Here is a 115,065-nt window from a genome sequence, read left to right on the forward strand (position 1 = left end):
GCAGAATGCGGGCGCCTCGGAGGAAATGTCGGCAACCTCGGAAGAGCTGGCCGCTCAGGCTGAAGAGCTGCAGGCCTCCATCGCCTTCTTCAAGGTGGAGCGCCAGTCTGCCGCGGCGGCCATGGCGGGCCGCAGTTCCGCCAAGGCTCCGGCATCCCAGGCTGCAGGCCGAAAGGCTGCTTCACCACAAAGACCGGCCAAAGCCGGACAGAGCGTCGCAACACAGCAGGATCGGGCCAAAGGCTTTGCCCTCAACCTCACGATGGGCGGCCCGGATGACGAAGACAAAAGTTTCAAGGAGAGCGCGTGATATGACAACGGAATCGGGAGAAACCCAGTTCGTAACCTTCAGTCTGGGTGAGGAAGTCTTCGCGGTCCCTGTCACCGTGGTGCGCGAGATCCTCGATCATGAAGATACGTTCAAGATTCCCCATGGCCCGGAGTATCTTCTGGGCCTCAGGGATGTTCGTGGTCAGGGCGTTCCGGTGATTGACCTGCGGCTGAAGCTGGGCATGTCGCGCACCGTCAAGACGCCGCATACCCGCATCCTCGTCATGAATGTTCCGCTTGCAAACCGCAACCTGGCAATCGGTCTGGTCGCCGACAAGGTCTTCGAGGTGGTTCCTTTCATGCGCAAGGACATCGAAGCTGCACCGGATATCGGGATAAGCTGGAAATCAGACTATATTCATGGAGTTGTCCGCCGCGACTCCGGGTTTGTTGTGATCATTGATCTGACACGGCTGTTTTCAGACGATGAAAAGACATTTGCGATTGCACCTCAGCAAAGCATGGCCTCTTGAGACTGGAGAGTGATAGCGTGAATGCTTTAAAGGAAGTTCCGGTTTCGGAGAGCGGTCTGAGTTCTCGAAACTTCCGGAGACTCGCCGAGTTCATTTATAATTACAGCGGCATCAAAATGCCGGATGCCAAGAAGGTGATGCTGGAAGGGCGATTGCGTCGTCGTTTGCGGGTAACCGGTTTTGTCGATTTCGACAGCTATTGTGACTATCTGTTTGAGGGCGACGGATTGGAAGCCGAAGCTCTGCACCTGATCGACGTCGTCACCACCAACAAGACGGATTTTTTCCGCGAGCCGAGCCATTTCGATTTTCTGCAGGCCAATGCTTTGCCTGAGTTGATGAAACGCGGTCTGCGACGGCTTCGCGTGTGGAGTGCCGCCTGCTCGATCGGCGCGGAACCCTATACGCTGGCGATGGTGATCGACGACTTCTTGCGCGATCAGAAGGGACAGGATTACCGGATTCTGGCAACGGATCTGTCGACGGAAGTGCTGCAAAAAGCACAGAGAGGCATTTATCCGGCAGATGCTGTCGAACCGGTGCCTGCCTCCCTTGCGGCACGCTATGTGCTGGTTGCACGCGACCGCAACCGTGGCGAAGTGCGGATTGCCCCGCATCTGCGCTCTCATGTGGCCTTTGCCCGTCTCAATCTGATGGATGACAGCTATTCTGTCGGTGAGCCGATGGATGTGATTTTCTGTCGCAATGTTCTGATCTATTTCGACAAGAAAACCCAGTATGCCGTTCTCAGCCGGTTGTGCGACTGCCTGGACAAGGGCGGGTATCTCTTCATCGGCCATTCGGAATCGATTGCCGGCATGAATTTGCCACTCAAGCAGGTTGCCAACACGATCTTCATAAAAGGATGAAAATGCATGGGGAGGAAAATCCGTGTTCTGATCGTCGATGATTCCGCCTCTGTCCGGCAAATCATGACACAGGTTCTGCAATCCGATCCGGACATCGAGGTGATCGGCTCAGCCTCCGATCCCTTCATTGCGGCAAAACGCATTGCCGATGAAGTGCCGGATGTGATCACGCTGGATGTGGAAATGCCGAGGATGGACGGTATTACCTTTCTGCGCCGGTTGATGGCGCAAAAGCCGATACCGGTGGTCATGTGCTCTTCTTTGACGGAAGCAGGCAGCGAAACACTGATGCAGGCGCTGGAGGCTGGCGCTGTTGATGTCATTCTCAAACCCAAGATTGCCGCTGCGGATTTTCTCGCCGAGCAAGGCCCGCGGATCTGCGAAGTGGTCAAAAGCGCCTCTCATGCGCGATTGAGTGCCCGCTCTTCAACGCGGATGTCCGCCTCCGCCGCGTTAGGCGTAAACGTAAAAGAGCCTGCGAAGAAACTGACTGCCGATGCCATGTTACCGCCGCCAACCGGCAGGGCCATGGCCAAGACGACGGAAATGGTGGTCTGCGTCGGCGCCTCCACCGGTGGGACAGAGGCCCTGCGCGAATTGCTGGAAGCGCTGCCGGCCAATACACCTGGCATCGTTATCGTCCAGCACATGCCGGAAAAATTCACCGCAGCCTTTGCCAAACGCCTGAACGGCCTATGTGAAATGGAAATCAAGGAGGCGGAAGATGGCGATCCCGTCCTGCGCGGCCATGTGCTGATTGCCCCGGGCGACCGCCATATGCTCCTGGAACGGCAGGGAGCGCGCTATCATGTTGCGGTGAAAAGCGGTCCGCTGGTTTCCCGCCACCGGCCTTCGGTCGATGTGCTTTTCCGTTCGGCAGCCCGGGCTGCTGGCGCCAACGCCATGGGCGTCATCATGACCGGAATGGGTGACGATGGCGCACGCGGCATGCTGGAAATGCATCAGGCAGGCGCGTTCAACGTGGCACAGGATGAAGCAAGCTGCATCGTTTTCGGCATGCCGAAGGAAGCTATCGCCCATGGCGGTGTCAACCGGATCGTGCCGCTGCATCAGATCGCCGCCGAAATCATGACGGAAGACCATCGGCGCAAATAACATTCACAGCAATGGCAGAACCGGCTTGCTCCACAAAGACGAAGAGATGCATGTTATGCACCATGCATCCCCCTCATGCGACGAAACGCTCGTTTCACTCCTGATGGCGTTATCCTATGTCAGGTTACATTCATCAAGTTTTTGAAAGGACGTGATCAATGACGAGCGACTGGGTTGACTGGTTCCCTATAGTCTTCATTCCGTTCAAGATTATCGTGTTGGGCACCGCCGCGTTCTTCGCAATCAAGTGGCATCACAATCAAGACAAATTGAAGAAAGAAAACGAAGCCCACGAACGACTAGCAAACGCCGAACACACCCCTGACGCCTCAAATTCGTCGTTCAATAGCCAGTGATGCGGCGATTGGTCTGTGTCGCAAGGCGACACAGACGATCTCCTGAAAACGGAGAGTTTCAGGACATGGGCCAGGACATGGGCGCTGCACAATTTCGCAAGCGCTCCAAAAGCACAATTGGGGCACACAGCTTTCTCTTCAAAAAGCGATGCTTGAAGAAAAGCGCATATCAGTTGATTGCACTCAACCTCCACATCGTCCTTTGGCCGTGAGCAGCAGACCGCTATAATGACAGCAATGATTCGGCCCGATTAACGGGGCTATGAGAGCGATGCGGCTCGAACGTTCCGACCATTGGCTCAGGGGTGCCTCATGCCCATCATAACTTTCGCCAACACCAAAGGGGGAGCCGGCAAGACCACCGCCGTGCTGCTGCTTGCCACCGAATTGATGCGTCGAAGCTACCGGGTTGCCGTGATCGACACCGATCCGCAACGCTGGATTTCCCGCTGGTTCGAGGGCGCCAATCCCGGTCCCGATCTGCAGGTCGCGACCTATATCTCCGTGAGTTCGCTGCAGAAAACCATCGAAGCCTATCGCACCTGGGCCGACTATATCATTGTCGATCTTCCCGGAGCGCAGTCGCCGCTTCTGGCCACAGCACTTGGTCTTTCCGACCATGTGCTGATCCCGATCCAGGGCAGTTCGATGGATGCACAAGGCGGCGCACAGGTGATCGAGCTTTTGCAATATCTCGACCGCAAGGGCAATATCCGCATTCCCCATGCCGTCGTGCTGTCAAGGGTCAATTCGCTGGTCACGACCCGCGCGCTTCGCGCAGTGAAAACCTTGCTGGCCGAGCGGTCAGTGCGGGTGCTCGACACGCCGATTATCGAACGCGCCGCCTATCGCGACATGTTTGAATATCGCAGAACGATCTATCGCCTCGATCCGGAAAAAACCAGCAATCTGGACAAGGCCATCGCCAATGCCGAGCGCTATGGCGACGAGGTGGAAACATTGGTGCCGGTAATGCGCAAGCCGGTGGCGGACAATGCCGTCAGCCTTGCCGGTCTTTCCCGTCCCCTGTCTCCCACGCTTGCGGCGCGCGGTTAATCAAATCCTTCGGGAGCCTCATGCTTTTTCAAGACATGTGGCTCCCGAACTGATTTTCACCCGCTTATGCTTTGTCCTCAATGGCGGAAGTGGCGGATGCCGGTGAAGACCATGGCGACGTTATGCTCGTCGGCGGCGGCAATCACCTCGGCATCGCGCATCGAACCACCCGGCTGGATCACGGCTGTAGCGCCTGCGGCAATGGCGGCCAGAAGACCATCAGCGAAAGGATAAAAGGCTTCCGAGGCCACTGCGGAGCCGCGGGTCAGAGGTTCGGCAAGACCCATGGCCTTTGCCGCATCCTCAGCCTTCATAGCGGCGATCCGGGCAGAATCGACCCGGCTCATCTGGCCGGCGCCAATACCGACAGCCTGACCGTCCTTGGCATAGATCACAGCATTGGATTTGACATGCTTGGCAATCTTGAAGGCAAGCTTCATGTCGTCCAGTTCGGCCGGGGTCGGGGCGCGTTTGGTCACGACCTTAAGATCGAGATCCTCAACCACCAGATTGTCGCGGCTCTGCACCAGAAGGCCGCCTGAAACGGTCTTGGCCGTCAGGCCCGGCGCACGCGGATCGGCAAGACCGCCGGTGACCAGCAGGCGCAGATTGGGCTTGGCGGCGATGATGGCCTTGGCCTCATCGCTGACATCCGGCGCGATGATCACTTCGGTAAACAGCTTGACGATCTCGGTTGCCGTTTCGGCATCCAGCGTCTGGTTCAGCGCAATGATGCCGCCAAAGGCAGACACGCTATCGCAGGCAAGCGCCCGGCGATAGGCATCGACCAGCGTCTTGCCAACCGCCACGCCGCAGGGATTGGCGTGTTTGATGATGGCGCAGGCAGGGCCATTTTCCGGCAGGAATTCCGAAACCAGCTCGAAGGCGGCATCCGTATCGTTGATATTGTTGTAGGAAAGCTGCTTACCCTGCAAAAGCGTAGCAGTGGCGACACCGGGGCGCTGATCGCCGGTGACGTAGAAACCGGCTTTCTGATGCGGGTTTTCACCGTAACGCATTTCTTCCTTCAGCGTACCGCCCAGCACCCGGTTGCGCGGCATGTCGATAGACAGCGCCTCGGCAAACCAGTTGGAAATGGCCGTATCATAGGCAGCGGTGCGGGCATAGGCACGGGCCGCGAAACGCTGGCGCAGCGCGTAATCCGTCTGGCCGTCATTGGCTTTCAGCGCGTCGAGCAACTCGGCATAATCGGCCGGATCGGTTACGGTGGTGACATAGGCATGGTTCTTGGCGCTGGCGCGGATCATCGCCGGGCCGCCGATATCGATATTTTCCACCGTGGTCGGGTAATCACCCCCCGCAGCGCGCACGCTCTCAAAGGGGTAGAGATTGATCACGGCGAGATCGATACCCGTAATGCCGTGAGCTGCCATAGCCGCCTGATGCTCTTCATCGTCGCGGATGGCCAGAAGGCCGCCATGCACGATCGGATGCAGGGTTTTCACCCGTCCATCCATGATTTCCGGAAAACCGGTCACATCGGACACGTCTGTGACCGGCAGGCCCGCCGCCTTGATCGCCTTGAAGGTGCCGCCGGTGGACAGCAATCTGACGCCCATGGTGTCAAGGTCGCGGGCGAGATCGACAATGCCGGTCTTGTCGAAAACGGACAACAGGGCGGTGCGGATCTTGACGCGCTCCGGAACGGGAATTTTCTTCGACTGGACAGCCATGACGATCACTCCTTGGGCAGGAAACAGGGGGGCCAAATATAGCGCCCGCCTAGCATAGCAGACCCGCCAAGGAAACCGGCTTTATGGTCACAGCCGCGAAAAGAACCACCAGGTTTCGGCGGCAAGCACCGGCACTTCGATCTGCTGTGCCCGCTCCATGCCGGAAAGCCCGGCGAAAAACACATCCTCGGCTATCGCCGGAAAGCCCGTTGGCACGGAAAACAGCCAGGTCAGGCTGCCATTGGCCTGAAGCAGGATGGAATGATCGTCCTGCTGCACCAGCCTGACCGACGGATGGATGTGAAAGCGGATCAGGCTGCCGTCAGGCGGCGCGCCAGCCATGAGCTTGCGATCTGCGCCTAAAAGGCGGTCGCAGCCGACCAGTTTGGTCCCCGCTGCATTCAGCCTGAGATCGCGCTCATGCAGCAGGCCGAAAGGGGCCAGATAGCCGTCATGGCGGGCGGTCAGATGGTCACTGCCATCCTCTGCCATCGCACGATTGACCTCTACGGTCTTGACGCCATCGATAACGATGGGACCGAGGCGCGGTGAACTGGACAGCCGGTTCGATGAGCGGTCGGCAATGATCAGGGTGGAATGGGCGGCGGTGGCGCGCGCCATCTGACGGAACCGCTCATCGGCAAAACGCGGTGCTCCGGCATTGATCACCAGCCGATGGCGGCCGCTGGAAAACTCGAAGGACAGCGCCCCGGCATGGGCGCCAAGACTGGCAAACCCCGACGGCGGCGCGCCGGTATCGATCAGGAGCACACTGTCTTGCGCTTCCAGCCGCTGATAACCGCTATAGGGCAGCGCCTTGAACGGCTGGCCACCGCTTTCGTCATAACGCAGCAGCGCCATAAGGTCATTGGCGAGAATGGCGCTCGCCCCGTTGAACAGCGCCGGACTGCCATCGCCATGACGGAAGAAGCGCAGCGCCGGAAACATCCGGTCGATGGTCGGGATCAGCCGGACCGGCAGCGTCTGGCCAAGATTGATATAGGTCTGACGCAGAGGCAGGAGATCGAACAACAGGTCGAGGACCACCTGCGGATTGCGGGAGATATGGCCGCCATCGGGCAGCATCTGGCGGGTGAGTTCCTCATCCAGCCGGTCGGCAGCGCGGCGGATCAGCCGTTTCGGCGTGGTCACGGCAATCGAGGCCATGGCAAGCGCAATGGTCAACTTCAGCCTTGTCAGACCTTCCGGCTGGGCCGCCGCCAACAGCCTTGCATAAGCGATTTGCTGCATCAGACTTTTGACGAAACGGCGGTAAAATCCGGCGTCGCAATCCTGAAGCAGAACCGGCGAATGGGAGAGCCAGGCAATCAGCCGCTGGCTGAGCACATCCGCCTCCCAGGCAATGCCACGCCTCTTGCCGCTCAGCCCGATCCAGCTGTCGGTCAAACGGCGGGCATGGGCGCGGGTGGCGGGATTTTTCTCCGCTCGCAAATGCCGCAGCCAGGAAAAGGAATGCAGCCGTTCGGCAAAAGCGCGTGAGGGCGGCTCCAGTGAGAAAGGAGAAAGACCTTCACACTCCATCAGCCGCCCGGCCAGTGGAAACCGGCCTTGCAGAATTTCCGACGCCATGAACGGATCGATGGCGCGCAGATCGGTTGGCGCAACCAGAAGCCTGGCCTTGCCCGCGCCGATCCGACGCCCGCCTGCCGTCAACAAAATCCGAATGCGAAAGCGCATCTTCCACCCGATCAGGCGAAGCGTCAGTATCGGCAGGGTCGGAACATCAGGTTGCGGCATCCAGTATTCGTCTTTCACGCAAGACTTGACGAGCAAAATCGATTTAAGGAGACATCATCCAGCAGATTCAAACGTTACAGCACCCGCGCCCTCATCCTGGTGGAAGTGACGCGCGCTCAATGACTGCAATTTTAGTAAAAAACCTGTTAAATTCGTCTTACCACCGGTCAAATGCGGCGCAGATGGCAGGCATAAAAACCATCGAGACCGCTGGCAAAGCCGTTGTCCAGCCGCAGCATGGCAGGCGAAGTGCGAAAATCACCGAGCGGCGTGACCGCCTCTTCCAGTCCCGGCCAGTCAGATGGCAAAAGCGGTACACGTTGAAGATCGTCGCGCTCGTTCAAAAGCCGACTCATCATCTCTTCGCCCTCCACCGGATCGAGCGAGCAATTGGAAAAGACGATGCTGCCGCCCGGTTTCACCAGGGTGACCGCGTGGCGCAGCAGTTTTTCCTGAACGCCCGCCAGCTTGGCGATATCCTCCGGTCCCTTGGTGTACAGAACATCCGGATGACGCCGGATGGTACCGGTCGAGGAACATGGCGCATCGAGCAGCACCAGATCGAACAGCGTCTGCGGCGCAAACGCAAGAAGATCAGATTGCACCAGCGTCGCCTCCAGCCCGAGACGCGCCAGATTACCCTCCAGCCGTTTCAACCGGTTGGCTGATTGCTCGACCGCCGTCACGACAGCGCCGCCAGCAATCAGTTGCGCCGTCTTGCCGCCGGGGGCAGCACAGAGATCGACGGCGGTTTTGCCCTTCAGCATACCGAACATCTTGACGGGCAGGCTGGCGGCGGCATCCTGCACCCACCAGACCCCCTCCTCGAACCCCTCCAGCGCAGAGACCGCGCCGGAAAAAGCGCCGAGACGGATGCTTCCCGTCGGCAGCAGAAAGCCCTGCAACCTCTCCGCCCAAAGCGCGGCATCGGCCTTGGCGGTCAGATCGATGGCCGCAGGCTGCAACTGCGCCTCGGCAATGGCGTTTGCCGCCGGCTCGCCATAGACAGAAGACAGCCTCCGGTAAAACCAGTCGGGCAGGCAGACAATGCCGGATGTCTCTTCCAGCACTGCGGATTTTTCCCTGACCAGCCGGCGCAGAACCGCATTGACCAGTTTGGCAAACCGGCGGTTGCGCGGATCGCGATGGGCCTGCTCCACGGCCAGATCCACCGCCGAATGGTCGGGGCTGTCGAGATAGACGATCTGGGTGGCGGCAATGATCAGGCTGTGATGCAGGGCGCGCGCGCCCTCCGGCAAAGGCGTGTCCAGCCGGGCGGCAATCATCGCTTCCAGCCGTGGCAGAAAGCGCAAAGCCGTGGTCACGATCGCCCGGACCAGCGCCCGGTCAGCGTCGTTGAGAGCGAGATAGGCCGGATTGCCATGCTGGCTGTCGGTCATGCCGTCCAACGATGTTTTCTTGTCGATCACCGCCGAGAGCAACCGGCTTGCGGCAATGCGCGCCGCAAGGCCGGGCTTGTCCTCATGCTGGTTTTCCAGAGAGGCGGGTGTGATCCTGCGCCCATTCTTTTGGGGTTTCTTCTGGGCGGGGCGCTGATCGTTCAAGTCCATGGTCCCTTCGGGGCGTCATCCGGTTGGCGTCGCCCCCCGGTGGAAGGGACGGAGCGCGGTCTTTGCCTCCCCTTAACACCCCAGGGACCATCCGTCGATCCATGATCCACCGCAGAGCCATGGCTTGCGCCCCAGGGGCTGGCAGCGCTTGCCGTCCAACCGGATGACTGCGGACGAGCCGGATGACCAACGCCCATCTCCCGCGCCTGCGTCTCAAGCGCAGCAATGCGGTTTGCCGTATCGGGATGGGTGGAAAACAGGTTGTCCATTCGCTGACCCGACAGCGGATTGATGATGAACATATGGGCGGTGGCCGGATGCTGCTCGGCCTGCATATTCGGCTGATGGGCGCCAGCAATTTTGGCAAGGGCGGAAGACAGCCAGAGCGGATTGCCGCAGATTTCCGCCCCGCGCCGGTCGGCGGCATATTCGCGGGTGCGGCTGATGGCCATCTGCACCAGCATGGCGGCAAGCGGGGCAACGATCATTGCCACCAGAACGCCGATCAGACCGGTGCTGTTGCCGTTTTCATCGCGCCTGCCGCCAAAGAAGAAGGCAAAATTGCCCAGCATGGAAATCGCCCCGGCCAGCGTCGCCGTGATCGTCATGGTCAACGTGTCGCGATGCTCGACATGGGCCAGTTCATGCGCCATGACGCCCGCGACCTCCTCTGCCGTCAACCGCTGTAACAGCCCGGTCGAGGCAGCCACGGCGGCGTTTTCGGGATTGCGCCCAGTGGCGAAAGCATTGGGCTGCGGATTGTCGAACACATAGACCTTCGGCATGGGCAGACCGGCATTGCGGGCAAGATCGCGGACAATCCGGTAAAATTCCGGCGCGCTGCGCTCATCCACCTCCCGCGCGTGATAGGCGGAAAGCACCATGCGGTCGGAATTCCAGTAGGAAAACAGGTTCATGCCTGCCGCAATCATCAGGGCGATCATCATGCCGCCCTTGCCGCCGATGAGAAAACCGACACCCATGAAAAGGGCGGTCATGAAAGCCAGCAGCATGGCCGTACGGATCATGTTCATGGTTCAAATTCCTCGACTGACTGTCTACGGCGCCGTGGGCCCAATGTGGCTCACAAAACTCGCTGTAACACGTTTAATCTGCTGCATCATTTTCACCTTCAATCCTACCCGATTTCAGGAATGATGCAGGAGTAGGCTGCTCGCTGCCCAAGGAAGGGCTTTTCCAACAACGGCCTTCGCCTTAGATGTAAATATTGATCACCGCGTTTCAATCGTCAGGGAGCGGAAGAACGACAATGACCGACACTGAAAACACATCTGCCGCTGAGGTTTCAGCAGCAAGGGAGCATATCGCGCGCCCGCTCACGCCCGCAGCCAGACGCGCACTGGACGAAGCAGAGGCCCGCCGCAAGGCCCAAACAGAGTCCGAACCCGCCCGTGAAATCGGCGGGCGCGGCGGCGCTGATCCGGCCCGCTTCGGCGACTGGGAAATCAATGGCCGCGCCATCGATTTCTGATCGTCTCAACAAAGCGTGACATCTGTGAACCGGAACCGGAAAGCTTTGAAAAACCACAATTGCATGATGCAACGATCATCGGTCCGATGCGTTAATTCGGGCCTGCCGTTTGTCGGAAAGAGGATGCCCTGCGGGTTTTCCTGAAAAGACACATGGCAAAAACCCATTGGAAGCGGCCGTTTCAGATCGGATCGGCCCTTAACAATTGATCGTCAGGAGATGACATGAGAAAATTTCTGTGCGCGACCGTGCTGGCGGTCTCTACGCTCGCCCTCGGTGCCGCTGCAGCCCAGGCCGAAACCGTGGTGATCAAGAAAAAGGAACATCATCACGAACGCCATTGCTTCAATAAGAAAGTCGTGCGTTGGCATCATGGTAAGAAGATCGTGCATATGGAGCGCGTCTGCCGTTAACGGAACGCCTGCGCCCGGCCACTGGCCGGGCCCTCCCTTGCCGAAGACATCCGCTCGCGTTCGATCAGAAAACTGTCATTTTGGCTTTCCGTCTTTCGTCCAAGAGAGGAATAGGCTAATTTGGCGATCGAACGGAACAAATTGGCCGCAAGAATTTCATGCAGACTGATCAGCGGGGCGGATGTCTGGGCGCGGCAAAGCGCCTGTTTGGGGTGGCTGTCGCCCTTTGCCTCTGGTCTGGCAACGGTCATGACCTTGCCTTGGCTGAGCAGCCGACGGCATCCCCCGCAGAAACAGACAGCAAAACCTCAACTGCAACATCAGAGCCAACATCCCCCGATACATCCTCCAGCAACGGCACGGCCAACCTGCAGGCGAAGCGGGATGAAATTTCCGCGCAACTGGCCGATATTGCCCAGTCCCTGCAAGTGTCCGCCCAAAAAACCGACGCGCTGCGCCAGAGCATCGACACACTCGACAAGAGCAGCGCCAACCTGCGGCAGGCATTGATCGACAGTGCCGCTCGTCGTCAAGATCTTGAACAGAAGATTTCCGACAGCGAGCAGACACTCGCCGATTATGCTGTCAAGGAAGATACAATCCGCCAGTCTTTCCGCCAGAAACGCGGCGTTCTGGCCGAGGTTCTCGGCGCACTCGAACGCATGGGGCGCAATCCCCCGCCTGCCCTGCTGGTCAAGCCGGACGATGCTTTGTCTGCTGTGCGCACGGCCATTCTGCTCGGTTCGGTGGTCCCCGGCATCCGCAAACAGACCGACAAACTGGCAAGCGATCTGGCAAGTCTTGCGAAACTGCGCGCGGCCAGTGAGGCTGAACACGAAAAAGCCGTGGCCGCGCTGAAAAGCCGCCAGGAAGAAGAAAGCCGCATGAACATGCTGCTTGCCGAAAATGCCCGTCAAAGCGCGGCAAACAATGCTGCCCTGCAAAGCGAATTGCAACGCGCGCAGGAGCTTGCACAGAAATCGTCATCCATGCAGGGCTTGATCGCCTCTCTCGAAAGCAATATCGGCTCGGTGCGACAGAGCATGGCGGATGCCCGCCAGGCAGAGGCGCAACGACAAGGCATGACGGAGGAGGAACGGCGTCAGGCAGCAACGCTTCCGCCCGATAAAAACCGTATTGCCCCTGCATTTGCCTTTGACGATTTGAAGGCAAAACTTGCTTATCCGGCGGCGGGTGCGGTTTTACGGCGCTTTGGCGATCCCGATGGAACCGGACATGACGCCAAGGGCATGATCCTGGCAACCGCGCCATCTGCGGTCGTCACCGCGCCTTCGGATGCAACGGTGGTGTATGCAGGACAGTTTCGCAGTTACGGGCAGATGATCATACTCAATCCAGGCAAGGGCTATCACATTGTTTTGTCCGGTATGGAGCGCGTAAATGTGCATGCCGGTCAATTCGTGCTGGCTGGCGAGCCGATCGGTGCTATGGGTATGAGAAGAGTCGCAAGTGCAGCAGCATTCGCGCTGGAAACAGATCGCCCAACCCTTTACATAGAATTCAGAAAAGACGGCAACGCGGTTGATTCCCGACCATGGTGGGCAAAGGACGCCGGAAAGGTACGCAATGATACGTAAGGCTTCAATCATGCTGGTTGGCGCGCTGATGGGCGCGACGGCCATGAGCGTCGTTTATTCGGCCGGAGTTCCGGCCGAAGCGGCGGGCAATTCGACATATAAGGAACTGGCTCTGTTCGGCGATGTATTCGAACGGATCCGTGCCCAGTATGTGACGAAGCCGGACGAAAAGAAGCTGATCGAAGCCGCCATCAATGGCATGTTGAGCTCTCTCGACCCGCATTCGAGCTACATGAACGCCGAAGAAGCGGCGGACATGCAGACCCAGACCAAAGGTGAATTCGGCGGGATCGGCATTGAAGTGACCATGGAAGACGGTCTCGTCAAGGTTGTCAGCCCCATTGACGATACACCCGGCGCAAAGGCCGGCATTCTCGCCGGTGACCTGATTTCGGAAATCAATGGCCAGCCGGTGCGCGGCATGCAGCTTCAGGACGCTGTTGAAAAGATGCGCGGCAAGGTCGGCACGCCGATCAAGCTGACAATTCTGCGCAAGGGTGCGGACAAGCCGCTGCAATTTTCCGTGATGCGCGAAATCATCCCGATCAGGGCGGTCAAGTCGCGCGTTGAAGATGGCGACATCGGCTATCTGCGCATTATTTCCTTCACCGACAAAACCTTTGACGATCTTCAGGCCGCCATCGCCAAGATCAAGAAGCAGGTGCCGGAAGACAAGCTCAAGGGCTATGTTCTTGACCTGCGCCTCAACCCGGGCGGTCTGCTGGACCAGGCGATCTACGTCTCCGATGCCTTCCTGCAGAAGGGCGAAATCGTCTCCACCCGTTCACGCAACCCCGAAGATACACGCCGCTTCAACGCCACTCCGGGCGATCTCACCGATGGCAAGCCGCTGATCGTGCTGATCAACGGCGGCACCGCGTCTGCTGCGGAAATCGTGTCCGGCGCACTGCAGGATCTGAAGCGTGCAACGATCGTCGGTACGCGCAGCTTCGGCAAGGGTTCGGTCCAGACCATCATCCCCATGGGCGACAATGGTGCGCTGCGACTGACGACCGCGCTTTATTACACGCCGTCTGGTCGCTCCATCCAGGGCACCGGCATTACGCCTGACATCACGGTGGAAGAGCCGCTGCCGAAGGATCTGCAGGGCAAGCTGCGTCCGGAAGGCGAATCCTCGCTGCCGGGCCATATTCAGGGCCAGTTCGAGACCAAGGCCGGCTCCGGCTCCATCGCCTATGTCCCGCCGGATCCGAAGGACGACGTGCAACTGCATTACGCGCTTGACCTGCTGAACGGCACGAAGAAAGACAAGGCTTTCCCGCCAGACCCGAACAAGGTCGAGCTGGAAAAAGCCAACAGCAAATAAGACAAGGTCTTTCCGGTGGAGTCATGCATCCACCGGAAATCCCATGAATTGTCTCAGGGATCCATGGATGAAAACCGGCCTTCTCTGGCCGGTCTTCTTTTGAAGGGATGATAAAAGCGTGTCGGATAAGGGTCAGGATTGGGACTCGGATCTCCATAAGCCCTTGGGCCAGAAACCCCGCAAGCGTCGCAGGGCCCCTCCATTGAAAATCCTGAAGATGTTGGCAGGCGGCTGTATTGTGGCGGCAGTTGTCGGATTTTCGCTTCACACGGCGCTCACACCTTTGCCGCTTGCATCATCATCCCCTCCTCTGCCGGCAAAAACCGTGGCCGTGGCTGATTCAACGAAAACGCCCGATATCCGCCAGCAAAAGCAGCTGGACGAACCCCGGACGCTGGAGACGCGTTCTCCAACCTCAGGGGCCATGGTTCAACGCACCCTCCTGCCCGATGGCTCGGTTGTCACCAAATATGCTCCGTCCGAGCGGGATGGCACCGGGCCGGAACTGGTGCAGGCGCCGCATATCGGCCAGGATCTGTTGATGGCAGGCACGCCCAATCCCGATCTGTTGCAGGACAGCCCTGTCGGGCGCCTTCCCGTGATCGGGCCGGACGGTCTGCGGCCTGTGGAGCAATATGCACGGCCCTGGTCCGGGGCGCATGGCACCCGCATCGCCATTGTTGTGGGCGGATTGGGTCTCAGTCAGACCGGCACGCAAAGGGCCATACAGCTGTTGCCGCCAGAGGTGACGCTTGCGTTTGCCTCAACCGGAAACAGCCTTGGACGCTGGATGCAGGATGCGCGTCGTGCTGGCCATGAAATCCTGTTGCAGGTGCCGTTCGAACCCTATGGTTATCCGGCGAACGATCCTGGTCGCGGCACGCTGCGGGTCAATGCCACGGCCCCGCAAAACCTCGAAGACCTGCATCGCGCCATGGCAAGCCTGACAAATTATACCGGCATCATGAACTATATGGGCGCACGGTTCCTCTCCGATGCCGCCGCACTCGATCCGGTCATGCGCGATATTTCCAGTCGCGGTCTACTGTTCCTGGATGACGGTTCCGCTCAGCAATCGCTGACATCGGGTTTTGCCAAGGCGTTGAACATGCCCTATGCCGTCGCCGACCTGCAGATCGACGATCAACTGCAATCCAATGCCATCCTCAACCGGCTGGACGAGCTTGAACGCATTGCACGACGCAATGGCAGCGCCATTGGCGTTGCCTCTGCCTTCGATGAAAGCGTTGCCGGCATTGCCAAATGGGTGCACGAGGCCGAAGGCCGTGGTATCGAGATCGTCGGGGTTTCGGCCCTGGCGCTCGATGCCCAGAAATGAGCCCCTTCAACGGGCTTTAAACAAGAGGATTGCAGTATATGAGCACGGTCAAGGCTGAAGACCTTCCCTACCGACCCTGTGTCGGCGTCATGGTGCTGAACCCTGCCGGTCTGGTCTGGACCGGGCGGCGGATTGCCATCGGCAATTCGGAATATGACGGCTCCCCCAATCTCTGGCAGATGCCGCAGGGCGGTATCGATCCGGGCGAAGAGCCGTTGCAGGCTGCCTACCGCGAACTTTTTGAAGAAACCGGTATGGAAAGCGTCTCGCTTCTGGCCGAAGCCCCGCAATGGATCAATTACGACCTTCCGTCACATCTGATCGGCATTGGGCTCAGAGGCAAATATCGCGGCCAGACCCAGCGCTGGTTTGCCTTCCGCTTCGAGGGCCATGAAAACGAGATCCGTATCGATCCGCCCCCCGGCAATGAAAAGGCGGAATTCGACGCATGGGACTGGAAGCCGATGGCAAGCCTGCCAGATCTGATCGTGCCTTTCAAGCGACGCGTTTACGAAGACGTCGTAAAAGCCTTTCACCATCTTGCCGGATGATCTGAACGGAGACCGGTGAAAGCACAGAGGAATCGATCGCTCAGGCCGTCGGCGTTTTACTGTAGACCAACTCCGGTGCAAGACTTTCGTCGTCAACATGCACCTCCTGCTGCAGGCTCAGGGCATAGGGAATGCCCTTGGCCAGACCAAGACGCGGTGGCGGCTCGACAAAAGCATCCGGCATATTGACCTTTTCCTCGACAATACGGGCCACCATGGCAGAAATGGCTGCCTTGCGGCCCTCCGGATTGAAAAAATCGCCCTTGACCTGAATGGTTGCCGCCATGGCCTTGACCAGATCGGCCATCAGTGTGGCATCCACCGGCTCGGGATGGGTCCAGAAGCTGTCGAGACCACCCTGATGGGTCAAACCCGGCACATCGAAGACTGCACAGCCAAGGATGATCGTCGGCTTCATCGCCCGCAGACTGTGCAGGCCAACGGTGGAATTGACCACAATCACACCCGATGTCTCAGCCAGTATATCATGCAGATCGCCTTCATCGATAAAGACAACCCGGTTTTCAACACCGAATTCGCGGGCAATCATCCGCAAGGCTGACTGCCATCGCTCCAGCCCGTTATCGAGCGGATGCTGCTTGAACAACAACCTGCTGTTTGGAGGCGCGTTCCTGACGAAGGATTGCACCACCTGACGCATCATATCGCGCAGATGGCGATAGGAGGAATTGGCGCGGATCTGGTAATCGCTCTGCAATTGCAGGGCAACGAGATAAAAAGGATCATGCCCCTTTTCCAGGAAGCCCGCCGGCAGTCGTGCCGGTCGCGAGACGAATTTCAACAGCCACGGCAGATAATCGACAAGGGCCGAATAATATTTGTCAGCACTGTAGAACGGATAGAAGGGACGCCCGAAAAAATTGAGCAGATTGTAGATCACCTCATTGAAAGCTTCCGCCAGAAAAGTATGCGGATACTTGACCGCAACGTCCGGCTCGCCAACTTTGGCGGCGATGGCACGGATCAGCTTGGGATCGTTGGGAAAATGCGAAAAACGGCCCATGCCGCCACGCTCGAAGGTCAGCCAGTCCGGTCGAAGATAGCCCCATTCTACCGCATGACACCGCACACCCAGTTCGGAGCAAAGCTTGCTGGCGGCGGCATGATAGGGGAGCCGGTCGGCATAATAGACGATATCGGTAATGGCGCGCTCTTCAATCAGGCGGCGCAGATAATTCGGCCAGTTTTTCAACGAGCCACGGTAATGTTTAGCCCCCCGCTTGCGCCAGAACACCCAGTCACCCACAGTAAAATTGACGTGACAGGTTTTAATGCCGGCATCCTCAAAGGCGCCAGCAAATTCACACCAGAAGATCGAAGGCGGGCCTTGAAGAAACAGGATGGATTTTTCCGCATCGTTGAACGCCATGCCGGATACGCCCTTTTCATCTTCTCTTGAGATTGCCATCATGGGGTTCTATGCAGCGAAAATAAGGCTTTGGCGGCATTTTAATGAGGCGGAACATCTTAAGAGATGTCTACATAACAAGAGCAATCGACGAGTGAAGCATGAAAGTCAAGTGACAAGGTCCAGGCATTTCCTCTTTCTGCAGGGGCCAGCTTCGCCGTTCCTGAGGCGGCTTGCCCAGCATCTTGAAGCACACGGCTGCCGTGTCACAAAGGTCAATTTTTGTCTCGGAGATGTGATCTTCTGGAGAGGAAAGGGCTGTTTCTATCGCGGGTGCAATTCGGACTGGCCAGACTGGCTGGCAAGCCTCATCCGCCGCCGAGGCGTCACCGATCTGCTGATGCTTGGTGATGGCCGCGACAAACATGCCGCTGCCATCGATATCGGTCGTGCGCTCGGTCTGGGCGTCCATATTTTCGAGCACGGCTATCTGCGCCCGGACTGGCTGACGGTCGAGCCCTTCGGCATGTCCAGCCAGTCCTGTTTCCCGGCAAACCCCGCAGCAATCCGGGCGCTGGCCGAAAAGGCACCGCCATTGCCGAGCCACGCCGCCTTTCCCTCCAGTTTCCTCGTCTATGCGCTCAGCGATCTTGTCTATCACATTCCCAATGTCCTGCTGGGCTTTCTGCTGCATCCGCATTACCAGACCCATGGCGCGGTCCACCCTGCGGTGGAATATGGCGGCTGGATCTGGAAAGGGATGAGACGGCATGCACGACGGCGTGACGCAGAACGGATTGCCTCCACCATTGTGGAAGAAGCCAAGACCAATGACATCTTCCTGTTTCCCTTGCAGCTTCCGGGAGATTATCAAATTCGCCGCCATGCACCGGGCGGTGATCTGTTCCGCATTCTCGAAGCGGTGCTTGTCTCCTTTGCCCGCCACGCCGATCCGCACGCCCGGCTGCTGTTCAAGGTTCACCCCATCGATAACGGTCTGCAAAACTGGAACGGTCGAATTGGAACCATGGCTCGGCGGCTGAATGTGGCGGACCGTGTCGATGTGATCGATGGCGGCGATCTTGGCCACCTGATCCAGCTCAGCCGCGGACTTGTCACAGTCAATTCCACCGTCGGCCTGACCGCATTGCAGGCCGGATGTCCGGTCATTGCGCTGGCCCCTGCCATATACGATGTTCCGGGCCTGACCCATCAAGGCTCGCTTGCCACCTTCTGGTGCAACAGGACGCCACCCGATCCAGAGCTTCTCGATGGTCTTGTTCGCGCCATGGCCGCAACGATTCAGGTACGGGGCGGCTTTCTCGGCAAAGAGGCCATTGCCGAAGGGGCAAAGGCCATGGCCGAAAGGCTGCTCAACACCATGCAGGATGTTGCGGATCGACCTTCCCCCGAACGGGCGCATTTCCGCTATGCACAGGAACTGGCAGACCTCCTCGATCGACGTTGAGATGATTTGATTTTCCCGGAGTTGATGGGGGGATCTTGAATTTCGCCCCGTGTTTCTCCACCTCAGCCGTCATCGCAGGCAATCTGCCTGCAGGTCAGCAAAGTTTGATTGACAATCGATATTTGAGGAGATGAACGACATGACGACGGAAACGACAGAAAAGCCACAGGATGCGCATCAGGAAGCGCATGTTTTCGAGGCCGATGTCGCCCGCCTTCTGCATATGATGGTTCATTCGGTCTATTCCGACAAGGATGTTTTCCTGCGCGAACTGGTGTCCAACGCCGCCGATGCCTGTGAAAAGCTTCGCTACGAAGCTATTGCCGAACCTGCCTTGCTGGGCGATGCGCCGCAATCGCGCATCCTTCTCACCCTGAACGAAGAAGCGCAGCAACTGATCGTCGAAGACAATGGCATCGGCATGAGCAAGGCCGAACTGATCGAGGCGCTCGGCACCATCGCCCGCTCCGGCACCCGCGCCTTCATGGAGCGGATCGAGGCGGCCAAGGCGGGAGAGGGCGCGCAGCTGATCGGTCAGTTCGGCGTCGGCTTCTATTCCTCCTTCATGGTCGCCGAACGGGTCGATGTCGTGTCGCGCAGGGCTGGTTCCCATGAAGCCTGGCTCTGGAGTTCGGATGGCAAGGGCAGCTATTCGGTCCGCCCCGTCGATCTGGCTGAGGCTCCGGCGCGCGGCACACGCATCACGCTTCATCTCATGCAGGAGGCAAAAAACTACACCAGCCGTTTCGAGGTGGAGCGCATTGTCAAGCAGCAATCCGGCCATGTGCCGGTCCCGATCCGCCTCCTGTCCAAACCGGGTGAAGAACCAGTCGAAATCACGGACGGCTCGGCGCTCTGGACGAAGGCCAAATCCGATGTTTCCAAGGAAGATTATGCCGATTTTTATCGCAGCGTTTCCGGTCAGTATGACGAGCCGGCGCTGACTGTCCATTTCAAGGCAGAGGGGCGGCATGAATATACCGCGCTTGGTTTCGTGCCGAGCCTGCCGCCTTTCGATCTCTTCGATCCCGATCGCAAAGGTCGGATGAAGCTTTACGTCAAGCGCGTCTTCATCACGGATGATGCCGAGCTTTTGCCGCGCTATCTGCGGTTTGTTCGCGGTCTGGTCGATACGGCCGATCTGCCGCTCAACGTTTCACGTGAAATGATTCAGGAAAGCCCGATCCTTGCGGCCATCCGCAAGGGCGTGACCAATCGCATCCTGACAAGCCTTGAAAAACAGGCCGAGAACGATGCCGAGGCCTACAGGCGGTTCTGGGACACCTTCGGCGCGGTGCTGAAGGAAGGTCTCTATGATGATTATGAGCGCCGCGGCCAGCTTCTGGGACTCTCCCGCTTCCGCACCACGGCCTCGGATGAGGCATCACGGTCACTGGCCGACTACATCAAGGATGCCAAGCCGGAACAGACTGCTATCTATTATCTGACGGGCAGCAGTCTCGAACAGTTGAAAGCCTCACCGCAGCTCGAAGGTTTTCGCGCGCGCGGCATTGAGGTGTTGCTGCTGTCGGACCCGATCGACAGTTTCTGGGTGACCAGCGCACCGGATTTCGAGGGCAAGAGCTTCAAATCCGTCAGCCAGGGCGCTACCGATCTGGCGCAGTTTCCCAAGACCGAGACAACGGCCCAGGAAGAGGATGAGCAGGTTTCTGCCGATACCAAAGCCGATATTGCCGCCTTCATAGCCTATGCCAAGGAAAAACTAAAAGAGGAGGTGGACGACGTGCGCTCCTCCGACCGGCTGACGGAAAGCGCCGCCTGCCTTGTGGCTGGCGAAAGCGGTTATGACCGACAGCTTGAAAAGCTTCTGGCAGGGGCCGGACAGTTGAAGGCAACGTCCAAACCGGTTCTGGAAATCAATGCCGAACATCCCTTGATCAAGGCTGTGGCGGGGGCAAAATCCAATCCTGCCCTGCAGGATGATGTCGTTCACCTGATCTACGATCAGGCCCGTATTCTCGATGGCGACAAACCAACAGAACCGCGCGCCTTTGCCGAGCGGCTGGGACGGCTGTTTGAAAAAGCACTCAAAGCATAAAGCAAAAGCCCGGCGGGTCGATACCGCCGGGCTTTTTCATTGATGTTTTATTCGGCAGCGTCGGCGGAATCAGCGTTGAGCTGGCCGTATTTCTCTTCGCCCAGCTTGGAGAGCAGTTCGATCTGGGTTTCGAGGAAGTCGATATGACCCTCCTCATCCATCAAAAGCTCTTCAAACAGCTTCATCGAGACATAGTCGCCAGCCTGAGAACAGATATCACGGCTTTCCTTATAGGCGGTGCGTGCGTCATATTCACCGGCAAGATCGGCTTCCAGCACTTCCTTCACCGTCTGACCGATGCGCAGCGGCGCCAGCGTCTGCAGGTTCGGATGACCTTCCAGGAAAATGATGCGGGCAACGAGCTTGTCCGCATGCTGCATTTCCTCGATAGACTCGGCCCGTTCCTTCTTGGCAAGCTTGGTATAGCCCCAGTCTTCCAGCAGACGGTAATGCAGCCAGTACTGGTTGACAGCGCCCAGCTCCAGAAACAGCGCCTGATTGAGACGCTCGATAACCTTGGCATCGCCCTTCATGATCGGTCCTTTCTTATCATTGAAATACGAGATGGTTGGACACATCATCCAGCCACCAATTTAGAATTACTCTAAAGAGACTTCCGGCAAAAGATCAAGCCACGCGGCAAAAAAAAAGCTCCTCAGCGGAGCTTTTGTCTTTTTTGTCCATGCAGTCATGCGGTTCGGGCAAGACGGTTGCGCCGCTCGATCAATTCCTGCTTCTGTTCCTGCTGAAATTTCTTCAGGCGATCGATAAAATCCACCACCTTGTCCTCTTCGCTGGCGCGGGCGGCATGATAGGCTTCCGTGGTCGTCACAATGATATCGACCACATTGGGAAAACAGCCGCAACAGCGGCCACGCTTTTCCATGGCATGATAGACCTTGGCAGGAACGATCAACTGCCAGCAATCCTGATCCAGCATCTCCGTGATCACATCACGGATTTCCTTGTCGGTAATGTAATTGCAGCTACAGACCAGCATGGCGAAGCTCTAAACCTGACATCGACTGTCTCCTTTATCGCCAAACAGGAGGGTGATTGTCAAGATAAAACCGCAGGATCGGAGCGGTCACGTTTTCGAGACAGGCAAAGCCTGCCAATAGGCTGGGTGTATCCTCTCAGACGCGATGATAGGGATGACCAGAGAGAATGGTGACAGCCCGATAAAGCTGCTCGGCAATCAGAATACGAACGATCTGATGCGGCCAGGTCATCCGGCCGAGATTGACGACAAGATCGGCCCTGTCACGGAAATCCGGCTCCAGACCATCGGCCCCGCCAATGATCAACGCCATATCACGGCGGCCCGCGTCCCGATGCTCACCGACAAAGGTGGCAAAGGCTTCGCTGTCGAGATGTTTACCGCGCTCGTCCAGCATCACCACCAGCGCCTTGTCCGGCAGAGATTTCTCGATCATCGCAGCCTCTTCCCGCTTGCGGGTGGGGCCATTGCCGGCGCGGCTTTCGGCAAGCTCCGTGACCTTGGAAAATTCAAGTCCACAAGCCGGTCCCGCCTTGGCAAAGCGGTCCAGATAACGGGCAACAAGATCTTTCTCAGGCCCGGCTTTCAACCGGCCAACGGCAATGATGCCAATGCGCATTGCTGTCCTTTCAACGGAGGCAAACAGAAACCTCCTGCATAATTCCTTAAACCGGATGAGATTTAAGGCGAAAATTATGCAGAAAATTTAAAGTGCTACAGCGTCCTTTGTGCGTTTTTTAAAACGCACGGCGCTGTAGGCCCTTTTACGGGCCGTTTCTCCTTCTGCAACCCCTTGTTCCGGCCATCACCGGCAAAGGACGGTCAATGCAGGACGGTGCCTTCTTCAAATTCCGGCGCGGCCCACATTTTTTCAATGTTGTAGAACTCGCGGATTTCCGGTCTGAAGACATGCACGATAATGTCTCCAGTGTCGATCAGCACCCAGTCCCCGGCCTCAATGCCTTCGACGCGGGGTGCGCCAAAGCCTTCATCCTTGAGATCGGTGATCAGATGTTCGCAGATCGCCACGACGTGACGGTTCGAGCGTCCGGACACGACCACCATGTGATCGCCCAGCGCCGATTTTCCGGCAATGTCGATAGAGACGATATCTTCTGCTTTCGAGTCCTCAAGACTTGTGAGGACCAGCTCAAGCGCGCGGCTTGCGGCATCGACGCCACGATCCGGGCTTTGTGGGACAATGCGGGTTGCGCGTCCCTTGGCGTGTACTGTTGTCAGTGTTCGTCCTTTCCGTCAAAAACAGCACGATCACGACTCAGTTGGCGACCATCGCCAGTGAGCCTTTTTATAAGGTGGCACTGAAAGGTTAATCTTTCAAGACATCCGACTTGCGAAGGGCTGTGGAACTCAAGGTCGAGCGCGGCCCGTGAATAAAGGTCCATGCGGGCGCCTTGCGCTGCCAGAGCACGCCTGCGTCACTTTCATCAATGCGTGCGCGGCCGAAGCGATGCGCCATGGTCGAGGAGAGATAGGAAAGCGTCGCCCCCGGCCGGTCAATCACCGCGATGGGAAAGGTGCAGGCGATTGTCTGCCAGTTCTGCCAATGGTGAAAGCTGCGCAGATTGTCCGCCCCCATGATCCAGATGAAATGCACATGCGGGTTTCGCTGCTTCACCTGCGACAGCGTATGCGCGGTGTAGCTGGTGCCAAGCCGCTTTTCAAAGGCGGTCACGGTAATGCGAGGATCGTGCAGCAACGCCTCACAGGCCGCGATCCGCTCTGCAAGCGGCGCCAGTTCACCATGGTTCTTCAAAGGGTTTCCGGGCGTGACCATCCACCACAGCTTATCGAGCCTGAGGCGGCGAAGGGCAATCTCCGCCACCAGTGCATGGCCGTGATGCGGCGGATTGAAAGAGCCGCCAAACAGGCCGACCACCATGCCACGCTCCGTATGCGGCATGGTGAGATAACGCTCGGCAATGGTCTGTCCCCTCTCCTCCACCACGTCAGGGCCGGGTCTGCCCCGTGCCATGCACGCGGTATTTGAAGGAGGTGAGCTGCTCGGTGCCCACCGGACCGCGCGCATGCATCTTGCCGGTGGCAATGCCGATTTCGCCGCCCATGCCAAACTCGCCGCCATCGGCAAACTGCGTCGAGGCATTGTGCAGCAGAATGGCCGAATCCACCTCATTGAAGAAACGTTCGGCCACCGCCGGATCATCGGCAATCACCGCTTCGGTATGATGCGATGAATAGCGGGCAATATGATCGATCGCCCCGCCAACACCATCGACGATGGCAACCGAGATGATCGCATCGAGATATTCCGTGCGCCAATCCTCTTCGGTTGCCGGTTTCAGGCCGGGCAGCACCTTCAGCACGGCGGCCGAAGCGCGCACTTCACAACCGGCGTCAAGAAGGGCCGAAACAATCGGCTCCAGATGCGTACCGATCACAGCGCTGTCGATCAGCAGCGTTTCCGCCGAGCCGCAAATGCCGGTGCGGCGCATCTTGGCGTTGACGACAACTGATTTTGCCATGTCGAGATCGGCAGAGGCATCGACATAGACATGGCAAAGCCCTTCGAGATGGGCAAAGACCGGCACCCGCGCTTCGGCCTGCACCCGCGCCACCAGGCTTTTGCCGCCGCGCGGCACAATCACGTCCACCGTGCCGTTCAGGCCGGAGAGAAGCGCGCCGACGGCGGCACGGTCGGTCACCGGCACAAGCTGGATCGCCGTTTCCGGCAGACCCGCCGCTTTCAGCCCCTCAACCATGGCCGCATGAATGGCGCGCGAGGAATGGATGGAATCGGAACCGCCACGCAGAATAACCGCATTACCGGATTTCAGGCAGAGCGCGCCGGCATCCGCCGTCACATTCGGACGGCTTTCATAGATCACACCAATGACGCCGAGCGGCGTGCGCACGCGCTCGATCTTCAGCCCGTTCGGACGCTCCCAGGTGGCAATCACATCGCCAACCGGATCGGCCAGCGCCGCAACCTGCCGCAGACCGTCAATCATCGCAGAGATGCGCCCCTCATCAAGCTTCAGCCGGTCGAGAAAGGACGGGGCAAGCTCGGCCTGCTGGGCCATGGCCATATCACGGCTGTTGGCGGCGATGATCTCGTCCTTGCGGGCGGCCATGGCATCCGCCATGGCAATCAGCGCTGCATTTTTCTGCGCGCTGGTGGCAATGGCCAGCGGCCGGGCTGCTGCCTGCGCCTTGCGTCCAAGATCGAGCATCAAGGCTTCGATATCGTCCGATGTCCTCACCGCCTCAAGCATGGGCTTCGTCCCTTTGATTGCTTCCGCCGGTTTTTCCGGCTGTCTCCGTCATCACCAGATCGTCGCGATGGATCATCGCCGCCCGTCCGGCATAGCCGAGCAGCGCCTCGATCTCGCGTGATTTATGCCCGGCAATCCGCCGCGCCTCCTCGGCATCGTATCCGGCAAGTCCGCGGGCGATTTCCCGTCCTGAAAGCCCGACCACCGAAATCGTGTCGCCACGATGAAACTGGCCGGACACGTCCTGCACACCGGCGGGCAGCAGGCTTTTGCCCGAGCGCAGCGCCGTTTCCGCGCCCTGATCGACCACAAGTGTTCCGGCAGGCTGCAATTGCCCGGCAATCCAGGTCTTGCGCGCTGTCACCGGTGTGGCAGAAGGCGCAAACCAGGAATGGCGCGCACCGTTATCTATACCTTTCAGCGGGTTCATCGGCTTGCCGGAGGTGATGATCATCGCGCATCCGGCGCTGGTGGCAATCTTGCCCGCATCGATCTTGGTGCGCATGCCGCCACGCGACAGTTCCGATGCCGCTCCTCCCGCCATGGCTTCGATCTGCGGCGTAATCTCGTCGATGACCGGCAGAAATTCAGCCTGAGGGTCGAGATGCGGCGGCGCCGTGTAAAGCCCGTCAATATCGGAGAGCAGGATCAAAAGATCGGCACCGCACATGGTCGCGACCCGGGCGGCCAGCCGGTCATTGTCGCCATAACGGATTTCCGTTGTCGCCACCGTGTCGTTTTCATTGATGATCGGCACCGATCCCAATGACAGCAATTGCTTGATCGTGGCGCGGGCATTGAGATAACGGCGGCGCTCTTCCGTGTCGCCCAGCGTCAGCAGGATCTGGCCCGCAACAATCTCCGACCGCGCCAGGCTTTCGCTCCAGTGACGCGCCAGCGCAATCTGGCCAACCGCCGCCGCCGCCTGACTTTCTTCAAGCTTCAGCGCCCCCGGTGACAGGTTCAGCACGGTGCGGCCCAGCGCAATCGCCCCGGAAGACACGACCAGAACCTCGACACCCTTTTGCCTCAGCGCAGCAATGTCATCGCAGATCGCATCCAGCCACGGTTTCTTCAAGCCGCTGGCGCGATCGACAAGCAGCGCCGAGCCGATTTTGATGACGATGCGGCGGTAGCCGGAGAGTGAGGCAAGCGGTGCGCTCATGCCTCCTCCTCCCCATCCTCATCGGCGAAATCCTCGCCCTGATCCTCGACACCGGCCTGTTTATGACGCTGTTTTTTCGGGCGCTCCTCCAGGACCATGGCATCATCGTCGCGGGCCTCGACAATCACATCGCGCAACGCCCGAAGCGCCTCCCGCATGCCTGTCCCGGTGATGGCAGACAGCATGAGAACCGGCTTGCCGCAGGCCTTCTGCAATTCCTTCGCCTTCTTTTTCAGACTGTCCGGATCGAGCACGTCGATCTGCGACAAGGCCACGATCTCCGGCTTGTCCTCAAGCCCGCCATCATAGGCTTCAAGCTCATGCTTGACGGTTTTGTAAGCCTTGCCGACATGCTCTTCCTGCGCCGAGACCAGATGCAGCAGCACACGGGTGCGCTCGACATGGCCAAGAAAACGGTCGCCAATGCCCACGCCCTCATGGGCGCCTTCGATCAGGCCGGGAATGTCGGCCAGAATGAATTCGCGCTCATCCACCGTCGCCACGCCGAGATTGGGATGCAACGTGGTGAAAGGATAGTTGGCAATCTTTGGCCGGGCACGGGTGACGGCGGCGAGAAAGGTGGATTTTCCGGCATTGGGCAGGCCGACCAGACCGGCATCGGCAATCAGTTTCAGCCGCAGCCAGACGGTCTTTTCCTCACCTTCGAGACCGGGATTGGCCCAGTTCGGCGCCTGATTGGTCGAGGATTTGAAATGGGCATTGCCAAAACCGCCATTGCCGCCCTTGGCGATGCGGAAACGCTGGCCTTCCTCGGTCAGATCGATGATCAGCGTCTCATTGTCTTCATCGAAAATCTGGGTGCCGACGGGCACTTTCAGGGTAATATCGTCACCATTGGCCCCGGTGCGGTTCTTGCCCATGCCATGCATGCCGATCTTGGCCTTGAAATGCTGCTGGAAGCGATAATCGATCAGGGTGTTGAGACCGTTGACCGCCTCGACCCAGACATCGCCGCCACGTCCGCCATCGCCACCATCCGGCCCGCCGAATTCGATATATTTCTCGCGCCGGAACGACACGGCCCCTGCGCCGCCATCTCCGGACCGGATATAAATCTTTGCTTCGTCGAGAAATTTCATTTGCCTGCCATGCTTCCTGTATCAGGATACTCTATCATGTCGCCATCGTTATCGCTGGTTGCCCCGGAGGTCAAAGAGTATCGTGCGTTTCGTCAGTTACAATATCCAATATGGTTTCGGTCTCGACCGCCGTTTCGATCCCGAACGGATTGCCGCAAATCTTGAAGGCGCCGATGTCATCGCCCTTCAGGAGGTCACCCGCGGTGCCGCCGTCAATGACGGGGCCGATCTGCCGGAGATTTTTGCCAGCCTCTTTCCCGATTATCACTGGATCTATGGGCCGGCCTGCGACCTGCACAGCGCCAGCGAGATCGTCGATGGCCGCCGTGTTGACCGACGCTACCAGTTCGGCAACATGATCCTGTCGCGCTGGCCGATCCTCTCTCATCGCCTGCTGCTTTTGCCGCGCACAAGAAGCTATGAACGGCTGAACATGCAGCGCGGTGCGAGCGAAGCGGTGATTGACGCACCCGGTGGCGCGCTTCGTCTTTACTGCGTCCATCTCGATCATGTCGCCCCCGACGAGCGCATTGCCCAGATCCATTTTCTGAAAGAGCGTGCCTTCAATTTTGTTCAGGAAGGCGGGGCAATCACCATGGGTGCTGAATTCGGCCTGCCGCAACCGCCGATGACGGAGGATTTTCTGCTGATGGGCGATTTCAACATGCAGCCGGAATCGCCGGAATATGTCGCCATGGTCGGGACGAAGGACGCCTATTACGACCGCGATGCCCGCACAGGCGTTCCCGTCGATGCGCTGGCCCGCCTCGGCAGGCTGACGCCCGGCTGTTATAGCTGGGAAGAAACCGGACACCCGGATATGCGCATGCATCTCGATTATGGCTTTCTGAGCGGTTCGCTGGTTCCCCGGCTGAAAGATGCCTGGGTGGATGTGAAGGCGGAAGGATCGGACCATTTTCCAGTCTGGGTCGAACTGGCTGGAAAAGTCTGAAAACGTTAGCCGGAGGAAGATGCGGGCCGCAATCTTGCGGCCCGGCTTTTCAAATGCCCTTTGGCGCAATGAAATCCGGCTGGGTCAGCCGGGTTTCGATATGCGGGGCCATGGCATTGCGTGAGGCGCTGAACAGGTCGCTGCATCGGATGATGCGAAAACCGAGCTTGTCCTGAATACGCAGCGAGGCCTGGTTGTCGGCATAGGCGCCTGAATGCACCATCGCCTCCGGCATGCGACGGAAGAAACGCGATAGAGCTGCGCCCGCCGCCTCGCTCATCAGCCCCTGCCCCCAATAGAAGCGGTTCAGCCAATAGCCCAGATGCCAGCGCCCGTGCCGGATTTCCAGAGACACGAGGCCGATCATCACGTCATCCCCTTCGGTGATGGCCAGTTGCCAATCGGGCGTTACGGCAGAACGCGCCCGATTGAGCCAGTCGCAGGCATCATCGCGGCTGTAGGGCAGAGGCACCCGGCTCAGCATCCGGGTGACCTGCCAGTCGTTCAGCGTTTCGGCAATCGCATCGGCATCGCTCATGCGCACGGGACGCAGGACCAGATGCCGGGTTTCGATCATCGGGCAGGGTCCGGGCGCAACCGCAGCCGGAATGGGGTGTTGAGGCGCTGTCATCATCGCATCGCTCCCCAGCTCTTCAACGACATCCAGGTCTTGCGGTCCAGCCGGTACCATTCGACCGGCATCATGCCGCGACCAGCAAGATGCGCGACCATGCCCGTGCTCTGAAACTGGAAGCCACTCTTCTGGATGACCCGGCGTGCGGCAACATTGGTGACCCGGCAACGGGCATCCAGTGTTGCGACATCCTCCCGGGTACGGAAGGCCATGTCGATCAGCGCATGCATGGCTTCGGTAGCATAACCTTTGTTCCAGTAAGGTTCGCCCAGCCAGAAGCCTATTTCCAGAGTCTCCTCACCATTCGGTGGTGGCTCCAGCGCGCAGCAACCGAGGAACTCCCCATTTTCGGCTTTTGTGATGGCATAGACGCATTTGCCGATCCCGCCGTCATTGGAACGTCGCACAAAATCAGCGGCGTCCTTCGCCGTGTAAGGATGGGGCATACGCGACACCATGGTCGCAATGGCGGCGTTGTTGGCGAGATGGGCAAGGGCGTCAATGTCTTCCACATGCGGCGCCCGCAAAACGAGCCGCTGCGACAGAAGAACGGGGCAACTCCGCCTTAACCGATCGGGCCTCATCCGATCATCGGGCGACCTTTCCCGGTCGTCCCGACTTAATAATAAGCTCTCCATGGTTCAGCTCCTTCTGGTCTGGAGGTAAAGAAAAAGGGAAGGTGGGTGGCGCCCCATCTTCCCTTTTTGCTTTGCTGAACCTGGTGCGGCCAGCCGGGTCGATGAGACGCCGGCTGTTTTTGAGCGCTACCGGCTTATTCCGCTGCTTCCGCCGTTTTCGGCATGACGGACACGAACACGCGACCGTTGGACTTCGTACGGTAGGCGACATTGCCGGCGGAAAGTGCAAAGAGGGTATGGTCCTTGCCCATGCCGACATTGGCGCCGGGATGCCACTGCGTGCCGCGCTGACGAACAATAATATTGCCTGCTACGACGTTTTCGCCGCCAAACTTCTTCACGCCAAGGCGCTTGGAATTCGAATCGCGACCGTTGCGCGAGGAACCGCCAGCTTTTTTGTGTGCCATTGGAGTTCTCCTTTAAACCTTGTTTCCCGTTGACCGATCAGGCGGCGATGATGTCGGTGATGCGAACGACCGTGTGATGCTGGCGATGCCCGCGCGAACGCTTGGAGTTCTGGCGGCGGCGCTTTTTGAAGGCGATAACCTTCTTGCCACGGGTCTGCTCGACGACTTCAGCCTTGACGGTCGCGCCAGCAACGAAAGGAGCGCCAAACTTGGCGTCTTCACCTTCGCCGACAACGAGAACCTCGGTGAATTCGATGGTTGCGCCAGCTTCGGCTTCCAGCTTTTCGATGGTCAGCACGTCATTGGCGTTTACGCGGTACTGTTTACCGCCGGTCTTGATGACTGCGAACATTTTTTAACCTTTCATGTTCGGTCCAGCTCTTCCCGGTTTTGGCCGGGCGGCTGTCTTTTTGTCAGTCGGATTAGCGGATGAACCACCCGCCGGTGATCGGCCCCGAAGGAGCCAAAGGAAAAAGACAGGTTTTATCCCATCACAACCCGAATGTCGCATAAGTGATGCCCTCATCCCTGTCAAGGCAAAAGCCTGGTCTTTTCGAAAATTCGCTCTTGCCAGCCCTGACAATCGCCGCTATGAAGCGCACCGCACCTGACGGTGCCGACCAGTTTTGACCGGAGAGGTGGCTGAGTGGTCGAAAGCACCGCACTCGAAATGCGGCATACTCGCAAGGGTATCGTGGGTTCGAATCCCACCCTCTCCGCCAAGTTGCAATCACTCTCCGCCAGTTACCTGCAAAACCTTGGATTTCCTCGCAAAACTTCTGCTCGCCAGCGGCCCTTGAGGTTGACACCGGCCACTGTCCTGCGGCTGAAGCCGGATTGATCAGAACAGCGGAGCTCCAAGAGTACGTCATCCGATGAACCGGGCGGGTGCCTCTATGCAATAGTCCCGTAAGTCCCGGATGCGAATTTCTTGATCGCAAGCGAAATAAACGCCTTGGCTGCCGGAGAAGATTGCCGTTCATCATTGACAGCCAGCCCGACGGATCGCTTCACGGCAGGGTTCAGGGCTTTCTTCACCAGCCGCAGCGGGAAATTGTCAGGCAATGACGATTCCGCAACGATAGTGACACCGTCACCTCGCGCAACGGTTGTTAACGTACTCAAGAGCTGGGATGTCCTGTATCGGATATTCGGCTGGAGTTTTGCCGCCAGGAATAGCCGTGACACCAGTTCGGCTGAGCCGGCTTCCGTCAAGACGAACGGATCGGCGCACATGTCCCGCAATGTTACGGATGTTTGCGAGGCCAGGGCATGATCGCTCGGCAGCAATGCGACCATCTGGTCCTCCACGAGCGGATAGGTGTCGAATTGCTCCTCGGGAAGCACCACAAAGCCGACATCAACTCGGCGGTCCATCAGCCATTGCACAACCTGCCTATCCGGGCCTTCATCGATATGAATAACGATATCGGGGAATTTCTTGCGGTAGTTCGCCAATATTTCCGGTAGCAGACACAGGGTCGAAGTCGGACCGAAAGATCCGATCCTCAAGGTGCCTCGCTTCATGCCGCGAGCATCGAAAGCTTCCTGTCGCATTGTCTCGGCAAGCCCGAGAAGAGTGCGTGCGTGCCGAAGCAGGCTTGAGCCGATGTCGGTCGGCTCGACATATCCTTGGTGCCGATGAAGCAATTCTACACCAAGTTCATCCTCAAGCGATTTGATCGCATGGGAAACGCCTGACTGCGAAATTTTCAATTGAGCGGCTGCCAAGGTAAAACTTTTACGTTCCACGACAACTACAAAAGCTTCCAACTGCGTCAGGGTCATGGTGGCCACTCATGAGGATTTATTCATTTTACTATTATCTGCCATTCGAGATTGTATTGCCAGTGTCAATTGAAGGGATTGACACATTGCAACGGGATTGAAGAGCAAGGATAGATGTTCATGCAGCAGCCCGACAGGAAAACCATGTTGAACAAGACCAAAGCACCGAACCTGATCGATATGCTTGTCGGCACGCGCATTCGCACGGCGCGCATCCGCACCGGTCTCAGTCAGGAAAAGCTGGCCAAGGCCTGTGCCATTACCTTTCAGCAGATCCAGAAATATGAAAAAGGCACGAGCCGCCTCAGTGTCAGCCGAATGAGCCAGATCGCAGCAAAAACCGGCTACCCGGTGAGTTGGTTTTTTGAAGACATCGATCAGCCGGACACCCCTCCAAAGGATGAAACCACCCTGTTTTTGCAGAGCTCGGAGGCGCACAAGCTGGCCAAAGCCTGGCTCCGACTGAAAAACCAAAGCTCTCGCCACGCCGTCTACACCGTCATCGACGCGCTTGCGACAAACGGGGGAGACGAGATATGAGCATCGAAGCTGCGGTTCAGGAGACGGCTGCACCAAAATCAACTTATCTGAAGCTGTCTTTGGTCGCTGTCATATGGGGAGGTACTTTTGTTGCCGGGCGGAATATTTCTCCCGACACACCGCCGCTTCTCTCCGCCAGCTTAAGATTTATTCTGGCGTCATTCGTGTTGTCCGGGTTCCTTCTTGTTTCCGGGAGGCTTTTCCTGAGACTCAATGCGGTGCAATTCATGAAGATCGTGGGTCTCGGCTTTTGTGGGATCTTTTCATATAATCTTTTCTTCTTTTATGGACTGCATTTTGTGACCGCCTCAAGGGCGTCGCTCATCGTTGCGCTCAACCCGGCAGCAATGGCGATCGCTTCGTTTTTGATTTACCGGGAGTCTTTGTCACCGGTTAAAATAGCGGGAATAGCGCTGTGCCTCGCTGGCGCAATGATTGTGATCTTGAGCAAGAACCCGCAGGCATTGTCCAGTTCGTCGGGGAATTGGGCCGGTGACACCTTGATCTTTGGCTGTGTCCTCAGTTGGGTCAGCTATAGCGTTTTCGGACGAGATATTATTCGACAGATTGGGCCGTTGCATACCGTTGCGTATTCGATTTGGGCCGGAGCTGTCATGTTGACGTTGACCGCAATTCTCGGCGGACAGCTGACCGTTCACACGTTGGCGGCTTTGCCCTTCGGTGATTTAGCGTGCCTTCTTTATCTCGGTGCAGTCGGCTCCGCAGTTGCATATGTCTGGTACTACGAGGCCATAGGCAAGATTGGTGCGACCAGATCGGGAGTGTTCATCGCATTAAACCCCCTGACGGCTGTTCTGTTGGGGGCAGCTCTACTTAAAGAAACATTGACCTTTTCCATGCTGATTGGTGGAGCGCTGGTCATCGTCGGGATCGTACTTTGCAATCGATCGTCAACGAATCTCGGCATGAAAAGTCGTGTTACTCCAGATTTGGGCGCACGGTCGGAGATAGCTTGAGAAGTGGAACGATGCCGCGGCGGATCTGATCTTTCGGCTGGAAAGTTTTGCAACCAATTGACCCGATCCTTTGATCAAAGCGTCTGTCATTCCCCACAACATTACTTTCGAATATATGGACCTCAAACTGAACAAGCGGTATTCTCCATGGATGACAGCGCATCTGCTGAATATATATCAGAGATTTCACGTTCTCTCGCGCAATTGGCTCTACGCAGCGGCTATCCGTTTTTGATGTATTTACTGGTTCTTGCGGCAGATGAGGATACCTATTGTTACGCGATGGAACAAAAATGTTGATTTCGACTGAGAAGTGACCCCATGTGTTGGTTTCAACGCAGAACTGAGCCGGTGGGGCTTCGTCAACATTTTTGGCTGGTAAGGTAAAGTCCGGCTCGACGTTGAAGGGGTCGTATCCGAGCCCCCGGCTCAAGCACTTGTCAACGCCTGTTCTACATTTTCAGTGATGTCGTTCAGTATTATTGAACACCCTGTAAGAACCGCCGGTGAGTTGCGAGCCCGTTGATGGCGGTTTTTCCATGCTCGATCGACGGCGCGCACGGGTCAACCTACGGATCGTACCATTGATGCAGGCCACCCTTTGATATGACGTCGCAAGGCGCCTGCAATTGTTGACATATGTTATCTTAGAATATACTAAGATTTGTACCCGACGGAAATTTCTATGAATAAATATCAATAAGTTATACGAATAATGGTAGAGAGCCCCTTCTCCGCCATGTCTGTCCAGGAAAGCCCTGATGAACGCAAAATAACAAATTTTTGCCGAATCATGTCCTTGCATGGCCACAACTGTCAGCATTTTCCATCAGTTCCGGGGCCGCTCGCTATTTTAGCCGGCGGATTGCCCCTTCGGCAGCGGCTTTGCCGGTGGCGAGGCAGGCGGTCAACAGATAGCCGCCGGTCGGAGCTTCCCAATCCAGCATTTCTCCGGCAGCGAACAGGCCGGGATGTTGGATGAGCATGAATTGATCATCCACCTCCTGCCAATCGATGCCGCCAGCAGATGAAATCGCTTCGGCAATCGGACGCGGGCGAAGGAGCGGAATGGTGAGCGATTTGATCGCGGTCGCCAATCGTTCCGGGTCGAAACCGTTACAGTCGGGGATGATGTCGCGCAGGAGTGCGGCCTTCACCCCTTCCAGTCTTGCACCCTTGCGCAGCCGGTTTGAAAGGCTGGTCCCGGCAGGCTGACGGGCAAGCGCGGCCCTCAGTTTTTCAGCGGAAAGGTCCGGCACGAGATCGACCTGAAGGCTGGCCTGTCCTTCACGTTCCAGCGCATCGCGCAAGGCTGCGGCATGGGCATAGACGAGACTGCCTTCGACCCCTGTTCGAGTGATGACAAATTCGCCCTTTATCCGCCCGGCTGCTGAGGTGATGGCGACAGACTTGATCGGATGACCTGAAAAGGTCTCGCGAAAAAACGCGCTCCACTCCGCGTCGAAGCCGCAATTGGCCGGGCGGAACGGAACGATGGCCACGCCTGCCGCCGCAAGCCATGGCACCCATGCGGCATCCGAGCCAAGACCGGGCCAACTCGCCCCGCCAAGGGCCAGAATGACTGCATCGGGCCTGATATGGATTGGCCCATGCGGCGTCTCAAAACCATAACCGCCTTCGGAAAATCCCGTCCAGCGATGCCGTGTCAGGAGTTTCACGCCACGGGTTTCCAGCGATGTCAGCCAGGCGCGCAGCAGCGGCGAGGCTTTCATGGCGTTTGGAAACACACGCCCGGAGGTGCCGACAAAGGTTTCCACCCCCAAAGATGCCGCCCAGTTTCTGAGATCTGCAGGGGTAAAACGGTCGAGTGCCGGTTTCAACCGTGCATTGGCCGCACCGAAGCGGGTGACAAATCTCTGATAATCCTCGGAATGGGTGAGATTGAGCCCCGATTTGCCTGCCATCAACAATTTGCGCCCCATGGTCGGCTTGGCTTCGTAGACAGACACCTGAAAGCCACGACCGGCAAGACAATCGGCGGCCATCAATCCTGCCGGACCGCCGCCGATAATGGCAATGCTCTTCATTCCTGTCCCTTATCTACCGGATCGCATCGTCTGAAACAAACCGGCACCGGGCTTTCAGAACATGCAGTCTTACCCTATCGCCATCAGGCTGGCATTACCGCCCGCCGCAGCGGTGTTGATCGAGATCGATACTTCCTCGACCAGCCAGTTGAGACAATAGGCATCGGTTTTTTCGCCCATGTCCCGTCTCGTGGCGGCCTGCACCAGTATCAGCGGACCGGGTAAGGCCGCAATGGCCTTGTTCAAAGCGATCAGGCTTTCGCCTTCCGCCTGTAAAAGCGCGCCGGCAAAGGGACCGGCTTTGCTCCATTCCACCCGTTTTGTCATCGCTACACGATGCTTCAGGCTGGGTGGCAAAGTGGCAAGGCAGTCATGCACCCCGCTCTCCTCATCGATCACCACCATATTGCCTGTGGCCAGCGCACATGCCATCTGCCGCAGCAGTCCCTGTCGGGTCGCAGGCACCAGCAGGATTGTTCCGCGCGGATGCAGTTCATAGAGGTTGCGCTCGCCAACCGGGCCGGAAAGCTCCTGACTGAGCCCCAGAGCCGACTGGCTCGCCAGCGCTCTGGCGGCGTCGGCCTCGTAAGCTTCACCCAGTTCATCCAGCCAACGGGCAAAATCGGCCATCGCCGGATCGCGATGGATAGAGCTGTGCTGCGGCGGGACCGGCGGCGTTTCGACCAGACGGCCAAGATAAAGCGGTCCGCCCGCCTTCGGTCCGGTGCCGGACAGGCCACGACCGCCGAAAGGCTGCACACCGACCACAGCGCCGATGACATTGCGGTTGATGTAAAGATTGCCCGCCTTGATCCGCTGGGTCACATGGGCAATGGTTTCGTCAAGCCGCGTATGCAGCCCGAAGGTCAGGCCGTAGCCGCTGGCATTGACCGCATCGATCAGCCGGTCGAGATCGGTACGGCGATAGCGCAGCACATGCAGAACGGGGCCGAACACTTCCCGCGTCAGATCGGCAAGACTGTCGATTTCAATGATGGTCGGAGCAACGAAGGTGCCATGCTGCGTTTCGTCTGCAGCGCCGATCTGCTCCACCTTTCGGCCTTTGGCCCGCATGGCCTCGATATGAGCGTCAATCGTGGTCTTGGCCTCGACGGTGATCACCGGGCCGATATCCACGGCAAGGCGGTCGGTGCGCCCCAGGCTGAGTTCATGCATCGCGCCTTTCAGCATGGTCAGGGTACGCTCAGCGATATCCTCCTGCAGGCACAAAACCCGAAGCGCCGAGCAACGCTGACCGGCGCTGTCGAAGGCCGAGGCAATCACGTCGGCCACCACCTGTTCGGCAAGAGCCGAGGAATCGACGATCATCGCATTCTGGCCGCCGGTTTCGGCAATCAGCGGGATCGGCCTGCCCTTTGCCCCCAGACGACCGGCAAGCGATTGCTGGATCAGCCGGGCTACCTCGGTGGAGCCGGTAAACATCACGCCCGCCACCCCGTCTGCCCCGATCAGGGCCGCGCCGATGCGGCCATCGCCGGGAAGGAACTGCAAGGCTGTAACGGGCACACCCGCCTCATGCAGGAGCCGCACCGCTTCGGCGGCAATCAAGGGCGTTTCCTCGGCCGGTTTGGCGAGAACCGGATTGCCCGCCACCAGTGCCGCCGCCACCTGACCGGTGAAAATCGCCAGCGGGAAATTCCACGGGCTGATACAGACCACCGGCCCCAGCGGCTTGTGCATGGGCCCGAAACTGCGGCGGGCCTGATCGGCATAATAGCGTAGGAAATCGACCGCCTCGCGCACTTCGGCAATAGCGTTTGCGGCGGATTTTCCCGCCTCGCGCATGATCAGACCCAGAAGAACAGGCAGGCGTGCTTCCATGGCGTCGGCGGCACGCTCCAGCATGGCTGCCCGCTCCGCCACCGGCATCCAGGCACATGTGTCAAAATGTGCGGCGGCATCGGCAACGGCCTGCCGTGCCGCTTCTTCGCTTGCATCCTCCACCATGCCGACACAATCCCTGTGGTCGGCGGGATTATGGACTGCCCGCGATTCACCCCTCCCCTTTGGGCTTAAAAGCACCGGCTTTGCTTGCCAATCCATGGTTACGGTGCTGACCAGTGTTTCGCTGAGGCTGGCAAGGCTGTTCTCGTTGGAGAGATCGAACCCTTTGGAGTTGCGGCGACCGACACCGAAAATCTCTGCGGGAAGAGCAATCCGCTCATGCTTGCCGCCGGGATCGGCCATGGCACGGACGACGGAAACCGGATCGGCAATCAGGTCGTCCACCGAAACGGTCTGGTCGGCGATGCGATGGACAAAGGAGGAATTGGCGCCGTTTTCCAGAAGACGGCGCACCAGATAAGCAAGAAGCGTTTCATGGGTGCCGACGGGCGCATAGATGCGACAGGGTCGGTCGAGCCTGTTCTTGCCGACCACCTCGCTGTAAAGCGGCTCACCCATGCCGTGCAGGCACTGGAACTCATAAGAGCCGACGGCAAAGTCCGGTCCGGCCAGATGATAGATCGTCGCCAGCGTCTGGGCATTGTGGGTGGCAAATTGCGGAAAAACCGCATCGCGGGCGTTGAGCAGTTTTTTCGCGCAGGCGATATAGGAGACATCCGTATGAACCTTGCGGGTAAAGACGGGAAAATCCTCAAGCCCGTCCAGTTGCGCCCGCTTGATCTCAGCATCCCAATAGGCCCCCTTGACCAGTCGCACCATGAGGCGATGATGCGAGCGGCGTGCCAGATCGATGATGTAATCCAGCACGTAAGGGCAGCGCTTGCCATAGGCCTGCACGACGAAACCGATACCATTCCAGCCTTCAAGCGCCGGATCGAGGCAGAGCGCTTCGAGAAGATCGAGCGACAATTCCAGCCGGTCGGCCTCCTCGGCGTCGATGTTGAGGCCAATATCATACTGCTTGGAAAGAAGCGCCAGCGCCTTCACCTTCGGCAGCAATTCATCCATCACCCGCCCGGCCTTGGCGCGGCTATAGCGCGGGTGCAGCGCCGACAGCTTGATGGAAATGCCCGGACCCGCATAAATGCCACGCCCGGCAGAGGCCTTGCCGATGGCGTGGATGGCATTTTCATAATCGCGGAAATAGCGCTCGGCATCGGCCGCCGTGGTCGCGGCCTCGCCCAGCATGTCATAGGAATAGCGGAAGCCCTTGTCTTCGAGGAGACGCGCCCGCTTCAGCGCTTCTGCAATGGTTTCGCCGGTGACGAACTGTTCGCCCATCATCCGCATGGCCATGTCGACACCGCGGCGGATGACCGGCTCGCCACAACGGGAAATCAGCCGGGTCAGAGCAGCCGCAAGGCTTCTATCATTGACAGTGGCGGTGAGTTTTCCCGTCACCACCAGACCCCAGGTCGCGGCATTGACGAAGAGTGAACGCCCACCGCCCAGATGCGCGCCCCAGTCGCCGCCAGCAATCTTGTCGCGGATCAACGCATCGCGAGTGGCATCGTCAGGAATGCGCAGCAGCGCTTCCGCCAGACACATCAGCGCCACGCCTTCCTGCGAGGAAAGCGCATATTCCTGCACCAGCCCTTCGACGCCGGAGCCCTTATGTTTGGCTCTGAGCGCCTCTATCAGGCGGCGCGCCGTTGCGGCAATCGCGGTCGCATCGTCCTGACTGACGACGGCTGCCGCCAGAAGCGGCTCCATGCAGTGTTTTTCCGGCCTGCGATACGCCGCGGTGATTGCGGCTCTTAACGGCGTCTCACGCCCGACTGGCGGGGCAAACGCGGCAAAGACATCTGGGAGTGGCTGATCGGCAGATGACGATAAGGGCAAAGCTGAAGGGGTCATGGTCGCCTCTGGAGGATTTTTCTCCTTCAGATTACCATGTTCTTATAAAATCCAATCAACTTGAATTCTATAATTTCCTAGGCAAAATGCCTTATTCAATTTGTTTTAAAAGGTGTTTTGATGAGTAAAACTGACATGAGCAGTGAATTGGACGCTTTCGATCGCAAGATTATCGAAGCGCTGTCGCAGGATGGCCGTCTGTCGATCACCGATCTGTCGGCCCGCATCGGCCTGTCGAAAACGCCGTGTCAGGTGCGGCTGAAACGGCTGATCGACGAGGGCTATATTCTCGGCTTCCGAGCCATTGTCGATGCGCAGAAATTCGGCCTCGACCACATCGCCTTCACCGAGGTGAAACTGTCGGACACCCGCGAGGCGGCGTTGAGCGAGTTCAACAGCGCCGTGCGCAAGATCCGCGAGGTGGAGGAATGCCATATGATCGCAGGGTCTTTCGATTATCTTCTGAAGGTCAGAACGGCGGATATCCGGCGTTACCGTCAGGTGCTCGGCGAAAAGATTTCCAGCCTGCCGCATGTCGCCAATACCTCGACATTCGTGGTGATGCAGGCGGTGAAGGAATATGCCAGATAAACAAAAGGCTCCGGCAATGGCGAAGCCTGATCATCCGCAGCGATGATGAGCAAAGATCAATGCAGCGTCGGAGACTGTTCCGGCAGATTGTTGTCGAGAATATTATAAACTTCCCTGAGCGCGCTGACCAGAACATCGGTCAGGGCATCCATTTCCTGACTGAGCACGAGCGCTGCGATATTGGAGGGGTCGTGGGCAGCCGTTTCCGGCTCGAAATCGTCTGACATATGCTTTTCCTGTCCTTATCCGGGATCATCCCGGCTCTGCCGTCCTCCGCAACGCCCTCATGACGCCTGAAACCGGAGGCAGCCGCATTGCGGCATCGGGTCTGGCGAAACATGCTTCACCATAACCCTGATCCAGCCTTAAGCCCCCTCGCTTGCGTGGAACTGGACCGGCCCTCTCCGTCTGCTGTGATAACCCCAAACCCGCCAGCAGCCGTCATGCCGCCCTACAGGTGTTCGCGCCCGAACACAAGAAAGCATTCTCACGGACGACCGTACCACCAATAAAGCAGAGGCCGGACAAGCGAGCCGAAACGGGCCAACAGAAAGAGCGTTGGCCCGAAATGAATATCCAGACGCCCTTTTTGCAGGGCCCGGTCCATATGACGCGCAACGGCCTCCGCCGCCCAGGGCCTGACCGTGCCCATCACCCGCTCCGCCTCCGGTGCGCGATGTTTCAGCTCCTCGGCCAGCTGCGGCGTATCGGTATCGGGCGGAAAGCAAAGAGCGAGTTTCAGCTTCGTGTCTCTGGCCTCCATCCTCAGCGATTCGGCCAGCGCGACCAGTGCCGTCTTGGAGGCGCAATAAGGCGCATAACCATAAAGGCCGATGAAAGCAGCCCCTGAGGAAATGAACAGCATTGTGCCACCGCGCATGGCCATGTCCGCCCAGAGGATTTTGGCCGCATGGATCGTTCCGATCAGATTGGTGTCGATCTGTCGCCGGATATCGGCCATGTCCGCATCGACCAGCCTTGCGGGCTGAACGACACCGGCGGAGGTGATCAAAAGATCGCAGGGGCCGGAAGCGGCCTCAGCGGCGTGAATGGCTTCGGAAAGCGCGGCAAAATCCGTGACATCGGCGGCATAAAGTCCAAGTTTTTCCGCGGCCAACCCGCCAAGCGCCTGTCTCGCCGCCTCAAGCCGCTGCGATGAGCGGGCGATCAGGCTCACTTTTGCGCCCTGATCGAGATAGAGCCGGGCAAGGGCCAGGCCGATCCCGCTCGATCCGCCGGTGATAATGACATGGTCGGGGGCTTTTTTCATCACAGCCACACGTCAACGCGAGGCAAGCTGCATCAGCACTTTCTGGACATCCATGGAGGAAAAGCCGAAATTCTGCTCCTTGAGCCGGGTCAGAATGGCCACCACCTTCTCCACCGTACGACGGATCTGTGCTTCGTCATGCGCGGCGGTGATGAAAAACCTGAGCCGCGCCAGCCCCTCCGGCACCGCCGGATAGATGATCGGCAGTGCATTGACGCCGGCTTCGAACAGCTCATTCGAAGCCTGCACGGCTCTCAGCGAATCGGCAACAATCACCGGCACCACGGAAAAGCCTTCACTCAGACCCGTATCGAGGCCAAGGCCTCTAGCGTGCTCTAGAAAAACCTGACTGTTGCGGCGCAAATTCCGCACACGTTCAGGCTCCTGACGCAAGACCTTCAGGCTTTCAATGGCAGAGGCCGCCAGCACCGGCGCCAGACCGACGCTATAGACGAAACCGCCCGCCTGTGCCTTCAACAACGTGATCAGTGCCTGACTGCCGGCAATGTAACCGCCGCAGCTGCAGGCAGTTTTCGACAGGGTTCCCATCCAGATATCGACCTCGGACGGATCGATACCGAAATGCTCGAAACTGCCACACCCCTTTTCACCCAGCACGCCCAGCGAATGGGCCTCATCCATCATCAACCAGAAATTATATTTCTTTTTCAGCGCGACAAGGCCGGGCAGATCGGCGACATCGCCGTCCATGGAGAAGATCCCCTCGGAAACCACCAGAATCCGCTCGTGCTGGGGCCCGAGCGTCATCAAAATCCGCTCGAGATCGGCCATATCATTGTGTTTGAAAAAGCGACGATTGGCACCGGAAAGCTTGACCCCGGTCAGGCCGCTATTGTGCATGAACTCGTCATGGATGACGAGATCCTTCGGCCCCATCAGTGTGCTGATGGTGGTGACATTGGTCAGATAGCCGCTGACGAAGACAACGGCGGCCTCACTGCGATAAATGTCGGAAAGGGATGACTCAAGCTCGGCATGAATGGTGCGCTCTCCCGCCACCACCCGGCTGGCCGAGGCGGAAATGCCAAATTGACCGATGGTCTCGTTTGCAGCAGCCAGAATGCGTGGATCATGGTTCAGGCCGAGATAATCGTAAGAGGCGAAATTGTCGAGTTCACGCCCCTCGATCTGAGCAACCGCGCCGCTTGCCCCTTCATGGGCGCGGTAGAAGGGATTGGCCATGGCGAGCTCTTCGCTCGCCCGTTTCTGCATCATCACCTGCTTATACTCTGGCAAGTCATCAAAACCGATTTGACTGCGGCTTTCGCTAACCTGTGCCCGCAGGGCCCGACCGGTATCGACATTTTTCTGCATGCCTCTCATACGGGCCAGCAGATCCTGACGCTTGCTCTCATTCATACGGCATAATCCCTTTGCGCGCGTGATGATCAAACCGGACACGGACACAGGGCCGATTTGAACGTTCTCCCTCCTCCTCTTTGCTATTCAGCCTCCTCAGGCCGCATTTCCCGCCTCCTAGCCGCCGTGACGCCTGTGCAACTCCTCCATGATACGCACTTCCGCCGCGCTGTCATCCGCCTTGTCATCCAGACGACCGCGCAAACTGACCTTTTCATAGAGTTTGCGGGTGAGATCACCGACTGTGGCCTTGTCCGCCAGACTGCTGAGGGGAATATCGAAGCCGGTGCTCTGCTCGAAACTCGAGCCGAGTTCCACCGCCATCAGGCTGTCAAGGCCAATCTCCTTCAATACGCTGGTAAGGCCGATGCTTTCCTTCGGAATGCGCAGCGTATCGGCAATCACACCGGCCAGAACGTCGAAAAGCGCTTCCTGCCCTTCTGCCGGGCTTTTACCCTCGACCAATGCGACAAGATCGACACCATTTCCATCGCCTGAGCCGATCTGATGGCCAAGACGGCGGGCAATCACCTCGAACAGGCTTTCCTTCATCACGCCCAGCGATTGGGCGAGGGCCCAGTCAAATTCGCTGATCATCACCGTCGCCGCATCGACCGTGCCGTTATCGGCGGCAATGTAACGCTCGACGGCGGAAAGCGCCTCACGCGCCATCAAGGCCGTCTTGCCCAGACGCCGCCCGAGCTTTTCATTGACGACCGTGTTTCTGGCAAGATAACCGGCATCGGCAATCGCGCCAAAACCGATGGCCAGTCCCGGCAGACCGCTTTCGCGCCGCGCCCGCGCCAGACCTTCGAGGAAACCGTTGGCGGCAACATAATTGCCCTGACCCGGATTGCCGACAAAGGTGGTGGCGGAGGAAAACAGAATGAAATTGTCGAGACGGTCCTGACGTGTCAACCGGTCCAGCAGGCTGGCCCCCTTTGCCTTCACCTCGATAACCGGTCGGTTGCGCGCACGGTCGAGATTGGCAATCAGCGCGTCATCCAGCACCATGGCGGCATGCACCACGCTTTTCAGTGGCGCAACCGCCCGAAGCGCCGTGAGCAATCCGGAGAGATCCGTCTCATTCGTGACGTCACAGGCATGGATATGCACGTGCACGCCCTGTTTTGCCCAAAGCGCCGTCATGGCTTCGGTTTCATCGTCGGCCACACCACGCCGGGTGACAAGCGCAATGTGGCGCGCGCCCTGCTCCACCAGCCAGTTCGCGGTGGCCAGACCAAAGCCGCCAATGCCGCCGACGACAAGATGCATGCCTACGGGATCGACTTTCATCGTACCGGAAATCCGCTTTGCCACCATATCCCGGCCCTTGACCGGGGGTTTAACGACGATCTTGCCGATATGACCGGCATTCTGCATCAGCCGGAAGGCATCGCCGATTTCGTCATAGGCAAAGGCGCGGAAGGGCAGCGGTGTCAGCACGCCCGCTTCAAACAATGCGCCCACCTCACCGAGCAGGCGGCGTGACAGATCGGGATGCAGCACCAGCAACTGGTCGGCATCGATGCCGAAATAGCTGACATTGCGCCGGAAGGGACGAAGACCGATCTTGCTGTCGGCGTAATAATCGCGCTTGCCCAGTTCCAGGAAGCGTCCGAAGGGCTTGACCAGCGACAGGGTCTTTTCCATTGCCTCGCCGAAGAGCGAGTTGAGCGCCAGATCAACCCCTTCCCCATCCGTTACCGACAGGACATCGCCGACAAAGCCGAGCGAGCGGCTGTCGAACACATGCTCGACACCGAGCGCCTTGATAAACCGGCGCTTTTCCTCGGTTCCGGCGGTGGCGATCACCTTGGCACCGAAATGCTGCGCAATCTGGATGGCGGCAAGGCCAACCCCGCCCGCAGCACCATGGATGAGGATGGTTTCGCCTGGTCGCACCCGCGCGAGTTCATGAATGGCGTAATAGGCCGTGAGGAAGACCACCGGGATGGTGGCTGCCGCCACCGGATCGATGCCCTCAGGCAGTTTCGTCACCCCGGCCCGCTTGACCTTCACATGTGTGCCGAAGGCGGAAGCCGCAATCGCCATGACCTGATCGCCCACGGCAACATCGTCGATGGCAGACCCGACGGCGACGACCTCACCGGAAAATTCCATGCCAATCGAGGCCCCGGCAAAGCCGTCTTCCAGCGCCTCTTCCGGCAGAAGGCCCATGGCCCACATCACGTCGCGGAAATTCAGCCCCGTCGCGGCCGTCTTGACCAGAACATCATGCGCGCCGATGTCCGGCACCGGACAGCTTTCCCAGACGATACTGCCAACCTGGGAAGCGACGCGCTGGCGAATGACAGCCGCATCAAACGCCGTGACCGGCTCGACACACTGATCCGGCACCGCCCGGACCTCGCAGAGAAGGCCGGTCTCTGCCTCGATCAACCATTCATGGTTTTGAGACGGCTGAGCGAGCAGTCGCAGACCGCATTCCAGCATCACTTCAATGGCATTGTCGGCCGCACCCGGATCGACGACGCGAAGATCGAGCAGATCGAACTCATTGCGCAGCACGCGGGCAAAACGCCAGAGACCGGAATTGACCGGATGGCTGACACGCGCGGAAAGCCCAGCCTTGAGCGGCGCACCACCCGGCAGAACAAGGGCTATAGGGCAAGGCTTTGCCACACCGGCATCACCAAGCGCCAAAGCCAGCGCACTGAGCGAAAGAACCCGGTCCTGAAGCACAAGAGAACCGTCACCGTCCCGCTCCTGTTCCAGCGATTGCGGCAAGAGCCAGACAAAACCGCCATCAGCAGCAAAAGTCTCATCGCGCAGAAGTGCGGTAAAGGCGGCGCGATTCTCCTCTTCCTGACCGGTCAGGGTCAGCAGCCTGATTTCATCCACCGGCGACAGGGCGGCAAGCGCTGCCTCGATCCGCGACGGATCGATTGCCCCGTCATGAACAACAACGACGGGCCGCGCTTCAGGCATAATGACGTCAAATTCCGCCTCAAGCTTGCGGCCGCAGGCCGATACGGTCATGACCGGCCCACCTTCTCCGTCCTGTCTTGCAGCAGAGATACCGAGAAAACCGGCCTGATCGAGCAATCGCTGCCATTCTTCGCCATCGACCAATGTGCCGAGAGGAAAATCCTCGGAGACGGTGCGGTCGAACCATGTCTCTAAAAGGCCGAAAGCAAAATCCTGAAACAGGGAGGGGGCGGAGGCAACAGCGATGAACCGCCGGACCGAGAGCAGGGACCCATGCGTAAAACGGGCCAGCATGTCACCATCGATCAGGCTGGCAAGGTCCGCTGCAGCACTGACCACCGTATCGATGAAGGTCATGCCATCGAGACCTTTGCGGTCAACCACCTGCACAGCGGCATCGGCCTCAAACGCCAGTTCGAGATTGCGGCGAAGACCAGCATCCGGCTCACAAATCACCAGACGCCCGCCGCGCGCACGGATGAGTGCGGCAAGCTTGCGGCTGAAATGCACCGACACAGCACCAAGCTCCAGCCAGAAGGGGGCCGAAACGGGCGAATCATCGCCAATCAGGCTGTTGGCTGCGTCGAGGAGCCGCTCCATCCGCGCCGAAGCAAGCGGAGAATGAACGGCAAAATGCTCAAGCGTTGCCTCACCGACCAGACCGGACCAGAGATCGGCACCATTCAGCCCGCCGTCCACGGCCTGTAGCCTGGCATCAAGGGCGGAATACACATCGTTGATCATTACCAGCTCGACGGTCCGTGCGGGAAAATCGCGGTAAAGTTCGCCGATCAGCTCGGACACGGGCGGCAGACCCGCATCAGGCTCCAGACGCCAGCATCCATCTTCGGCAACAGCCAGACCGGCATCACTCAGGAGATGAAGGCCGTTGACGAGAAACCGGCGAAGCTGTCTCTCCGCAGGCAACCTGCCGGAGCGCACACAGACATCAGGGTCGGCCAGCCGCAGCGCCAGCCCATGCAGCGCACTCAAGACCGCAGCCTGCAAGAGCACGCTGGCCGTATCAGGCTCCACATCGCCGTCGGCGAAAAGACCGGGCGGCAAAAACAGCTCACTGTCGCGCAACAGCGGCAAGGCCACCGTCTCATAGCGATAGGCAAGACTTTCGAGCGGTTTGTGCTGTTTCAGATAGGTGCGGCGGAAGCGACCGCCGCGCAGGCTGGCAATCAGGCTGCCATCCTCGGCAAAGAGGGTAAAATGGGCCTTGATCGAGCTTTCACTCACCCGCTCGATCTCGATGACCGCCCGATGCACGGCAAGACCGAGGCACGCGGTGCGGATCATGGCGAAGCCAACCGGAATATAGGGCGCACCGCCGCGCTCGCCGCTTAAACGGTCGAACAGCGCCACCAGCCCATGGAACATGGCATCGACCGACATCGGATTGAGATTATAGCCGAGCAACGGATGGGCGGGGGAGGCGGCTGGCTTCAGCACGACCTCAAGCCAGTGGTCGCCATGGCAGACGGCCCGTTCCAGCAACTGGAAATGCGGGCCGTAATCGAGACCGAAATGGCGTGCCGTGCGATAGGCGCTTTCGGCATCGACCACGGCGGTCGGTGCGGGCAGATCGTTCAGAACCGTGGCCGGCGCTTCGGTTGCGGTCAGCCGGCGCAACCGGCCCATGGCATGCAGCGTCCAGTCATCCTCGCTCAGCCGCTCACGCGACAGAATGCGGATATCGCCGGTCTCACGGGAAATCTCTGTCGACAGTTCCAGAATATGGCTGTCGCTCAATTCCAGCGGACGCAGGATATCGAGATTGGCCAGCTCCAGCCGGTCGGTGCCGAAAAGGTCCTGTCCTGCCGAGAGTGCTATTTCGATAAAGCCGCTGCCGGGCAGGATCGCCCTGCCATCGACCACATGCTCGCCCAGATCGGGAAAGAGCCGGGCATCGACATGGTTTTTCCAGTGCGTCCCGTTCATATCGACCCGCCAGCCATTCAACCGGTAGGCGTTACGGGCAAAACGGCCATAAAGATCGACCCGGTCGCTGGTCGGCTCCGGCCTGAGCTCGAGATGCGAAAACGGCAGACCCGGCAGGCGGATCTCGGCCCGACGCGGTCCGAACACCGCCGATGCATCGACCCTTGCGCCATGGGCTATGGCGCGCGCCAGTGCCTGTGCCACCGGATCGATCCCATCTGGGGCCTGATCCCGGTTCAGGGTGGCGATGGTGGTGACGGACTGACCCGCATGCTGCGCGGTTTCACCCACATAATTGCCGAGAATGGCGCGGGGCGAAATTTCGACGAAGACCGAGCATTCCAGGGCAAGCGCCGTCTCCGTCGCCTGCCGGAAACGAACCGGGCAACGCACATTCTGCCACCAGTAATCCGCTGTCAGCGCCTGACCGTCGAAAACCTCACCCGTCACCGTGGAAATGAACGGCAAAACCGCCGGGCGCGGGGCAATCACCGGTGGATCGGCAAAAAATCCATCCTGCGCCATATCGATCAGCGGGTGATGGAAGGGATAATCGATATCGAGAACCTGGGCAGGAATACGCCGCTTGCGCGCCTCGTCGCGAACAGCCTGAACCGCCTCGCGCGGGCCTGAAACAGTGACCGAGCCTAGCGCGTTGATCGCCGCGATCGCCACATCATCGAGAGCAAGCTCGCCGATCAGCACTGCGGCATCGGCTTCGCCAAGCTTCAAGGCCGCCATGGTGCCGGAACCCGCCAGCACTGCCTGATGCTGCGAGCGCTTGGCGATGACGGCGACAGCGTCATCCAGTGTCAGCGCACCGGCGCAATAAGCCGCCGCCACCTCACCGACGGAATGACCGAACACCGCATCCGGGGTCAACCCCTTTGCCTTCAGCGCATCGGTCAGCGCCACCTGAACGGCAAACAGCAGCGGCTGGGCAAGCCGCGTATCCTTGAGCCTGGCCTCAAGGGCCGGATCTGTCAGGGCATCTTTCAGCGAGATCGGCGAAAACCGGCTGAAAGAGGCCGCGACGTGATCGAAACTCTGGCGGAAAACCGGATTGGCACGGTAGGCGTCGAGACCCATTCCCGCCCATTGCGCGCCATTGCCGGCAAAGACAAAGGCCAGCTTTGCATTTAACGTCAGCGCTGTTCCGATTTCACCACCGCTCTTTCCAGTTTCACGCCGCTCGGCCACGGCCCTGATCACGGCCTCCGTCGGACCGGAGGCGACAAAACGATGTTTCAGAGCGGCACGATTGGCTGCAGCGGCAGAGATGATACCGGCAGCAGCCTGCGGATCTGTCCTGAACGCCGCATCATAGGCTTCGACCAGCGCCGTCAGGCTTTCCTGCGTATGGGCACTGATCATAAAGACCGGCTCATGCGAGGAGGCCGGCGCAAGGCGTGACACCGGTTCGGGATCGGCAATCACCACATGGGCATTGGCGCCACCGAAACCGAAGGAATTGACACCCGCCCGTCTTGCCGTCTTCCCACGCGGCAGCGGCACCGGCTGCGCAGCAACCTTGACATTCAGCCCTTCAAAATCGATCGCATCATTCGGTTCATCGAAATGCAGCGATGGGGGCAGAAGATCGTGCTCCAGCGCCAGCATCGCCTTCATCAGCCCCAGCAGTCCCGAAGCCGGTTCGGCATGGCCTATATTGGTCTTGATCGATCCGATCAGGATCGGCTCTTTACGGCGCTGGCCAATGACTGTGCCGAGCGACCAGACCTCGGCCGGGTCGCCCACCTTGGTTCCCGTGCCATGGCCTTCGATGAAGGCGAGACTGTCGGGATCAATGCCATTGCCGTCGTAAACCGCACGCAACAACGTCGCCTGCGCCTCTTTCGACGGCAGAGAAATACCGTTGGTGCGGCCTGCCGCATTGATACCGCTGGCGAGGATCGTCGCATGGCTGCGGTCGCCTTCCCTCAACGCCCTGTCCCGGCTTCTGAGAACCAGCGACACCGCGCCTTCGGCGCGCACATAGCCGATGCCGTCATTGGAATAAGCCTTGCACAGCCCGTCTATCGAGAGCATCCGCGCCTGGGCGAAACCGACGAAGGGCAAAGGATGCACCAGCACATTGACGCCCGCGACGATTGCCGTATCGACAAGACCGGCCTCGATAGCCCGCACGGCATGATCGAGGGCAACCAGTGAGGAGGAACAAGCGGTATCGACCGTGAGGCTTGGTCCATTCAGGCCGAAGACATGGGAAATGCGGTTGGAGACCACCGACAGCGTATTGCCGGTCATAAAATGCGGGCCGGGCCCGGCCGGGTCCTCTGCCGCCAGATTGGCATGATCGAGACTGGACGCGCCGACATAGACGGCGACATTCTCGCCATGAAGGCTTTCGGCAGGAATATTGGCGTCTTCCAGCGCCCGCCAGGTCAGTTCCAGCAGAATGCGCTGCTGCGGGTCCATGAAGGCCGCTTCGCGCTGCGACATGCCGAACAGCGCCGGATCAAAGCAGTAAATATCATCAAGAACGCCGGCTGCCAGCGTATAATATTTTCCGGCAATACCGATCTCGGGATGCCAATAGCGGGCAATATCCCATCGATCCTGCGGCAGGGTTGTTACCGTGCACCGTCCCTGGCTGAGCACTGAAAACAGCTCATCCGTCGAATTCGCTCCAGGCGCGACACAGGCGCGGCCAATAATCTCAACTGCCATCAATCGTCCAAGTCTCTATCGCCAATAAGCCCCTGTCCCCATAACCCACAATGTCCTTACGGAAGGCCAGCGGATGCGTCAATCTCACACGTCGCGACCGCCCCGAACAAGAAACGGCAATGTCGACGCAATCAAGGCTTCAGATGCATTTTACAGACATTGAAACCGTCAACCAGATACCAATGATCGTTGCTCAACGCCGTCCCGTCGCTTGTCCGATGTAAGAAAGACAATGGCACAACATCGTTCCAGTCTGTTCCCTGGTCTTTTCCAATTCACTCGTGATTTGAGACGGTTAAGAAAAGTTATTCATACCCTGTCCTCTTCTCTGGTCTTTTTAAATCGATTTAATATCATTTTCACAATAGATAGGGCCCGATTTGCAAAAGTCGAAGCCGATGATGTTTGCCATGTCATGAAAGGGTTTGTCGGATGCGGGCTATCGTCACCAAAGAGCGGGCTGCCGTCTCTCTGCTCTTCCTGATGAACGGCACCATGGCCGGATGCTGGGCGGTGAAAGTGCCGCAATTTTCCAGTGCCCTGTCGCTTTCCGAATTCGAACTGGGACTGATGATCCTCACCCTGGGGCTGGGCTCAATTGTCTTCATGCCGATTGCCGGGGCCAGCATTTCCCGTTTCGGGTCGCGTGCCGTCGCGCTTGCGACCTCGCTTATGTTTGTGCCGATGCTGCTTGTGTTGACGCTTGCGCCCAATGTCATGACGGCCGTGCCCGCAATCTTCCTGTTTGGCGGCTTCATGGGCGCAATGGATGTGGCGATGAACGCCAATGCGGTTGAAACAGAAACCCATATGGGCCGGGCGATCATGTCCTCCTGTCATGCGTTCTGGAGCCTTGGCGGTCTGGCCGGTGCAGGACTGGGCGGCTGGTTGTTGACCATCAGCACTCCCATCCTCCATGCTCTGGTGTCGACCTTTCTTGCCGCCGCGCTCTTGTTGCTCGCCTGGCCCTATCTTTATCGAGACGCGCCTCACCACCACTCAGACCACACGCCGCGATCAGGATTGCCACGAACAGCCGCCCCCTGGCTTCTTGGGATAATCGCCCTGTTTTCCATGATCCCGGAAGGCAGCGTTCTGGACTGGAGCGCCCTTTATCTTCGCAAAGAGCTTCACACGGATGTGGCCGCATCCGGCCTTGCCTATGCCGGGTTTTCGCTCACCATGGCGCTCATGCGCTTTGCCGGAGATCATTTGCGCGACCGGCTCGGCGCCATACTGATCCTCAGGCTGAGCGCTGCCATCGCAATGAGCGGTCTGCTCCTTGCCGGCTTTGCCGCTGGCCCTCTCATGGCAATCGCCGGTTTTGCCCTGATGGGCATCGGCATTGCCAATCTGGTTCCGATTGCCTTTTCGGCTGCGGGCAAGCTGCCCGGTTTGGCGCCCGGCATCGGGCTATCGGTGGTGACGACCATGGGCTATTGCGGCATCCTCATTGCTCCCTCCCTGATCGGCTTCATCGCCAGCCATGCATCGCTCGGACTGGTGTTCAAGGCCCTGCCTGTGCTGCTGGTCGTGGTTCTGCTGCTTTCAGGGCAGGCCCGCCATGCCGATCGACAGGACGAAGACCGTCACGCAGTTGACATTGAAGCATGATTGATCCACCTGAAAAGCATGTTTTCATAGAGTGAGATCGGTTCCATGGCCTCCCCTCAAGACTTCGATCCGAAACCGCGCCGTGCCTCTGTTGCCGTCGATGTCGGCGGTGTGATCGTCGGCGGCGGCGCCCCGGTTGTGGTGCAATCCATGACCAACACCGACACCGCCGATATCGACGCCACGGTCAAGCAGGTCGCCGACCTCTACAAGGCGGGCTCGGAAATCGTGCGCATCACCGTCGACCGGGATGAAAGTGCCGCTGCTGTGCCGAAAATCCGCGAGCGTCTTCTGCGGCTTGGCCTCGACGTGCCGCTGGTCGGCGATTTTCACTATATCGGCCACAAGCTGCTGGCCGATCATCCGGCCTGTGCCGAGGCGCTGGCGAAATATCGCATCAATCCCGGCAATGTCGGCTTCAAGGACAAGAAGGACAAGCAGTTCGCCGAGATCGTCGAAATGGCGATCCGTTACGACAAGCCGGTGCGCATCGGCGTCAACTGGGGCTCGCTCGATCAGGATCTGCTGACCCGGTTGATGGATGACAATCAGGACAAGGGCTCGCCGCTATCGGCCCGTCAGGTCATGCATGAGGCCATCTGTCAGTCGGCGCTTCTGTCGGCCGAGCTTGCCGAAGAGATCGGCCTTGCCCGCAACCGCATCATTCTCTCGGCCAAGGTCAGTCAGGTTCAGGACCTGATCGCCGTCTATTCCATGCTGTCGGAACGCTCCGATCATGCGCTTCATCTCGGGCTGACCGAAGCGGGCATGGGCACCAAGGGCATCGTCGCCTCCTCCGCCGCCATGGGCTATGTGCTGCAACAGGGCATCGGCGACACAATTCGCGTGTCCCTGACGCCCGAGCCGGGCGGCGACCGCACCCGTGAAGTGCAGGTGGCGCAGGAACTGTTGCAGGTCATGGGTTTCCGGCAATTCGTACCGGTCGTGGCCGCCTGCCCCGGCTGCGGCCGCACCACCTCAACCGTCTTTCAGGAGCTGGCGCAGAAAATCCAGAGCGACATCCGCAAGAACATGCCGGTCTGGCGGGAAAAATATCCCGGTGTCGAAGGGCTCAATGTCGCGGTCATGGGCTGTATCGTCAACGGGCCGGGTGAGAGCAAACATGCCGATATCGGCATTTCACTGCCCGGCACCGGCGAAAGCCCGTCCGCGCCCGTTTTTATTGACGGAAAAAAGGAAATGACTCTGCGCGGACCAAGGATCGCCGAAGAGTTTGAAGCACTGGTAATTGATTATATTGAAAAACGATATGGTCAAAAATCAGCGGCGGAATAAGCAATCGTAAGGCTTTTCTTCATATTGCCGCAATTGCTATGTTGAGCGGAAGCGTTCTCTTTGAAAATCAGGAACAGGTTTTTCGGGGACGACAAACGGAAAAATGAATCTGAAGTCTGCAAGGAGCCTGCTAGACTTCTGGGGACGATCACGGAGCTTGAGCCTGATGCTGAAACGATTCGCAATTCTTGCGCTTGCCGCCACTTTTCTGAGCGCCTGCACAACAACAAATCCTTATACGGGCGAACAACAGATGTCGAATACCTCCGGTGGCGCCCTCATCGGCGCTGGCCTCGGCGCACTTGGCGGATTTGCTCTGTCCGGTGGTCACGGTGGCGTTGCACGGCGTAATGCCGCACTGATCGGTGCTGGCATCGGCGCACTGGCCGGTGGTGCTATTGGCAACTATATGGACAATCAGGAAGCTGAACTGCGCGCCCAACTGCAAGGCACCGGCGTTTCCGTTACCCGTCAGGGCGACCGCATCATCCTGAACATGCCGTCCAACATCACCTTCCCGACCGATCAGGCCCAGGTTCTGCCGCCCTTCTATGCGACGCTCAATTCCGTGGCCATCGTCTTGCGGAAGTTCAACAAGACCCTGATCGACGTCAACGGCTACACCGACTCGACCGGCAGCCTAGCCCACAATCAGGACCTATCGCAGCGCCGCGCCGATGCTGTGACCAATTATCTCGCGCAGCAAGGCGTCGATCCACGTCGTATGTCCTCCATGGGCTTCGGTCCCAGCCAGCCGATCGCCAGCAATGCAACCCCGGAAGGGCGCGCCCAGAACCGCCGCGTCGAAGTGTCGATTTCTCCGCTCAGGGCACAGTGATCGACTGTTCCAAGTCCGACAAAATACAAAGCGCCGCTTTCGCGGCGCTTTTTTATACATGAGAGATAACAGCAAACCTGTTTTGCCATTACCTGAACATTCAATCACACGAAAAACTGCGCGCCATTGGCCGAAATGGTCGAACCGGTGATGAAACCGGCCTCATCTGCCGCGAGGAACAGAACAACGCGCGCGATTTCTTCCGGCTCGCCCAGACGACCGACCGGGATTTGCGGCAGAATGCGCTCGTTGAGCACTTTTTCCGGAATGGCCTTGACCATTTCTGTGGCGATATAGCCGGGGCAAATGGCGTTGACGGTGATGTTTTTCGCTGCCCCTTCCTGCGCCAGGGCCTTGGTGAAGCCGAGATCGCCTGCTTTCGCTGCAGAATAGTTCACCTGCCCCATCTGACCCTTCTGGCCGTTGATCGAGGAAATATTGATGATGCGGCCAAAACTGCGGTCACGCATGCCGGTCCAGACCGGATGGGTCATGTTGAACATGCCGGTCAGATTGGTGCTGATCACCTCATTCCACTGCTCCGGCGTCATCTTGTGGAACATCGCGTCACGGGTAATCCCGGCATTGTTGACCAGAATCTCGACCGGACCCAAAGCCTTCTCAACCTCGGCAATGCCTTCGACACAGGCTTTGTAAGAAGACACATCCCACTTGAACACGGGAATGCCCGTGACGGCTTCAAAGGCCTTGGCCTTTTCATCATTGCCCGCGTAATTGGCGGCGACCTTGTATCCTGCCGATTTCAGCGCAACAGAAATAGCCTCCCCGATACCGCGCGTTCCCCCCGTTACCAATGCAACCCTGCTCATGCCGGTATTTCCTCTTGTTCAGCTTATGTTTTAAATATCAAGCATTTGCGCCCCCTTTCACGGGAGCGCTGCCGTTTTGATCACAATCAGCCGCGGTTAAAGTGCTTCCAGGCACATGGCAACGCCCATGCCACCGCCGATGCAAAGAGTCGCCAGCCCCTTCTTGACGCCGCGGCGTTTCATTTCAAACAGAAGCGTGTTGAGGACACGCGCACCGGACGCGCCAACCGGATGACCGATAGCAATCGCGCCGCCATTGACATTGACGATGGCGGGATCCCAGCCGAGATCCTTGTTGACGGCGCAGGCCTGCGCGGCAAAGGCTTCATTGGCCTCGACAAGATCGAGATCGTTGATCGACCAGCCCGCCTTTTCCAGCGCCTTGCGCGAAGCCGGGATCGGGCCCGTGCCCATGATCTTCGGATCGACACCCGCCGTCGCCCAGGAGGCGATACGAGCCAGCGGCTGAATATTGCGGCGAACGGCTTCAGCTTCGCTCATCAGCAAAGCCGCGGCCGCACCGTCATTGATGCCGGAGGCATTGCCCGCCGTGACCGTGCCTTCCTTGTCGAAGGCGGGTTTCAGCTTGGCCATGCCGTCCATCGTCGCACCGGCGCGGATATATTCATCGGCATCAACCGTCACGTCGCCTTTGCGCCCGGCAATGACGAAGGGAATGATTTCATCCTTGAACTTGCCAGCCGCCTGGGCGGCCTCTGCCTTGTTCTGCGAAGCGACGGCAAATGCATCCTGCTCCTCACGGGTCAACTGCCACTGACGGGCAATATTTTCCGCAGTAACACCCATGTGATAGCCATAAAACGCATCCGTCAGGCCATCCTTGATCATGGTATCGATCATCTTCATGTCGCCCATTTTGACGCCAGCGCGCAGATGGGCGCAATGGGGCGCAAGCGACATGGATTCCTGCCCGCCAGCAACGACAATGGCGGCATCGCCGGTGACGATCTGCTGCATGCCAAGCGCCACGGCCCTGAGGCCCGAGCCGCAAAGCTGGTTCATGCCCCAGGCGGTCTTTTCCTGCGGCACTCCAGCCTTCATCGCCGCCTGCCGGGCCGGATTCTGGCCCTGGCCTGCCGTGAGGATCTGGCCGAGGATCACCTCATCCACATCGGCGGCTTCAACATTGGCCCGTTCCAGAACGGCCTTGATAACAGCGGCGCCAAGATCATGCGCGGGAACGGTGGCAAACGCACCGTTGAACGATCCGACAGCGGTTCGAGCAGCGCTGGCGATAACGATGGATGGGGAACTCATGGGATACCTCCTCGGGCCTTGTCTTTATACGCCGGAGACTGACAAAGCTTCCTGAAGAAGTCAAATGCCGTCGACGGGGGAATTCAGGCGGGAGTTGTATCGACAACCACTTTATCTTTCATCCCTCAAACAGCAGGGGGAAATACGATATTTGGGCCAGCACTTTATTTTTTTTGCGACGCCCTGCCTTCCCGCAAAAAGCGGGGCAGGGCTCACATAGCTGAAAATATATCTTCACTCATGGCCGCGGTCGGTATGCCCGACGCAGCCAAGCAAGCGGGCTCTGTCGCGGCGATGCACAAAGAGATTGTCACGCCGCGTCATTTGCGATTACACTCACATTCGGGAAGAGCAATAATAAAAACATGATCCGGGTCAGGAGACTGAAATGGCTAAAGCCGAAGGCGAAATCGTCATCAAGAAATATGCCAACCGCCGCCTCTACAACACAGGAACCAGCACCTATGTGACGCTGGAGGATCTGGCGAAAATGGTAAAGAAGGGCGAGGATTTCGTCGTTCAGGACGCCAAAAGCGGCGAAGACATCACCCATTCGGTGCTGACACAAATCATCTTTGAACAGGAAGCCAAGACGAGCAATACATTGCTGCCGATCTCCGTCCTGCGTCAGTTGATCGGCTTTTACGGCGATCAGATGCAGATGGTGGTGCCGAGCTTTCTCGAACATTCGATGAAGTCCTTTGCCGAGCAGCAGAGCCAGATGCGCGAACAGATGACCCGCGCATTCGGAGAAACTCCCTTCGGCAAAAATCTTCAGGGGCCGATGCAGCTTATGGAGGAGCAGGTCAAGCGCAACACGGAAATGTTCCAGAAGGCCATGCAGATGTTTTCGCCCTTCAACGCCGCACAGGAGCAGCCTGCAAAGCGTACGGAAGCCAAGGACATTGAAGAGCTGAAAGAACAGCTGCGCAATCTCCAGAGCAAACTCGACAAGCTTTAATCACTTTCAAAAAGCCGATCGATCTGGCGGCGTTCACGCTTGGTCGGTCGGCCCGAGCCGGGCTGACGTTGTGCCTGTTCAAAAGCCGTGAGCTTTTCCCGTTCGGCCTCAGGCGGTGACTGATCCTCATAAAGAAGACGGGCTTCCTCATAAGGGCCTCGCCTCGTCCCGGTCAGTTTGACGATCAGCACCAGATCGCGATGGGCAAGGCTGATCTCCACCTTATCACCGCTGCGCACAGAAGCGCTCGGCTGGCGCGCAGGCTTGCCATTGATGCGGACAAGGCCTGCGGCAATCTGCTCCTGCGCCAGCGTGCGTGATTTGGAAATGCGAGCAAAAAACAGCCACTTGTCGATCCGTTGGACAAGATTTGTCTGTGGCTGTCTTTCGTCCATCGCGTTACTTCTTCATCTGCTCCTTCAGCGCAGCCAGCTTGGCGAAGGGGCTGTCCGGATCAATCGGCTTTTCCTTGCGCGGCGGCTTGGACTCGAAACGCTGCGGCTGATTGTTGTGCCGGTTGTCACGGTCCTTGCGCGGTCCACGCTCCTCCCGATCCCGTCCACCCTCACGTTGTGCATCACGGTCGCGCGGCTTGCCACGATGGCCATCCTCGCGACGGCGCTCGTCACGATCCTTGGAACGATCACCACGATTGCCCTCAGGTCGGCTGTCGCTGCGCTGCTGGCCGCTCTGGTCGGCGCGTTGGCCGCCATGGCGACGCTCACCGGCAGGCCGTTCGCCCTGTGCCCTGTCACCATGCTGACGGCCCTGGCGCGGATTTTCATTACGTCCGCCCGGACGCCACAACAGAACCGGCTTGACCTCAACCGGCTGGGCTTCAGCCAGAAGCTCGGTCGCGGCAAGAGCGGACTGATCCGCATGGCTCTCTCCGTTCAGAGCGGGAGTATCACTGACGGCAGAATCTGCCTCGATCTGTTCTGCAGCAGGCCGGTCAGCGGCTTCCTTCTCTTCAGCAGTCGCGTCATCCGAAAGCCTGTCTTCGGCATCCTTGTCAGCCGTATCAGCAGTGCCGACCGGCGTTTCGGCTTGATGATCTCCAGCCGGAGCCGGTTGTGCGGCAGGCTGATCACTCTTGTCCTGTGCCGCCAGGAAAGCCTGTGCCTCTTCCGCCTTCACCGCATCGGCCCGATAGCCGAGACCCTTGAGGATTTCCTCCATATCATCCGGCGTTGCGCCGAGAATGGACAGCATGGCCGTCGTCGTGGTGAAGCGGCGGCCATCATAGGCGCCTTCAGGACGCGGCGTGGTGCCCGGCTTCCACTGGGTCAGCGGACGAATGATATCGGCCAGACGCTCGAGAATGTCGATGCGCACGGCGCGCTTGCCAAGGAAACGGAAACCGGCCAGCTTGTAGAACATCCGCTCGAAAGCCGGATCGGTGACCACCGAGGTGCGACCTGCCGCCAGGATCGGGATCAGATCGCCGTAGCCAGTCTTGTCCATGCCGTCATTTTTCAGCGCCCAGAGGAGCGTGATCAGTTCAGCCGGAGCAGGTTTCAGCAGGGCAGGCATGAAAATATGGTAAGCACCGAAACGCACCCCATAGCGCCGCATCGAGGCGCGGGCATCCTGATCAAGCGTTTTTACATCCTCGGCGACATCACGGCGGAAGAGAACGCCAAGATTTTCAACAAGCTGGAAAGCCAGCCCCTTGGCCATGCCCTGCAGATCTTCGGCGCGGGAAAGATCGTCCAGCGGCTTCAGAACGGTGGAAATATGATGATTGACGTAACGCTCGATGCGGGCGACGACGTGGTCACGGGCATTGCTGCTCAGCTGTTCGTCCGCCAAAAGAATGACGCGCGGATGCAGGATATGATCAGCACCCACAAGCTTTGCCACCGGATCGCCCAGCCAGCGCAGCGTGCCATCCGAGCCCAGCGCCAGATCGCCATTGCCGGAGGCGTGCAACCTTGCCGCGCGAGCTTCGAATTCAAGACCCAGCGCCTTGTGCGCCGCCGCTTCCACGGCCTTGGCATCCGGCCCTTCCGCGCCGGAAATCGGCGTAAACCGGAATCCGGTAAGTTGGCCCACATGATGTCCTTCGACGAAGACATCACCGTTCACACTGATTTCAGCTTCCAGCATCGCATTCTCTCTCAAGCGCTTCATGAGCACAGATGTCCTGCGATCAACAAAGCGTTTCGTCAACCTATCATGTAACGCATCGGACAATCGATCCTCGATTTCCCGCGTCTTTTCTTGCCAGTGTGTCGGATCGGCAAGCCAGCCTGGCCGGTTCGATACATAGGTCCAAGTTCGGATTTGCGCAATGCGCGCGGAGAGTGTGTCGATCTCTCCGTCCGTTCTGTCAGCCCGCCGTACCTGTTCGGCCATGAAATTTTCGTTCACCGTACCGTATCGTACGAGGTCGGAATAGAGGCTCAGGATCAGATCGGCATGTTGCGCCGGGGTTATCCGCCGATAATCGGGCAGAGCGCAGGCATCCCACAACAGTGAAACCCGTTCCGGACGGCTGGCAAGATCCTGAACTTCCGGATAACGCGCCAATGCTTCCAGCGCCTGCTGGTCGATGGCGGGCAGGGCGCGCACCAGCCCTGGAACCCGCGGGCCGGCATCAAGACTGCGCAAGAGCGCGGCAATCGAGGAAAAATCGAAGGTGGCAGTGCGCCATTGCAGCACCTTGAGAGGATCGAACTGATGGGTTTCGAGCCGCTCGACCAGCTCGGCATCGAAGGGATCGACCCGGCCTGTGACACCGAATGTGCCGTCTTTCAGATGACGACCGGCGCGACCGGCAATCTGGCCCAGTTCGCCGGGATTGAGATTGCGGAACTGATATCCGTCGAATTTGCGGTCCTGGGCAAAGGCGACGTGATCGACATCGAGATTAAGCCCCATGCCGATGGCGTCGGTAGCGACCAGATATTCAACATCGCCGGACTGATAGAGCCCGACCTGAGCATTGCGCGTGCGGGGGCTGAGCGCCCCGAGCACAACCGCTGCGCCGCCACGCTGGCGCCGGATCAGTTCGGCAATGGCGTAAACCTCATCGGCGGAAAAGGCGACGATAGCGGAGCGCTGCGGCAGGCGGGTGATCTTCTTCTCACCGGCATAAAAAAGCTGCGACAGGCGCGGTCGCTCCACCACCGTAATACCGGGTAGGAGCTGTTGCAGGATCGGCTTCATCGTTGCCGAACCGAGCAGCAGCGTTTCCTCCCGCCCGCGCAGATGCAGCAATCGGTCCGTGAAAATATGGCCACGCTCCAGATCGCCAGCAAGCTGGATCTCGTCGATGGCAACAAACGCCGCCTTGGTCTCGCGCGGCATGGCCTCGACAGTGCAGACGAAATAGCGGGCATTGGGGGGAGAGATCTTTTCCTCACCCGTCACCAGCGCGACATGGGAAGCCCCCACACGCTCGACAAGCCGCGTATAAACTTCGCGCGCCAGCAGCCTGAGCGGCAGGCCGATCATGCCGGAGCCATGGGCAATCATCCGCTCGATAGCGTAATGGGTCTTGCCGGTATTGGTCGGCCCCAGCACGGCAACCACGCTGCGACCGCTCAGGATCATGGCTTGCGACGTCAATTCAACGCTCCGGACTGCAGATTGGAGAAGAAGACACCAGACCGTGACGTCGTCCTGCCCCGCAATGTCTGGCGAAACGACCGGAGCCGCCCGCCTTCCGAAGCACACATGACGATGCAATGCGCCAAAGGCAAGGAGAGAATTGCATCAAGGCGGTTTTTGTCTTCTTGTTGTGCCCGAGACGGCCCACAACCGGGCTCGGACGGCACAAAACATCATCCCAGGGGGCCGGAAAAGGGAAAGAACGAATCAGAGACGAATCACTGACTCCATCTGATTCAGTCTTTGTTCCGTTGCTGATCCGGGTGTTTACATCGATAGCAGCATCTTGATCCCAGCCACCGCAAACAGGCTGGCCATCACCCCATCGATCCAGCGACGGGCGGCACGATAGACCCGATAGGCACGCTCGGTTGAGAACAGCACAGCATAGCCGTTCAGGATGATAAAGCCCGTGATCAGGCAGGCCGTGACGATACGTGTAAGATCAAAGACCGAAGCCTCAGGCGGCAGACCCAGCGTGATGACCGACAACCAGGCAAAGACTGCCTTGGGATTGGTCAGGTGGATAAGAAAGCCACGGACAAAGATTTTGGACATGGCCTGTACTGGAATGGGTGCACTGCTCCGAAGATCTACGGGGCGGGCCTGAACCACGGACCGGCCGGAACGGAACGCCAGATAGAGAAGATAAAACCCGCCAGCGACTTTCAACAAGGACAGGATTTCGCCATAACGGCCAAGCAGGGCGGCAAGACCGAAGGAAGCGGCCATGGCCCAGAAAAACGAACCGCAATAGACCCCAAAGGACAGAAAAAGCCCGGCCCGCCGCCCCTGTGACACCGCTGTCGAGATAATGGCAAGGATAGCCGGACCGGGGCTGAGCACAGCCACGCAATAAACCGCGTAAGCTGAGAAAAAATGTGACATTGCCACGCTCATTGATCATCACTCCAGCAGGACATCGTGAGCATATCGGCCAAACTTGTGCTGATGTACCAATGAAAAAAACTGATCATTTAGATATAGAATAAACTATATATAATACCTCGTCACCGATCTTTGCCTTCGATGGGAACCCGGAGCTGCATTGCGGCATTAAAAGGAGCAACCACGCAGACCACCGGCATTATTGCGTGATGTCATCAGACAAGGCTGTGTCATCGTCTCACCGCATCCGTTGTTTGCCGGTCACCATCCGTCAAGGATCGTCCCATGTTGAACAGCCCCAATCCCGAATGGATCAGCACCGGCAATGGGCCAGCCTGCGTTATGTTGCATGGCATGGCCATGGCTCCGTCTTTCTGGCAGGCTTATACGCCCGCTACGTTGCGCAAAGGAAAAGTGGCGGCCTATCCCTTGCCCGGGCATCATCCCTGGCGGCTGAATGAAGCGGACCCCCATTTTGACGAGGACACAGCAGTCAATGCTCTGTCGCAGGCGATCGAGCGGGATTTCCCCGGTCAGCAGGTCACTGTCGTCGGTCATTCCACAGGAGGACTATTCGCCTTGATGCTGGCCATTCATCGGCCTGATCTGGTCAGGCGTATCGTACTGATGGGGGCCTTCGGCTGTGGCGAGCTGATCAGCAGACGACATCTGGCCGGCCGTCTTATCGGTCTGCCGCTGATTGGCGCATTGATGTTCCGCTACGCCTTCCGTCGATGGATTTCCTCGACGATACATTTCCGCCATGGCTCTCTGGATTGCGTTTATGATAAATCCTGCCCCTGGGAGACAGAGGAGAGCCTGCAAGCCATCGAAGCGGTGCGAACGGCGCTTCTGGCATCCAATCCACTGGATATCGAGGCCATGGTCCGCTTCATCACCACCACATCCGTTATGGACCGCCTGAACCGTATCGAGGCTCCGGTCCTCAATCTGATCGGCATGCGGGATGCTGTGGTGCCGGCCAGTCATCAGCTTGCCCTATCGCGGCGACTGCGATTTTGCCAGACCGTGGTTTTGCGCCGCTGTGGTCATCTGCCGATGGTCGAGGCGCATGATCGTGTCACTCAATTGCTGGAGATGTTCCAGAATGATGTGCCAATACGGCAAGTATTGAAAAAAGAACGGCAAGAAAATCGGGAGCGCGGAACAAATTTCGCGTCTGTTCATTATGATCCCGTGTCACAAAACAGTGAAACATCTTTGATTTCAACACAGGCGCAGGCCTGACGACAACGACGGCATCGGTGTTTCGACAGATCCGCCGCTGGCCTGCCTGTTGCCTCTTGACTGTGGGAAAGGGAGGACAACGCCATGCTCGGCACCATACTGATCGTCATTCTTATTTTGATGCTGCTGGGCGCTTTGCCAAACTGGGGCTACAGCCGCAGCTGGGGATACGGACCCTCCGGTGGTCTGGGGCTGGTCCTGGTGATCATCATCATTCTCTTGCTGATGGGCCGGATCTGAGCCGCTTTCATCATTGCATCGGATCCCATCCACCCGGTTCCAGATGAGCGGTCCGATGATGTCAAACGGGAAAAGGAGCATTGATATGAAAAAAATCATCCTCGTGGCGGGCTTGATCCTACCGATGATCGCATCCTGCACACCGACAGAACGAGGTGCGTCGATTGGTGCGGCCTCAGGCGCGGTGATCGGCGGCGTTGCCAGCAATTCGTGGGGCGGTGCTGCAATCGGCGCTGTTGGAGGCGGGATTGTCGGTGCCCTCATCGGCAAATCGACCGAACATCCGGGCTACTGCATCTATCGTGACCGTCACGGCCGCCGCTACGAGGCGCGTTGCCGGTAATCAGAGCACTGCACTCTGAAGCCTCATGCGTTTTTTCAAGCGCATGAGGCTATCCTTTCAGGCTATGTCTTCAAGGCGCATCAATCTTCGCGCCAATATAGGCAATGGCCTGTTCATAAACGGTGGCGGCATTCCATCCGGCAATGGCGGCGAAATTTGGCTGGCCCTGCTGATACCCCTGACCGGCAATCCAGCCATGACCTTTGAGAAAATTAGCCGTGGAGGCCAGTGCATCGGCCCGTGAGCCGATGAGATCGACACGCCCGTCACCGTCGCCATCCACGCCGTACAGCACGACATTCTTCGGCAGAAACTGCGTCTGGCCGATTTCGCCATGGGCGGCGCCATGGGCATTCACGCTGAGAGAGCCGTTCGCCACAAGCTTCAAAGCTGCATAGAGCTGATCGGTGAAGTAATCGCTGCGGCGGCAATCAAAGGCCAGCGTGGTGACGGCAGACAGCGTATGTTCATGGCCCATATAGCTGCCAAAGCCGGTTTCCATGCCCCAGATGGCAATCAAAGGTCCCGCCGGCACGCCATAACGATGTTCGATAGAGCGAAACAGCGCTGCATTCGCCCGTTTCATCGCTCGTCCACGGGTGATGATCGACTGACCACCGCGCTTTTGCATGAAGGCGTCAAAGGACAGTTTGAAGCTTTTCTGCCCACGGTCGGCCCGGATGGTCGGCAGATTGTAATGCACATCAGCAAAGGCCCGGTCCAGCACCGACTGGCTCACACCCCGCGCGCGCGCCTCCACCTTGAAAGCCTGAACCCAGCGGTCGAAACCGGCAGATGTATTGCCGCAGACCGGCGCAGCGATGGCAAGACCGCCCGCTGCTGCCCATGTGGTCAAGGTCAAAAAGGCTACAGTGGAAAATCGCTTCAATGCCATGGAAAGCCTCGCTCATACGCAAAAGCGCGGCCGGTTTCAGCCGCGCTCTGATCTGTTCAGTTTCGTTATCTTAAAGGTCAAACGGTTAAGCTTGAATTAACCATACAACCCCACCAGCACGTTTGAAAGCTGGCAGGACATCACCCGATCATCAGGCCGCAAGCGTCTTCGGCTTGATCAGCGCCCGGTTGATCAAAAGCTCAGCGATCTGCACAGCGTTGAGCGCTGCACCCTTACGCAGGTTGTCAGAAACAACCCACATGTTGAGACCGTTTTCAACCGTGGCATCCTCGCGGATACGCGAAATATAGGTGGCATCTTCGCCAGCGCATTCAACAGGGGTGATGTAACCGCCGTTTTCGTGGCTGTCGATAACGAGGCAACCCGGAGCTTCGCGCAGGATATCGCGGGCCTGATCAGCAGTGATTTCCTTTTCGAACTCGATATTGACCGATTCCGAATGGCCGATAAACACCGGAACGCGCACAGCCGTGCAGGTGACCTTGATCTTCGGATCGAGCATTTTCTTGGTTTCAGCCAGAACCTTCCATTCTTCCTTGGTATAGCCGTCTTCCATGAAGACATCGATATGCGGGATGACGTTGAAGGCGATGCGCTTGGTGAACTTCTTGTTCTCCACCGGATCGGCAACGAAAACGGCGCGTGTCTGGGTGAAAAGCTCGTCCATGCCTTCCTTGCCCGCACCCGAAACCGACTGATAGGTGGACACGACAACGCGCTTGATGGTGGCGACATCATGCAGCGGCTTCAGCGCCACAACGAGCTGGGCGGTCGAGCAATTCGGATTGGCGATGATGTTCTTCTTCGAGAAACCGACAATGGCGTCCGGATTGACTTCCGGAACGATCAGCGGCACCTCGAGATCATAACGCCAGGCCGAGGAATTATCGATGACGACGCAGCCTTGCTGACCAATCTTCGGCGACCACTTCTGCGACACCGTGCCGCCAGCCGACATCAGGCAGATATCCGTATCGGAGAAATCGTAGTTCTCCAGATTCTGCACTTTCAGAACCTTATCGCCAAAGGAGACTTCAGTGCCCTGCGACCGGGCCGAGGCGAGCGCCACGACCTCGGAAGCTGGAAAACCGCGCTCGGAGAGAATATTCAGCATTTCGCGACCGACATTGCCGGTGGCGCCTGCGACTGCAACTTTGAAACCCATGATCCTGCTCTCTTTCTGTCTCTCCTCGGGAGGGTGAGGGGGAAAGGGCGTTCAGCGCCTTTCCGGTCCCCGGCCTTGCCGGGGAGAGAGCGGGGGCCAGAGACGTCAGACGGTTTTGGTCGTCGTTTTGGCCTTGGTGGTGAGAAGAACGGCACAGGATTGAAGAGCGTGCAGCAAGACTGCCCGTACCCCATGTTCAACAGCATTGTTCTGGCTGGCGAAACGCATCCCGTTATCCTTTCCCCGCCGGGTTTAGCGGGTTTTTCCGTCATGTCAAGAAAAGTCATGATCGGATGCGTTCGGAAAACCGGGCGCGATCTACGACGAAAGTCATAAGCCGAAAGCATCGCTCTCTAAAACCGATAAAATCTGGCACCTTATCCGTTAATTCGTCAATGCGGCATAACAGCCTGCTGCAGAACATCTCGAAACCAGCCGGTTTCGGGGAGGTCGGCAGAAGGTCCCGGAGGAGGGGACGCCGCTTTTCGAAGAAACGCGCTTTCAAACGATGTTTCACGTGAAATAGCGCTTTCATGGAGATGGGGGCAGGGGCCGACAGGAGAGGCCGGTTGCCTTCAGGGGAGGATCAGCAATGGCAAATGTCACAAGCGTGCATGGCTCGTCACGGGGCATGACCGCCGAAGAGCGAAAGGTCATTTTCGCCTCATCGCTCGGCACCGTGTTCGAATGGTATGACTTCTATCTCTACGGATCACTGGCGCTTTATATCGGCTCCACCTTCTTTGCCCAGTATCCGGAAACCACCCGCAATATCTTCACGCTTCTGGCTTTTGCCGCCGGCTTTCTGGTGCGTCCCTTCGGCGCGCTGGTGTTTGGCCGACTGGGCGATCTTGTCGGGCGCAAATATACCTTCCTCGTTACCATTCTGATCATGGGCGCGTCGACTTTTCTGGTCGGCCTGTTGCCGGGGTCAAATTCCATCGGCATCGCCGCGCCTGTCCTGCTGATCATTCTGCGATTGCTGCAGGGACTGGCCCTTGGTGGCGAATATGGCGGAGCGGCAACCTATGTGGCCGAACATGCCCCGCATGGGCGGCGCGGTTTCTATACCTCCTGGATCCAGACAACGGCGACGATGGGCCTGTTCCTGTCGTTGATCATCATCCTGTCGATCCAGACGATGATGGGCAAGGAGGCCTTTGCCGCCTGGGGCTGGCGCATTCCCTTCGTTCTCTCGGCTGTGCTTCTTGGCATTTCCGTCTGGATTCGCATGCAGATGAACGAATCGCCCGCCTTCAAAAAGATGAAGGAAGAGGGCAAGCATTCCAAAGCACCGATTTCGGAAGCCTTCGGCCAGTGGAAAAACGCCAAAATCGCCATTCTCGCACTGTTCGGCGCCGTCGCCGGTCAGGCCGTCGTCTGGTATGCAGGCCAATTCTACGCTCTGTTCTTCCTGCAGAACGTGCTGAAAGTCGAGTCCATGGCCGCCAATATCATGGTGGCGATCGCTCTGGCCATCGGCTCGCTGTTCTTCGTCGTTTTCGGTTGGCTCTCCGACAAGATCGGGCGCAAGCCGATTATCATGCTTGGCCTGTTCCTCGCCATGCTCACCTATTTCCCGCTGTTCAAGGCACTGACGTCTTCGGCCAATCCGGCGCTGGCCGAAGCCCAGGCCACCATCAGGGCCACGGTCACGGCTGATCCGAAGGATTGCAATTTCCAGTTCAACCCGACCGGCACGGCGAAATTCACCACATCCTGCGATATCGCAACAGCCCTTCTGACCAAGAATTCCGTGCCCTATACGGTGGTGCCGGCAGCGGCCGGAACGGTGGCCTCAATCAAGATCGGTGACACCCTGATTGCTGGCTATGATGCCATTCAGGCAGGCAGCAATGCCAAGGCACAGGATGCCGCCTTGCAGAAGAAGGTGAATGTCGCCCTTCAGAGCGCCGGTTTCCCGCTGGTGAGGAGCGCGGCCAAGGTGCCCGATGCCAAGCTGGAAAGCTTTCTGGCCGCCAATCCGGAGCTGAACCTCAAGGCGGATCAGGTGCGCGAAGGGGCAAAAACCATGGTGCCGACGGCGGATCTCATCGCCGACAAACAGATCACCAAAGACGAGGCCGCCCAGACCGGCAGCGATCAGATGGCTGTCTATACGATTGCCCAGGGTGGTCCGTTCAAGATGGTCGCCAACCCCGATGAGGTGAAATGGCTGCCGACCATCGCCATCCTGACGGTCCTGGTGATCTATGTCACCATGGTCTATGGCCCGATTGCCGCCATGCTGGTGGAAATGTTCCCCACCCGCATCCGGTATACCGGCATGTCGCTGCCCTATCACATCGGCAATGGCTGGTTCGGTGGTCTGCTGCCCGCCACCGCCTTTGCCATGAGTGCGGCGGAAGGCGATATCTATTACGGTCTCTGGTATCCGATCGTCATTGCCGGCATGTCGTTCATCATCGGCATGATCTTCCTGAAGGAAACCCGCAACACCGAGATCGACGCCTGATCGATCGCAAGGAAACAGAAAACGGAACGCCCGGAGAGATCTGCTCCGGGCGTTTTTTTATCGGCGGCGGATCAATCTTTGCCGAAGCACCGGCCAGCCGCCGTCAACCGCGCGAAACACATAACCGGCCCGGGCAAAGACCAGCGCCAGCATCAGGGAAAACCACGCGCCGAAACCAAGACCGGCAATCACGTCACCTGGAAAATGCGCCCCGACCATGACGCGCGACATGCCCATCCACAAGGCACCGACCAGCAAGGCCAGCCGATAGCGCGGAAAAACCAGCGCCGCCATCATGAAGATCGCGCCAAATGTGGTGGAATGACCGGAAGGAAAGCTTTCGTAAAGCGACGAACCCGCCAGCGGCTGAAAGTGAAAAGCGCCATGCTCGGCAAAGACATAGGGACGGCCCCGGCCGATCAGCCGCTTGAGAAGATTGGCGGCAAGCCCTGACAGGGCAATCGAAGCGAAGAGATAAAGGCCGAACCAGGCCATGAACAGGGCACGCCCGCGCGCCATCACCGTTTCGGCCCGATACGCCACGGCAAGACCGCTCATGCCAAACAGGAAACTCAAAATCAGGCACCAATCGGCTTTGCCGAAACGGGTGCAGATTTGCGCAAAATGCTGAATGACGGGATTGGCGACAGGGCCTGCTTTGCCAACCGGCTGATCGAACACCACAGCCGACAGCAGAACCATCGATGCGACAACAAAGAGAAATGTCAGGGGATAGCTTTCGCCGACAACCTTTACCGGGTGACGCTTGCGAAACAGTTTTGGCCAATCGACCCTTTTGATCAAGCGACCGGGATTGCGCCTGCGGTGAAAATCGGACACATGCGTGACAATCGCTGCAATTTGTTTTTGCAGCCTATCGATAAACATCATGTTGGTTTTCCCGGGAAAGAGCATCAGCAACTGCCGTGCCTGTTATGGCACGGCAGTTACGGGAAAACAATTACTGCAGCAGAGCCTTGAATTCGGCAAGGATCGCATCGCCCATCTCGACGGTGCCTACCTGACGGCAGCCTTCACCCATGATGTCGCCGGTGCGGATGCCCTTGTCCAGAACCGTCGCAATCGCCTTTTCCAGCGCGTCGGCCTGAGCAACCTCGCCGAAGGAATAGCGCAGGCACATGGCGAAGGAGGCAATCATGGCAATCGGATTGGCCAGACCCTTGCCGGCAATGTCAGGGGCCGAACCATGCACAGGCTCGTACAACGCCTTGCGCTTGCCGGTCTTGGCATCCGGTGCGCCGAGCGAGGCGGACGGCAACATGCCGAGCGAACCGGTCAGCATGGCGGCAACGTCGGACAACATATCACCGAAAAGATTGTCGGTGACGATCACGTCGAACTGTTTCGGCGCGCGCACCAGCTGCATTCCGCCGGCATCGGCCAGCATGTGCGACAGGGCGACGTCGGCATATTTCGCCTTGTGCGTTTCGGTGACCACCTGGTTCCACAACACGCCAGACTTCATCACATTGCGCTTTTCCATGGAGCAGACGGCATTCTTGCGGGTACGGGCCAGCTCGAAAGCGACAGACGAAATGCGCTCGATTTCATAGGTGTCATAGACCTGCGTGTCGATGGCCCGCTTCTGACCATTGCCAAGATCGGTGATCGTCTTCGGCTCACCGAAATAGACGCCGCCGGTCAGTTCGCGAACGATGAGAATGTCCAGCCCCTCGACAAGTTCCGGCTTGAGAGACGAAGCGGAGGCCAGTGCCGGATAGCAGATGGCCGGACGCAGATTGGCAAACAGCTCCAGATCCTTGCGCAACCGCAAAAGACCGGCTTCCGGGCGAACCTCATAAGGAACGTCATCCCATTTCGGTCCGCCAACGGCACCGAACAGCACAGCATCGGCGGCCAGAGCCTTGGCCATATCTTCTTCGGAAATCGCAACGCCATGGGCATCATAGGCCGAGCCGCCGACAAGACCCTCGTCCAGCACGAAACCGGAACCGAGATCCTCATTCATATAGGAAATGATCTTGCGGACTTCATTCATCGCCTCGGGACCGATACCATCGCCGGGCAGAAGGAAAAGCGTGCGCGCTGTCATGGGCTAACCTCTTTGATTGTCGTTGACGCGTTTTATCCGCCGAGGGGGCACACTTCAAGAACGCCGAAGATGAAAGCGGTACGCAGCCGCAAAAACAAAAGGCGGCCTCAATGGGCCGCCCTCATGCTGTTTCTGCTATGGTCTGACTGCAAGAGCAGCACTCTCAAGCCCAGGGGCGCGAGGTTGCCATGCCCTTTTCATAATCGGCAATGGCGGAGGATTTTTCCAGCGTCAGGCCGATGTCGTCGAGACCGTTGAGCAGGCAATGGCGCTTGAAAGCATCGATTTCAAAGGTAATTTTGCCGCCATCCGGCCCGGTGATTTCCTGGGCTTCGAGATCGACGCTCAGAACGGCGTTGGAACCGCGCTCGGCATCATCCATCAGCTTGTCCAGATCTTCCTGGCTGACGGTGATCGGCAAAATGCCGTTCTTGAAACAGTTGTTGTAGAAAATATCGGCGAAGCTGGTGGAGATCACGCAGCGAATGCCGAAATCGAGAAGCGCCCAGGGCGCATGTTCACGCGAAGAGCCGCAGCCGAAATTGTCACCGGCAACGAGGATTTTCGCATCGCGGTAAGCAGGCTTGTTCAGAACGAAATCCGGGTTTTCCGATCCGTCCTGGTTATAGCGGGCTTCGGCGAACAGGCCCGTACCCAGACCGGTCCGCTTGATCGTCTTCAGGTAATCCTTCGGGATGATCATGTCCGTGTCGATATTCACGACCGGAAGGGGCGCTGCAACGCCGGTCAGCTTGGTGAACTTGTCCATGTCTCACTCCTGCAAAAAAATCTGAACCGCAGTACCTTAAAAAAGCGGAGATTTGAAGGAGAATCTTGACCGGTTCAGTGCCGCACCGGGTAAAACGCCGATCAACTTACATATCGATGATCGTGCCGTTGCCGTCATTCCAGATCCGCACTGGCTGGCGCGCCTGTTGTTTGCGTGCACGGGCATAAAGCGGCATCGGCTTTTGTTTCAGGGACATCATCCGCCAGCCGAGGGCAAGGCTCATCACCAGACCTGCGACCATGGTGAGGGAAAGAGTCATTGCCGCTGCAAGTGCTGCGACCACGACGCCAAGGCTGATCCATACCAGAGAGCGAAGAGTGTTCATCGTCATCATCCTTTCACATGTTCAAGGTGGGGCTTCACCTTGGGCTTTGCAAGGGCTATTGCTGTGCCTCCTTGTCGCAGCCCGGGTGTCACAGGCCTGCCACTGCGGGCATCAGGAGAGGAAGATGACGGAAGCATTGACCCCACAAGAACGTTTCAGGCTACGCCGTTCCCTGCTGAGTGTGCCGGCGATCAATGCCCGCGCATTGGAAAAATCCCGAACTCTTCCGACAGACGGGGTGATTTTCGATCTTGAGGATTCGGTCGCCGAAAGCGCCAAACAACTGGCCCGCGACAGTTTGAAGCAGTTTGCCGAAGGTCATGACAGGCCAGATCAGCAATGGATTATCCGGATCAATGGCACGGACACCCCTCATCACGCAGCCGACCTTGCTCTGGTGCGGCAGTTGCAACCGGATGCCGTTCTTCTGCCCAAGGCGGAAAGCGTTGAAGCCTTGACGCAGTTGCGGGATCGGATCGGGAGTAGGTCTGAGCTTTGGGCCATGATCGAAACGCCGAAAGCCGTGCTCAAGGCCGCGGCCCTTGCGGAAGCGGCAGAAGACTGTGGCTTAACTTGCTTTGTCGTCGGTCTCAACGATCTGCGCAAGGAAACGCGCATCCCCGCCGATCCGAAGCGGCGCACGCTTTTGCCTTTGTTGATGCAGGTGGTGCTGGCCGCCCGCGCCTATGGCCTCGACGTGATCGACAGCGTCTCCAACGATTTTCGCGACCTCGAAGCGTTCCAGGCCGAATGCACCGAGGGCCGCGCCATGGGCTTTGACGGCAAGATGCTGATCCATCCGAGCCAGATCGAGGCTGCCAATCGCGCCTTTGCTCCCAGTGCTGAAGACCTGGCCGAGGCAAGAGCCATCATCGCCGCCTTCAGCACGCCGGAAGCCGCCGCACTCAATGTCATCAACCACAATGGCCGGATGATCGAGCGGCTCCATGCCGAAGCAGCCGAACGTCTTCTGAAAACCTTTTCTCGCACAACAAACCAGGATGAACCGCAATGAAAGTCTATCGATTCCTCACCGGCCCGGACGATGCCTCCTTCTGCCACCGCGTGACCGATGCGCTGAACAAGGGCTGGGAACTGCATGGCGCCCCCAGCCTCTCCTTCAATGCTGCCACCAATCAGATGCATTGCGGTCAGGCAGTCGTCAAAACCGTGCACGGCAAGGATTACGATCCGTCGATGAAGCTTGGCGAACAATAATCAATCCCGGATGAGGGCTGACACTCCTGCATAATTCCTTAAACCGGAATCGGTTTAAGGTGAAAATTATTCAGCAAATTAAAAGTGTTACAGCGTCCTTTGTGCGCCATATATGGCGCACGGCGCTGTCGATGTTTCGTCATCCTCGGACCTGTCCCGAGGCTCTGCCGTCGTGACAAGCGCCTTCAAAAGAAGAAGGCCCCGTTTGGGGCCCTTTTCAGGATTGATCCGCAATACCCGCCTCTGCGGTGTCTTCAATCCGTTGCATATCGTCATCCGACAGGCCGAAATGATGGCCGATCTCATGGATCAGGACATGGGTAATGATATCGCCAAGGGTCTCGTCATTTTCCGCCCAGTAATCAAGAATGGGCCGACGATAAAGGGTGATGCGATTGGGCAATTGCCCGGTTTCCATGGTGAACCGTTCGGAAATGCCGTTTCCTTCGAACAGGCCGAGCAGGTCGAAGGGTGTTTCGAGCGCCATATCCTCAAAAATCTCGTCCGTCGGAAAATCGGCGATCTCAATAATGAGGTTTCCAGTCAACGCCCTAAACTCCTGCGGCAAGGAGCCGAAGGCTTCAATGGCAAGCGATTCGAAGCTGCTGATCGTTGGCGCATGCTTGTCGCGCCAGTCTTCGGATTGATCGATCCGGGCCATGAGAACTCCTGATAAGGCCCTTCATATAATCACTTTTGCAGCCCGTGACGAGAGGGCTGCAAAATTCCTTTGCGGGGAAACATGCAAAAGGCATTCGCGCCCTTTGCTGCAGGTTCAGGCCGCCGCTGCCGACTTGTTCTGCCGGTTGGCGATCAGATCATCAACCACGGTCGGATCGGCCAGTGTCGAGGTGTCGCCCAGAGAGCCGAAATCGTCTTCGGCGATCTTGCGCAGAATACGGCGCATGATCTTGCCGGAACGGGTTTTCGGCAGGCCGGGGGCGAACTGGATCTTGTCGGGCGAGGCGATCGGGCCGATCTCGGCACGCACATGCTTGATCAGCGCCTGACGCAATTCCTCATTGCCCTCCTGACCGGCCATCAGCGTGACATAGCAATAAATGCCCTGTCCCTTGATGACATGCGGATAGCCGACGACAGCGGCTTCGGAGACAAGGTGATGCGAGACCAGCGCCGATTCCACCTCTGCCGTACCAAGCCGGTGACCGGAAACATTCAGCACATCATCGACGCGGCCGGTGATCCAGTAATAGCCGTCCTCATCGCGGCGGCAGCCGTCGCCGGTGAAATATTTGCCCTTATAAGTGGAGAAATAGGTCTGGACGAAGCGATTATGGTCGCCATAGATCGTCCGCGCCTGTCCCGGCCAGCTGTCTGTGATGCAGAGATTGCCATCGATTGCGCCCTCCAGCACCTGGCCCTCATTATCAACCAGTTGCGGCTTCACACCAAAGAAGGGCCGGGTGGCCGAACCTGGCTTGAGGTCGGTTGCGCCGGGCAGGGGAGAAATCAGGATACCGCCGGTTTCCGTCTGCCACCAGGTGTCGACGATGGGGCAGCGATCTTCGCCAACCACATGATAATACCATTCCCAAGCTTCCGGATTGATCGGTTCGCCGACCGAGCCGAGAAGCCTGAGGCTCGAACGCGACGAGCGTTTGACGAAGTCGTCGCCCGCCCCCATCAGCGAACGGATTGCCGTCGGCGCGGTATAGAAGATATTGACCTTGTGCTTGTCGATCACTTCCCAGAAGCGGCCCTGATCGGGGAAATTCGGCACACCTTCAAACATCAGGGTCGTGGCGCAATTGGCAAGCGGTCCATAGACGATATAGGAATGGCCCGTGACCCAGCCGACATCGGCACTGCACCAGAAAATCTCGCCGTCCTTGTAATCGAAGACATATTCATGGGTCATCGAGGCATAGACGAGATAGCCGCCCGTGGTATGCAGCACCCCCTTGGGCTTGCCGGTCGAACCGGACGTATAAAGGATGAACAGCGGATCTTCCGCCTTCATCTTCACCGGCGGGCAATCCGGTTTTGCCTTGGCAATTTCCTGATGATACCAGAGGTCGCGGCCCGGTGCCCAGCCGACCTTGCCGCCGGTGCGGCGCACCACAAGCACCTTGTTGACGATGACATATTGCTTGGCGGCAATATCGATGGCGATATCGGTATTTTCCTTGAGCGCCACCGGCTTGCCGCCGCGCACGCCCTCATCGCAGGTGATCACGAAGGTCGATTCGCAATCGACGATACGCCCCGCCAGCGCTTCCGGTGAAAAACCACCAAACACCACCGAATGCACCGCGCCGATGCGGGCGCATGCCAGCATGGCATAGGCCGCTTCCGGGATCATCGGCATATAAATGGTGACGCGGTCGCCCTTCTTGACCCCTTGCGCCTTCAGCACATTGGCGAGACGGCAGACATTGTCGTAAAGCTGGTTATAGGTGATCTTCTTGTCGATATAGGGATTGTCGCCTTCCCAGATGATCGCGGTGCGCTCGCCATGGGTCTTCAAATGCCGGTCGATGCAGTTATAGGAGACATTGGTGATGCCATCTTCAAACCATTTGATCGAAACCTTGCCCTTGAAACTGGTGTTCTTCGCCTTGGTGTAGGGTTTGAACCAGTCGATCCGCTTGCCATGCTTCATCCAGAACTTTTCCGGGTCCTCGATGCTCTCCTCATACCATTTCTGATATTTATCCGGATCGATCATTGCCTGGGCGCGCGCCGATTTCAAAACGGGATAGGTTTTCGCCGACATATTTTCCTCCTTTCAGGCGCTTTGCCAAAAGCCAAGACCAAGCACCTGTCTCTCCACTATGACCTATATTCATAGCACTCCGCTCTGTGTCGGCAATTAGACAAAGGTCATTTGCTGCTCAAACATTTGCAATTCTGCGCCAATCGGCGTATAGGGAAGTCGATTTCCCGGAAATTGTGGTTTTGTCCACGGCTCGCGGCCCAAGGCGCGGACCTGAAGAAGGATTGTAAGTTCATGGCCCAGACATTGCTCATGCCCAAGGCAACGGCCGTATGGCTTGTCGATAACACGGCGCTGTCATTCGACCAGATCGCCACATTCTGCAAGCTGCATCCGCTGGAAGTAAAGGCGATTGCAGACGGCGAGGCAGCACAGGGCATCAAGGGTCTCGATCCGATCGCGACCGGCCAGCTTTCGCGCGATGAAATTGCCCGCGGCGAAAAAGACATTCACTACAAGCTGAAAATTTCTGAGCCGAAGGTGCGCGTGCCGGAAAGCAAGCGTCGCGGCCCGCGCTATACGCCGCTGTCCAAGCGCCAGGACCGGCCCAATGCCGTGCTCTGGCTGGTACGCAACCATCCGGAACTGAAGGATGCGCAGATTGCCCGGCTGATCGGCACGACGAAAAACACCATCGAACAGATCCGCGACCGCAGCCACTGGAATTCGGCCAATCTGACGCCGATGGACCCTGTGACGCTGGGTCTGTGCAGCCAGATCGATCTCGACATGGAAGTAGAAAAAGCCTCCAAGGGCCGTCCGCTGCCGACTGCCGCCGAAATCGGCGCCACCCTGCAATCGGCTTCGGACACCGAACATCTCGACTTCTATCAGGAAGAAGAGAAAGAAATTGACGCCAGCGCCGTGTTTGCCAAGCTGCAGTCGCTCAAATCGGACCGCAAGCCGGATGAGGACGACGATCAGTACTGATCGCACCTGCCGTCTTGTCAATCGTAAAGCCGTTTGCAATGATTTACTCCTTGCAAACGGCTTTTTTTATTCTTGCATGTCTAGAGCATCGTGCGGTCAATATGATGCAATCTGTTTCGAAGGCAGGAAACGACAATGAAAAATGTCACAACGTGGCATATAGTTGGCGACAGCCATATTCAAGCCTTTCGTGCAGCATCTGAGATGGGACTGATGACCAATCCCTGTCTCTTCACAGAGGTTCCAGCCGCAACCGCGGTCGGTCTTCGGAACCCGAATTCGCTGACCGACGCAGTCAGTATTTTTAAAAAAGAGCTACTAACGGCAAAAATAGCTGTAAGACCAGTGATTCAATTGGGGGAAGTCGATTGTGGTTTTGTGATCTGGTATAGAGCGCAAAAACATAATGAAAGCATACAGTCACAGTTTGATCAAAGTATTGCCGCGTATTTCGACTTTGTTGATGAAATAAGAAATGGCGGATACATGACTGTCGTTATCTCCGCAGCGACGATACCGACGATTCGTGACGGACAGGATTGGGGAGACGTCGCCAACGCGCGACGACAGGTCAGGGCATCGTTGCGAGAAAGAACAGACCTGACGTTGGACTATAATGCGAAATTGCGCGAGGAAGCCGGGAAACGGTCTCTGCCGTTCATCGACATAACAGACAAGATCATCAACAGTCATACCCGTGTCATCGACGACAATTTTCGTCATCCTGATCCGACCGATCATCACCTTGACCCGAAAAAAGCAGGCCCGCTCTGGGCAGAAGAACTCAATCGCATTGATCGATCCTACTGCTAAAACATGCCGCGTTTTATTGACCTCAATAAAACGATAACGGACATGCGACACATCAAAAACTGAAAGCACGTTGCATGAGGCTGATAAGCCGCAACGTGCTTTAACAATGATACTCCAGACAATCACACGTCAGGGACATTTCTTTATCTCTGCCCGAAAATCGCCGAGCCGACGCGCACACTGGTCGCGCCAAAAGCAATCGCCGTTTCATAATCGCCGGACATGCCCATGGACAGCTTTGAGAGGCCGCAATCCTGCACCAGTTTTGCCAGCAAGGCGAAATGCGGACCGGGATTTTCCTCAGCCGGCGGAATGCACATCAACCCCTCAATGGTGTGTCCCAAATCCTGCCGGCAGAAATCGACAAATGTTCTAGTTTCTTTAGGATCGATTCCAGCTTTTTGCGGCTCAAGACCGGTATTGACCTGAATATAAAGCCGAAGGCTACGGCCCTGTTTCAGCATTTCCTCGGAAAGAACCCGGGCGATCTTTTCCCGGTCCACCGTTTCGATCACGTCGAAGAGCGCCACGGCATTGGCTGCCTTGTTGGATTGCAGCGGGCCGATCAGATGCAGCTCGAGGCCATCGGTTTCCGCCTTCAACTCGGGCCACTTGCTTTCGGCCTCCTGCACCCGGTTTTCACCGAAAATCCGCTGACCTTGTTGAATGACAGGACGAATGGCTGCTGCCTCAAAGGTCTTGGACACGGCAACAAGCTGAACTGAGCCCGGCTCCCGGCCTGCGTCTTGCGTTGCCTCGGTGATGCGATCTCTGACCTCTGCCAATCTTTCTTCAATCGTCATGCTGACCATCCCTGTTTTGAGACGTCCGTTTTTCAGGCTTTCGACGCGAAAGGCAAGAGCAAGCGTCGTTCAAGCGCAGAAAGCTTGACGCAAAGGGTGTTTCATGATGAAGGTCCAAGCGATTTTTCTCGATGTCCGGACATGCCTTTCCATGAGCACAGAACGTTATAATCCGCGCGAAACCGAGCCTCGCTGGCAGAAGAAATGGGCTGAAGCGAAGGTTTTCGAGACCGATAACAGCGATCGCCGTGAAAAATATTACGTGCTGGAGATGTTTCCCTATCCGTCGGGTCGCATCCATGTCGGCCATGTGCGCAATTATGCGCTCGGCGATGTCGTCGCCCGCTACAAGCGCGCCCGCGGCTTCAACGTGCTGCATCCCATGGGCTGGGACGCCTTCGGCATGCCGGCGGAAAATGCTGCCATGCAGAACAAGGTTCATCCGAAGGACTGGACCTATCAGAACATTGCCGCCATGCGCGCCCAGCTGAAATCCATGGGCCTGTCGCTGGACTGGTCGCGTGAATTCGCCACCTGCGATGTCGATTATTATCATCGCCAGCAGGCACTCTTCATCGACATGATGGACAAGGGTCTGGTTTATCGCAAGCAATCCAAGGTGAATTGGGACCCGGTGGACCAGACGGTTCTCGCCAATGAGCAGGTGATCGACGGGCGTGGCTGGCGCTCCGGCGCACTGGTCGAACAGCGTGACCTGACGCAATGGTTCTTCAAGATCACCGATTTCGCTCAGGACCTACTCGATGCGCTGGATACGCTCGACGACTGGCCGGAAAAAGTGCGGCTGATGCAGAAGAACTGGATCGGCCGCTCCGAAGGTCTGACCATCCGCTGGCAGATCGAAGGGAAAGCACCGGACGGTTTTTCTGAAATCCAGGTCTACACCACCCGCGCCGATACGCTGTTTGGCGCATCCTTCCTTGCCATTGCCGCTGACCATCCGCTGGCCAGGGCCTTGAGCGCCGAAAACGAAGCCGTGGCAGCCTTCTGCGACGACTGCCGCCGGGCTGGAACGGCGCTGGCTGCCCTGGAAACCGCCGAAAAGAAGGGCATCAACACCGGCATCACCGTGCGTCATCCGCTTGATCCGGACTGGCAGGTGCCCGTTTACATCGCCAATTTCGTGCTGATGGATTATGGCACCGGCGCGATTTTCGGCTGCCCCTCCGGCGATCAGCGCGATCTGGATTTCGCCCGTAAATACGACCTGCCGGTCGTGCCCGTCGTGATGCCGAAGGATGGCGATGCGGCAAGCTTCACCATTGACGACACCGCCTATGATGGTGACGGTGTGATGATCAATTCCCGCTTCCTCGACGGCAAGACCCCGGAAGACGCCTTCGAAATGGTGGCCTCGAAACTGGAGGCTGAACAGCTCAACGGCGCGCCGGTGGCCGAACGCAAGGTGAATTTCCGCCTGCGCGACTGGGGTGTTTCCCGGCAACGTTACTGGGGCTGCCCCATTCCGGTCATTCATTGCGAGGTCTGCGGCGTCGTGCCCGTACCGAAGAAGGACCTACCGGTCAAGCTGCCCGATGATGTGACCTTCGATGTGCCGGGCAATCCGCTCGATCGCCATCCGACCTGGCGTCACGTGTCCTGCCCCTGCTGTGGCAAGGCCGCGCGGCGTGAAACCGACACCATGGACACTTTTGTCGATTCCAGCTGGTATTACACCCGCTTCACCGCGCCTTGGCAGGATGAGCCGACGGATCCGGCGGTTGCCAATCGCTGGCTTCCGGTGGACCAGTATATCGGTGGCATCGAACACGCGATCTTGCATCTCCTCTATTCGCGCTTCTTCACCCGCGCCATGCGCGAAACCGGCCATGTCGGCGTGAGCGAACCCTTCAAGGGCCTGTTCACCCAGGGCATGGTGGTGCATGAAACCTACCGGCAGGGCAGCGGCCAGAACGGCCAATGGATTTCACCTGCCGATATTCGCCTCGAAGAGGCAGACGGCATCCGCAAAGCCTATCTGCGCTCAACCGGCGAAGAAGTCACGATCGGCTCGATCGAGAAAATGTCGAAGTCGAAGAAGAATGTCATCGATCCCGATGATATTATCGCCTCCTATGGCGCCGATACGGCCCGCTTCTTCGTTCTGTCCGATTCCCCGCCCGACCGGGACGTCATCTGGTCGGAAGCCGGTGTCGAAGGTGCTTTCCGTTTTGTCCAGCGCGTCTGGCGTCTGGTGGCGGAAGCAGCCGATCAGCTGAAATCCGTCTCTGCCGCACCCGCACATGAGGGTGACGGCAAGGCGATTTCGCAGATCGCCCACAAAACCCTGCAAGCGGTTGGTGGAGATCTGGAAAAGCTCGCCTTCAATAAGGCCGTTGCCCGCATCTATGAATTCGTCAATGCCCTGGCACAGCCACTGCAGCAAGTTGCTTCCGGCAAGGCCGATGCGACCTTCACGGCAGCCGTGCGCAACGCCACGGAAATCCTTATCCAGATCATCGCGCCGATGACACCGCATCTGGCCGAGGAATGCTGGAGCGTTCTTGGTCATGAGGGGCTGGTCGCACAGGCGGCTTGGCCAAGCATCGATCCTGCCCTTGTCATTGAAAACGAGGTCACACTGCCCATTCAAATCAACGGGAAGAAACGCGCCGAATTGACAATTGCCCGCGACGCGGATCAGAATACCGTTCAGCAGGCGGTGCTCGATCTCGATGCGGTCAAGGCCGTGCTTCAAGGGCAGAGCCCGAAGAAGATCATTGTCGTTCCGCAAAGGATTGTGAACATTGTCATCTAAGACCCGCACAGCTTTGTCCCGGCGTGCTCTTGTCTGCGCGTCGCTTGCTCTTCTTACCGGTGTGGCTGGCTGTCAGGTCCAGCCGCTTTACGGAGAAAAGACCCATACCCGACAGATGATGGCGTCTATCGCCTTCTCCCCTGCAGGGGACAGAGTGGGGCAGGCCGTGCGCAACCGCTTGATCTTTCTGGCCGCCGGTGGGCAGGGGGAGCCAGCCCATCCTGCCTATAATGTCGATCTGAACGTGTCGTCGCAGACCACGGAAGTTCTGCGCGATTCCTACGGCGACACCAACACCGCCCAGCGAATTGTCGTCAGCGCCAATTATATCCTGCGCAAGGCACCGGAAGGCACCGTTCTGAAAATCGGTCATCGTGAAGCCGTGGCGCTTGCCGATATTCCCACGCAGCAGTTTGCCAAATTGCGCGCCATTCGCGATGCACAGGATCGCGCGGCTGACGAGCTTGCCGAGTTGATTACCGCCGATCTAGCCGCTGTTTTGAACCGCGGAAAATAATCCTATGGGTTTTGCCGGTTATGCTGCGGCATAAGTCTCAAGCATGTGTCTCTTCAAAAATCGGAAATCCGGTTTTCCCAAGAGACGCATGAAATAAGTCTTGAGATGACTCGTTCAGCTTTTCCCGATTGAAAGTGTTGCTGCATTTTTCTAAAGCACGTTGCAACTTATCAGCCTCAGTCAACGTGCTTTAAGCCTTTGTTATGTCGCATGTCCGTTATCGTTTTATTGCGGACAATAAAACGCAACATGCTTTGGGTTCAAAAACCGCACAGCACTCGAAAGCAGCAAGGCGATGTGATGGTAGAAGTCAAATCCCACGAGTTTGACGGATTTCTAACGAAGTCAGCTCGCCATTATCGGCTCTTTCTTGTCTATGGACCCGATGCCGGACTGGTCAGCGAACGCGGGACGGCTCTTGCGAAAAGCTGCGATATTCCGCTGGATGATCCCTTTGCCGTGATCCGGTTTGATGCCAGCGATATACAGTCCGACCCGGGTCGTCTGCTGGACGAAATGAACGCCATCGGCTTGTTTGGCGGGAAACGTCTGGTCTGGATCCGCGGTGCGGCCAATGAAAAAGGCATAGTAGACGGTCTGCAGATTCTCGCCAATGAGGATGGAACAGACAATATCCTGCTGATCGAAGCAGGAGATCTGAAAAAAACCTCTGGTTTGCGCAAGGCAGCCGAAGGGTCCCGAGCCGTTGCCGCCATCCCCTGTTATCAGGATGACAGCCGCGCCATCAATTCATTGATCGATCAGGAATTTTCTGCCGCTGGCAAGCGATTGACGCCCGCTGCCCGGCAATTGCTAGCCGAATCGCTGGGCGGTGACAGACGCGCCTCCAGAAACGAGATTTCCAAGCTGCTGCTCTATTGCCTGCATGATGATCTCATTGACGAGCAACATGTGACCGATGTGATCGGCGATGCCAGCGCCATCTCGACGGATGAAGCCGTGGATGCTGTTCTTGCCGGCAATCCCGATCAACTGCTTCATGCCATCGCCAAGATATCCACATCGAAAACGCCGATGTTTCTCGTGCTTCAATCCTGTCTGAAGCAGTTTCAGCTGCTCGATCTGATGCGCTCGGATATGGACAATAAACGGCAGCAAGCCGGCCAGGTCATGCAAAGCCTGGGAAGAAGCATTCACTTCAAACGCAAGCCTTTGATTGAAAAAGCCCTGCGAAACTGGAACAGAGACAGCATTTCTCAGGAATTGAAACGCCTGCAATCAACAATCTTCATGACGCGACGTCAACCGGGTCTTGAAGATACACTGGCCTTGCAAACATTGCTGGCGATAACGTTGCAATCAGCCCGTAAAAACAATTCATGAACCGCAGCCATGGCCGGTTGGCATGTGTGGTGAACACTGGTTCACCACACATGCTCTAACTCTTTGTTTTCCGCATTTCCGGACGGAAAACCGTTTCACACTTTTTCTGGAAATGCTCTCATTCAACGCGCCTCAAGCAGACGGCAAATCTCTTCAAGCTGTTCAAGTGTTTTATAGCTGATGCGAATTTGTCCGCCACTGGCCTTGTGATTGATCGACACATCCAGGCCAAGACGGTCCGACAGACTGCGCTCAAGCGCGATCGTGTCTGAATCTTTCGTCGATGCAGCAGACGCGGGCTTTGCTGCTCCTAGGCCCTTGATATCGTTTTGCGCCAAACGTTCCGCATCGCGAACCGAAAGCCCTTTGGATACGATCTGCCTTGCCAATCCGACTGGGTCGGATGTTGAAACCAGCGCCCTGGCATGACCAGCGGAAAGCGAACCATCCGCCAGCATATCGCGGACAGGATCAGGCAATTTCAACAAACGCAGGCTGTTGGCAACATGGCTCCGGCTCTTGCCGATGATCTCACCCAGATCGTTCTGAGTGTACTCATATTCCGCGATCAGCTGTTCATAGCCCATCGCCTCTTCGAGGGGGTTAAGGTCGGCCCGCTGAACGTTTTCGACAATCGCAAGTTCCAAGGCCATACGATCGTCGACATCGCGAACAATCACAGGAACGTCGACCAGACCAGCCAGTTGGGCAGCACGCCAGCGCCGCTCCCCGGCAATAATTTCATAGCGCTCGGTTCCAACAGTCCGAACGACAATCGGCTGAACAATGCCATGCTGACGGATAGACCCCGCCAATTCCTGCAACACGGTCTCATCGAAATAGCGTCGCGGATTGCGCGGATTGCGGCTGACAAATTCTATCGGAATCATCCGATCAGGCGCGACAGCTGGACGGGCCGTTTCCGGCTGCAAAGGCTGATCCATCTCACCAATCAAGGCAGCAAGCCCGCGACCTAAACGCCTTTTCGATACATCATCATTCATGACGATTCCTTTTCGTTTGCGTCTCTCCAAAGGTCATAGCCGGACCATAAGAAGACAAACGACCTTTCAACCATTGCGGATAATCTTTACCGAGATAATGACAGCATCCCGCTCAACACGATGGTAAAACATAAACCAGCCAGCATGAGCAGCGTTAATCCTGTCGGTTACCATCATCCCATCAGAGCAAACTGCAAGATATCAGGCCGCTTTACGCTGACGCTCTCTCTGAATGACTTCAGACGCCAACTGCAAATAAGCCTGACTGCCCGCGCATTTCAGATCATAGAGAATAGCCGGCTTACCATAAGACGGCGCTTCAGAGACCCTAACATTGCGAGGGATCAGCGTATGATAGACCTTATCTCCCAGATGGGTGCGAACATCTGTGACCACCTGCTGCGCAAGATTATTGCGGGAATCGAACATGGTCAGGACAATACCCTGAATATCAAGGTTCGGATTGACGCTGCGACGAACCTGGCTGATGGTTTCCAGCAGCTGACTCAACCCTTCCAGGGCAAAAAATTCGCACTGCAGCGGCACCAGTACTGAATGGGCCGCCGTCATCGCATTCATTGTCAGCAAATTGAAAGAGGGTGGGCAATCCACCAGAACATAAGAATAGCTGAGCGCTTCACTCTTGCTCAAGGCATTCTTCAAACGAAACACCCGATCGGATCTCTGCGCGATTTCCATTTCAAGACCAAGCAGATCAAGAGTTGACGGAACGATCGACAGATTCGGCACCGCCGTTTCAACCGCTGTCTCTGCAACGGTATGGCTTCCAATCAACAAATCATAGGAGGAAAGCTTGCGATCACGCCGCTCAATCCCAAGCCCGGTACTGGCATTGCCCTGTGGATCAAGATCAACAATCAGCACACGTTCGCCAATGGCAGCCAGGGCCGTTGCCAGATTGATTGCCGTTGTGGTTTTGCCAACACCACCTTTTTGATTGGCTATGGTTATAATCCGGTTCTTCCCGTCAGCCATGAGGTCACCCGATTGATCCTAATTGAGCGTTTCCAGATGGCTCAGTTCCAAAATCACCGAGTCTTCATCAAGCACGCTCTGGTGTAATACCAGATCAAACCGCCAGCGGTCACGTGCTTTTGCCAGCTCTGCCGCGTAATCCCGCCCTTTATGCAGAAGAAACTTAAGATTTGCGTTTTTCTCCACCCATGGAAACCCGAACTCGAGCAGCTTATCCAACTCAGCGAGCGCCCGAGCCGATATCAAATCCGGAGCAGGAAGGGTTTGAACGGCCTCTTCTATGCGAATGCTATGAACCTTGCCACGCGCACCTGTCTGCAACAACGCCATTCGCAGAAAGCCCGCCTTCTTGTGATTGCTTTCAACCAGATCGACCCAACCGCTAGAGGTCTCGTGAAGCAGAATGGCCGTTACCACACCCGGAAATCCACCACCACTGCCCAGATCGATCCATTGCTTTGGCTCTGGTGACAGTTTGAAAATCTGGACACTATCAACGATATGGCGTTCCCAAATCTGCGATTGCGTTGAAGCGGCGACAAGATTGATCGTTTTTGACCACTTCTCAAACAGTTCAACAAAGGCGCAAAGCCTGTCAAAGGTTTCACGTGAAACACGCAAACCGGTCAGCGATTCGAGATGACGCGCAGACATTGAATCAGCTGGCATTACGATAGGATCCTTTGCTCAAAGTTGCGATCAACAGAGAAATGGCTGCCGGTGTCATTCCATCAATTCTGCTTGCCTGCGCCAAGGTCTCCGGCTGGGCTGCAGTCAGTTTTTGCTTCAACTCATTCGACAGGCCGGGGAGAAGAGAAAAATCGAAATCTTGAGGAATGATCCGGTTTTCCTCCCGCTGGGTCGCAGCAATGTCAGCATTCTGACGCTCCATATAAACCGCATAGGTGGCATGGATTTCAGCAGCTTCACCTATCTTGTTATCGAGAGAGGAAAGATCAGGCCAGACAGATGCCAGTGTCTGAAGGGTAATATCCGGATAAGCCAGAAGCTCCATGGCCGAACGACGTCGTCCATCGAGATTGACCGTAATCCCGGCTGAGCGCGCTTCATTGGGAGTGAGTGTACGCTCCTGTATAAGCTGCAAGGTCTGCTCGAGTCCTTGACGGAAGGCGAGAAATTTTTCCTGCCGCTGTGAAGAAATGCAGCCCAGTTCCTGTCCAAGCGGCGTAAGTCGTAGATCAGCATTATCGGCTCGCAACGACAGGCGGAATTCGGCGCGCGAGGTAAACATGCGGTAAGGCTCAGCCACACCACGGCTCGTCAGGTCATCAATCATGACGCCGATATAAGACTGCGACCGGCTGAAGATCACCGGTTCCTGTCCGGCAGCCCGACGCGCCGCATTAAGACCCGCGACCAGACCTTGCGCGCCGGCTTCTTCATAACCGGTTGTGCCATTGATCTGCCCGGCAAGATATAAGCCGGTTAACGTCTTCAGTTCCAATGTCTGGCGCAGTTCACGCGGATCAACATGATCATATTCAATCGCATAGGCGCTTTGTAGAATGGTGACATCTTCAAGGCCTGGAAGCGTGCGGACAAAAGCATCCTGAACATCTTCTGGCAGTGAGGTCGAAATTCCGTTCGGATAAACCGTGTGATCATCCAAACCCTCAGGCTCCAGAAACACCTGATGCCCATCCCGATCACCAAAGCGCATGATCTTATCTTCGATCGACGGGCAATAGCGAGGACCAACGCCCTCAATCTGTCCGGAATACATAGCCGACAAATGAATATTATCACGAATGATCCTGTGTGTGGCATCCGTCGTCCGGGTAATCCCGCATTCGATCTGCGGGGTGGTAATACTGTCCGTCATGAAGGAAAAGGGCACCGGATCGTCATCGGCAGCCTGCATCTCCAGACGATCCCAATGAATGGTTCGTCCATCAAGCCTGGCCGGTGTCCCGGTTTTCAACCGGCCAAGACGCAGACCGAGACGCGCCAGTGTTTCGCTCAAGCCCAAAGACGGTGCTTCACCGACCCGCCCAGCCGGGATTTTTTTCTGGCCAATATGGATCAGGCCACGTAGAAAAGTCCCGGTGGTCAAAACCACTGAGCGGCTATGCAATTCACGGCCATCCGCAAGAACGACACCTGAAACCACTCCATCACGAAGAGTCAGATCGAAGGCATCACCTTCAATGACGGTCAGATTATCAAGGCTTTCAATCTGGTTCTGCACCGCTTCACGATAAAGACGACGGTCAGCCTGCGTGCGAGGTCCACGCACAGCCGGACCTTTCTTGCGATTGAGCAGACGAAACTGGATGCCGGCGGCGTCTGCGCACTCACCCATCAAGCCACCCAATGCATCAATCTCACGTACGAGATGACCTTTGCCCAGACCACCAATGGCTGGATTGCAGGACATGACACCAATCGTCTCGCGTTTATGCGTGACCAGAGCGGTTTTTGCCCCCAATCGCGCAGAAGCAGCAGCGGCTTCTGTGCCGGCATGACCACCCCCGATCACGATCACATCGAAACTATTTCCTATCATGGTCCTGTCACTCACCTGTGTTTCACGTGAATCATTTTCCGATGCAGAATTCCGAGAAGATTTTACCCAGCAACATTTCTGTATCGATGCGACCAATCAACCGGCTGAGGTGATCGGCTGCAGCACGCAATTCATCTGCCCGGATTTCCAAAGGCAAGTGGGCTTGCATGGATGCTTCCAGATGACCCAGAGCATGACGCAAACATTCCCTTTGCCGTAATCGACTCGGGATAACCGAAGCAGAAAGATCCAGACGCTTGCGCAACTCCAGCAGCAGCAAGGATCGAACCTCATCAAGATCTGCATCGTTGCTGGTGCAGATGGTCAAGCTGTATGCTTCATCCGACTTGCCCGGCACAAGATCCTTTTTCGTTCCGATCTTTAGTACCGGAGCAGTCTCATGCGATAGGGCAGATGAAAAATCGCCGCCAGTCATATCCTGCAGGTAAAGCACAAGATCGGCCTCTTCGACGGTTTTAAGAGCGCGTCGAATGCCCTCTCGTTCGACAATCTCATCCGTCTCTCGCAATCCGGCCGTGTCATACAGCCGAACGGCATAACCTTCAAGATCAAGATCGCAATGAAGAACATCCCGCGTCGTGCCAGCTATATTGGTCACGATGGCAATATCGCGCCGGGCAAGCCCATTCATCAGGCTGGACTTTCCGGCATTCGGCGCCCCTGCAATGACGACTTTGAAGCCGTCCCGAATAATCTCACCGCTCTTTTCACCCGCCAGCGATTGCTGAAGAGACTGGCGGAGCTTATCCACCTCCTGCCAGATCTGGTTGGAAACAGAGCCAGGAACATCTGACTCATCAGCAAAATCAAGTTCAGCCTCGATCATTGCCCGCGCATGCAGCAGAGATTTACGCCAGCCATCATACAGGGCCGACGCATGTCCACTGGCCTGTTCAATGGCCTGTCGTCTCTGCATTTCCGTTTCAGCCGCCAAGAGATCCGCCAGGCCCTCAATCTCGATCAGATCGAGCTTGCCATTTTCAAACGCACGGCGGGAAAACTCTCCAGCCTCGGCAAGACGGCATTCCGGAAAGGATGCGAGTTCATCCAGCAAGGCTGAAACCACAGCGCGGCTGCCATGAACATGAAATTCCGCACAATCTTCACCCGTAAAAGAAGCTGGACCGGGAAAAACGATAACCAAGCCGCTATCCAGAACCTGTCCATTGCTCAAATGGATGGTCCGCAAGCTAGCCTGTCGTGGTTTTGGCAAAGAGCCACAGAGTTTTGCCACCACGGTTTCCATCCTCGGTCCGGAAAGACGAATGACCGCTACCCCAGAAGGAAGGGAACCGGTTGAAAGAGCAAAAATTGTTCTGTTATCCATGCCAACCATGCCTGTCTTTTGATCGGTGCAAATTTTATCCGGCAGTGAAAAGCCTCTTTTCCCATGCAGCACGACATGGAAAGCCTGGCTGTCCCACTGGATAATAAAAAGCCTCCGACTGAACCAAGTCGGAGGCTGGATAGAATCCGGCTAATTTCTGCAAAAATCAGGTGTTCATCGACTCGAAGAAATCGGAATTGTTTTTCGTCTGCTTCAATTTGTCATTCAGGAATTCGATGGCATCCGTAGTGCCCATCGGAGCCAGAATACGACGCAGAACAAAGATCTTCTGCAGGTCCTGACGCGGCACAAGCAGATCTTCCTTACGCGTTCCGGATTTGAGAATATCCATCGCCGGGAAGATGCGCTTATCCGCAACCTTGCGGTCGAGTACGATTTCCGAGTTGCCGGTACCCTTGAATTCTTCAAAGATCACTTCGTCCATGCGGCTGCCGGTATCGATCAGAGCTGTTGCGATGATCGTCAACGAACCGCCTTCCTCGATATTACGCGCGGCACCGAAGAAGCGCTTCGGACGCTGCAACGCGTTGGCATCCACACCACCGGTCAAAACCTTACCGGAAGACGGCACAACAGTGTTGTAAGCACGGCCCAGACGCGTGATCGAATCCAGCAGGATCACCACATCACGTCCGTGCTCCACAAGACGCTTGGCTTTTTCGATCACCATCTCGGCAACCTGAACATGGCGGACAGCCGGTTCATCGAAAGTGGACGATACAACTTCGCCACGAACGGACCGTTGCATATCGGTCACTTCTTCCGGCCGCTCATCGATGAGCAGAACGATGAGATAGCATTCTGGATGATTGGCAGTGATTGAATGGGCAATATTCTGTAGCAGCACGGTTTTACCAGTGCGCGGCGGCGCAACGATCAGGCCGCGTTGGCCTTTACCAAGCGGAGCAACCAGATCGATGACACGCGCGGAGAGATCCTTTGAAGTTGGGACGTCCAGTTCCATCTTGAACCGCTCATTCGGATAAAGCGGCGTCAGATTGTCGAAATGAACCTTGTGGCGGATCTTTTCCGGGTCTTCGAAATTGATCGTATTGACTTTGAGCAGGGCGAAATAACGCTCACCCTCCTTCGGTCCGCGGATAGGGCCTTCGACCGTATCGCCGGTTTTCAGAGAAAAGCGACGGATCTGGGAGGGCGAGATATAAATATCGTCAGGCCCGGGGAGGTAATTGGCATTAGCAGAACGCAGAAAACCAAAACCGTCCTGCAAGACTTCGACGACACCTTCCCCGATGATTTCAATGTCCTGACTGGCCAACATCTTCAGTATGGCAAACATCAGTTCCTGTTTGCGCATGGTGCTGGCATTTTCAACTTCCAGCGACTCCGCAAAAGCCAGAAGATCGGTTGGCGATTTGCTTTTGAGTTCTTGTAGCTTCATTTCAGCCATAAAAGGACCATTATATCTGTGTGGGGAGGGGCGCGCTAAAATCGGGCATCATCGAATTACTCGACGATGAAATCTGAATGCATGAACGCCATGGAAGGTGATCGGAAAATAGCGATTCGCTTTCCTCCCCGCAAGAGGGGATATGAAACATCAGCACATTATTCGCAGAATGTCCCTGTAAATGCCGAAAATCTGATGAATGTCAGGAATAATTCGTCAGAAAGGCTTCACGATCACCAGAATGACAATAGCAATCATCAGAACGGTCGGGATTTCGTTCATCAAGCGCCAGTAGCCGGGGCTGCGCAGATAGTTGCCTTTGGCGAAGGCACGGGCAGCACGGGCGAAATATTCGTTGACAAAGGTTAAAGCCAGCACTGCGGCCAGCTTGGCATGCAGCCATCCGCCCTGAAAGCGGAAGATAGTCCAGGCAAGATAAAGACCCAGCAGCCAGGAAATCGCCATGGCCGGACGCATGATGGCATTCATCAGCCGCCGCTCCATCACGGCGAAAGTTTCCGCCTGGCTTGAGCCTTTCGGTGCATCGAAATGATAGATGAACAGCCGTGGCATATAGAGCAGCCCTGCCATCCAGGAGATCACCGCAATCACATGCAGTGCCTTGATCCAGGGATAGGCCTGACCGGGATCGATGTTCATCAACACAACAACCACGGCCAGAAAGACGATCAGTGCCGTGATAGCCCGTTGTGTGGCTTTTTTACCAGCGCTTTCGCTGCTTTGCTTTTCCGTCATGATCACACTCTTTCACGGATATGGCTTTCACGGATATGGCGGACCAGTTCGCTGACCGTTTCAGGCTTGGCCTGTGGCGTGATGCCATGGCCGAGATTGAAGATCAGCGGGCCCTGACCCAGAACATCAAGGATGCGATCAATACCGTCTTTGAGTGCCTGTCCTCCGGCAACGACCCGCATGGGATCGAGATTGCCCTGTACCGGGCCTTCCTTCTGCAAATCACGGGCAAAGGAGAGGGGTACGCTCCAGTCAAGCCCAATGGCGTCGGCGGCGGTCTTGTGGCGATAATCCTTCAGCAGCAGACCCGCTCCCTTGGCAAAGGCGATAATCTTCGCCTCAGGCTTTTCCTGTCTGATCCTGGCAATGATCCGGCGTACAGGTTCAATGCAGAAGGCTTCAAACTCCTCCTCGCCCAGAACACCCGCCCAGGAATCAAAAATCTGTACGGCATCCGCACCTGCATTCAGCTGGGCCAGCAGATATTCAGCTGAAAGATCGGCCAGAATGTGGAGCAGACGCCGAAAGGCCTGCGGTTCCCGATAGGCAAAGAGGCGGGCAGGGGCCTGATCCGGCGTGCCGTGACCGGCAATCATATAGGTCGCCACCGTCCAGGGCGCACCACAGAACCCCAGAAGTGTCGTTTCCTCAGGCAATTCCTGCCTCAGGCGCCGCACGGTTTCGATCACCGGATCGAGATGCGGAAAAATCGGTTTGCCATCGAGACAGCTGATGTCTTCAACTGCAATCGGCGTCATCTCAGGGCCAGTGCCTTCGGTGAAATGAACACCCCGGTTGAGAGCATCGGGAATGACCAGGATGTCTGAAAACAGAATGGCTGCATCAAAGCCATAGCGGCGGATCGGCTGCAATGTGACTTCGGTTGCCAGATCCGGCGTGTAACAGAGATCGAGAAAGCTCCCTGCCTTTTCTCGCGTCTGTCTGTATTCCGGCAGATAGCGGCCTGCCTGACGCATCAGCCAGATCGGGGGAGGGCTGAAGCTTTCGCCGTTCAGGACATTCATCACTTTGCGCAGGGGTGCACTCACGAGGGATCTCTTTCAAATCTTAAAAGATAAGGAATCTGTTTTTTGATTCTTAGACTCTGTGATTATCGGGACTTCAAGCCGTTCCACATGTTTTTGACAGCTCAAAGCAGGACGGTAAAGGCTATCGTCCGTTTCAACAAGGACTGCGAAGACAGAGGATAAATCTTAAAAAAATGATGTAAAACAACATATTAATGGCAGATTTTTTCTCTTCTCTTCTGTGGACAAGTTTTGAATCATGGATTGGATTTACAAAGATTAATCAATTATGCACAGGCTTGGCTTGTCTGTCTCCCGTCAGGCTTGTTGTGTGGAAAAAGAGGTGGTTTTCCTCTTGCCGTTTCCACAGTCGGGCGGCTTGCTCGGTTTCTACCGGCTTATCAACATCAGGGTCAGGATAGCGTGGAGAACAAAAAAAACTTCTTTCATTTGCATTTGATATCTGACTCGACCGGCGAGACCTTGATCTCGGCAGGCAGGGCCGTCACCGTGCAGTTTGAAAAATCGATGGCGATCGAGCATGTCTATCCGCTGATCAGAAACCGCAAACAGGCTGAGGCTGTGCTTCAGGCGGTGGATCGTGAACCTGGCATTGTTCTTTATACGATTGTCGATCCGGAACTGGCCGGTTTTCTGGATGAGAGATGCAAGGAGATCGGTGTCCCGTCAGTCAATGTGCTGGAGCCGATCATGATGACCTTTCAGACCTATCTTGGGCCTCTTTCACGCCGGCGGGTGGGTGCGCAACATGTGATGAATGCCGGATATTTTGCCCGGATCGAAGCGCTCAACTACACCATGGACCACGATGACGGACAGATGGCCGAGGATTATGACGAGGCCGATGTGGTTCTTGTCGGTATCAGCCGCACCTCGAAAACACCGACGAGCATTTATCTGGCCAATCGCGGTATCAAGACGGCCAATATTCCGATTGTCACCGGTGTTCCTTTGCCGGAGGCTTTGCTTGAGGCAAAGAAGCCTTTGATCGTTGGCTTGATTGCCACTTCCAACCGGATTTCCGATGTGCGCGGTCATCGTGAACTGGGGGTGACCAGCGGTTTCGATCCGAGCGGTTATACCGACCGGGCCAGCATTGCCGAGGAACTGAAATATGCCCGCGCATTGTGTGCGCGCTATAACTGGCCGGTGATCGACGTCACCCGCCGGTCGATTGAAGAGACAGCCGCGGCAATCATTGCCCTGCGCGCCAAGCTGGGTTAGGGATTCGCGACATATAGCGACGGATGTTCTCTCGCCATCCTCGTTCATCCTGATCGATCCATAGAGAATTGCCATGACAACGCCCATCATTCTGGCCTCCACCAGTCCTTTCCGCCGTCAATTGCTGGAACAGGCCGGTTTGAGTTTCACTACAGCCGCTCCTGATATTGATGAAAGAGAGATCGAGGGGCGGGCGGAAAACGAAAGCCTCAAGCCTTTTGAGCTTTCTGCCCTGCTGGCCCAGGAAAAAGCCCTGGCTGTCTCCCGTCGGTTTCCCGAAGCGCTGGTGATTGGCGGCGATCAGGTCATGGCGCTTGGCGATCGTGTGTTTCATAAACCCGCCAATCGCTCTGCTGCCCGGGACCATCTTATCAGCCTGCGCGGTATGACCCATTCCCTGTTGAGCGGTTTGGCACTGGCAAAGGGAGGCACGGTTCTCTGGCAGCATCTCGCACGCGCCGATCTCACCATGCGCCCGTTCAGCGATGACTTTCTCGAAACCTATCTCGACAGGGCCGGTGAGCGGATTTTCAAAAGTGTCGGCGGTTACCAGATCGAAGGTCTGGGCATCCAGCTATTTTCCGCGGTGAATGGCGATTATTTCACCATTGTCGGTGTTCCACTTCTGCCGCTTCTGGAGGAATTGAGGCGTATGGGAGAGATTGATGGCTGATTCACGTGAAACAAAACTGAGGCGGGCTTTTGTTGTCGGCTATCCGATCAAGCATTCCCGCTCGCCGCTGATTCATGGTCACTGGCTCAGCCGTTATGGTCTGCAGGGCAGTTATGAAAGCATTGCCATTCAGCCGGACGATTTTCCCGATTTTCTCAAGGGCTTGAAGCTGTCCGGCTATCGAGGTGGAAATGTCACCATTCCTCACAAGGAAGCCGCCTGTCAGCTTGCCGATTGTCCTGATGAATTATCGCAGGAACTGGGGGCCGCCAACACCTTATGGCTCGATGAGGGGCGGCTTTGTGCGACAAACACCGATGGAGAGGGTTTTGTTGCCAATCTCGATCAGCAGAGACCGGGGTGGGAGCATACCGAAACCGCAGTGATTTTGGGCGCTGGCGGAGCAAGCCGTGCCGTGGTTCAAGCCATCCGAAATCGCGGCGTCAAGACCATCCATATTGTCAATCGCAGTCTCGAGCGCGCCCGGGAACTGGCAGATCGTTTCGGTGCTTCCATTCATCCCCATGCGCTGGCGGGACTGAACGAGGTTCTTCAAGGCGCAGGCCTTTTCGTCAATACCACGTCTTTGGGCATGACCGGCGATCCCTTGCCGGATATCGACTGGCGTAGTTTGAGGCCGGATGCCCTGGTGACGGATATCGTCTATACGCCGCTTGAAACGCCCTTGCTGCGTCAGGCAAGAGCACACGGCTTTGCCACGGTTGACGGGCTTGGCATGCTGTTGCATCAGGCAGTTCCCGGTTTTGAAATCTGGTTCGGTGTCAGACCGAAGGTGGATGAGGCGTTGCGTCAGGTCATTCTCGATGATTTGCAGGAGAAGGCAGCATGATCCGCATCGGTTTGACCGGGTCCATCGGTATGGGAAAAACCACGACGGCGGGATTTTTCCGACAGGAAGGCGTTCCGGTTTACGATGCCGATGAGGCCGTCCATGCGCTTTATCGAAACGAGGCCGTCGCACCGATTGCCGCTGCCTTTCCGGAAGCGGTCGCCAATGGGGTGGTCGATCGGGAGTATCTGAGCCAGCTTGTGGGAAAGACTCCGGCTAAGCTCAAGGAGCTGGAAGCCATTGTTCACCCGCTGGTGCGAAAAAAGCAGAAGGCTTTCATCGAAGATCAGGAACTGGCAGGGGCCGATCTTGTGGTTTTTGACATTCCGCTGCTCTATGAAACTGGCGGAGAAAAACAGTTGGACAAGGTGGTGGTCGTCACCTGCGATCCTGCCATTCAGCGGCAAAGGGTTCTGGCCCGTCCCGGCTGGACAGTGGAGAAATTCGAAATGATCCTGTCGCGGCAGATGCCCGATGCGGAAAAGCGGGCCCGGGCCGATTTTATCATCGATACGGGCAAAGGCCTGGAAGAAGCGCAAAAGCAGGTGCGCGACATTGTCGAGCTTTTGCGCATGGAATCCTTTCTCGAGGACAGCAAGGAAGACGCGGAGGAAGAATGATGCGGGAAATCGTCTTCGATACGGAAACCACCGGCCTCGATAACAAGCAGGATCGGGTCATTGAAATCGGCGGGATCGAGCTGCTCAACCAGTTTCCGACGGGCCGCAGTTTTCACGTCTATATTAATCCTGGCGACCGGCAGGTTCATCCCGATGCGCTCGCGGTCCATGGGATCACCGATGCGTTTTTGCAGGACAAGCCGGGTTTTGCCGATATTGTCGAGGATCTTCTGGCCTTTTTCGACGGTGCAAAATGGGTGGCGCATAATGCTACCTTCGACATGGGTTTCATCAATGCCGAATTTGCCCGGCTCGACCGGCCTCCTGTCTCTCCGGACATGGTCATCGACACCCTGGCGCTGGCGCGGCGCAAACATCCGATGGGACCGAATTCGCTCGATGCGCTCTGTCGGCGTTACGGCATCGACAATTCCCATCGCACAAAGCACGGGGCGCTACTCGACTCCGAACTTCTGGCGGAAGTCTATATCGAAATGCTGGGCGGACGGCAGGCGGCTTTCGGGCTGGAGCAGTCTCGCAATACCAATTCCGGCTTGCGTCGCTCTGCGGCAAGTGAAGAGCTTGCCGTCTCATCACGCCCCAAGGCTTTGCCGACACGATTGACCGGGGAAGAAGCTGAGCGCCATGCTGCCCTGATCAAGCGGCTGGGCGAAAAGGCCTTGTGGCATCGCTATGGCGTGCCGAAGGCCGAGGCCTGATTTTCAAGCAGTTTATAGGCACAAAAAAACCGGCAGATGGTCTGCCGGTTTTTTGATTTTTTCCGATCAGTTCAGATTGGCCGGCGCCTGACCGTCAGCCTTGGCCTGTTCCTCGGCAAAGCGCTGGGAGAACATCTGGGCGAAATCGATCGGGTCGATCATCAGCGGCGGGAAGCCGCCATTGCGGGTGGCGTCGGCGACGATCTGGCGGGCGAAGGGGAAGAGCAGGCGCGGGCACTCAATGAAGAGCAGCGGCAGCATATGTTCCTGGGGGAAGCCGGCGAGACGGAAAACACCGCCATAGACCAGCTCGACATTGAACACCGTCTTGTCGCCATCGGTGGCTTCGGCATTCAAGGACAGAACGACGTCGAAATCGCTTTCGGACAGCGCATTGGCATTGACATTGACGCTGATATTGATCGACGGAGCCCGGTCACGCGCCTGAAGCGAAAGCGGTGCGCCCGGATTTTCAAAGGACAGGTCCTTGATATACTGGGCAAGAATATTCAGGGACGGGCCTGCTGCGCCGTTGCTGTTGTCTTCGGACATGGGGGTTCCTCTAGAATGGTTCCGAAGGACGGTGGGATGCCTTCGGACGGTCAACATGAAATCCTGAAGACCTTACGGTTCAAAGCGCACGAGAAGGATTGTCGCTCTCCCGACGGCCTCGTTGTCCTTGGGTCTGTGCTTCGCCGTCTAACATTTCAGCCCCCTGCTTACAACCCTTTGCCCATCACGCGGTTCCGTCAGGCAGGACCGTCATGCGGTGGCTTGTTCCAGGGGCTGTCGCCCTTTGGGGTCTCGCGGTGATAATCGGCCTCGTCGAGATCGATCACGCCCGGCGTGGGTGCGCGATAGGAGGGGCCGGACTGGGTATCGCGACCGCGCCTGATGACGATGCGCGGGCGCAGATAATCCCACAGAATGGAACGTACCAGAGGAATGAGCAGCAGCAGGCCGAGTATGTCGCTGATGAAGCCGGGGAAAATCAGCAGCAACCCGCCAAACACCTGCGCCGTACCATCCAGCACGGTGCGGGCAACGGTTTCAGGATTGGCGTCAGCACGCTGACCGCGCAGTTTCGTCAGAATGCTGATGCCGTTGCTGCGCAGCACGATCAGGCCCAACAACGTGGTTGCGACGATCAGTGCCAGTGTCGCAAAAAGCCCGAGCCACTTGCCGACGATGATGAAGCCGGAAATCTCAGCCAACGGCCATAAGAGAAAAAGTATCGCAGGCAATTGCATTGTTTCTCCTCAAGTTCCCTTTTTGCTGAAACTTTGCCGCCTTCCGGTTTGAACGCAGCTCTTATGCAGATTATATGGGGTGTGACAGGCTTAAATGAAACAGCGGTGTGGGGTCCATGGGATCGAACGATTTTATCACTCTCTTCTTTCTGGTTGCGGCCATTATCATTTTCTGGCAGCTGCGCAATGTTCTCGGCCGCAGGACCGGGAATGAAAAACCGCCGATGGAAGGTTACAGTGCCCGGTCGGCGCAGGATCAGCCGCCTGTCGAGGATGCCCGTGTCGTTACCCTGCCGAAGCCGGAGGGTGAGGGTGAGGATATCTATGCCGCAATCGACGCCTATTGCCCGCCGGAAAAACCGCTCAATGCCTCCCTTCGTGAAATTGTGCGGGTCGACCCTGGGTTCAATCCGAAAGAATTTCTCAAAGGGGCAGGCGTTGCCTATGAAATGATTGTCACCGCCTTTGCCAATGGCGACCGCAAGACCCTGAAGGGCCTGTTGTCGCGCGAGGTTTATGAAGGCTTCGATCAGGCGATGAGCGAGCGGGAAAAGCGTGGCGAGGTGACAAAATCGACCTTTGTCGGCATCGACAAAGGCGATATCGTCTCGGCAAGCCTGACAGGTTCCGAGGAACAGATCACCGTGCGCATCGTCAGTCAGCTGATTTCCGCCACCTTCGACCGGGATGGCAAGCTGATCGATGGCGATGCCGACAGCGTCGGTGAGGTCAAGGATATCTGGACCTTTGCAAGGGACAGCCGCTCGCGTGATCCGAACTGGAAGCTGATCGCTACAGAATCCGAACAATAATAATGCCGCAAAACAGAGGCCCGGCCATGACGGATTTCGCGCTTGAGCCTGTCACCTATGACGATCTGCCGGGCTGGCATGCGGACGATCCCTCGGCCCTGCTTCCAGCCATGGCCGATTGCCTTGCCTATCTCGAAACGGTCAAGCCTTACAGAACCGGCAATTTGGGTCTGACGGCGGAGGATTTGAAGCCTCTGCTTCGAAAGGCAGCGGATGTTGAGCCAACGCCATCCGCAGCAAGACGCCTGTTTGAAGAAGAATGCCGACCGTTTCGAATCCGGCTCACAAAGGGCGGACCTGGCTTTGTCACTGCCTTTTATGAGCCGGAAATTTCGGTCTCCGATCAGCCTGACCACCTCTATCGCTTTCCCTTTTATCGCCGTCCCGCCGATCTCATCGATCTCGATGACAGGAACCGTCCTGCCGATCTGCCTGAGACGATGATGTTTGCCTGGAGCGATGGCCAGACCATCCGGCCTTATCCGGACCGCCAGGCGATCGATCAGGGTTTCCTTGAGGGGCGGGGGCTAGAGATCGCCTGGGCGAAATCGAAGGTGGATGTGTTCTTCATCCATGTTCAAGGTGCTGCCCGTCTTACCTTTCAGGATGGGCGACAGACACGGATTACCTATGCCGCCAAGGCCGGACATGATTTTTCCGCCATTGGCAAACTTTTGATCGAACAGGGCGAGATTGCTGCCGAACATATGTCGATGCAGGCGATCCGCGTCTGGCTTGCTGCCCATCCGGATCGCGTGGATGAGGTGCTCTGGCACAATCGCTCCTATATTTTCTTCAAGGAAGCCCCGGTGGGCGATCCGGCAAGGGGGCCAATAGCCGCCGCCAAAGTGCCGCTGGTTGCCGGGCGTTCACTGGCGGTGGATCGGCTCATACACACCTTCGGCTTCCCTTTCTTCGTGCGGGCGGAAAGCCTGACCCGTCTTGATCAGGGAAAACCCTTTGCCCGGCTGATGCTGGCGCTCGATACGGGATCGGCGATTGTCGGCCCGGCGCGCGGCGATATTTTCACCGGCTCCGGCGATAGAGCCGGTGAAGAGGCGGGCGGCGTGCGCAACGAGGCCGATTTCTATATCCTCATTCCGAATGAGGCAGCGGAAAGACGGTTTCGATGAGTGGCAAGGATGTGAGGCTCAGCGCTGAGGACCGGATTTTATGGGGCAAGGTGGCGCGCTCCACCAAACCGCTTCCGGGCCGGATGGACGATCTCGCGGCTTTCGAGGCCAGTTTTGCCGAGGCTCAAGAGGGTGTGGCCGATCTTTCCGCCGGGCTTTCCGGCATCAAGGCGACGCTGGAAAGTACGACGGCCAAAGCCGGGGTAAAACCTGCATCCGGCATGCATCATCCATTGGAACGTCCGGTCAAGCGCAAGCTCGCCCGCGGGAGGCTGGAGCTTCAGGCCCGCATCGATCTGCACGGCATGATCCAAAGCGAGGCGCATGCCATATTGCTCGACTTTCTCATCCATGCCCACGAACGGGGCCTGCGCCATGTGCTTGTGATCACCGGCAAGGGCAGCTCCATGGGCAGCGACGGGGCATTGAAAAGGGCGGTGCCGATGTGGTTTTCCAAACCGGAATTTCGCTGGCTGATTTCCTCCTATGAGGCCGCCGCCCGCCAGCATGGCGGCGAGGGCGCGCTTTATGTGCGCCTGTCGCGACGCAAAGGGCAGGGGGAGCCATGACGACACCCTTCGGCCAGGCGATCCGGGAATTGCGCGAGCGCAAGGGGGTCACACAAAAGCAGATGGCCGCCGCGCTGAATGTGACGCCGGCCTATCTCTCGGCGCTGGAGCATGGCCACCGCAGTGCGCCAAGTTTCGATCTTTTGCAGCGCATTGCCGGTTATTTCAACATCATCTGGGATGAGGCGGATGCACTGTTTGCCGTGGCGGGCCAGTCGCATCCGAAAGTGACGCTGGATACGTCCGGCCTGCCTGCGGATTACACCGCTTTTGCCAATCGGCTGGCGCAGATGATTCGCAACCTGCCGCCCGATGTGGTAAAGGAGATGGATAACCTCCTCAACCAAGCCGAACGGGGCCGGGAATTCATCGAAATCCCCTGAAAATTCTCGCAAAACAGGGCGTCGCATTTGGGAAGTTGCCGCAAACTCCCTATAGTCGATCTGTTTTGAAAGCATGATTCGCGACCGATGACGCGGTTTCTCATGAGACTGGAAAGAACACCGTATGACTGATACGACCGAAACCGGAATGGATGCATCTGCCGAATATGGCGCCGATTCCATCAAGGTGCTCAAGGGGCTGGATGCCGTGCGCAAGCGTCCGGGCATGTATATCGGCGATACCGATGACGGTTCCGGCCTGCATCACATGGTCTATGAGGTGGTGGACAATGCCATCGACGAGGCGCTGGCCGGTCATGCCGATATTGTGACGGTAACGCTCAATCCGGACGGCTCGGTCACGGTGACCGATAATGGTCGCGGTATTCCGACCGATATCCATTCCTCCGAAGGAGTCTCCGCAGCCGAGGTCATCATGACCCAGCTGCATGCGGGCGGCAAGTTCGACCAGAATTCCTACAAGGTGTCCGGTGGTCTGCATGGTGTCGGTGTTTCCGTCGTCAATGCGCTGTCGGTCAAGCTTAGCCTGAAGATCCGCCGCAATGGCCGGGTCCATGAGATGAGCTTCACCCATGGCGTTGCCGATGCGCCGCTCTCGGTAACGGGACAATATGAAGGACGTTCCGGCACGGAAGTCACCTTCCTGCCGAGCACCGAAACCTTCACCAAAACCGAATTCGATTACGGCACGCTGGAACATCGCCTGCGGGAACTTGCCTTCCTCAATTCCGGTGTCCGTATTCTGCTGACCGATAAGCGCAAGTCCGATATCCGTCAGGAAGAAATGCTCTATGACGGCGGTCTGGAGGCTTTCGTTCGCTATCTCGACCGCGCCAAGAAACCGCTGGTCGATAAGCCGATTGCCATCAAGGGCGAGAAGGACGGGATTACGGTTGAAGTCGCGCTGTGGTGGAATGACAGTTATCATGAAAATGTGCTGTGCTTCACCAACAACATTCCCCAGCGCGATGGCGGCACCCATATGGCTGGCTTTCGTGGAGCACTGACCCGTCAGGTCACCTCCTACGCCGAAAGCTCCGGCATCATCAAGAAGGAAAAGGTCAGCCTTCAGGGCGAAGATTGCCGTGAGGGCCTGACGGCAGTGCTCTCCGTCAAGGTGCCGGACCCGAAATTCTCCTCCCAGACCAAGGACAAGCTGGTCTCGTCGGAAGTGCGTCCGGTGGTGGAAAATCTGATGAACGAGGCGCTGTCCACCTGGTTCGAAGAACATCCTGGCGAAGCAAAGGTGCTGGTCGGCAAGGTGGTGGAAGCTGCCGTTGCCCGTGAAGCCGCCCGCAAAGCGCGCGAACTCACCCGCCGCAAGGGCGCACTCGATATCGCCTCTCTGCCCGGCAAGCTTGCCGATTGCTCCGAGCGCGATCCGTCGAAATCCGAACTCTTCCTGGTCGAGGGTGACTCGGCAGGTGGTTCAGCCAAACAGGGTCGTTCGCGCGAAAGCCAGGCCATTCTGCCGCTGCGCGGTAAAATCCTCAATGTCGAGCGTGCCCGTTTCGACAAGATGCTGTCGAGCCAGGAAATCGGCACGCTGATCACCGCGCTCGGCACCTCGATCGGCAAAGACGAATTCAACGCCGACAAGCTGCGCTATCACAAGATCATCATCATGACCGATGCTGACGTCGACGGCGCCCATATTCGCACCCTGCTGCTCACCTTCTTCTTCCGGCAGATGCCGGAACTGATCGAGCGTGGCCATCTCTATATTGCCCAGCCGCCGCTCTATAAGGTCACGCGCGGCAAATCCGTGCAGTATCTGAAGGACGAAAAGGCACTGGAAGATTATCTGATCGCCATGGGTCTGGAAGACACGGCGCTGAAACTTGGCAGCGGCGAGGTCCGCGCCGGACAGGATTTGCGCGAGGTGATCAATGATGCGCTTCGCCTGCGCTCGCTGATCGACGGGCTGCATTCCCGCTATAACCGGTCCGTGGTGGAGCAGGCGGCGATTGTCGGCGCGCTGAACCACGAATTGACGGCCAATCGCGAACGCGCCGAACAGACCGCCGCCGAAGTGGCCAAGCGGCTCGATCTGATCGCCGAGGAAACCGAGCGCGGCTGGTCCGGCCATGTGACAGATGAAGGCGGTCTGCGCTTCGAGCGCATGGTGCGCGGTGTCAAAGAAGTCGCAACGCTGGACGTGGCGCTGATCGGCTCTGCTGATGCCCGCCATATCGATCAGCTCGCGCCGCGTCTGAACGATATCTATGGTGCGCCACCCGTCTTGACCCGCAAGGATGGCCAGCAGGATATTTCCGGCCCGCGCAGCCTGCTCGACGCGGTTTTCTCCTTCGGCCGCAAGGGCCTGTCAATGCAGCGCTACAAAGGTCTGGGCGAGATGAATGCGGAACAGCTCTGGGAAACCACGCTGGACCCGAATGTGCGCTCGCTGTTGCAGGTCCGCGTGAATGACGCGACCGATGCCGATGGCCTCTTTGCCCGCCTGATGGGCGATGAGGTTGAGCCACGCCGCGACTTCATTCAGGAAAATGCCTTGAGCGTCGCCAATCTCGATATCTGATCGAGACAATATTCGCCGTCAAAAAAGCCGCGTCCGAAAGAACGCGGCTTTTTTTTATCGGGGAATGGTTAACAATGATTCACGTGAAACATTTACGCTTTAAATGTGCCTTCTGACGCAACGTCGGACAGCGGTTTGCGGCTGTTCGGCGTTTCCTTGGCTTGCAGGCCCTCAGGCAGAATAGACTTGTCGCCCATCTTGCCGACAGCGATGGCAGCCTCGATCTTGTATTCCGAGGGCACGCCCATAACGGCGGCAGCCTTGTCAAAATCCACACCGGTCATGGCATGCGCATGATAGCCGGAATGGATTGCCTGAAGCGCCATATAGCCCCAGGCTGCACCGGCATCGAAACTGTGGCTACGGGAGAGTTTGGGGGCGGAGCCATCGGCAGGACGGCTGAGTGTATCGGAAATGACGAAGATCAGCGCCGAGGCATTCTTGGCCCAGCCCTGATTGAATTCGATCAGGGTTCCCAGCAAGGCGTCAAAATGCTTATCCCCCTTCAGCGCGTAGACGAAACGCCATGGCTGATAGTTGAAAGCGGAGGGGGCCCAGTGACCAGCTTCGATAATGGTCATCAACGTTGCGCGATCCATCGCTTCGCCGGTAAAGGCGCGCGGTGACCAGCGATCAAGAAACATCGGGTGAATGGAATGGGTGGCGCTACGATTGTTGCTGTTCGTCATGATCAATCCTGATGTCTGTGTGAAAATTTGACTGGTGTTTCCAGGCTATCGACATAGCACGGCATATTGGAAACGCCAGCGGTGAACAATTCCGTTCTATCTGTTGCGGTGCAAAAATATGTGTCACAATTGTCTTAACGCCCAAAGTGAGGAGACGTTCCGGATGCGGGCAAGGACCCATGAATTCCAGAGCATCGTTCGACCAATAGGCGGTGCCATTTCGATGAAATCAGGCCATGCTGTTATAGATTTGACAGCAAAGCCCCTAAGCTCTTCCGGTCAGTTTTTCTGTCAAGTATGTAGATATGCTAATTTTGTTTTTACCACGGTCTTTGCTAGAAAAATTAATGGATTTCATGATCTAATCCGTGTGAGATGAACACAAATACATCGAATACGTTCAATCGCAGTTGAACTTTGTCTGGCTGTTTCGTTCCCAGGGATGTGAATGCGGCATTTCAGGGGGAGTGGAACAGGAAAGGAACCGAAATGTTCTATCAGCTATATGAAATGAACCATGCCGCTCTGGCCCCGTTCCGGATGGTGGCGGATGCCATGCAACTGGCCTTTCGCAACCCTCTCAATCCAATGTCCTACACCATGCTCGGGCGGACAGTGGCTGCCAGTTCCGAGGTTTTCGAACGCGCCACCCGTCATTACGGCAAGCCTGACTTCGGTCTGAAAACCACGATGGTGAATGGCGAGGCGGTACGGGTCAGCGAAAATGTCGTCTGGTCCAGACCCTTCTGCAATCTGCTCCATTTCAGCCGCGCGCTGAAATCGCCCCGCCCGGATGATCCGAAAATTCTGGTGGTGGCTCCCATGTCGGGGCATTATGCCACGCTGCTGCGCGGCACCGTTGAAGCGCTTCTGCCCCATGCCGATGTCTATATCACGGACTGGATCGATGCGCGCATGGTGCCGGTCACGGAAGGCCGTTTCGATCTTGACGATTACATCGATTATGTCATCGACATGCTGCATTTCCTTGGTCCACGCACCAATGTGGTGGGTGTGTGCCAGCCTTCTGTGCCGGTTCTGGCCGCCGTTGCACGGATGGAGGCGGAAGGCGATGCTTCTTCGCCTTCCTCAATGACACTGATGGGCGGCCCGATCGATACCCGCATCAACCCGACTGCCGTTAACGAACTGGCCAAGACCAAGCCGATCGAATGGTTTGAAGACAATGTCATTATGACGGTTCCCTGGCCGCTGCCGGGCTTCATGCGCTCGGTCTATCCCGGTTTTCTGCAATTGTCCGGCTTCATGTCGATGAACCTCGACCGTCACATGATTGCCCAGAAGGATTTCTTCGTTCATCTGGTGAAGAATGACGGTGAGCCGGCAGAAAAGCATCGTGAATTCTATGACGAATATCTCGCCGTCATGGATCTGACCGCAGAATTCTATCTGCAGACCGTCAAGACCGTGTTCATGGATCACGCCCTGCCGAAGGGGGAGATGATGCATCGGGACAAGCCCGTCGATCTTTCCGCGATCCGCAATACCGCGCTTTTGACGGTTGAAGGTGAAAACGACGATATTTCCGGCGTCGGCCAGACCAAGGCGGCCCAGACGCTTTGCGTCAATCTGCCGGATGACAAGCGGATGCATTACATGCAGCCCGATGTCGGTCATTATGGTGTGTTCAACGGTTCACGCTTCCGCCGCGAGATTGCGCCGCGCATCATTGCCTTTGCCAAGGAGCACTCCAAGGGCGAAAACCGCATTGTGACGCGGGTGATCAAGGGCGGAAAGTCCGCCTGAAGGGTGAGCGATTTAGCCATCGCTTTTCAAGTATTTATACGATTACACCGGGGGCCTTGCTTGAAGGTCCCCTTTTTCATTCCCATCTCGAAAAGACCGGAAACACAGGGTTTCCGATGAAGGCATCGGAGCAAACCGCGGCAATCGGTTATGAAAAATCCGCTGCCATAAAACGAGGATGATGGAAATGAACCAGTCAGCCTTGCTGCGTCCGGACTGGACGCCTGCAACCGTTGCCCTGATGGTGCTGGGCTTTGTCGTGTTCTGGCCGCTTGGCCTGGCCATGCTGGCCTATATTCTCTTCGGTGAGCGCTTCAGGCACTTCAAGCATATGGCCAATGAAAAGGCCGATAGCGTGTTCTCCGGATTTCGCACGGGCTGCCATCGCCGTTATGGCGCCTGGTCGGAGACCGGCAATGTCGCCTTTGACGATTGGCGCGATGCCGAGTTGAAACGGATTGAGGAAGAGCGCCGCAAGCTTGAAGCCATGCGGGAGGATTTCGAAGCCTATGTGCGGGAACTGCGCCGGGCCAAGGATCAGGAGGAGTTCGACCGTTTCATGCGCCAGCGTGACGCCCGCCGTCAGGGTGAAAACGGCGAGAACGCTTCAGGCTTTGCCGGATAAGCCAATTTTATGATAAGAGAGAACACGTCGGCATCCTGTATGCCGGCGTTTTTGTTTGCTCGAAACAGAGAAAAGCAACGGATGCTTCCCGCCTTTCTGCGCACGCCGGTGCGCCACCTGAAACGCGCCAAAGGCCCTGAGGAGCGTGTGCTGCAGATTGCCGGTCGCGCCATCCCGCTGACGATCCGGGAAAACAGCCGCGCCAGCCGGATCACGCTGCGGATCGAACCGGGTGGGCGGGCGCTGAAAATGACGGTGCCGAAGGGATTACGAAAGAGCGAGATCGAGCAGTTTCTTGTCCGTCATCAGGGCTGGATGGAAACCCGTCTGGCGAAATTTTCCGGCGACAACCGGGTCAAGGCCGGCGGCACCCTTCTGTTTCGTGGCGTACCGCACCGCATCCATCATACGGGGCAGTTGCGCGGGTTGACCGAAGCAGTGCTCATCGATGACGAGCCGGTGATCAGGGTCAGCGGTCTGGAGGAGCATGTCGGGCGCCGGCTCAGCGCCTTTTTGAAAAAGGAAGCCCGCAGCGATCTCGAACGCTTGGTGTCCCATCACACGGAACGGCTTGGCAAAAAGCCCGGCAGCATCACCATGAAGGATACCCGCAGCCGCTGGGGCTCCTGTTCCTGGAACGGAAACCTGAGCTTTTCCTGGCGCATCGTCATGGCTCCGCCTGCGGTGATCGACTATCTCGCCGCACATGAAGTGGCACATCTCAAGGAAATGAACCATGGTCCGCAATTCTGGGCCCTGTGCGAAAACTTGTGTCCGGGCATGGAGACGGCGAAGGCCTGGCTGAAGCGACATGGATCGGAACTTCATGCACTGGATTTTGAGTAGAGCATAGGGCGAAAAAGTGGGACCCGGTTTTCGGAAAAATGTCATAAATTACTCGACTCAAACCTGATTTCATGCGACGTCGCTGCCATGACACCGGATATCAAGATTTGCGGACTGAAGACGGTCGAGGCGGTCGAAAAGGCGGTCAGCCTTGGCGCCAGCCATGTCGGCTTCATTTTCTTTGAAAAAAGCCCCCGCCATATCGAGCCCGATCTCGCTGGCAGGATTGCCGAGGCGGCAAGGGGCAGGGCAAAAATCGTCGCCGTCACGGTGAATGCCGATACCGACGATCTCGATGACATTGTTTATCTGCTGAAGCCCGACATGCTGCAACTGCATGGTCATGAGACGCCGGAGCAGGTGCTGACCGTCAAGGCGCTCTATAATCTGCCGGTCATCAAGGCTATGGCCATTCACGAAGCGGCTGATCTTGAGCGTATCGATCCCTATATAGGGATCGTCGACCGGTTTCTTTTCGAGGCCAAGCCGCCGAAAGGATCGGAATTGCCGGGCGGCAATGGCGTCACCTTCGATTGGACCGTGCTCAGAAATCTTGACGCCGGGGTGAATTACATGCTTTCCGGTGGACTGAACAGCGACAATGTCGGACAGGCGCTGGCAGAGACCGGGGCGAGGGGCCTTGATGTGTCCTCCGGCGTCGAAAGTGCGCCGGGCGTCAAGGATCTTTCCCGCATGGAAGCGTTTTTTGCCGCCGTCAAACAGGCGGTATCGGGACCAAGGAGTAAACAGTGACCCAGAACCCAACCCCGAATTCCTTCCGGGCGGGGCCGGATGAAGATGGACGTTTCGGCCTGTTTGGCGGACGTTTTGTCGCCGAAACCCTGATGCCGCTGATCCTCGACCTGCAGGGCGAGTGGAACAAGGCCAAGACCGATCCGGAATTCAAGGCCGAGCTGGATCATCTCAACACCCATTATACCGGTCGTCCGAGCCCGCTTTATTTCGCCGAGCGGCTGACGGCGGAACTGGGCGGTGCGAAAATCTATTTCAAGCGCGATGAGCTGAACCACACCGGCTCGCACAAGATCAACAATTGCCTCGGCCAGATCCTTCTGGCCAAGCGCATGGGCAAGACCCGCATCATCGCCGAAACCGGTGCCGGTCAGCATGGTGTGGCCTCCGCCACGGTCGCGGCCCGTTTCGGCCTGCCCTGTATCGTTTATATGGGCGCGACCGATGTCGAGCGTCAGGCGCCGAATGTCTTCCGCATGAAGCTTCTGGGTGCCGAAGTGCGTCCCGTCACCTCCGGTCATGGCACATTGAAGGACGCCATGAATGAGGCGCTTCGCGACTGGGTAACCAATGTTGACGAAACCTATTACATGATCGGCACGGCGGCAGGCCCGCATCCCTATCCAGAAATGGTACGGGAGTTTCAATCGGTGATCGGCAAGGAAGCGCGCGAGCAGATGCTGGCAGCCGAAGGCCGCCTGCCGGATATGCTGGTGGCGGCAGTGGGCGGTGGCTCCAATGCCATCGGTCTCTTCCATCCCTTCCTTGATGACAAGGGCGTGCGCATTGTCGGCGTTGAGGCAGGCGGCAAGGGGCTGGACGGCGAAGAGCATTGCGCCTCGTTGACGGCGGGGTCTCCCGGCGTTCTGCATGGCAACCGCACCTATCTGCTTCAGGATGGTGACGGCCAGATCAAGGAAGGCCACTCGATTTCCGCCGGTCTCGATTATCCGGGCATCGGTCCCGAACATTCCTGGCTGAAGGATATGGGCCGGGTGGAGTATGTGCCGATCATGGATCATGAGGCACTGGAGGCTTTCCAGCTTCTCACCCGCACGGAAGGCATCATTCCGGCGCTGGAGCCGAGCCATGCACTGGCGGAAGTGATCAAGCGCGCACCGAAAATGGGCAAGGACGAGATCATCCTGATGAATCTCTGCGGCCGTGGCGACAAGGACATCTTTACCGTCGGCAAAATTCTGGGAATGGGGCTCTGACATGACCGCACGTATGGACAAACGCTTTGCGGACCTGAAGGCCGAAGGCCGTCCGGCACTCGTCACCTATTTCATGGGGGGCGATCCGGATTTCGAAACCTCGCTGGCGATCATGAAGGCCCTGCCGAAGGCAGGCTCCGATGTGATCGAGCTGGGCATGCCCTTTTCCGATCCGATGGCTGATGGCCCGGCCATTCAGCTCGCCGGTCAACGCGCGTTGAAAGCGGGCCAGACGCTGGCCAAGACACTGGATCTGGCGCGTAAATTCCGCGAAAGCGATCAGGATACGCCGATCGTGATGATGGGATATTACAATCCCATCTATATCTATGGCGTTGAAAAATTCCTCGACGATGCGCTGGAAGCAGGCATTGACGGGCTGATCGTCGTCGATCTGCCGCCGGAAATGGATGATGAATTGTGCCTGCCGGCGCGCAGCCGCGACATTAATTTCATTCGCCTTGCCACGCCGACCACCGATGACAAGCGTCTGCCGACGGTGCTGAAAAACACCTCCGGCTTTGTCTATTACGTGTCGATGAACGGGATTACCGGCTCGGCCTTGCCGGATCCGTCAAAGGTGTCGGCGGCGGTTTCTCGCATCAAGAGCCGTACGGATCTGCCGGTCTGCGTCGGCTTCGGGGTCAAGACGGCGGAGCATGCCAGGCTGATCGGCGCCAGCGCCGATGGCGTGGTGGTCGGCACCGCTATCGTTAACCAGGTGTCAATGAGCCTGACGAAAGACGGTCATGCCAGCGCCGATACGGTGGAAGCCGTGGCGACGCTGGTGCGTGGGCTTGCAGGCGGCGTGCGTGAAGCCCGCCTTGCCGCAGCGCAATAGTGCCTCTATCATCCGGCCATTGCAGACCAATGGAGTATTCAAAGTGAACTGGATTACGAATTACGTTCGCCCGCGCATCAATTCCATGCTCGGCCGCCGCGAAGTCCCGGAAAATCTCTGGATCAAATGCCCGGAAACGGGTGAAATGGTCTTCCACAAGGATCTGGAAGAAAACAAGTGGGTCATTCCCGCCTCCGGCTATCATATGAAAATGCCGGCCAAGGCCCGTCTTGCCGATCTTTTCGACAATGGCGACTATGAAGCCCTGCCGCAGCCGAAAGTGGCGCAGGACCCGCTGAAATTCCGCGATTCCAAGCGCTATACCGACCGCCTCAAGGACAGCCGCCTCAAGACCGAGCAGGACGACACGATTGTCGCCGGTCTCGGTACGGTCAAAGGCGTCAAGCTGGTGGCCGTGGTGCATGAGTTCAATTTCATGGGTGGCTCGCTTGGGCTTGCAGCCGGTGAAGCCATCGTCAAGGCTTTCGAGCGGGCACTGAAGGAAAAATGCCCGCTGGTGATGTTCCCGGCCTCGGGCGGCGCGCGTATGCAGGAAGGCATTCTGTCGCTGATGCAGCTGCCGCGCACCACCGTTGCCGTCAACATGCTGAAGGAAGCGGGCCTGCCTTATATCGTCGTGCTGACCAACCCGACCACGGGCGGCGTCACCGCTTCTTACGCCATGCTGGGCGACCTGCATATTGCCGAACCGGGTGCTGAAATCTGCTTTGCCGGCAAGCGCGTGATTGAACAGACCATCCGCGAAAAGCTGCCGGAAGGCTTTCAGACCTCGGAATATCTGCTGGAACACGGCATGGTCGATATGGTCATCAGCCGTCATGAGATCCCCTCCACCTTGGCGCGGGTGTTGACGATCATGATGAAGCAACCGGCGATCTCGAAAGAAACCGCTCTGGCGCGGGTGCCGGACGCAGCCTGAGGTTTTTATTCTCTCACGCAAGAGACCATGGCGTCGCTCCCCTGACAGGGGGCGGCGTTTTTAACAGAAGCAGACACAGACCCGGAACAGCAGATGCCAGACAGAGCCGCGAGCGAAGCCGAACAGGTCATCAATGCCTTGATGCGCCTTCATCCCAAAGGGTTCGATCTGGCGCTGGAGCGGATCAAAAGGCTGCTGGACAAGCTGGGCAATCCGCAGGACCGGCTGCCGCCGGTCATTCATGTGGCGGGCACCAATGGCAAGGGTTCGACCTCGGCCTTTTGCCGGGCGCTGCTGGAGGCGGCGGGGCTTGCCGTTCATGTTCACACCTCGCCGCATCTGGTCAACTGGCACGAGCGCTACCGCCTCGGCGTCAAGGGCAGAGCGGGCCATCTGGTGCAGGACAAGGTGCTGGCCGACGCATTGAACCGGGTGGCCGAGGTCAATGACGGTCAGCCGATCACCGTGTTCGAGCTGCTGACAGCGGCGGCCTTTCTCCTCTTTGCTGAACATCCCGCCGATGCGGTGATCATGGAGGTCGGGCTTGGCGGACGGCTGGACTGCACCAATGTCATCGATAAACCGGCCGTCTCGGTGATCATGCCGATTTCCTTCGACCATCAGGCCTATCTCGGCGATACGGTGGAGCTGATCGCGGCGGAAAAGGCAGGCATCATGAAGCGCCATTGCCCGGTGGTGATCGGCCAGCAGGGTTTTGAGGAGGCGCGTGAGACGCTGATTGAAAAGGCGGAGCGGCTTTCCTGTCCGCTCTTCGTCTTCGGCCAGGATTATATCGCTTTCGAGGAACATGGGCGTCTTGTCTATCAGGATGAATTCGGCCTGATGGACCTGCCTTTGCCGCGCCTGCCGGGCCGCCACCAATATGCCAATGCCGCCGCCGCCATCCGGGCCGTGCGCGCCGCAGGTTTCACCGTCACCGAGGCCGTGGCGGAAAAGGCGATGCAGACGGTGGAATGGCCGGGACGGCTACAAAAACTCGTGAATGGCAATCTGATGACCTATGCGCCGAATGACGCGGAAATCTGGGTCGATGGCGGCCACAATCCCGGTGCCGGCGAGGTGATCGCCGAGGCCATGGCCGGGTTTGAAGAACGCCAGCCGCGCCCGCTCTATCTCATCATCGGCATGCTGAACACCAAGGACCCTATTGGCTATTTCAAGGCCTTCGAGGGGCTGGCTGTCATGGCCTTCACCGTGCCGATCCGCGGCACGGACAATGCGCTGGACCCGGTGGTGCTGGCCAATGCCGCCTATGATGCCGGCGTCACGGCAGAGCCGGTCTCCTCCGTCGCCGACGCACTCGCCGCCATCCGTGCCCGCGTCAAAGGTCAGCCCACGCCACCTCGCATTCTGATCGGCGGCTCACTCTATGTCGTCGGAAACGTGCTGGCGGATAACGGCACGCCGCCGGTGTGAGTTTCTTATCGGGCAGGGATTGTCCGCAGGCGCTTTTAAATGTCCTATAATAAATTAACGCCCCTTCGATTAGGTCCCTTGCCGATCGATAAGCTAAAAGATTTCGGTATTTTAACCCCGCCGGGAGAGGTCATCTTTACCGTTGCAGCTCAGAAACACGCCATAAAGGGCCATGCTGCCGAATTCGCCTTGTGTTTGCGCTATATTGAGCGAGCTGTTCAAACGCCAACCTATGTCGGTCAGGCTCCTCAACATAAGAATCTGGGTGTCGAACTGATTTATGAGCATGTCGTGGATCGGGTCATTATCCTCGTTGCTGTTCATCTCGAACAGACGCCTGAAGGATTTTACATCGTCAAATCTACCTATCCGATTTCCAAAGATAAGCTGGAACGTCGGATTCGGAAAAAATTCCTGATGGCAACCCAATAAAAAACCCCGCTAGGAGCGGGGCCTTTATCAGTTTTCGGCGGGTGCTAAAGTCCGCATCTCTTGGTCTTTCGACTACTGACCACTCTTGCGAATGGCGCGTGGGGAAGCCGTTCCCACCTCGAAAACATGTCCTAAAGTTAGGACATGTCTGGGCGTAAGTCAACGTTTCGTTGATTGCGAGGGGGAGAGCATGATTTCGTAAAGTTTGTGAATTTATAGCAACAAAATATTGCAACCTATGATTTTTAAACTATTGTTTTGGTATGAAGAATCGCGATATCCCTGATGAGGATCTGCTTTATTTGGTCGGCATAACTGACAAAGAACGGTTTGATGCGGGAGACGACATCAAGGAACGATCGTGGAGTGTGCCTCAAGCTGTTATGGAAAAGCTTGGTTATGGCGTCGGTTATGCGATTGCCGGACACGGAAAACCTGAAATACTTCAAAGAATTGAAGATGCATTTGCGTCGATTTACCGTAAGCAGGATATTGCGATGGGAGGTCACATTGGCGTTTTCATGTATCGGGATATTTTCGCACGTATCGGCGTTCCGTATGTGAATGGTGAGAAAGCCGTTAACCCTTTTGAGTGGGTCGAGCTTACTCCGGTTCAGCTTATGATTATTAAAACGGAACAAGAGGAAGTTCAGACTTTTTTTGATCAGTTTTTAGACATAGCCGACGTTCAATACGGGACGGAGGAATTAAAGGAGCCGTTTGTCAACAACGAGCTTGTTGTTCGTTTTATTGGTCTTTCGCGGCTACATCTGCATTCTGCATCTGCTGTTTTAACAGGTGGCTACGATTATCGAGGGGCCGTACAGAGTTCTCTTCTTGCCACCGAATTGGTGCTAAAGTCCGGCGCTGCGGCGCTAGGCTTAAACGAAGCTCAAATTAAAGCGCAATTCAGTCACAACAATACTAAAATTGCTGATTATGTTTGGGAGAGATGGAAAACGTTCGACGGTGCCCGGTAAAGCGAGTCATTGAGACACAGCCTTCCTACACGCGCAACAGATACTCGGCCACACAACCCAATCGAAGAGATGTCGGTCATCTTGTTATGGGCGCTCAATACATTGTGTCGGAGGTTGTTAGGCAGATGTCAGACCGAAATTTCAGAAATGATACTCAGCCGTCTATGCCGCGACGCTATCCTGCGTAACTAAGCATTTAAGCACCAAAACAAAAAAGCCCGGCAGAACCGGGCTCTTTGCAATCAACCTTTTGCCGCTCCACTCACGCAGCGCCGGAAATCCAGCTTGTCAGCGCCGTCTTCGGGGCGGCACCGACCTTGATATCGGCAACTTCACCGCCCTTGAACATGGCCAGTGTCGGGATGGAGCGCACGCCGAATTTGGCGGCGAGTTCCGGGTTTTCGTCAATGTTGAGCTTGGCGATCTTGACCTTGCCGTTCATTTCATTGGCGATTTCGTCGAGGGCGGGGGCGATCATCTTGCACGGGCCGCACCATTCCGCCCAGAAATCCACGACGACAGGCTGGGAGGACTGGAGAACTTCTGCCTCGAAATTGGACGTATCGACTTTTACGGTAGCCATAGGCTGCTCCTTGGAGGAAAGTGTCTGTGACACATATATGATGGTTATGGATCAGATTTCAATCATCTGTTTGCCGAGTAGCCTGGTGTGAAGGCTGAAGTGATGTGAGCGCATGGCTGAGCGCTGTTTCATCCAGCGCAATCACATGCGGGCCTTCGGTGTAGATCAGCAGGCAATCGATCGTCTTTCCCGGATAAAGCGGTTTCAGCACCTCGCGATAGATGGCAAGCTGGGCCACATGGGCAGGCGGCACATCGGCGCTTCGGGCAGGCGGTTTGCGGTTGGTCTTGTAATCGGCCAGAAGCACCCGGCTTCCCGTTACGGCCAGCCGGTCGATCCTGCCGGAGACGGCGCGCTCTTCGCGGCCCAGCCGGATCGTGCCCATCACCGTCACTTCCGCCTCGGATTGGGGGCTGAACAGCGCCGTCAGCGCCGGATCGTTCAAAAGCCGCATCACCCCGTCAACCATGTTCTCGCGCTCGGCCTCTGGCCAAAGCCGTGCTGCGCGTTCGCTGTAGCGGCGCGCGGCGGCCTCGCGCTCACCGTCTTCCAGAGCGGGCAGCATTTGCAGCATCCGGTGAATGAGGCGGCCCTTTTGCAGGGCAAGACCCGCATCCTCGCCGGGGCTGAACAGCGGCGAGGTCAGCATCAGGTCGCCTTCCGCCTCATCCACCGCAAGCCCGTTGCCGGACGGGCTCAAAGGTCGGGGTAAGCGCGGTGGCGGCGGTGGCGGCGTGAGCAGGGCCGCAGGCAGCGTGTCGTCGGGCGCCCGTTCCGGCGTTTGCTCGGCCTCCGTCACGGCAAAGCTTTTCGCCTCGGTTTCCCAGACCAGCCCCTCCCAGCGTTCCGGTCCTGCGGCAAAGCTTTCGGCCCGGCAGTGGCTTATATCAGCCTCCAGGGCCGTGAAAATCATCTTGTGCCAGGTGTCGCCCTGATCCAGCTTGCCGCGATAGCCGCAGACGATCAGCCGGTCGGCGGCCCGGGTCATGCCGACATAGAGCAGGCGGCGATATTCTTCTTCGGTCGCCGCCTTGCGCCGTGCAAGATCCTCAGCCGTCACCGCGCAATCCACCGCCTTGGTCGGCACCCAGATCGGGCATTCCGCTGCGCCTGCCTCGGCAGGCAGCATGCGGAATTTCGCCAGATGCGTATGGTTAAAGGCTTTCGAGCCGTCATCGACCAGAAACACCACCGGCGCTTCCAGCCCCTTGGAGGCGTGCACGGTCATGATCCTGACTTCGCTTGCTTCCTGATCCTGCTCGCGCTTGACCTCCGGCGAGTCCTGCTCCAGCGTGGTGATGAAGGATTGGAGGCCCGGCAGGCCTGCCTGTTCATGGGCAAGCGCAAAACTCAAAAATTCATCGAGAATATCGCTGACTTCGCTGCCAAGCCGGGCGAGATAGGCCCGCCGTCCGCCAAAGGGGCCGAGCACGCGGGCATAAAAATCATGCGGCGGCAGGGTTTCCGACAGTGCGCGATAGGTCTGAAGCCGGGTAAGGACTGTCTTCCACGGTTCATCGCCCGCCTCTGCCCGCTTTTGCAATTCGGCAAAGACGGTGTGCTCGCCACGCTCTGCGGCAAGGGTGAAAATATCCTCTTCCGTCAGGTTGAAGAGCGGGCTTTTCATCAGCGCCGCCAGCGACAGATCATCGGCGGAAAGCAGGACGAAACGGCCGAGTGCCATCAGATCCTGCACGGCGATATGGCCGGTCAGCCGCAAACGGTCGGCCCCGGCCACGGGTATGGTGCCGCGTCGTTTCAAGGCGCGCGTCAGCGCCGTGACAAAGCCGCCGCGCTTGCGCACCAGCACCAGAATGTCGCCTGCTTCCACGCGCCGGGCTACACCCTTTTCAATAATTGTGTCGCGGCCAATCATCGCCTCGATGGTCAGCGCAATGCGCCGGGCGAGCAGGGCCGGCGGTGCATTTTCCGGCGTGGCGTCGAACGGGGCGGTCCAGTCGGCGTCGTTTTCGCTGGTTTCGGCGGCGATCATCTCCCATACCTCGACCCGGCCCGGATGCTGGCTGCGGCTTGAGACATGCACCACCGGCTCGTTGAC

General features: G+C 57.5%; 106 protein-coding genes, 1 tRNA gene and 1 pseudogene (1 of these 108 only partly in view). 55 read left to right on the top strand and 53 right to left on the bottom strand.

What is annotated here, in order from left to right; genetic code table 11:
* The 6 genes and pseudogenes from NAC44_RS18580 to NAC44_RS18605 form a co-directional block, all read left to right on the top strand.
* Positions 1–310: pseudogene (locus tag NAC44_RS18580) on the top strand (methyl-accepting chemotaxis protein); the annotation flags it as partial.
* A gap of 1 nt (position 311) precedes the next feature.
* Positions 312–803, top strand: a complete 492-nt coding sequence (locus NAC44_RS18585; protein WP_250943059.1) for a chemotaxis protein CheW — start codon at positions 312–314, stop codon at positions 801–803.
* 2 nt (positions 804–805) lie between these two features.
* A complete protein-coding gene (locus NAC44_RS18590) occupies positions 806–1,672 on the top strand; it encodes a CheR family methyltransferase (RefSeq protein WP_274706967.1) in 867 nt (288 codons plus the stop codon).
* A gap of 6 nt (positions 1,673–1,678) precedes the next feature.
* Positions 1,679–2,788 carry a protein-glutamate methylesterase/protein-glutamine glutaminase gene (locus NAC44_RS18595; protein ID WP_250943061.1) on the top strand — a complete coding sequence of 370 codons (1,110 nt, stop codon included), beginning with the start codon at positions 1,679–1,681 and terminating at the stop codon, positions 2,786–2,788.
* A gap of 158 nt (positions 2,789–2,946) precedes the next feature.
* Positions 2,947–3,144: a hypothetical protein gene (locus tag NAC44_RS18600; protein ID WP_250943062.1), complete on the top strand. Its 198-nt coding sequence runs from the start codon at positions 2,947–2,949 to the stop codon at positions 3,142–3,144.
* 312 nt (positions 3,145–3,456) lie between these two features.
* The gene (locus NAC44_RS18605; RefSeq protein ID WP_250943063.1) at positions 3,457–4,200 is read left to right on the top strand and encodes a ParA family protein; all 744 of its coding nucleotides are present in this window, start codon (positions 3,457–3,459) and stop codon (positions 4,198–4,200) included.
* Between the two features lie 77 nt (positions 4,201–4,277).
* Here the strand turns inward: NAC44_RS18605 and purH are convergent, their stop codons facing one another.
* The 4 genes from purH to htpX form a co-directional block, all read right to left on the bottom strand.
* The gene (purH, locus tag NAC44_RS18610) at positions 4,278–5,894 is read right to left on the bottom strand and encodes a bifunctional phosphoribosylaminoimidazolecarboxamide formyltransferase/IMP cyclohydrolase (protein ID WP_250943064.1); all 1,617 of its coding nucleotides are present in this window, start codon (positions 5,892–5,894) and stop codon (positions 4,278–4,280) included.
* An 87-nt stretch (positions 5,895–5,981) separates the two neighbouring features.
* Positions 5,982–7,652, bottom strand: a complete 1,671-nt coding sequence (locus NAC44_RS18615; RefSeq protein ID WP_250943065.1) for a heparinase II/III family protein — start codon at positions 7,650–7,652, stop codon at positions 5,982–5,984.
* A gap of 167 nt (positions 7,653–7,819) precedes the next feature.
* Positions 7,820–9,223 (bottom strand): RsmB/NOP family class I SAM-dependent RNA methyltransferase, encoded by a 1,404-nt coding sequence (locus NAC44_RS18620; protein ID WP_250943066.1) that lies wholly within the window; start codon positions 9,221–9,223, stop codon positions 7,820–7,822.
* Positions 9,214–10,257, bottom strand: a complete 1,044-nt coding sequence (gene htpX, locus NAC44_RS18625; RefSeq protein WP_250943067.1) for a zinc metalloprotease HtpX — start codon at positions 10,255–10,257, stop codon at positions 9,214–9,216. Before htpX ends, NAC44_RS18620 begins: the two co-directional genes overlap by 10 nt.
* A gap of 236 nt (positions 10,258–10,493) precedes the next feature.
* Here htpX and NAC44_RS18630 point away from each other — a divergent pair, with 236 nt between their 5' ends.
* Both NAC44_RS18630 and NAC44_RS18635 read left to right on the top strand, forming a co-directional pair.
* Entirely contained in the window at positions 10,494–10,715 is a 222-nt protein-coding gene (locus tag NAC44_RS18630; protein ID WP_250943068.1) for a DUF1674 domain-containing protein, read from the top strand.
* Between the two features lie 224 nt (positions 10,716–10,939).
* On the top strand, positions 10,940–11,128 hold the full coding sequence (locus NAC44_RS18635; RefSeq protein ID WP_250943069.1) for a hypothetical protein: 189 nt from the start codon (positions 10,940–10,942) through the stop codon (positions 11,126–11,128).
* On the opposite strand, the gene NAC44_RS18640 is transcribed toward NAC44_RS18635, so the two are convergent.
* Positions 11,125–11,379, bottom strand: a complete 255-nt coding sequence (locus tag NAC44_RS18640) for a hypothetical protein (protein WP_250943070.1) — start codon at positions 11,377–11,379, stop codon at positions 11,125–11,127. The two genes, NAC44_RS18635 and NAC44_RS18640, sit on opposite strands and share 4 nt — an antisense overlap.
* On the opposite strand from NAC44_RS18640, the gene NAC44_RS18645 reads away from it, so the two are divergent.
* The 4 genes from NAC44_RS18645 (at position 11,287) to NAC44_RS18660 (ending at position 15,943) form a co-directional block, all read left to right on the top strand.
* Positions 11,287–12,726, top strand: coding sequence for a murein hydrolase activator EnvC family protein (locus NAC44_RS18645; protein WP_420839984.1), 1,440 nt, complete (start codon positions 11,287–11,289; stop codon positions 12,724–12,726). The genes NAC44_RS18640 and NAC44_RS18645 overlap by 93 nt on opposite strands.
* Positions 12,716–14,053 carry a S41 family peptidase gene (locus NAC44_RS18650; RefSeq protein WP_250943072.1) on the top strand — a complete coding sequence of 446 codons (1,338 nt, stop codon included), beginning with the start codon at positions 12,716–12,718 and terminating at the stop codon, positions 14,051–14,053. Before NAC44_RS18645 ends, NAC44_RS18650 begins: the two co-directional genes overlap by 11 nt.
* Before the next feature lie 331 nt (positions 14,054–14,384).
* Positions 14,385–15,392 (top strand): divergent polysaccharide deacetylase family protein, encoded by a 1,008-nt coding sequence (locus NAC44_RS18655; RefSeq protein ID WP_338022106.1) that lies wholly within the window; start codon positions 14,385–14,387, stop codon positions 15,390–15,392.
* Positions 15,393–15,430: 38 nt separating this feature from the next.
* The gene (locus NAC44_RS18660; protein ID WP_250943074.1) at positions 15,431–15,943 is read left to right on the top strand and encodes an RNA pyrophosphohydrolase; all 513 of its coding nucleotides are present in this window, start codon (positions 15,431–15,433) and stop codon (positions 15,941–15,943) included.
* Between the two features lie 40 nt (positions 15,944–15,983).
* Here the strand turns inward: NAC44_RS18660 and NAC44_RS18665 are convergent, their stop codons facing one another.
* Positions 15,984–17,372 (bottom strand): capsule biosynthesis protein, encoded by a 1,389-nt coding sequence (locus NAC44_RS18665; RefSeq protein WP_250943075.1) that lies wholly within the window; start codon positions 17,370–17,372, stop codon positions 15,984–15,986.
* A 235-nt stretch (positions 17,373–17,607) separates the two neighbouring features.
* On the opposite strand from NAC44_RS18665, the gene NAC44_RS18670 reads away from it, so the two are divergent.
* On the top strand, positions 17,608–18,780 hold the full coding sequence (locus tag NAC44_RS18670) for a capsular biosynthesis protein (RefSeq protein WP_250943076.1): 1,173 nt from the start codon (positions 17,608–17,610) through the stop codon (positions 18,778–18,780).
* Between the two features lie 139 nt (positions 18,781–18,919).
* Positions 18,920–20,839 carry a molecular chaperone HtpG gene (gene htpG, locus NAC44_RS18675; RefSeq protein WP_250943077.1) on the top strand — a complete coding sequence of 640 codons (1,920 nt, stop codon included), beginning with the start codon at positions 18,920–18,922 and terminating at the stop codon, positions 20,837–20,839.
* 47 nt (positions 20,840–20,886) lie between these two features.
* Here htpG and bfr read toward each other — a convergent pair whose 3' ends face one another.
* The 8 genes from bfr to obgE form a co-directional block, all read right to left on the bottom strand.
* Complete coding sequence (gene bfr / locus NAC44_RS18680) at positions 20,887–21,372, bottom strand: bacterioferritin (RefSeq protein WP_250943078.1); 486 nt, start codon at positions 21,370–21,372, stop codon at positions 20,887–20,889.
* Positions 21,373–21,527: 155 nt separating this feature from the next.
* A complete protein-coding gene (locus NAC44_RS18685; RefSeq protein ID WP_250943079.1) occupies positions 21,528–21,839 on the bottom strand; it encodes a (2Fe-2S)-binding protein in 312 nt (103 codons plus the stop codon).
* 136 nt (positions 21,840–21,975) lie between these two features.
* Positions 21,976–22,458 (bottom strand): 23S rRNA (pseudouridine(1915)-N(3))-methyltransferase RlmH, encoded by a 483-nt coding sequence (gene rlmH / locus NAC44_RS18690; protein ID WP_250943080.1) that lies wholly within the window; start codon positions 22,456–22,458, stop codon positions 21,976–21,978.
* A 203-nt stretch (positions 22,459–22,661) separates the two neighbouring features.
* Positions 22,662–23,078 carry a ribosome silencing factor gene (gene rsfS / locus NAC44_RS18695; protein ID WP_250943184.1) on the bottom strand — a complete coding sequence of 139 codons (417 nt, stop codon included), beginning with the start codon at positions 23,076–23,078 and terminating at the stop codon, positions 22,662–22,664.
* 88 nt (positions 23,079–23,166) lie between these two features.
* Positions 23,167–23,832 carry a nicotinate-nucleotide adenylyltransferase gene (locus NAC44_RS18700; RefSeq protein ID WP_420839985.1) on the bottom strand — a complete coding sequence of 222 codons (666 nt, stop codon included), beginning with the start codon at positions 23,830–23,832 and terminating at the stop codon, positions 23,167–23,169.
* Positions 23,807–25,090, bottom strand: coding sequence for a glutamate-5-semialdehyde dehydrogenase (locus NAC44_RS18705; RefSeq protein ID WP_250943081.1), 1,284 nt, complete (start codon positions 25,088–25,090; stop codon positions 23,807–23,809). The genes NAC44_RS18700 and NAC44_RS18705 overlap by 26 nt, the downstream gene beginning before the upstream one ends.
* Positions 25,083–26,255, bottom strand: coding sequence for a glutamate 5-kinase (gene proB / locus NAC44_RS18710; RefSeq protein WP_250943082.1), 1,173 nt, complete (start codon positions 26,253–26,255; stop codon positions 25,083–25,085). The genes NAC44_RS18705 and proB overlap by 8 nt, the downstream gene beginning before the upstream one ends.
* A complete protein-coding gene (obgE, locus tag NAC44_RS18715) occupies positions 26,252–27,355 on the bottom strand; it encodes a GTPase ObgE (RefSeq protein ID WP_250943083.1) in 1,104 nt (367 codons plus the stop codon). The genes proB and obgE overlap by 4 nt, the downstream gene beginning before the upstream one ends.
* 82 nt (positions 27,356–27,437) lie before the next feature.
* Here obgE and NAC44_RS18720 point away from each other — a divergent pair, with 82 nt between their 5' ends.
* A complete protein-coding gene (locus NAC44_RS18720; RefSeq protein ID WP_250943084.1) occupies positions 27,438–28,307 on the top strand; it encodes an endonuclease/exonuclease/phosphatase family protein in 870 nt (289 codons plus the stop codon).
* Positions 28,308–28,356: 49 nt separating this feature from the next.
* Here the strand turns inward: NAC44_RS18720 and NAC44_RS18725 are convergent, their stop codons facing one another.
* The 4 genes from NAC44_RS18725 to rplU all read right to left on the bottom strand — a co-directional run bounded on the left by NAC44_RS18725 (position 28,357) and on the right by rplU (position 30,338).
* Complete coding sequence (locus NAC44_RS18725; RefSeq protein WP_250943085.1) at positions 28,357–28,941, bottom strand: GNAT family N-acetyltransferase; 585 nt, start codon at positions 28,939–28,941, stop codon at positions 28,357–28,359.
* Positions 28,938–29,579: a GNAT family N-acetyltransferase gene (locus NAC44_RS18730; RefSeq protein ID WP_250943086.1), complete on the bottom strand. Its 642-nt coding sequence runs from the start codon at positions 29,577–29,579 to the stop codon at positions 28,938–28,940. Before NAC44_RS18730 ends, NAC44_RS18725 begins: the two co-directional genes overlap by 4 nt.
* Before the next feature lie 134 nt (positions 29,580–29,713).
* Entirely contained in the window at positions 29,714–29,986 is a 273-nt protein-coding gene (gene rpmA, locus NAC44_RS18735; RefSeq protein ID WP_250943087.1) for a 50S ribosomal protein L27, read from the bottom strand.
* Between the two features lie 37 nt (positions 29,987–30,023).
* Entirely contained in the window at positions 30,024–30,338 is a 315-nt protein-coding gene (gene rplU / locus NAC44_RS18740; RefSeq protein WP_250943088.1) for a 50S ribosomal protein L21, read from the bottom strand.
* A 280-nt stretch (positions 30,339–30,618) separates the two neighbouring features.
* Here rplU and NAC44_RS18745 point away from each other — a divergent pair.
* Positions 30,619–30,708: transfer RNA gene (locus NAC44_RS18745), tRNA-Ser, on the top strand.
* A gap of 172 nt (positions 30,709–30,880) precedes the next feature.
* Here the strand turns inward: NAC44_RS18745 and NAC44_RS18750 are convergent.
* Entirely contained in the window at positions 30,881–31,774 is an 894-nt protein-coding gene (locus NAC44_RS18750) for a LysR family transcriptional regulator (protein ID WP_250943089.1), read from the bottom strand.
* Between the two features lie 120 nt (positions 31,775–31,894).
* Here NAC44_RS18750 and NAC44_RS18755 point away from each other — a divergent pair, with 120 nt between their 5' ends.
* The 3 genes from NAC44_RS18755 to NAC44_RS18765 all read left to right on the top strand — a co-directional run bounded on the left by NAC44_RS18755 (position 31,895) and on the right by NAC44_RS18765 (position 33,591).
* Positions 31,895–32,314, top strand: coding sequence for a helix-turn-helix domain-containing protein (locus NAC44_RS18755; protein WP_250943090.1), 420 nt, complete (start codon positions 31,895–31,897; stop codon positions 32,312–32,314).
* Positions 32,311–33,291 carry a DMT family transporter gene (locus NAC44_RS18760; RefSeq protein WP_250943091.1) on the top strand — a complete coding sequence of 327 codons (981 nt, stop codon included), beginning with the start codon at positions 32,311–32,313 and terminating at the stop codon, positions 33,289–33,291. Before NAC44_RS18755 ends, NAC44_RS18760 begins: the two co-directional genes overlap by 4 nt.
* A 147-nt stretch (positions 33,292–33,438) precedes the next feature.
* Positions 33,439–33,591 (top strand): hypothetical protein, encoded by a 153-nt coding sequence (locus NAC44_RS18765; RefSeq protein ID WP_250943092.1) that lies wholly within the window; start codon positions 33,439–33,441, stop codon positions 33,589–33,591.
* Positions 33,592–34,139: 548 nt separating this feature from the next.
* Here the strand turns inward: NAC44_RS18765 and NAC44_RS18770 are convergent.
* Both NAC44_RS18770 and putA read right to left on the bottom strand, forming a co-directional pair.
* Complete coding sequence (locus tag NAC44_RS18770) at positions 34,140–35,339, bottom strand: TIGR03862 family flavoprotein (protein WP_250943093.1); 1,200 nt, start codon at positions 35,337–35,339, stop codon at positions 34,140–34,142.
* Positions 35,340–35,408: 69 nt separating this feature from the next.
* On the bottom strand, positions 35,409–39,122 hold the full coding sequence (gene putA / locus NAC44_RS18775; protein ID WP_250943094.1) for a trifunctional transcriptional regulator/proline dehydrogenase/L-glutamate gamma-semialdehyde dehydrogenase: 3,714 nt from the start codon (positions 39,120–39,122) through the stop codon (positions 35,409–35,411).
* Positions 39,123–39,242: 120 nt separating this feature from the next.
* Between putA and NAC44_RS18780 the strand changes: the two genes are divergently transcribed.
* A complete protein-coding gene (locus NAC44_RS18780) occupies positions 39,243–39,713 on the top strand; it encodes an Lrp/AsnC family transcriptional regulator (RefSeq protein ID WP_250943095.1) in 471 nt (156 codons plus the stop codon).
* Positions 39,714–39,769: 56 nt separating this feature from the next.
* Here NAC44_RS18780 and NAC44_RS18785 read toward each other — a convergent pair whose 3' ends face one another.
* The 4 genes from NAC44_RS18785 to NAC44_RS18800 form a co-directional block, all read right to left on the bottom strand.
* Positions 39,770–39,940, bottom strand: a complete 171-nt coding sequence (locus NAC44_RS18785; RefSeq protein ID WP_250943096.1) for a hypothetical protein — start codon at positions 39,938–39,940, stop codon at positions 39,770–39,772.
* A 260-nt stretch (positions 39,941–40,200) separates the two neighbouring features.
* The gene (locus NAC44_RS18790) at positions 40,201–40,983 is read right to left on the bottom strand and encodes an SDR family oxidoreductase (protein ID WP_250943097.1); all 783 of its coding nucleotides are present in this window, start codon (positions 40,981–40,983) and stop codon (positions 40,201–40,203) included.
* 12 nt (positions 40,984–40,995) lie between these two features.
* Positions 40,996–42,363 (bottom strand): aminotransferase class I/II-fold pyridoxal phosphate-dependent enzyme, encoded by a 1,368-nt coding sequence (locus NAC44_RS18795; protein ID WP_250943098.1) that lies wholly within the window; start codon positions 42,361–42,363, stop codon positions 40,996–40,998.
* 117 nt (positions 42,364–42,480) lie between these two features.
* The gene (locus NAC44_RS18800) at positions 42,481–49,953 is read right to left on the bottom strand and encodes a type I polyketide synthase (protein ID WP_250943099.1); all 7,473 of its coding nucleotides are present in this window, start codon (positions 49,951–49,953) and stop codon (positions 42,481–42,483) included.
* A gap of 432 nt (positions 49,954–50,385) precedes the next feature.
* Between NAC44_RS18800 and NAC44_RS18805 the strand changes: the two genes are divergently transcribed.
* The 3 genes from NAC44_RS18805 (at position 50,386) to NAC44_RS18815 (ending at position 53,701) form a co-directional block, all read left to right on the top strand.
* A complete protein-coding gene (locus tag NAC44_RS18805; RefSeq protein WP_250943100.1) occupies positions 50,386–51,567 on the top strand; it encodes an MFS transporter in 1,182 nt (393 codons plus the stop codon).
* Between the two features lie 45 nt (positions 51,568–51,612).
* On the top strand, positions 51,613–52,863 hold the full coding sequence (ispG, locus tag NAC44_RS18810) for a flavodoxin-dependent (E)-4-hydroxy-3-methylbut-2-enyl-diphosphate synthase (RefSeq protein WP_250943101.1): 1,251 nt from the start codon (positions 51,613–51,615) through the stop codon (positions 52,861–52,863).
* 166 nt (positions 52,864–53,029) lie between these two features.
* Entirely contained in the window at positions 53,030–53,701 is a 672-nt protein-coding gene (locus NAC44_RS18815) for a YiaD family glycine zipper/OmpA-like lipoprotein (protein WP_250943102.1), read from the top strand.
* Between the two features lie 104 nt (positions 53,702–53,805).
* Here the strand turns inward: NAC44_RS18815 and phbB are convergent, their stop codons facing one another.
* Positions 53,806–54,531 carry a beta-ketoacyl-ACP reductase gene (gene phbB / locus NAC44_RS18820; protein WP_250943103.1) on the bottom strand — a complete coding sequence of 242 codons (726 nt, stop codon included), beginning with the start codon at positions 54,529–54,531 and terminating at the stop codon, positions 53,806–53,808.
* A gap of 96 nt (positions 54,532–54,627) precedes the next feature.
* On the bottom strand, positions 54,628–55,809 hold the full coding sequence (locus NAC44_RS18825) for an acetyl-CoA C-acetyltransferase (protein ID WP_250943104.1): 1,182 nt from the start codon (positions 55,807–55,809) through the stop codon (positions 54,628–54,630).
* Positions 55,810–56,197: 388 nt separating this feature from the next.
* Here NAC44_RS18825 and phaR point away from each other — a divergent pair, with 388 nt between their 5' ends.
* The gene (gene phaR / locus NAC44_RS18830; protein WP_250943105.1) at positions 56,198–56,770 is read left to right on the top strand and encodes a polyhydroxyalkanoate synthesis repressor PhaR; all 573 of its coding nucleotides are present in this window, start codon (positions 56,198–56,200) and stop codon (positions 56,768–56,770) included.
* Here the strand turns inward: phaR and NAC44_RS18835 are convergent.
* From NAC44_RS18835 to NAC44_RS18845, 3 genes are all read right to left on the bottom strand, one after another.
* Positions 56,767–57,165, bottom strand: a complete 399-nt coding sequence (locus tag NAC44_RS18835) for an RNA-binding S4 domain-containing protein (protein WP_250943106.1) — start codon at positions 57,163–57,165, stop codon at positions 56,767–56,769. The genes phaR and NAC44_RS18835 overlap by 4 nt on opposite strands.
* A gap of 4 nt (positions 57,166–57,169) precedes the next feature.
* Positions 57,170–60,328, bottom strand: a complete 3,159-nt coding sequence (locus NAC44_RS18840; protein ID WP_250943186.1) for a helicase-related protein — start codon at positions 60,326–60,328, stop codon at positions 57,170–57,172.
* Between the two features lie 324 nt (positions 60,329–60,652).
* Entirely contained in the window at positions 60,653–61,237 is a 585-nt protein-coding gene (locus tag NAC44_RS18845) for a LysE family translocator (RefSeq protein ID WP_250943107.1), read from the bottom strand.
* A 321-nt stretch (positions 61,238–61,558) separates the two neighbouring features.
* On the opposite strand from NAC44_RS18845, the gene NAC44_RS18850 reads away from it, so the two are divergent.
* The 3 genes from NAC44_RS18850 to NAC44_RS18860 all read left to right on the top strand — a co-directional run bounded on the left by NAC44_RS18850 (position 61,559) and on the right by NAC44_RS18860 (position 63,104).
* Complete coding sequence (locus NAC44_RS18850; RefSeq protein ID WP_250943108.1) at positions 61,559–62,521, top strand: alpha/beta fold hydrolase; 963 nt, start codon at positions 61,559–61,561, stop codon at positions 62,519–62,521.
* An 84-nt stretch (positions 62,522–62,605) separates the two neighbouring features.
* Positions 62,606–62,761, top strand: a complete 156-nt coding sequence (locus NAC44_RS18855) for a DUF3309 family protein (protein WP_250943109.1) — start codon at positions 62,606–62,608, stop codon at positions 62,759–62,761.
* Between the two features lie 85 nt (positions 62,762–62,846).
* The gene (locus NAC44_RS18860; protein WP_250943110.1) at positions 62,847–63,104 is read left to right on the top strand and encodes a YMGG-like glycine zipper-containing protein; all 258 of its coding nucleotides are present in this window, start codon (positions 62,847–62,849) and stop codon (positions 63,102–63,104) included.
* A 70-nt stretch (positions 63,105–63,174) separates the two neighbouring features.
* On the opposite strand, the gene NAC44_RS18865 is transcribed toward NAC44_RS18860, so the two are convergent.
* From NAC44_RS18865 to NAC44_RS21275, 3 genes are all read right to left on the bottom strand, one after another.
* Positions 63,175–63,999 carry a lytic murein transglycosylase gene (locus tag NAC44_RS18865; protein ID WP_250943111.1) on the bottom strand — a complete coding sequence of 275 codons (825 nt, stop codon included), beginning with the start codon at positions 63,997–63,999 and terminating at the stop codon, positions 63,175–63,177.
* A 151-nt stretch (positions 64,000–64,150) separates the two neighbouring features.
* A complete protein-coding gene (locus tag NAC44_RS18870; RefSeq protein ID WP_250943112.1) occupies positions 64,151–65,185 on the bottom strand; it encodes an aspartate-semialdehyde dehydrogenase in 1,035 nt (344 codons plus the stop codon).
* Positions 65,186–65,290: 105 nt separating this feature from the next.
* Entirely contained in the window at positions 65,291–65,413 is a 123-nt protein-coding gene (locus tag NAC44_RS21275) for a hypothetical protein (RefSeq protein WP_274706962.1), read from the bottom strand.
* Between the two features lie 364 nt (positions 65,414–65,777).
* On the opposite strand from NAC44_RS21275, the gene NAC44_RS18875 reads away from it, so the two are divergent.
* Positions 65,778–67,661: an MFS transporter gene (locus NAC44_RS18875; RefSeq protein WP_250943113.1), complete on the top strand. Its 1,884-nt coding sequence runs from the start codon at positions 65,778–65,780 to the stop codon at positions 67,659–67,661.
* A gap of 57 nt (positions 67,662–67,718) precedes the next feature.
* On the opposite strand, the gene NAC44_RS18880 is transcribed toward NAC44_RS18875, so the two are convergent.
* From NAC44_RS18880 to NAC44_RS18895, 4 genes are all read right to left on the bottom strand, one after another.
* Entirely contained in the window at positions 67,719–68,552 is an 834-nt protein-coding gene (locus NAC44_RS18880; RefSeq protein ID WP_250943114.1) for a phosphatase PAP2 family protein, read from the bottom strand.
* A gap of 70 nt (positions 68,553–68,622) precedes the next feature.
* Positions 68,623–69,735, bottom strand: coding sequence for a 3-isopropylmalate dehydrogenase (gene leuB / locus NAC44_RS18885; RefSeq protein ID WP_250943115.1), 1,113 nt, complete (start codon positions 69,733–69,735; stop codon positions 68,623–68,625).
* Between the two features lie 163 nt (positions 69,736–69,898).
* Complete coding sequence (leuD, locus tag NAC44_RS18890) at positions 69,899–70,504, bottom strand: 3-isopropylmalate dehydratase small subunit (RefSeq protein WP_250943116.1); 606 nt, start codon at positions 70,502–70,504, stop codon at positions 69,899–69,901.
* A gap of 106 nt (positions 70,505–70,610) precedes the next feature.
* Complete coding sequence (locus NAC44_RS18895; protein WP_250943117.1) at positions 70,611–70,850, bottom strand: hypothetical protein; 240 nt, start codon at positions 70,848–70,850, stop codon at positions 70,611–70,613.
* A 124-nt stretch (positions 70,851–70,974) separates the two neighbouring features.
* On the opposite strand from NAC44_RS18895, the gene NAC44_RS18900 reads away from it, so the two are divergent.
* Entirely contained in the window at positions 70,975–71,865 is an 891-nt protein-coding gene (locus NAC44_RS18900) for an HpcH/HpaI aldolase/citrate lyase family protein (RefSeq protein WP_250943118.1), read from the top strand.
* Positions 71,862–72,068: a DUF1737 domain-containing protein gene (locus NAC44_RS18905; protein ID WP_099059681.1), complete on the top strand. Its 207-nt coding sequence runs from the start codon at positions 71,862–71,864 to the stop codon at positions 72,066–72,068. The genes NAC44_RS18900 and NAC44_RS18905 overlap by 4 nt, the downstream gene beginning before the upstream one ends.
* Positions 72,069–72,285: 217 nt before the next feature.
* On the opposite strand, the gene NAC44_RS18910 is transcribed toward NAC44_RS18905, so the two are convergent.
* Together NAC44_RS18910 and acs are read right to left on the bottom strand one after the other, a co-directional pair.
* The gene (locus NAC44_RS18910) at positions 72,286–72,729 is read right to left on the bottom strand and encodes a metallopeptidase family protein (RefSeq protein WP_250943119.1); all 444 of its coding nucleotides are present in this window, start codon (positions 72,727–72,729) and stop codon (positions 72,286–72,288) included.
* Positions 72,730–72,843: 114 nt separating this feature from the next.
* The gene (acs, locus tag NAC44_RS18915; protein WP_250943120.1) at positions 72,844–74,805 is read right to left on the bottom strand and encodes an acetate--CoA ligase; all 1,962 of its coding nucleotides are present in this window, start codon (positions 74,803–74,805) and stop codon (positions 72,844–72,846) included.
* A gap of 234 nt (positions 74,806–75,039) precedes the next feature.
* Here acs and NAC44_RS18920 point away from each other — a divergent pair, with 234 nt between their 5' ends.
* Both NAC44_RS18920 and NAC44_RS18925 read left to right on the top strand, forming a co-directional pair.
* Positions 75,040–75,735, top strand: coding sequence for a DUF1013 domain-containing protein (locus tag NAC44_RS18920; RefSeq protein WP_250943121.1), 696 nt, complete (start codon positions 75,040–75,042; stop codon positions 75,733–75,735).
* A 135-nt stretch (positions 75,736–75,870) separates the two neighbouring features.
* Positions 75,871–76,548 carry an SGNH/GDSL hydrolase family protein gene (locus tag NAC44_RS18925; RefSeq protein ID WP_250943122.1) on the top strand — a complete coding sequence of 226 codons (678 nt, stop codon included), beginning with the start codon at positions 75,871–75,873 and terminating at the stop codon, positions 76,546–76,548.
* A 143-nt stretch (positions 76,549–76,691) separates the two neighbouring features.
* On the opposite strand, the gene NAC44_RS18930 is transcribed toward NAC44_RS18925, so the two are convergent.
* The gene (locus NAC44_RS18930; protein WP_250943123.1) at positions 76,692–77,351 is read right to left on the bottom strand and encodes a YggS family pyridoxal phosphate-dependent enzyme; all 660 of its coding nucleotides are present in this window, start codon (positions 77,349–77,351) and stop codon (positions 76,692–76,694) included.
* 151 nt (positions 77,352–77,502) lie between these two features.
* Between NAC44_RS18930 and leuS the strand changes: the two genes are divergently transcribed.
* The 3 genes from leuS to holA all read left to right on the top strand — a co-directional run bounded on the left by leuS (position 77,503) and on the right by holA (position 81,991).
* The gene (leuS, locus tag NAC44_RS18935) at positions 77,503–80,130 is read left to right on the top strand and encodes a leucine--tRNA ligase (protein WP_250943124.1); all 2,628 of its coding nucleotides are present in this window, start codon (positions 77,503–77,505) and stop codon (positions 80,128–80,130) included.
* The gene (lptE, locus tag NAC44_RS18940) at positions 80,120–80,647 is read left to right on the top strand and encodes an LPS assembly lipoprotein LptE (RefSeq protein WP_250943125.1); all 528 of its coding nucleotides are present in this window, start codon (positions 80,120–80,122) and stop codon (positions 80,645–80,647) included. The genes leuS and lptE overlap by 11 nt, the downstream gene beginning before the upstream one ends.
* Before the next feature lie 300 nt (positions 80,648–80,947).
* Entirely contained in the window at positions 80,948–81,991 is a 1,044-nt protein-coding gene (gene holA / locus NAC44_RS18945) for a DNA polymerase III subunit delta (RefSeq protein WP_250943126.1), read from the top strand.
* Between the two features lie 122 nt (positions 81,992–82,113).
* On the opposite strand, the gene NAC44_RS18950 is transcribed toward holA, so the two are convergent.
* The 8 genes from NAC44_RS18950 to hemE all read right to left on the bottom strand — a co-directional run bounded on the left by NAC44_RS18950 (position 82,114) and on the right by hemE (position 91,079).
* Positions 82,114–82,995, bottom strand: a complete 882-nt coding sequence (locus tag NAC44_RS18950; protein WP_250943127.1) for a ParB/RepB/Spo0J family partition protein — start codon at positions 82,993–82,995, stop codon at positions 82,114–82,116.
* A 201-nt stretch (positions 82,996–83,196) separates the two neighbouring features.
* Entirely contained in the window at positions 83,197–83,991 is a 795-nt protein-coding gene (locus tag NAC44_RS18955; protein WP_250943128.1) for a ParA family protein, read from the bottom strand.
* A gap of 18 nt (positions 83,992–84,009) precedes the next feature.
* Positions 84,010–84,645 carry a 16S rRNA (guanine(527)-N(7))-methyltransferase RsmG gene (gene rsmG / locus NAC44_RS18960; RefSeq protein ID WP_250943187.1) on the bottom strand — a complete coding sequence of 212 codons (636 nt, stop codon included), beginning with the start codon at positions 84,643–84,645 and terminating at the stop codon, positions 84,010–84,012.
* Between the two features lie 4 nt (positions 84,646–84,649).
* Complete coding sequence (mnmG, locus tag NAC44_RS18965; RefSeq protein ID WP_250943188.1) at positions 84,650–86,515, bottom strand: tRNA uridine-5-carboxymethylaminomethyl(34) synthesis enzyme MnmG; 1,866 nt, start codon at positions 86,513–86,515, stop codon at positions 84,650–84,652.
* Positions 86,516–86,549: 34 nt separating this feature from the next.
* Positions 86,550–87,866 (bottom strand): tRNA uridine-5-carboxymethylaminomethyl(34) synthesis GTPase MnmE, encoded by a 1,317-nt coding sequence (gene mnmE / locus NAC44_RS18970; RefSeq protein WP_420839988.1) that lies wholly within the window; start codon positions 87,864–87,866, stop codon positions 86,550–86,552.
* Positions 87,867–88,032: 166 nt separating this feature from the next.
* The gene (gene rho, locus NAC44_RS18975) at positions 88,033–89,298 is read right to left on the bottom strand and encodes a transcription termination factor Rho (protein ID WP_250943130.1); all 1,266 of its coding nucleotides are present in this window, start codon (positions 89,296–89,298) and stop codon (positions 88,033–88,035) included.
* A 216-nt stretch (positions 89,299–89,514) separates the two neighbouring features.
* Complete coding sequence (gene hemJ, locus NAC44_RS18980; protein WP_250943131.1) at positions 89,515–90,054, bottom strand: protoporphyrinogen oxidase HemJ; 540 nt, start codon at positions 90,052–90,054, stop codon at positions 89,515–89,517.
* A 2-nt stretch (positions 90,055–90,056) separates the two neighbouring features.
* Positions 90,057–91,079 (bottom strand): uroporphyrinogen decarboxylase, encoded by a 1,023-nt coding sequence (gene hemE, locus NAC44_RS18985; protein ID WP_274706970.1) that lies wholly within the window; start codon positions 91,077–91,079, stop codon positions 90,057–90,059.
* A 426-nt stretch (positions 91,080–91,505) separates the two neighbouring features.
* On the opposite strand from hemE, the gene NAC44_RS18990 reads away from it, so the two are divergent.
* The 5 genes from NAC44_RS18990 to dnaQ all read left to right on the top strand — a co-directional run bounded on the left by NAC44_RS18990 (position 91,506) and on the right by dnaQ (position 95,189).
* A complete protein-coding gene (locus tag NAC44_RS18990; RefSeq protein ID WP_250943133.1) occupies positions 91,506–92,327 on the top strand; it encodes a pyruvate, water dikinase regulatory protein in 822 nt (273 codons plus the stop codon).
* 73 nt (positions 92,328–92,400) lie between these two features.
* Positions 92,401–93,000 (top strand): Maf family nucleotide pyrophosphatase, encoded by a 600-nt coding sequence (locus NAC44_RS18995; RefSeq protein WP_250943134.1) that lies wholly within the window; start codon positions 92,401–92,403, stop codon positions 92,998–93,000.
* Entirely contained in the window at positions 92,993–93,850 is an 858-nt protein-coding gene (locus tag NAC44_RS19000) for a shikimate dehydrogenase (protein ID WP_250943135.1), read from the top strand. Before NAC44_RS18995 ends, NAC44_RS19000 begins: the two co-directional genes overlap by 8 nt.
* Positions 93,847–94,470 carry a dephospho-CoA kinase gene (gene coaE / locus NAC44_RS19005; protein WP_250943136.1) on the top strand — a complete coding sequence of 208 codons (624 nt, stop codon included), beginning with the start codon at positions 93,847–93,849 and terminating at the stop codon, positions 94,468–94,470. The genes NAC44_RS19000 and coaE overlap by 4 nt, the downstream gene beginning before the upstream one ends.
* On the top strand, positions 94,470–95,189 hold the full coding sequence (gene dnaQ / locus NAC44_RS19010) for a DNA polymerase III subunit epsilon (protein WP_250943189.1): 720 nt from the start codon (positions 94,470–94,472) through the stop codon (positions 95,187–95,189). Before coaE ends, dnaQ begins: the two co-directional genes overlap by 1 nt.
* 66 nt (positions 95,190–95,255) lie before the next feature.
* Here dnaQ and secB read toward each other — a convergent pair whose 3' ends face one another.
* On the bottom strand, positions 95,256–95,741 hold the full coding sequence (gene secB / locus NAC44_RS19015; protein ID WP_250943137.1) for a protein-export chaperone SecB: 486 nt from the start codon (positions 95,739–95,741) through the stop codon (positions 95,256–95,258).
* 197 nt (positions 95,742–95,938) lie between these two features.
* On the bottom strand, positions 95,939–96,439 hold the full coding sequence (locus NAC44_RS19020; protein ID WP_274706964.1) for an FxsA family protein: 501 nt from the start codon (positions 96,437–96,439) through the stop codon (positions 95,939–95,941).
* Between the two features lie 116 nt (positions 96,440–96,555).
* Between NAC44_RS19020 and NAC44_RS19025 the strand changes: the two genes are divergently transcribed.
* The 5 genes from NAC44_RS19025 to gyrB all read left to right on the top strand — a co-directional run bounded on the left by NAC44_RS19025 (position 96,556) and on the right by gyrB (position 101,896).
* Complete coding sequence (locus NAC44_RS19025) at positions 96,556–97,251, top strand: Tim44/TimA family putative adaptor protein (RefSeq protein ID WP_250943139.1); 696 nt, start codon at positions 96,556–96,558, stop codon at positions 97,249–97,251.
* Between the two features lie 26 nt (positions 97,252–97,277).
* Positions 97,278–98,384 (top strand): murein transglycosylase A, encoded by a 1,107-nt coding sequence (mltA, locus tag NAC44_RS19030; protein ID WP_250943140.1) that lies wholly within the window; start codon positions 97,278–97,280, stop codon positions 98,382–98,384.
* Positions 98,381–98,953 (top strand): Smr/MutS family protein, encoded by a 573-nt coding sequence (locus NAC44_RS19035; RefSeq protein WP_250943141.1) that lies wholly within the window; start codon positions 98,381–98,383, stop codon positions 98,951–98,953. Before mltA ends, NAC44_RS19035 begins: the two co-directional genes overlap by 4 nt.
* Positions 98,950–99,336, top strand: a complete 387-nt coding sequence (locus tag NAC44_RS19040) for a helix-turn-helix domain-containing protein (RefSeq protein WP_250943142.1) — start codon at positions 98,950–98,952, stop codon at positions 99,334–99,336. Before NAC44_RS19035 ends, NAC44_RS19040 begins: the two co-directional genes overlap by 4 nt.
* 124 nt (positions 99,337–99,460) lie before the next feature.
* Positions 99,461–101,896 carry a DNA topoisomerase (ATP-hydrolyzing) subunit B gene (gene gyrB, locus NAC44_RS19045; protein WP_250943143.1) on the top strand — a complete coding sequence of 812 codons (2,436 nt, stop codon included), beginning with the start codon at positions 99,461–99,463 and terminating at the stop codon, positions 101,894–101,896.
* Between the two features lie 92 nt (positions 101,897–101,988).
* Here the strand turns inward: gyrB and NAC44_RS19050 are convergent, their stop codons facing one another.
* Positions 101,989–102,585 carry a nitroreductase family protein gene (locus NAC44_RS19050; RefSeq protein ID WP_250943144.1) on the bottom strand — a complete coding sequence of 199 codons (597 nt, stop codon included), beginning with the start codon at positions 102,583–102,585 and terminating at the stop codon, positions 101,989–101,991.
* Between the two features lie 489 nt (positions 102,586–103,074).
* Between NAC44_RS19050 and NAC44_RS19055 the strand changes: the two genes are divergently transcribed.
* The 10 genes from NAC44_RS19055 (at position 103,075) to NAC44_RS19100 (ending at position 112,423) form a co-directional block, all read left to right on the top strand.
* On the top strand, positions 103,075–104,352 hold the full coding sequence (locus tag NAC44_RS19055) for a polyhydroxyalkanoate depolymerase (RefSeq protein WP_250943145.1): 1,278 nt from the start codon (positions 103,075–103,077) through the stop codon (positions 104,350–104,352).
* Between the two features lie 187 nt (positions 104,353–104,539).
* Positions 104,540–104,977, top strand: a complete 438-nt coding sequence (locus NAC44_RS19060) for a DUF2852 domain-containing protein (protein WP_250943146.1) — start codon at positions 104,540–104,542, stop codon at positions 104,975–104,977.
* An 81-nt stretch (positions 104,978–105,058) separates the two neighbouring features.
* Positions 105,059–105,823, top strand: coding sequence for a M48 family metallopeptidase (locus NAC44_RS19065; protein WP_250943147.1), 765 nt, complete (start codon positions 105,059–105,061; stop codon positions 105,821–105,823).
* Between the two features lie 87 nt (positions 105,824–105,910).
* Positions 105,911–106,576 (top strand): phosphoribosylanthranilate isomerase, encoded by a 666-nt coding sequence (locus NAC44_RS19070; protein ID WP_250943148.1) that lies wholly within the window; start codon positions 105,911–105,913, stop codon positions 106,574–106,576.
* Positions 106,573–107,793: a tryptophan synthase subunit beta gene (trpB, locus tag NAC44_RS19075; protein WP_250943149.1), complete on the top strand. Its 1,221-nt coding sequence runs from the start codon at positions 106,573–106,575 to the stop codon at positions 107,791–107,793. The genes NAC44_RS19070 and trpB overlap by 4 nt, the downstream gene beginning before the upstream one ends.
* Position 107,794: 1 nt before the next feature.
* The gene (gene trpA, locus NAC44_RS19080; RefSeq protein ID WP_250943150.1) at positions 107,795–108,634 is read left to right on the top strand and encodes a tryptophan synthase subunit alpha; all 840 of its coding nucleotides are present in this window, start codon (positions 107,795–107,797) and stop codon (positions 108,632–108,634) included.
* 43 nt (positions 108,635–108,677) lie between these two features.
* Positions 108,678–109,574 carry an acetyl-CoA carboxylase, carboxyltransferase subunit beta gene (accD, locus tag NAC44_RS19085; RefSeq protein WP_250943151.1) on the top strand — a complete coding sequence of 299 codons (897 nt, stop codon included), beginning with the start codon at positions 108,678–108,680 and terminating at the stop codon, positions 109,572–109,574.
* A 93-nt stretch (positions 109,575–109,667) separates the two neighbouring features.
* Complete coding sequence (locus NAC44_RS19090) at positions 109,668–111,011, top strand: bifunctional folylpolyglutamate synthase/dihydrofolate synthase (RefSeq protein ID WP_250943152.1); 1,344 nt, start codon at positions 109,668–109,670, stop codon at positions 111,009–111,011.
* 39 nt (positions 111,012–111,050) lie between these two features.
* Entirely contained in the window at positions 111,051–111,443 is a 393-nt protein-coding gene (locus NAC44_RS19095) for a hypothetical protein (protein ID WP_250943153.1), read from the top strand.
* A 263-nt stretch (positions 111,444–111,706) separates the two neighbouring features.
* Entirely contained in the window at positions 111,707–112,423 is a 717-nt protein-coding gene (locus tag NAC44_RS19100) for a hypothetical protein (RefSeq protein ID WP_250943154.1), read from the top strand.
* Positions 112,424–112,685: 262 nt separating this feature from the next.
* Here NAC44_RS19100 and trxA read toward each other — a convergent pair whose 3' ends face one another.
* Positions 112,686–113,006: a thioredoxin gene (gene trxA / locus NAC44_RS19105; RefSeq protein WP_250943155.1), complete on the bottom strand. Its 321-nt coding sequence runs from the start codon at positions 113,004–113,006 to the stop codon at positions 112,686–112,688.
* A gap of 58 nt (positions 113,007–113,064) precedes the next feature.
* Positions 113,065–115,065: the 3' portion of a double-strand break repair helicase AddA gene (addA, locus tag NAC44_RS19110; RefSeq protein WP_338022107.1), read on the bottom strand. Its footprint extends 1,569 nt past the window's final position; only the last 2,001 of its 3,570 coding nucleotides appear in the window; the start codon falls outside the window, past its right edge — the gene reads right to left on this strand; its stop codon occupies positions 113,065–113,067.

Origin of the sequence: Allorhizobium sonneratiae (assembly GCF_023700755.1) — a bacterium.
Lineage (GTDB): Bacteria > Pseudomonadota > Alphaproteobacteria > Rhizobiales > Rhizobiaceae > Allorhizobium > Allorhizobium sonneratiae.

Bases quoted from the DNA above. Each gene is read 5' to 3' on its own strand.
- NAC44_RS18750 (WP_250943089.1), bottom strand. From the start codon at position 31,774: ATGACCCTGACGCAGTTGGAAGCTTTTGTAGTTGTCGTGGAACGTAAA.
- rlmH (WP_250943080.1), bottom strand. From the start codon at position 22,458: ATGCGCATTGGCATCATTGCCGTTGGCCGGTTGAAAGCCGGGCCTGAG.
- rsmG (WP_250943187.1), bottom strand. From the start codon at position 84,645: ATGTCTGCGCGTCATCTCGAATCGCTGACCGGTTTGCGTGTTTCACGT.
- NAC44_RS18995 (WP_250943134.1), top strand. From the start codon at position 92,401: ATGACAACGCCCATCATTCTGGCCTCCACCAGTCCTTTCCGCCGTCAA.
- hemJ (WP_250943131.1), bottom strand. From the start codon at position 90,054: ATGACGGAAAAGCAAAGCAGCGAAAGCGCTGGTAAAAAAGCCACACAA.
- obgE (WP_250943083.1), bottom strand. From the start codon at position 27,355: ATGAAATTTCTCGACGAAGCAAAGATTTATATCCGGTCCGGAGATGGC.
- NAC44_RS18925 (WP_250943122.1), top strand. From the start codon at position 75,871: ATGAAAAATGTCACAACGTGGCATATAGTTGGCGACAGCCATATTCAA.
- NAC44_RS18600 (WP_250943062.1), top strand. From the start codon at position 2,947: ATGACGAGCGACTGGGTTGACTGGTTCCCTATAGTCTTCATTCCGTTC.
- NAC44_RS19050 (WP_250943144.1), bottom strand. From the start codon at position 102,585: ATGACGAACAGCAACAATCGTAGCGCCACCCATTCCATTCACCCGATG.
- NAC44_RS18705 (WP_250943081.1), bottom strand. From the start codon at position 25,090: ATGCTTGAGGCGGTGAGGACATCGGACGATATCGAAGCCTTGATGCTC.
- NAC44_RS18840 (WP_250943186.1), bottom strand. From the start codon at position 60,328: ATGATCCTGAGCGGTCGCAGCGTGGTTGCCGTGCTGGGGCCGACCAAT.
- NAC44_RS18765 (WP_250943092.1), top strand. From the start codon at position 33,439: ATGGATGACAGCGCATCTGCTGAATATATATCAGAGATTTCACGTTCT.
- NAC44_RS18755 (WP_250943090.1), top strand. From the start codon at position 31,895: ATGCAGCAGCCCGACAGGAAAACCATGTTGAACAAGACCAAAGCACCG.
- NAC44_RS19095 (WP_250943153.1), top strand. From the start codon at position 111,051: ATGTCCTATAATAAATTAACGCCCCTTCGATTAGGTCCCTTGCCGATC.
- mnmE (WP_420839988.1), bottom strand. From the start codon at position 87,866: ATGGATAACAGAACAATTTTTGCTCTTTCAACCGGTTCCCTTCCTTCT.
- NAC44_RS18900 (WP_250943118.1), top strand. From the start codon at position 70,975: ATGACGGAAGCATTGACCCCACAAGAACGTTTCAGGCTACGCCGTTCC.
- NAC44_RS18595 (WP_250943061.1), top strand. From the start codon at position 1,679: ATGGGGAGGAAAATCCGTGTTCTGATCGTCGATGATTCCGCCTCTGTC.
- leuD (WP_250943116.1), bottom strand. From the start codon at position 70,504: ATGGACAAGTTCACCAAGCTGACCGGCGTTGCAGCGCCCCTTCCGGTC.
- NAC44_RS18725 (WP_250943085.1), bottom strand. From the start codon at position 28,941: ATGATGACAGCGCCTCAACACCCCATTCCGGCTGCGGTTGCGCCCGGA.
- htpX (WP_250943067.1), bottom strand. From the start codon at position 10,257: ATGAACATGATCCGTACGGCCATGCTGCTGGCTTTCATGACCGCCCTT.
- rpmA (WP_250943087.1), bottom strand. From the start codon at position 29,986: ATGGCACACAAAAAAGCTGGCGGTTCCTCGCGCAACGGTCGCGATTCG.
- NAC44_RS19035 (WP_250943141.1), top strand. From the start codon at position 98,381: ATGAGTGGCAAGGATGTGAGGCTCAGCGCTGAGGACCGGATTTTATGG.
- mltA (WP_250943140.1), top strand. From the start codon at position 97,278: ATGACGGATTTCGCGCTTGAGCCTGTCACCTATGACGATCTGCCGGGC.
- NAC44_RS18850 (WP_250943108.1), top strand. From the start codon at position 61,559: ATGTTGAACAGCCCCAATCCCGAATGGATCAGCACCGGCAATGGGCCA.
- NAC44_RS18905 (WP_099059681.1), top strand. From the start codon at position 71,862: ATGAAAGTCTATCGATTCCTCACCGGCCCGGACGATGCCTCCTTCTGC.
- coaE (WP_250943136.1), top strand. From the start codon at position 93,847: ATGATCCGCATCGGTTTGACCGGGTCCATCGGTATGGGAAAAACCACG.
- NAC44_RS19100 (WP_250943154.1), top strand. From the start codon at position 111,707: ATGAAGAATCGCGATATCCCTGATGAGGATCTGCTTTATTTGGTCGGC.
- NAC44_RS19060 (WP_250943146.1), top strand. From the start codon at position 104,540: ATGAACCAGTCAGCCTTGCTGCGTCCGGACTGGACGCCTGCAACCGTT.
- NAC44_RS18795 (WP_250943098.1), bottom strand. From the start codon at position 42,363: ATGAATGAGAGCAAGCGTCAGGATCTGCTGGCCCGTATGAGAGGCATG.
- NAC44_RS19040 (WP_250943142.1), top strand. From the start codon at position 98,950: ATGACGACACCCTTCGGCCAGGCGATCCGGGAATTGCGCGAGCGCAAG.
- NAC44_RS19055 (WP_250943145.1), top strand. From the start codon at position 103,075: ATGTTCTATCAGCTATATGAAATGAACCATGCCGCTCTGGCCCCGTTC.
- rplU (WP_250943088.1), bottom strand. From the start codon at position 30,338: ATGTTCGCAGTCATCAAGACCGGCGGTAAACAGTACCGCGTAAACGCC.
- proB (WP_250943082.1), bottom strand. From the start codon at position 26,255: ATGAGCGCACCGCTTGCCTCACTCTCCGGCTACCGCCGCATCGTCATC.
- NAC44_RS18865 (WP_250943111.1), bottom strand. From the start codon at position 63,999: ATGGCATTGAAGCGATTTTCCACTGTAGCCTTTTTGACCTTGACCACA.
- NAC44_RS18855 (WP_250943109.1), top strand. From the start codon at position 62,606: ATGCTCGGCACCATACTGATCGTCATTCTTATTTTGATGCTGCTGGGC.
- NAC44_RS18730 (WP_250943086.1), bottom strand. From the start codon at position 29,579: ATGGAGAGCTTATTATTAAGTCGGGACGACCGGGAAAGGTCGCCCGAT.
- NAC44_RS18815 (WP_250943102.1), top strand. From the start codon at position 53,030: ATGCTGAAACGATTCGCAATTCTTGCGCTTGCCGCCACTTTTCTGAGC.
- NAC44_RS18640 (WP_250943070.1), bottom strand. From the start codon at position 11,379: ATGACCGTTGCCAGACCAGAGGCAAAGGGCGACAGCCACCCCAAACAG.
- NAC44_RS18650 (WP_250943072.1), top strand. From the start codon at position 12,716: ATGATACGTAAGGCTTCAATCATGCTGGTTGGCGCGCTGATGGGCGCG.
- NAC44_RS18780 (WP_250943095.1), top strand. From the start codon at position 39,243: ATGAGTAAAACTGACATGAGCAGTGAATTGGACGCTTTCGATCGCAAG.
- NAC44_RS18875 (WP_250943113.1), top strand. From the start codon at position 65,778: ATGGCAAATGTCACAAGCGTGCATGGCTCGTCACGGGGCATGACCGCC.
- putA (WP_250943094.1), bottom strand. From the start codon at position 39,122: ATGACCCCTTCAGCTTTGCCCTTATCGTCATCTGCCGATCAGCCACTC.
- NAC44_RS18785 (WP_250943096.1), bottom strand. From the start codon at position 39,940: ATGTCAGACGATTTCGAGCCGGAAACGGCTGCCCACGACCCCTCCAAT.
- NAC44_RS18585 (WP_250943059.1), top strand. From the start codon at position 312: ATGACAACGGAATCGGGAGAAACCCAGTTCGTAACCTTCAGTCTGGGT.
- phbB (WP_250943103.1), bottom strand. From the start codon at position 54,531: ATGAGCAGGGTTGCATTGGTAACGGGGGGAACGCGCGGTATCGGGGAG.
- trxA (WP_250943155.1), bottom strand. From the start codon at position 113,006: ATGGCTACCGTAAAAGTCGATACGTCCAATTTCGAGGCAGAAGTTCTC.
- NAC44_RS19070 (WP_250943148.1), top strand. From the start codon at position 105,911: ATGACACCGGATATCAAGATTTGCGGACTGAAGACGGTCGAGGCGGTC.
- trpA (WP_250943150.1), top strand. From the start codon at position 107,795: ATGACCGCACGTATGGACAAACGCTTTGCGGACCTGAAGGCCGAAGGC.
- rho (WP_250943130.1), bottom strand. From the start codon at position 89,298: ATGGCTGAAATGAAGCTACAAGAACTCAAAAGCAAATCGCCAACCGAT.
- NAC44_RS19065 (WP_250943147.1), top strand. From the start codon at position 105,059: ATGCTTCCCGCCTTTCTGCGCACGCCGGTGCGCCACCTGAAACGCGCC.
- NAC44_RS18790 (WP_250943097.1), bottom strand. From the start codon at position 40,983: ATGAAAAAAGCCCCCGACCATGTCATTATCACCGGCGGATCGAGCGGG.
- NAC44_RS18615 (WP_250943065.1), bottom strand. From the start codon at position 7,652: ATGCCGCAACCTGATGTTCCGACCCTGCCGATACTGACGCTTCGCCTG.
- NAC44_RS18660 (WP_250943074.1), top strand. From the start codon at position 15,431: ATGAGCACGGTCAAGGCTGAAGACCTTCCCTACCGACCCTGTGTCGGC.
- htpG (WP_250943077.1), top strand. From the start codon at position 18,920: ATGACGACGGAAACGACAGAAAAGCCACAGGATGCGCATCAGGAAGCG.
- NAC44_RS18955 (WP_250943128.1), bottom strand. From the start codon at position 83,991: ATGGCTGACGGGAAGAACCGGATTATAACCATAGCCAATCAAAAAGGT.
- NAC44_RS18950 (WP_250943127.1), bottom strand. From the start codon at position 82,995: ATGAATGATGATGTATCGAAAAGGCGTTTAGGTCGCGGGCTTGCTGCC.
- NAC44_RS18880 (WP_250943114.1), bottom strand. From the start codon at position 68,552: ATGATGTTTATCGATAGGCTGCAAAAACAAATTGCAGCGATTGTCACG.
- phaR (WP_250943105.1), top strand. From the start codon at position 56,198: ATGGCTAAAGCCGAAGGCGAAATCGTCATCAAGAAATATGCCAACCGC.
- NAC44_RS18605 (WP_250943063.1), top strand. From the start codon at position 3,457: ATGCCCATCATAACTTTCGCCAACACCAAAGGGGGAGCCGGCAAGACC.
- NAC44_RS18825 (WP_250943104.1), bottom strand. From the start codon at position 55,809: ATGAGTTCCCCATCCATCGTTATCGCCAGCGCTGCTCGAACCGCTGTC.
- NAC44_RS18665 (WP_250943075.1), bottom strand. From the start codon at position 17,372: ATGGCAATCTCAAGAGAAGATGAAAAGGGCGTATCCGGCATGGCGTTC.
- NAC44_RS19020 (WP_274706964.1), bottom strand. From the start codon at position 96,439: ATGCAATTGCCTGCGATACTTTTTCTCTTATGGCCGTTGGCTGAGATT.
- NAC44_RS18895 (WP_250943117.1), bottom strand. From the start codon at position 70,850: ATGAACACTCTTCGCTCTCTGGTATGGATCAGCCTTGGCGTCGTGGTC.
- secB (WP_250943137.1), bottom strand. From the start codon at position 95,741: ATGTCCGAAGACAACAGCAACGGCGCAGCAGGCCCGTCCCTGAATATT.
- NAC44_RS21275 (WP_274706962.1), bottom strand. From the start codon at position 65,413: ATGCGTTTCGCCAGCCAGAACAATGCTGTTGAACATGGGGTACGGGCA.
- hemE (WP_274706970.1), bottom strand. From the start codon at position 91,079: ATGAATGTCCTGAACGGCGAAAGCTTCAGCCCTCCCCCGATCTGGCTG.
- NAC44_RS18800 (WP_250943099.1), bottom strand. From the start codon at position 49,953: ATGGCAGTTGAGATTATTGGCCGCGCCTGTGTCGCGCCTGGAGCGAAT.
- ispG (WP_250943101.1), top strand. From the start codon at position 51,613: ATGGCCTCCCCTCAAGACTTCGATCCGAAACCGCGCCGTGCCTCTGTT.
- NAC44_RS18760 (WP_250943091.1), top strand. From the start codon at position 32,311: ATGAGCATCGAAGCTGCGGTTCAGGAGACGGCTGCACCAAAATCAACT.
- NAC44_RS18645 (WP_420839984.1), top strand. From the start codon at position 11,287: ATGCAGACTGATCAGCGGGGCGGATGTCTGGGCGCGGCAAAGCGCCTG.
- NAC44_RS18620 (WP_250943066.1), bottom strand. From the start codon at position 9,223: ATGGACTTGAACGATCAGCGCCCCGCCCAGAAGAAACCCCAAAAGAAT.
- gyrB (WP_250943143.1), top strand. From the start codon at position 99,461: ATGACTGATACGACCGAAACCGGAATGGATGCATCTGCCGAATATGGC.
- leuS (WP_250943124.1), top strand. From the start codon at position 77,503: ATGAGCACAGAACGTTATAATCCGCGCGAAACCGAGCCTCGCTGGCAG.
- leuB (WP_250943115.1), bottom strand. From the start codon at position 69,735: ATGACAGCGCGCACGCTTTTCCTTCTGCCCGGCGATGGTATCGGTCCC.
- dnaQ (WP_250943189.1), top strand. From the start codon at position 94,470: ATGCGGGAAATCGTCTTCGATACGGAAACCACCGGCCTCGATAACAAG.
- NAC44_RS18805 (WP_250943100.1), top strand. From the start codon at position 50,386: ATGCGGGCTATCGTCACCAAAGAGCGGGCTGCCGTCTCTCTGCTCTTC.
- NAC44_RS18930 (WP_250943123.1), bottom strand. From the start codon at position 77,351: ATGACGATTGAAGAAAGATTGGCAGAGGTCAGAGATCGCATCACCGAG.
- NAC44_RS18635 (WP_250943069.1), top strand. From the start codon at position 10,940: ATGAGAAAATTTCTGTGCGCGACCGTGCTGGCGGTCTCTACGCTCGCC.
- NAC44_RS18700 (WP_420839985.1), bottom strand. From the start codon at position 23,832: ATGGCACGGGGCAGACCCGGCCCTGACGTGGTGGAGGAGAGGGGACAG.
- NAC44_RS19000 (WP_250943135.1), top strand. From the start codon at position 92,993: ATGGCTGATTCACGTGAAACAAAACTGAGGCGGGCTTTTGTTGTCGGC.
- NAC44_RS18685 (WP_250943079.1), bottom strand. From the start codon at position 21,839: ATGCTGGTCTGTAGCTGCAATTACATTACCGACAAGGAAATCCGTGAT.
- NAC44_RS18770 (WP_250943093.1), bottom strand. From the start codon at position 35,339: ATGAAGAGCATTGCCATTATCGGCGGCGGTCCGGCAGGATTGATGGCC.
- NAC44_RS18835 (WP_250943106.1), bottom strand. From the start codon at position 57,165: ATGGACGAAAGACAGCCACAGACAAATCTTGTCCAACGGATCGACAAG.
- NAC44_RS19090 (WP_250943152.1), top strand. From the start codon at position 109,668: ATGCCAGACAGAGCCGCGAGCGAAGCCGAACAGGTCATCAATGCCTTG.
- acs (WP_250943120.1), bottom strand. From the start codon at position 74,805: ATGTCGGCGAAAACCTATCCCGTTTTGAAATCGGCGCGCGCCCAGGCA.
- bfr (WP_250943078.1), bottom strand. From the start codon at position 21,372: ATGAAGGGCGATGCCAAGGTTATCGAGCGTCTCAATCAGGCGCTGTTT.
- NAC44_RS18920 (WP_250943121.1), top strand. From the start codon at position 75,040: ATGGCCCAGACATTGCTCATGCCCAAGGCAACGGCCGTATGGCTTGTC.
- NAC44_RS18630 (WP_250943068.1), top strand. From the start codon at position 10,494: ATGACCGACACTGAAAACACATCTGCCGCTGAGGTTTCAGCAGCAAGG.
- NAC44_RS18870 (WP_250943112.1), bottom strand. From the start codon at position 65,185: ATGGGTTTCAAAGTTGCAGTCGCAGGCGCCACCGGCAATGTCGGTCGC.
- holA (WP_250943126.1), top strand. From the start codon at position 80,948: ATGGTAGAAGTCAAATCCCACGAGTTTGACGGATTTCTAACGAAGTCA.
- NAC44_RS18860 (WP_250943110.1), top strand. From the start codon at position 62,847: ATGAAAAAAATCATCCTCGTGGCGGGCTTGATCCTACCGATGATCGCA.
- NAC44_RS19025 (WP_250943139.1), top strand. From the start codon at position 96,556: ATGGGATCGAACGATTTTATCACTCTCTTCTTTCTGGTTGCGGCCATT.
- NAC44_RS18910 (WP_250943119.1), bottom strand. From the start codon at position 72,729: ATGGCCCGGATCGATCAATCCGAAGACTGGCGCGACAAGCATGCGCCA.
- purH (WP_250943064.1), bottom strand. From the start codon at position 5,894: ATGGCTGTCCAGTCGAAGAAAATTCCCGTTCCGGAGCGCGTCAAGATC.